Source organism: Pseudomonas sp. PDM13 (assembly GCF_025685765.1).
GTDB classification, from domain to species: Bacteria; Pseudomonadota; Gammaproteobacteria; order Pseudomonadales; family Pseudomonadaceae; genus Metapseudomonas; species Metapseudomonas solani.
Genome location: NZ_JAOTQU010000009.1, coordinates 55,447 through 168,603, shown reverse-complemented (window position 1 = coordinate 168,603; position 113,157 = coordinate 55,447). Strand labels below are relative to the sequence as shown.

104 protein-coding genes, 1 pseudogene and 1 riboswitch (2 of these 106 cut by a window edge) are annotated in these 113,157 nt (G+C 66.7%); of the genes and pseudogenes, 59 read left to right on the top strand and 46 right to left on the bottom strand.

What is annotated here, in order from left to right:
- The 4 genes in view from dgcB to OEJ36_RS12245 are tightly spaced (at most 46 nt apart) and all read left to right on the top strand, a layout consistent with a single transcriptional unit that may run on beyond the window.
- Positions 1–56 carry the final stretch of a dimethylglycine demethylation protein DgcB gene (gene dgcB, locus OEJ36_RS12260; protein WP_263401706.1) on the top strand. Its footprint begins 1,909 nt before the window's first position, so the window shows 56 of its 1,965 coding nt (coding positions 1,910–1,965); its start codon lies beyond the left edge, outside the window; it ends in the stop codon at positions 54–56.
- A gap of 46 nt (positions 57–102) precedes the next feature.
- A complete protein-coding gene (locus OEJ36_RS12255) occupies positions 103–1,335 on the top strand; it encodes an electron transfer flavoprotein subunit alpha/FixB family protein (protein WP_263401705.1) in 1,233 nt (410 codons plus the stop codon).
- Positions 1,325–2,104 (top strand): electron transfer flavoprotein subunit beta, encoded by a 780-nt coding sequence (locus OEJ36_RS12250; RefSeq protein ID WP_263401704.1) that lies wholly within the window; start codon positions 1,325–1,327, stop codon positions 2,102–2,104. Before OEJ36_RS12255 ends, OEJ36_RS12250 begins: the two co-directional genes overlap by 11 nt.
- A 31-nt stretch (positions 2,105–2,135) precedes the next feature.
- Positions 2,136–2,381, top strand: a complete 246-nt coding sequence (locus OEJ36_RS12245; protein WP_263401703.1) for a hypothetical protein — start codon at positions 2,136–2,138, stop codon at positions 2,379–2,381.
- 202 nt (positions 2,382–2,583) lie between these two features.
- Here OEJ36_RS12245 and OEJ36_RS12240 read toward each other — a convergent pair whose 3' ends face one another.
- Positions 2,584–3,684, bottom strand: a complete 1,101-nt coding sequence (locus OEJ36_RS12240; protein WP_263401702.1) for a GlxA family transcriptional regulator — start codon at positions 3,682–3,684, stop codon at positions 2,584–2,586.
- A 414-nt stretch (positions 3,685–4,098) separates the two neighbouring features.
- Positions 4,099–5,475 (bottom strand): L-serine ammonia-lyase, encoded by a 1,377-nt coding sequence (locus OEJ36_RS12235; protein ID WP_263401701.1) that lies wholly within the window; start codon positions 5,473–5,475, stop codon positions 4,099–4,101.
- Between the two features lie 267 nt (positions 5,476–5,742).
- Here OEJ36_RS12235 and OEJ36_RS12230 point away from each other — a divergent pair, with 267 nt between their 5' ends.
- The 6 genes from OEJ36_RS12230 (at position 5,743) to betI (ending at position 12,224) form a co-directional block, all read left to right on the top strand.
- Positions 5,743–6,684 carry a choline ABC transporter substrate-binding protein gene (locus OEJ36_RS12230; RefSeq protein ID WP_263401700.1) on the top strand — a complete coding sequence of 314 codons (942 nt, stop codon included), beginning with the start codon at positions 5,743–5,745 and terminating at the stop codon, positions 6,682–6,684.
- 671 nt (positions 6,685–7,355) lie between these two features.
- Positions 7,356–8,552, top strand: coding sequence for a glycine betaine/L-proline ABC transporter ATP-binding protein (locus tag OEJ36_RS12225; RefSeq protein WP_021218173.1), 1,197 nt, complete (start codon positions 7,356–7,358; stop codon positions 8,550–8,552).
- Between the two features lie 2 nt (positions 8,553–8,554).
- A complete protein-coding gene (locus OEJ36_RS12220; RefSeq protein WP_021218174.1) occupies positions 8,555–9,439 on the top strand; it encodes an ABC transporter permease in 885 nt (294 codons plus the stop codon).
- Between the two features lie 51 nt (positions 9,440–9,490).
- Entirely contained in the window at positions 9,491–10,435 is a 945-nt protein-coding gene (locus OEJ36_RS12215) for a choline ABC transporter substrate-binding protein (protein WP_263401699.1), read from the top strand.
- Between the two features lie 133 nt (positions 10,436–10,568).
- Positions 10,569–11,426: a glycine betaine ABC transporter substrate-binding protein gene (locus tag OEJ36_RS12210; RefSeq protein WP_263401698.1), complete on the top strand. Its 858-nt coding sequence runs from the start codon at positions 10,569–10,571 to the stop codon at positions 11,424–11,426.
- Between the two features lie 204 nt (positions 11,427–11,630).
- Positions 11,631–12,224 carry a transcriptional regulator BetI gene (betI, locus tag OEJ36_RS12205; RefSeq protein WP_263401697.1) on the top strand — a complete coding sequence of 198 codons (594 nt, stop codon included), beginning with the start codon at positions 11,631–11,633 and terminating at the stop codon, positions 12,222–12,224.
- A 109-nt stretch (positions 12,225–12,333) separates the two neighbouring features.
- Here betI and OEJ36_RS12200 read toward each other — a convergent pair whose 3' ends face one another.
- Complete coding sequence (locus tag OEJ36_RS12200; protein ID WP_263401732.1) at positions 12,334–13,869, bottom strand: BCCT family transporter; 1,536 nt, start codon at positions 13,867–13,869, stop codon at positions 12,334–12,336.
- Positions 13,870–14,231: 362 nt separating this feature from the next.
- Here OEJ36_RS12200 and betB point away from each other — a divergent pair, with 362 nt between their 5' ends.
- On the top strand, positions 14,232–15,704 hold the full coding sequence (gene betB / locus OEJ36_RS12195) for a betaine-aldehyde dehydrogenase (RefSeq protein WP_263401696.1): 1,473 nt from the start codon (positions 14,232–14,234) through the stop codon (positions 15,702–15,704).
- Positions 15,705–15,783: 79 nt separating this feature from the next.
- Positions 15,784–17,475 carry a choline dehydrogenase gene (gene betA, locus OEJ36_RS12190; protein WP_263401695.1) on the top strand — a complete coding sequence of 564 codons (1,692 nt, stop codon included), beginning with the start codon at positions 15,784–15,786 and terminating at the stop codon, positions 17,473–17,475.
- 66 nt (positions 17,476–17,541) lie between these two features.
- Here betA and torT read toward each other — a convergent pair whose 3' ends face one another.
- The gene (torT, locus tag OEJ36_RS12185; protein ID WP_263401694.1) at positions 17,542–18,573 is read right to left on the bottom strand and encodes a TMAO reductase system periplasmic protein TorT; all 1,032 of its coding nucleotides are present in this window, start codon (positions 18,571–18,573) and stop codon (positions 17,542–17,544) included.
- Between the two features lie 126 nt (positions 18,574–18,699).
- Here torT and mdtD point away from each other — a divergent pair, with 126 nt between their 5' ends.
- From mdtD to OEJ36_RS12170, 3 genes are all read left to right on the top strand, one after another.
- On the top strand, positions 18,700–20,115 hold the full coding sequence (gene mdtD, locus OEJ36_RS12180; protein ID WP_263401693.1) for a multidrug transporter subunit MdtD: 1,416 nt from the start codon (positions 18,700–18,702) through the stop codon (positions 20,113–20,115).
- Between the two features lie 84 nt (positions 20,116–20,199).
- Positions 20,200–21,579, top strand: coding sequence for an ATP-dependent RNA helicase DbpA (gene dbpA / locus OEJ36_RS12175; RefSeq protein ID WP_021222592.1), 1,380 nt, complete (start codon positions 20,200–20,202; stop codon positions 21,577–21,579).
- A gap of 74 nt (positions 21,580–21,653) precedes the next feature.
- The gene (locus OEJ36_RS12170) at positions 21,654–22,892 is read left to right on the top strand and encodes a diguanylate cyclase (RefSeq protein WP_263401692.1); all 1,239 of its coding nucleotides are present in this window, start codon (positions 21,654–21,656) and stop codon (positions 22,890–22,892) included.
- Here OEJ36_RS12170 and OEJ36_RS12165 read toward each other — a convergent pair.
- On the bottom strand, positions 22,889–23,623 hold the full coding sequence (locus tag OEJ36_RS12165) for a substrate-binding periplasmic protein (protein WP_263401691.1): 735 nt from the start codon (positions 23,621–23,623) through the stop codon (positions 22,889–22,891). The genes OEJ36_RS12170 and OEJ36_RS12165 overlap by 4 nt on opposite strands.
- 154 nt (positions 23,624–23,777) lie before the next feature.
- Here OEJ36_RS12165 and OEJ36_RS12160 point away from each other — a divergent pair, with 154 nt between their 5' ends.
- Together OEJ36_RS12160 and yccS are read left to right on the top strand one after the other, a co-directional pair.
- Entirely contained in the window at positions 23,778–24,956 is a 1,179-nt protein-coding gene (locus OEJ36_RS12160) for an NAD(P)/FAD-dependent oxidoreductase (RefSeq protein WP_263401690.1), read from the top strand.
- A 156-nt stretch (positions 24,957–25,112) separates the two neighbouring features.
- Positions 25,113–27,290, top strand: coding sequence for a YccS family putative transporter (yccS, locus tag OEJ36_RS12155; RefSeq protein WP_263401689.1), 2,178 nt, complete (start codon positions 25,113–25,115; stop codon positions 27,288–27,290).
- A gap of 168 nt (positions 27,291–27,458) precedes the next feature.
- Here the strand turns inward: yccS and OEJ36_RS12150 are convergent, their stop codons facing one another.
- Positions 27,459–27,908, bottom strand: a complete 450-nt coding sequence (locus OEJ36_RS12150; protein WP_263401688.1) for an REP-associated tyrosine transposase — start codon at positions 27,906–27,908, stop codon at positions 27,459–27,461.
- A 111-nt stretch (positions 27,909–28,019) separates the two neighbouring features.
- Positions 28,020–29,480, bottom strand: a complete 1,461-nt coding sequence (locus OEJ36_RS12145) for a PLP-dependent aminotransferase family protein (protein WP_263401687.1) — start codon at positions 29,478–29,480, stop codon at positions 28,020–28,022.
- A gap of 185 nt (positions 29,481–29,665) precedes the next feature.
- Here OEJ36_RS12145 and OEJ36_RS12140 point away from each other — a divergent pair, with 185 nt between their 5' ends.
- Positions 29,666–29,899, top strand: coding sequence for a DUF1127 domain-containing protein (locus OEJ36_RS12140; protein ID WP_263401686.1), 234 nt, complete (start codon positions 29,666–29,668; stop codon positions 29,897–29,899).
- A 39-nt stretch (positions 29,900–29,938) separates the two neighbouring features.
- On the opposite strand, the gene OEJ36_RS30630 is transcribed toward OEJ36_RS12140, so the two are convergent.
- Both OEJ36_RS30630 and OEJ36_RS12130 read right to left on the bottom strand, forming a co-directional pair.
- Positions 29,939–30,568, bottom strand: a complete 630-nt coding sequence (locus OEJ36_RS30630) for a methyl-accepting chemotaxis protein (RefSeq protein WP_411860997.1) — start codon at positions 30,566–30,568, stop codon at positions 29,939–29,941.
- A gap of 1,588 nt (positions 30,569–32,156) precedes the next feature.
- Entirely contained in the window at positions 32,157–32,963 is an 807-nt protein-coding gene (locus tag OEJ36_RS12130; RefSeq protein ID WP_263401684.1) for an HDOD domain-containing protein, read from the bottom strand.
- A 228-nt stretch (positions 32,964–33,191) separates the two neighbouring features.
- Between OEJ36_RS12130 and OEJ36_RS12125 the strand changes: the two genes are divergently transcribed.
- Positions 33,192–33,440 (top strand): DUF1652 domain-containing protein, encoded by a 249-nt coding sequence (locus OEJ36_RS12125; RefSeq protein ID WP_021222602.1) that lies wholly within the window; start codon positions 33,192–33,194, stop codon positions 33,438–33,440.
- Between the two features lie 6 nt (positions 33,441–33,446).
- On the opposite strand, the gene OEJ36_RS12120 is transcribed toward OEJ36_RS12125, so the two are convergent.
- Positions 33,447–34,199 (bottom strand): substrate-binding periplasmic protein, encoded by a 753-nt coding sequence (locus tag OEJ36_RS12120; protein ID WP_263401683.1) that lies wholly within the window; start codon positions 34,197–34,199, stop codon positions 33,447–33,449.
- A 250-nt stretch (positions 34,200–34,449) separates the two neighbouring features.
- Complete coding sequence (locus tag OEJ36_RS12115; RefSeq protein WP_263401682.1) at positions 34,450–34,950, bottom strand: YgjP-like metallopeptidase domain-containing protein; 501 nt, start codon at positions 34,948–34,950, stop codon at positions 34,450–34,452.
- A gap of 505 nt (positions 34,951–35,455) precedes the next feature.
- On the opposite strand from OEJ36_RS12115, the gene OEJ36_RS12110 reads away from it, so the two are divergent.
- Positions 35,456–36,142, top strand: coding sequence for a polysaccharide lyase family 7 protein (locus OEJ36_RS12110; protein ID WP_263401681.1), 687 nt, complete (start codon positions 35,456–35,458; stop codon positions 36,140–36,142).
- 82 nt (positions 36,143–36,224) lie between these two features.
- Here the strand turns inward: OEJ36_RS12110 and fba are convergent, their stop codons facing one another.
- From fba to OEJ36_RS12075, 7 genes are all read right to left on the bottom strand, one after another.
- Positions 36,225–37,289 carry a class II fructose-bisphosphate aldolase gene (fba, locus tag OEJ36_RS12105; protein WP_021222606.1) on the bottom strand — a complete coding sequence of 355 codons (1,065 nt, stop codon included), beginning with the start codon at positions 37,287–37,289 and terminating at the stop codon, positions 36,225–36,227.
- A 150-nt stretch (positions 37,290–37,439) separates the two neighbouring features.
- Complete coding sequence (locus tag OEJ36_RS12100) at positions 37,440–37,757, bottom strand: MliC family protein (RefSeq protein ID WP_184488443.1); 318 nt, start codon at positions 37,755–37,757, stop codon at positions 37,440–37,442.
- 42 nt (positions 37,758–37,799) lie between these two features.
- Positions 37,800–37,997: a hypothetical protein gene (locus OEJ36_RS12095; protein ID WP_021222608.1), complete on the bottom strand. Its 198-nt coding sequence runs from the start codon at positions 37,995–37,997 to the stop codon at positions 37,800–37,802.
- A gap of 80 nt (positions 37,998–38,077) precedes the next feature.
- Positions 38,078–39,241, bottom strand: a complete 1,164-nt coding sequence (locus tag OEJ36_RS12090; protein ID WP_263401680.1) for a phosphoglycerate kinase — start codon at positions 39,239–39,241, stop codon at positions 38,078–38,080.
- A 5-nt stretch (positions 39,242–39,246) separates the two neighbouring features.
- The gene (gene epd / locus OEJ36_RS12085) at positions 39,247–40,314 is read right to left on the bottom strand and encodes an erythrose-4-phosphate dehydrogenase (protein ID WP_263401679.1); all 1,068 of its coding nucleotides are present in this window, start codon (positions 40,312–40,314) and stop codon (positions 39,247–39,249) included.
- A 91-nt stretch (positions 40,315–40,405) separates the two neighbouring features.
- Entirely contained in the window at positions 40,406–42,403 is a 1,998-nt protein-coding gene (gene tkt / locus OEJ36_RS12080; protein ID WP_043240790.1) for a transketolase, read from the bottom strand.
- Between the two features lie 113 nt (positions 42,404–42,516).
- Positions 42,517–43,650: a TDT family transporter gene (locus OEJ36_RS12075; protein ID WP_263401678.1), complete on the bottom strand. Its 1,134-nt coding sequence runs from the start codon at positions 43,648–43,650 to the stop codon at positions 42,517–42,519.
- A 106-nt stretch (positions 43,651–43,756) separates the two neighbouring features.
- On the opposite strand from OEJ36_RS12075, the gene OEJ36_RS12070 reads away from it, so the two are divergent.
- The 3 genes from OEJ36_RS12070 (at position 43,757) to metK (ending at position 46,922) form a co-directional block, all read left to right on the top strand.
- A complete protein-coding gene (locus OEJ36_RS12070; protein ID WP_263401677.1) occupies positions 43,757–44,638 on the top strand; it encodes a LysR family transcriptional regulator in 882 nt (293 codons plus the stop codon).
- 76 nt (positions 44,639–44,714) lie between these two features.
- The gene (locus OEJ36_RS12065) at positions 44,715–45,719 is read left to right on the top strand and encodes an ArsR/SmtB family transcription factor (RefSeq protein WP_263401676.1); all 1,005 of its coding nucleotides are present in this window, start codon (positions 44,715–44,717) and stop codon (positions 45,717–45,719) included.
- 12 nt (positions 45,720–45,731) lie between these two features.
- The gene (gene metK / locus OEJ36_RS12060; protein ID WP_263401675.1) at positions 45,732–46,922 is read left to right on the top strand and encodes a methionine adenosyltransferase; all 1,191 of its coding nucleotides are present in this window, start codon (positions 45,732–45,734) and stop codon (positions 46,920–46,922) included.
- A gap of 68 nt (positions 46,923–46,990) precedes the next feature.
- Here metK and OEJ36_RS12055 read toward each other — a convergent pair whose 3' ends face one another.
- On the bottom strand, positions 46,991–47,209 hold the full coding sequence (locus tag OEJ36_RS12055; protein WP_263401674.1) for a hypothetical protein: 219 nt from the start codon (positions 47,207–47,209) through the stop codon (positions 46,991–46,993).
- A gap of 239 nt (positions 47,210–47,448) precedes the next feature.
- Here OEJ36_RS12055 and OEJ36_RS12050 point away from each other — a divergent pair, with 239 nt between their 5' ends.
- Together OEJ36_RS12050 and ligB are read left to right on the top strand one after the other, a co-directional pair.
- Positions 47,449–47,712, top strand: a complete 264-nt coding sequence (locus OEJ36_RS12050) for a hypothetical protein (protein WP_263401673.1) — start codon at positions 47,449–47,451, stop codon at positions 47,710–47,712.
- 299 nt (positions 47,713–48,011) lie between these two features.
- On the top strand, positions 48,012–49,706 hold the full coding sequence (ligB, locus tag OEJ36_RS12045; protein ID WP_263401672.1) for an NAD-dependent DNA ligase LigB: 1,695 nt from the start codon (positions 48,012–48,014) through the stop codon (positions 49,704–49,706).
- Here the strand turns inward: ligB and OEJ36_RS12040 are convergent.
- Entirely contained in the window at positions 49,700–50,149 is a 450-nt protein-coding gene (locus OEJ36_RS12040; protein WP_263401671.1) for a c-type cytochrome, read from the bottom strand. The genes ligB and OEJ36_RS12040 overlap by 7 nt on opposite strands.
- Before the next feature lie 174 nt (positions 50,150–50,323).
- On the opposite strand from OEJ36_RS12040, the gene OEJ36_RS12035 reads away from it, so the two are divergent.
- Positions 50,324–50,710, top strand: a complete 387-nt coding sequence (locus OEJ36_RS12035; RefSeq protein WP_263401670.1) for a DUF1090 domain-containing protein — start codon at positions 50,324–50,326, stop codon at positions 50,708–50,710.
- 17 nt (positions 50,711–50,727) lie between these two features.
- On the opposite strand, the gene OEJ36_RS12030 is transcribed toward OEJ36_RS12035, so the two are convergent.
- Positions 50,728–51,114 (bottom strand): MAPEG family protein, encoded by a 387-nt coding sequence (locus OEJ36_RS12030; RefSeq protein WP_021218394.1) that lies wholly within the window; start codon positions 51,112–51,114, stop codon positions 50,728–50,730.
- A 165-nt stretch (positions 51,115–51,279) separates the two neighbouring features.
- On the opposite strand from OEJ36_RS12030, the gene OEJ36_RS12025 reads away from it, so the two are divergent.
- Both OEJ36_RS12025 and OEJ36_RS12020 read left to right on the top strand, forming a co-directional pair.
- Positions 51,280–51,882: a LemA family protein gene (locus OEJ36_RS12025; RefSeq protein WP_263401669.1), complete on the top strand. Its 603-nt coding sequence runs from the start codon at positions 51,280–51,282 to the stop codon at positions 51,880–51,882.
- A 2-nt stretch (positions 51,883–51,884) separates the two neighbouring features.
- On the top strand, positions 51,885–52,793 hold the full coding sequence (locus OEJ36_RS12020; protein WP_263401668.1) for a TPM domain-containing protein: 909 nt from the start codon (positions 51,885–51,887) through the stop codon (positions 52,791–52,793).
- 4 nt (positions 52,794–52,797) lie between these two features.
- Here OEJ36_RS12020 and OEJ36_RS12015 read toward each other — a convergent pair whose 3' ends face one another.
- A complete protein-coding gene (locus OEJ36_RS12015) occupies positions 52,798–53,187 on the bottom strand; it encodes an acyl-CoA thioesterase (protein WP_021218391.1) in 390 nt (129 codons plus the stop codon).
- A 179-nt stretch (positions 53,188–53,366) separates the two neighbouring features.
- Positions 53,367–53,460: riboswitch (S-adenosyl-L-homocysteine riboswitch) on the top strand.
- A gap of 21 nt (positions 53,461–53,481) precedes the next feature.
- On the opposite strand from OEJ36_RS12015, the gene ahcY reads away from it, so the two are divergent.
- The 6 genes from ahcY (at position 53,482) to OEJ36_RS11985 (ending at position 61,735) form a co-directional block, all read left to right on the top strand.
- A complete protein-coding gene (gene ahcY, locus OEJ36_RS12010) occupies positions 53,482–54,891 on the top strand; it encodes an adenosylhomocysteinase (RefSeq protein ID WP_021218390.1) in 1,410 nt (469 codons plus the stop codon).
- Positions 54,892–54,987: 96 nt separating this feature from the next.
- Complete coding sequence (gene metF / locus OEJ36_RS12005; protein ID WP_263401667.1) at positions 54,988–55,833, top strand: methylenetetrahydrofolate reductase [NAD(P)H]; 846 nt, start codon at positions 54,988–54,990, stop codon at positions 55,831–55,833.
- 52 nt (positions 55,834–55,885) lie between these two features.
- Positions 55,886–58,111, top strand: a complete 2,226-nt coding sequence (locus OEJ36_RS12000; RefSeq protein WP_263401666.1) for a hypothetical protein — start codon at positions 55,886–55,888, stop codon at positions 58,109–58,111.
- A gap of 10 nt (positions 58,112–58,121) precedes the next feature.
- On the top strand, positions 58,122–58,835 hold the full coding sequence (locus tag OEJ36_RS11995; protein ID WP_411860996.1) for a DUF3142 domain-containing protein: 714 nt from the start codon (positions 58,122–58,124) through the stop codon (positions 58,833–58,835).
- A 60-nt stretch (positions 58,836–58,895) separates the two neighbouring features.
- The gene (locus tag OEJ36_RS11990; RefSeq protein ID WP_263401665.1) at positions 58,896–59,687 is read left to right on the top strand and encodes a substrate-binding periplasmic protein; all 792 of its coding nucleotides are present in this window, start codon (positions 58,896–58,898) and stop codon (positions 59,685–59,687) included.
- Between the two features lie 167 nt (positions 59,688–59,854).
- A complete protein-coding gene (locus OEJ36_RS11985; RefSeq protein ID WP_263401664.1) occupies positions 59,855–61,735 on the top strand; it encodes a DEAD/DEAH box helicase in 1,881 nt (626 codons plus the stop codon).
- 175 nt (positions 61,736–61,910) lie between these two features.
- Here OEJ36_RS11985 and OEJ36_RS11980 read toward each other — a convergent pair whose 3' ends face one another.
- The 3 genes and pseudogenes from OEJ36_RS11980 to OEJ36_RS11970 all read right to left on the bottom strand — a co-directional run.
- A complete protein-coding gene (locus tag OEJ36_RS11980; RefSeq protein ID WP_263401663.1) occupies positions 61,911–62,486 on the bottom strand; it encodes a YceI family protein in 576 nt (191 codons plus the stop codon).
- 27 nt (positions 62,487–62,513) lie between these two features.
- Positions 62,514–63,068, bottom strand: coding sequence for a cytochrome b (locus OEJ36_RS11975; RefSeq protein WP_263401662.1), 555 nt, complete (start codon positions 63,066–63,068; stop codon positions 62,514–62,516).
- A gap of 224 nt (positions 63,069–63,292) precedes the next feature.
- A pseudogene (locus OEJ36_RS11970) lies at positions 63,293–64,762 on the bottom strand (FAD-dependent oxidoreductase); the annotation flags it as partial.
- A gap of 169 nt (positions 64,763–64,931) precedes the next feature.
- Between OEJ36_RS11970 and OEJ36_RS11965 the strand changes: the two are divergent.
- Together OEJ36_RS11965 and OEJ36_RS11960 are read left to right on the top strand one after the other, a co-directional pair.
- Positions 64,932–66,338, top strand: coding sequence for an adenosylmethionine--8-amino-7-oxononanoate transaminase (locus tag OEJ36_RS11965; RefSeq protein ID WP_263401661.1), 1,407 nt, complete (start codon positions 64,932–64,934; stop codon positions 66,336–66,338).
- A gap of 86 nt (positions 66,339–66,424) precedes the next feature.
- Entirely contained in the window at positions 66,425–67,144 is a 720-nt protein-coding gene (locus OEJ36_RS11960) for a 16S rRNA (uracil(1498)-N(3))-methyltransferase (protein ID WP_263401660.1), read from the top strand.
- A 153-nt stretch (positions 67,145–67,297) separates the two neighbouring features.
- Here the strand turns inward: OEJ36_RS11960 and OEJ36_RS11955 are convergent, their stop codons facing one another.
- The 8 genes from OEJ36_RS11955 to pilG form a co-directional block, all read right to left on the bottom strand.
- Positions 67,298–67,768, bottom strand: coding sequence for a chemotaxis protein CheW (locus OEJ36_RS11955; protein WP_263401659.1), 471 nt, complete (start codon positions 67,766–67,768; stop codon positions 67,298–67,300).
- Between the two features lie 56 nt (positions 67,769–67,824).
- Entirely contained in the window at positions 67,825–68,844 is a 1,020-nt protein-coding gene (locus OEJ36_RS11950; RefSeq protein ID WP_021218378.1) for a chemotaxis protein CheB, read from the bottom strand.
- Positions 68,837–76,792 carry an Hpt domain-containing protein gene (locus OEJ36_RS11945; protein WP_263401658.1) on the bottom strand — a complete coding sequence of 2,652 codons (7,956 nt, stop codon included), beginning with the start codon at positions 76,790–76,792 and terminating at the stop codon, positions 68,837–68,839. Before OEJ36_RS11945 ends, OEJ36_RS11950 begins: the two co-directional genes overlap by 8 nt.
- Positions 76,793–76,801: 9 nt before the next feature.
- Entirely contained in the window at positions 76,802–77,662 is an 861-nt protein-coding gene (locus tag OEJ36_RS11940; protein ID WP_263401730.1) for a CheR family methyltransferase, read from the bottom strand.
- 62 nt (positions 77,663–77,724) lie between these two features.
- Positions 77,725–79,773 (bottom strand): methyl-accepting chemotaxis protein, encoded by a 2,049-nt coding sequence (locus OEJ36_RS11935; protein WP_031287349.1) that lies wholly within the window; start codon positions 79,771–79,773, stop codon positions 77,725–77,727.
- A gap of 193 nt (positions 79,774–79,966) precedes the next feature.
- Positions 79,967–80,503: a chemotaxis protein CheW gene (locus tag OEJ36_RS11930; protein WP_021218374.1), complete on the bottom strand. Its 537-nt coding sequence runs from the start codon at positions 80,501–80,503 to the stop codon at positions 79,967–79,969.
- Positions 80,504–80,551: 48 nt separating this feature from the next.
- Entirely contained in the window at positions 80,552–80,917 is a 366-nt protein-coding gene (gene pilH, locus OEJ36_RS11925) for a twitching motility response regulator PilH (protein ID WP_003458790.1), read from the bottom strand.
- Between the two features lie 48 nt (positions 80,918–80,965).
- Entirely contained in the window at positions 80,966–81,373 is a 408-nt protein-coding gene (pilG, locus tag OEJ36_RS11920; RefSeq protein ID WP_021218373.1) for a twitching motility response regulator PilG, read from the bottom strand.
- Between the two features lie 270 nt (positions 81,374–81,643).
- Here pilG and gshB point away from each other — a divergent pair, with 270 nt between their 5' ends.
- From gshB to OEJ36_RS11885, 7 genes are all read left to right on the top strand, one after another.
- Positions 81,644–82,615, top strand: coding sequence for a glutathione synthase (gshB, locus tag OEJ36_RS11915; RefSeq protein ID WP_184488419.1), 972 nt, complete (start codon positions 81,644–81,646; stop codon positions 82,613–82,615).
- Positions 82,616–82,702: 87 nt separating this feature from the next.
- Complete coding sequence (locus OEJ36_RS11910) at positions 82,703–83,596, top strand: energy transducer TonB (protein ID WP_263401657.1); 894 nt, start codon at positions 82,703–82,705, stop codon at positions 83,594–83,596.
- A gap of 61 nt (positions 83,597–83,657) precedes the next feature.
- Positions 83,658–84,227: a YqgE/AlgH family protein gene (locus OEJ36_RS11905; protein WP_263401656.1), complete on the top strand. Its 570-nt coding sequence runs from the start codon at positions 83,658–83,660 to the stop codon at positions 84,225–84,227.
- The gene (gene ruvX / locus OEJ36_RS11900) at positions 84,224–84,664 is read left to right on the top strand and encodes a Holliday junction resolvase RuvX (RefSeq protein WP_263401729.1); all 441 of its coding nucleotides are present in this window, start codon (positions 84,224–84,226) and stop codon (positions 84,662–84,664) included. Before OEJ36_RS11905 ends, ruvX begins: the two co-directional genes overlap by 4 nt.
- A gap of 12 nt (positions 84,665–84,676) precedes the next feature.
- Positions 84,677–85,189 (top strand): bifunctional pyr operon transcriptional regulator/uracil phosphoribosyltransferase PyrR, encoded by a 513-nt coding sequence (gene pyrR / locus OEJ36_RS11895; RefSeq protein ID WP_021218368.1) that lies wholly within the window; start codon positions 84,677–84,679, stop codon positions 85,187–85,189.
- 26 nt (positions 85,190–85,215) lie between these two features.
- Complete coding sequence (locus OEJ36_RS11890; protein WP_021218367.1) at positions 85,216–86,223, top strand: aspartate carbamoyltransferase catalytic subunit; 1,008 nt, start codon at positions 85,216–85,218, stop codon at positions 86,221–86,223.
- Positions 86,223–87,494, top strand: coding sequence for a dihydroorotase (locus OEJ36_RS11885; protein ID WP_263401655.1), 1,272 nt, complete (start codon positions 86,223–86,225; stop codon positions 87,492–87,494). The genes OEJ36_RS11890 and OEJ36_RS11885 overlap by 1 nt, the downstream gene beginning before the upstream one ends.
- Before the next feature lie 58 nt (positions 87,495–87,552).
- Here the strand turns inward: OEJ36_RS11885 and OEJ36_RS11880 are convergent, their stop codons facing one another.
- Positions 87,553–87,948, bottom strand: a complete 396-nt coding sequence (locus OEJ36_RS11880; RefSeq protein ID WP_263401654.1) for an NINE protein — start codon at positions 87,946–87,948, stop codon at positions 87,553–87,555.
- Between the two features lie 101 nt (positions 87,949–88,049).
- On the opposite strand from OEJ36_RS11880, the gene OEJ36_RS11875 reads away from it, so the two are divergent.
- Positions 88,050–89,264 carry a putative DNA modification/repair radical SAM protein gene (locus OEJ36_RS11875; protein ID WP_263401653.1) on the top strand — a complete coding sequence of 405 codons (1,215 nt, stop codon included), beginning with the start codon at positions 88,050–88,052 and terminating at the stop codon, positions 89,262–89,264.
- Positions 89,264–90,757, top strand: a complete 1,494-nt coding sequence (locus OEJ36_RS11870; RefSeq protein WP_263401652.1) for a UdgX family uracil-DNA binding protein — start codon at positions 89,264–89,266, stop codon at positions 90,755–90,757. Before OEJ36_RS11875 ends, OEJ36_RS11870 begins: the two co-directional genes overlap by 1 nt.
- Here the strand turns inward: OEJ36_RS11870 and OEJ36_RS11865 are convergent.
- On the bottom strand, positions 90,690–91,835 hold the full coding sequence (locus tag OEJ36_RS11865; RefSeq protein ID WP_021218362.1) for a PilT/PilU family type 4a pilus ATPase: 1,146 nt from the start codon (positions 91,833–91,835) through the stop codon (positions 90,690–90,692). The genes OEJ36_RS11870 and OEJ36_RS11865 overlap by 68 nt on opposite strands.
- 129 nt (positions 91,836–91,964) lie before the next feature.
- Positions 91,965–92,999: a type IV pilus twitching motility protein PilT gene (gene pilT / locus OEJ36_RS11860; protein WP_111262598.1), complete on the bottom strand. Its 1,035-nt coding sequence runs from the start codon at positions 92,997–92,999 to the stop codon at positions 91,965–91,967.
- Positions 93,000–93,067: 68 nt separating this feature from the next.
- On the opposite strand from pilT, the gene OEJ36_RS11855 reads away from it, so the two are divergent.
- From OEJ36_RS11855 to OEJ36_RS11795, 13 genes are all read left to right on the top strand, one after another.
- Positions 93,068–93,763: a YggS family pyridoxal phosphate-dependent enzyme gene (locus tag OEJ36_RS11855; RefSeq protein ID WP_263401651.1), complete on the top strand. Its 696-nt coding sequence runs from the start codon at positions 93,068–93,070 to the stop codon at positions 93,761–93,763.
- Positions 93,764–93,776: 13 nt separating this feature from the next.
- Complete coding sequence (gene proC / locus OEJ36_RS11850) at positions 93,777–94,595, top strand: pyrroline-5-carboxylate reductase (RefSeq protein WP_021218359.1); 819 nt, start codon at positions 93,777–93,779, stop codon at positions 94,593–94,595.
- A 5-nt stretch (positions 94,596–94,600) separates the two neighbouring features.
- Positions 94,601–95,815, top strand: a complete 1,215-nt coding sequence (locus OEJ36_RS11845) for a hypothetical protein (RefSeq protein WP_263401650.1) — start codon at positions 94,601–94,603, stop codon at positions 95,813–95,815.
- 162 nt (positions 95,816–95,977) lie between these two features.
- Positions 95,978–96,571 (top strand): YggT family protein, encoded by a 594-nt coding sequence (locus OEJ36_RS11840; RefSeq protein ID WP_184488410.1) that lies wholly within the window; start codon positions 95,978–95,980, stop codon positions 96,569–96,571.
- Positions 96,571–96,867, top strand: a complete 297-nt coding sequence (locus OEJ36_RS11835; protein WP_263401649.1) for a DUF167 domain-containing protein — start codon at positions 96,571–96,573, stop codon at positions 96,865–96,867. Before OEJ36_RS11840 ends, OEJ36_RS11835 begins: the two co-directional genes overlap by 1 nt.
- 202 nt (positions 96,868–97,069) lie before the next feature.
- The gene (locus tag OEJ36_RS11830) at positions 97,070–99,049 is read left to right on the top strand and encodes a dynamin-like GTPase family protein (protein WP_263401648.1); all 1,980 of its coding nucleotides are present in this window, start codon (positions 97,070–97,072) and stop codon (positions 99,047–99,049) included.
- 99 nt (positions 99,050–99,148) lie between these two features.
- Entirely contained in the window at positions 99,149–100,288 is a 1,140-nt protein-coding gene (gene metX, locus OEJ36_RS11825; protein WP_263401647.1) for a homoserine O-succinyltransferase MetX, read from the top strand.
- A gap of 10 nt (positions 100,289–100,298) precedes the next feature.
- Positions 100,299–100,919: a methionine biosynthesis protein MetW gene (gene metW, locus OEJ36_RS11820; protein ID WP_263401646.1), complete on the top strand. Its 621-nt coding sequence runs from the start codon at positions 100,299–100,301 to the stop codon at positions 100,917–100,919.
- A 17-nt stretch (positions 100,920–100,936) separates the two neighbouring features.
- Positions 100,937–101,356: a DUF4426 domain-containing protein gene (locus tag OEJ36_RS11815; RefSeq protein ID WP_184488407.1), complete on the top strand. Its 420-nt coding sequence runs from the start codon at positions 100,937–100,939 to the stop codon at positions 101,354–101,356.
- On the top strand, positions 101,353–101,946 hold the full coding sequence (gene rdgB / locus OEJ36_RS11810) for an RdgB/HAM1 family non-canonical purine NTP pyrophosphatase (RefSeq protein ID WP_263401645.1): 594 nt from the start codon (positions 101,353–101,355) through the stop codon (positions 101,944–101,946). Before OEJ36_RS11815 ends, rdgB begins: the two co-directional genes overlap by 4 nt.
- Entirely contained in the window at positions 101,943–103,157 is a 1,215-nt protein-coding gene (hemW, locus tag OEJ36_RS11805; RefSeq protein ID WP_263401644.1) for a radical SAM family heme chaperone HemW, read from the top strand. The genes rdgB and hemW overlap by 4 nt, the downstream gene beginning before the upstream one ends.
- A 16-nt stretch (positions 103,158–103,173) precedes the next feature.
- Positions 103,174–103,497: a DUF3392 domain-containing protein gene (locus OEJ36_RS11800; protein ID WP_021218349.1), complete on the top strand. Its 324-nt coding sequence runs from the start codon at positions 103,174–103,176 to the stop codon at positions 103,495–103,497.
- 57 nt (positions 103,498–103,554) lie between these two features.
- The gene (locus tag OEJ36_RS11795; RefSeq protein WP_111262611.1) at positions 103,555–103,809 is read left to right on the top strand and encodes a hypothetical protein; all 255 of its coding nucleotides are present in this window, start codon (positions 103,555–103,557) and stop codon (positions 103,807–103,809) included.
- 149 nt (positions 103,810–103,958) lie between these two features.
- Here OEJ36_RS11795 and OEJ36_RS11790 read toward each other — a convergent pair whose 3' ends face one another.
- The 5 genes from OEJ36_RS11790 to OEJ36_RS11770 form a co-directional block, all read right to left on the bottom strand.
- Positions 103,959–105,302, bottom strand: coding sequence for a DUF1329 domain-containing protein (locus OEJ36_RS11790; protein ID WP_263401643.1), 1,344 nt, complete (start codon positions 105,300–105,302; stop codon positions 103,959–103,961).
- Positions 105,303–105,479: 177 nt separating this feature from the next.
- On the bottom strand, positions 105,480–106,196 hold the full coding sequence (trmB, locus tag OEJ36_RS11785) for a tRNA (guanosine(46)-N7)-methyltransferase TrmB (protein ID WP_184488404.1): 717 nt from the start codon (positions 106,194–106,196) through the stop codon (positions 105,480–105,482).
- An 8-nt stretch (positions 106,197–106,204) separates the two neighbouring features.
- The gene (locus OEJ36_RS11780) at positions 106,205–106,999 is read right to left on the bottom strand and encodes a thiazole synthase (protein ID WP_043240872.1); all 795 of its coding nucleotides are present in this window, start codon (positions 106,997–106,999) and stop codon (positions 106,205–106,207) included.
- 20 nt (positions 107,000–107,019) lie between these two features.
- A complete protein-coding gene (thiS, locus tag OEJ36_RS11775; RefSeq protein WP_043240875.1) occupies positions 107,020–107,220 on the bottom strand; it encodes a sulfur carrier protein ThiS in 201 nt (66 codons plus the stop codon).
- A 114-nt stretch (positions 107,221–107,334) separates the two neighbouring features.
- Complete coding sequence (locus OEJ36_RS11770; protein WP_021218343.1) at positions 107,335–107,712, bottom strand: DUF423 domain-containing protein; 378 nt, start codon at positions 107,710–107,712, stop codon at positions 107,335–107,337.
- A 69-nt stretch (positions 107,713–107,781) separates the two neighbouring features.
- On the opposite strand from OEJ36_RS11770, the gene mtgA reads away from it, so the two are divergent.
- Positions 107,782–108,492 carry a monofunctional biosynthetic peptidoglycan transglycosylase gene (mtgA, locus tag OEJ36_RS11765; protein WP_263401642.1) on the top strand — a complete coding sequence of 237 codons (711 nt, stop codon included), beginning with the start codon at positions 107,782–107,784 and terminating at the stop codon, positions 108,490–108,492.
- Between the two features lies 1 nt (position 108,493).
- Here the strand turns inward: mtgA and OEJ36_RS11760 are convergent, their stop codons facing one another.
- The 5 genes from OEJ36_RS11760 to ftsY form a co-directional block, all read right to left on the bottom strand.
- Positions 108,494–109,099, bottom strand: a complete 606-nt coding sequence (locus OEJ36_RS11760; protein ID WP_263401641.1) for a hypothetical protein — start codon at positions 109,097–109,099, stop codon at positions 108,494–108,496.
- A gap of 58 nt (positions 109,100–109,157) precedes the next feature.
- Entirely contained in the window at positions 109,158–110,012 is an 855-nt protein-coding gene (rpoH, locus tag OEJ36_RS11755; protein WP_263401640.1) for an RNA polymerase sigma factor RpoH, read from the bottom strand.
- 113 nt (positions 110,013–110,125) lie between these two features.
- Complete coding sequence (gene ftsX, locus OEJ36_RS11750) at positions 110,126–111,145, bottom strand: permease-like cell division protein FtsX (RefSeq protein ID WP_021218339.1); 1,020 nt, start codon at positions 111,143–111,145, stop codon at positions 110,126–110,128.
- Complete coding sequence (gene ftsE, locus OEJ36_RS11745; RefSeq protein WP_263401639.1) at positions 111,145–111,813, bottom strand: cell division ATP-binding protein FtsE; 669 nt, start codon at positions 111,811–111,813, stop codon at positions 111,145–111,147. Before ftsE ends, ftsX begins: the two co-directional genes overlap by 1 nt.
- Positions 111,810–113,157: the 3' portion of a signal recognition particle-docking protein FtsY gene (ftsY, locus tag OEJ36_RS11740; RefSeq protein WP_263401638.1), read on the bottom strand. It continues 77 nt past the right edge of the window; 1,348 of the gene's 1,425 nt are visible here — the last part of the coding sequence; its start codon lies beyond the right edge, outside the window; the stop codon is at positions 111,810–111,812. Before ftsY ends, ftsE begins: the two co-directional genes overlap by 4 nt.

Below are 113,157 nucleotides of genomic sequence, written 5' to 3'. Positions count from 1 at the left end.
CAGAAGCGAAGAAGCCGGCAGCGGCGAAACGCGAAGCCGTGGCGGAGGTGCATTGATGCAACGCCTTGCCCACCTGCGCCCCTCCCGCACGGAGATTCAACGATGAGCGACATCATCCGCCGCGACCCGCGTGCCGAGCGTATCGCCCGCAATCGCCTGCACCCCCTGCATGCCGCAATGCAGCAGCAGGGACAGACCAGCTGGATGGGGCCCAACGGCGTCATCCGCAAGAACCCCCACGCCATCGCCGCCGGCTTCATCGGCCCCGCCGGCATCAAGCGCATCGACCGCAGCGGCGCCCAGCAGGGCACCAGCAGCAAGCGCAGCGGTGCCAGCGAGGCGGTGCAACTGCCGCTGCATGTGGTGGCGCAACCGGCCTTCTACATCGCCGTGGTGCCGGACATGGTCGGCGGCCGCCTAGGCAGCCACGACAAGGACCTGCTCGGCCTGGCCAACAAGCTCGCCGGCCCGGACGGCGCGGTGGTCGCGGTGCTGTTCGGCGACGACAAGGAAACCGCCTTCGACAGCGCGGGCGTCGACCGCATCCTGCGCATCCAGGGCGAGGCCTTCGACGGCTACGCGCCGGAAGCGCGGGTGCTGGCCCTGAGCGCCGTGGAAAGCCAGCTCGCCCCGCGCCACTGGTTGCTGCCCGACAGCCGCAGCGGCGGTGGCGAACTGGGCCGGCGCCTGGCCGCCAAGCTCGGCGAGCGCCCCGCCACCCGCGTCTGGCAGGTGGATGGCGAGCACTGCAGCGGTCGCGCCGGTGCCGGTCGCGAAGACCTGGTGCGCGCCACGCCGCGGCTGATCCTGGCCGCCGCCGAGTGCGCCGAGCCGGTCAGCGAGACCCGCCACGAAGCCAGCCCCATCGAGCTACAGGCCAGCATCGCCCGCAGCCTGCCGCGCATCGAGGACCTCGGCGCGGTGGCCGTTGACCCGGCGCAGATCCCCATGGCCGAGGCCGAATTCATCCTGTCCGGAGGCAACGGCGTGAAGGACTGGGCACAGTTCCACGAAGCGGCCAAGGCACTGGGCGCCACCGAGGGCGCCTCCCGCGTCGCGGTGGACGACGGCCACATGCCGCGCAACCGCCAGGTCGGCGCCACCGGCACCTGGGTCACCGCGCGGGTCTACCTGGCGGTGGGCATCTCCGGCGCCATCCAGCACCTGCAGGGCATAGGCGCCTGCGACAAGGTGATCGCGGTGAACATGGACCCGGGCTGCGACATGATCAAACGCGCCGATCTCTCGGTGATCGGCGACTCCGGCGCCATCCTCGCCGCGCTGATCGAACGGATCACCGCACACCGTCAGGGAGGTGCACGCGATGCCGCATGACGCACTGAACATCGTCGCCCTGGTCTCGGTCGGCGCCCACCCCACTTCCGGCCGCCCACGGCGTGCGGAACAGGACGCACGTGCAGTGGAACTCGGCCTGCGCCTGGGTGGCGAACGCCTGCAGGTGCTGCACGCCGGCAACCCGCGCGAGGAGGCCCTGCGCGCCTACCTGGGCATGGGCCTGGCGCAGATCGCCGTACTCGAACAACCCGCCCAGGCCGACGCGCTACCCGCCCTGGCCGATTACCTCGCCGACGCCGGCGCGCAACTGGTGCTCACCGGCAGCCAGGCGGAAACCGGCGAAGGCTCGGGCATGCTGCCCTTCCTGCTAGCCGAGCGGCTCGGCTGGCCGCTGGTGGTGGGCCTGGCCGAAGTGGAAAAGGTGGAGAACGGCGTGGCCCAGGTGCTGCAAGCCCTGCCCCGAGGACAACGACGCCGCCTGCGGGTGCGCCTGCCGTTTCTCGCCAGCGTCGACAACGCCGCCCCGGTGGCACGCCAAAGCGCCTTCGGCCCGGCGCGGCGCGGCACGCTCAAGGCCTGCGACGTCGAGGTGGTTGAAGACGCGCTGCTGGCCGAGGCACGCTTGCAGCCGGCCCGGCCCAGGCCCAAGCGCCTCAAGGTGATCAAGGCCAAGACCGGCGCCGAGCGCATGAAGGCGGCCACGGCCAAGGCTTCAGGCGGAGGCGGCAAGGTGCTCAAGGACCTGTCGCCAGACGAGGGCGCCGAGGCTATCTTCAAGCTGTTGATGGAAGAAGGAGTGCTGCGCTGACGCGCAGCCCGATGACCGGAGGAGACAGGCCATGATGCATGCCGATCTGATCGACCAGGAAGATTTCCGCGAGCGCCTGGTGGCGCTGGGGCTGCCCATTCCCTCGGGGGTGAGCGCCGAACAGGCCTGCGAGCACGCTGTGAGCGGCCTCAGCCCCGAACGCGCCGTGGCCCTGCGGCGCCTGGTGGAGGAACTGCTGGGAGGCCGCGCCACCCTGCTGCCCAATGTGCGCGAGGCCATCTCCCGCACCCTGCTGCCGGCGCTGGTACCGCGCTGATCCACCCGCAACGAAAAAGGGCGCCGATGGCGCCCTTTTTCATGCCGGCTCGAAAAGCATCGCGAATGAATTCGCTCCCACAGGAATGGAGCCCGCAACAATGCATTGGCGTCGCGTTGTGGGAGCGGTTTCAACCGCGAAGAAACCGCGGCACGGCGGTGAGATTGAAATGACCGGGGCCGCTGTGCGGCCCCGGGAGGTTTTACAGGCGCACGCTGGCGAAGGTGGACTCGCCCTGGGCGCGGGTGAGGGCCGCCATGGCGGTGGAGGACGAAGGCCGCATCAGGTCCTCGGGCATGGGCACCAGGGCGACCACGTTGGCGTTCTGGTTGGCCCGCTCGTCACGCGGCGGAATGCCGAAGTACTCGCGGTAGCACTTGGAGAAGTGCGGCGTGGAGACGAAGCCGCATACCGAGGCCACTTCGATGATCGACATGGCGGTCTGCTTGAGCAGCTGGCGCGCGCGGATCAGGCGCAGCTTCAGGTAGTAGCGCGACGGCGAGCAGTGCAGGTACTTCTGGAACAGGCGCTCCAGCTGGCGGCGGGACACATCGACATAGCAGGCCAGCTCGTCCAGATCGATGGGTTCCTCGAGGTTGGCCTCCATCAGCGCGACGATTTCCTGCAGCTTCGGCTGGTTGGTGCCGAGCATGTGCTTGAGCGGCACGCGCTGGTGGTCCTGCTCGTTGCGGATGCGTTCGTAGATGAACATCTCGGAGATTGCCGCCGCCAGTTCGCGACCGTGCTCGCGGGCGATCAGGTGCAGCATCATGTCCATCGGCGCGGTGCCGCCGGAGGAGGTGTTGCGGTTGCGGTCGATGGAGAACAGGCGGGTGGTGATGGCGGCGCGGGGGAAGGCCTCCTGCATCGCCGCCAGGCATTCCCAGTGCACGCTGCAATCGTAACCATCGAGCAGGCCGGCCTTGGCCAGCGCCCAGCTGCCGGTGCACACGGCGCCGAGCTGGCGGCCCTGGCGCGCCTGGGATTGCAGCCACTGCAGATGTTCACGGGTAACGCTGTGCTGGATATCGACGCCGCCGCAGACGATCACCGCATCCAGTGCCGGAGCGTTCTCCAGGCCCGCATCGGGGGTGATCTGCAAGCCATCGCTGGCGCTTACCGGCAGGCCCGTCTGGGTGAGGGTGAACCAGCGGTAGAGCTCCTTGCCGGACAGCTGGTTGGCCATGCGCAGCGGTTCCACCGCGGAGGCCAGTGAAATCAGGGTGAAGTTGTCCAGCAGCAGGAAGCCGATGGATTGGGGTGCGCGGTTCTGGGGCTGGGAGCCCTGGTTGAACTGTGACATCTGAAAACCCTCACGCTAAGCACGCTGTGAACCTTCGTTGCGAGGTTCTCTTCTTATGGTTCTGGTACGGCGACTGACCCAGATGGTTACGCCTGATACGAGGCAAAGGTCATGCCTAAATTGTTCAGCCGTTCAATAAAAATGCATAAGCGCATCCAAACCCCATGCCAGCGGGGCTAGGCGAGAGCGACAGAAATATTCTGTTAACGACCGCCAGGCCGCGTGGTTCCTGGGGCCTGGGGTATTAGGTAGCACCCGCTGGTGGTGCCGTTGTCACCCCGCTACGTCCGGGAATACCGGGCGTAACAGACGGGCGGCAGCGCAGGTGACCGAGCGGTCACACGAGGCGCTGGCAGCGGCCCGGGGCGTCGCACCAAAAGCTGGCAGGGCGACGCGCCGGGGAGCGAAAGCGGGTCAGCATTCGATGGCGCTGACGGCCAGGCCGCCGCGCGAGGTTTCCTTGTACTTGTCGTGCATGTCCGCGCCGGTATCGCGCATGGTGCGGATCACCCGGTCGAGGGAGATGAAGTGCTCGCCGTCGCCACGCAGGGCCATCTGTGCCGCGTTGATGGCCTTCACCGCGGCGATGGCATTGCGCTCGATGCAGGGCACCTGCACCAGCCCGCCCACCGGGTCGCAGGTCAGCCCGAGGTTGTGCTCCAGGCCGATCTCGGCGGCGTTCTCCAGTTGCTCCGGGGTGGCGCCGAGCACTTCGGCCAGGCCGGCGGCGGCCATGGCACAGGCCGAACCGACCTCGCCCTGGCAGCCCACCTCGGCGCCGGAGATGGACGCGTTCTTCTTGCACAGGATGCCCACGGCGGCGGCACCCAGCAGGTAGTCCACCACGTCGCCGTCGGAGGCCTCGGGGTTGAACTTCATGTAGTAGTGCAGCACCGCCGGGATGATCCCCGCCGCGCCATTGGTGGGCGCGGTGACCATGCGCCCGCCGGCGGCGTTCTCCTCGTTCACCGCCAGGGCGAAGAGGTTGACCCACTCCATGGCGCTCATGGTCGAGCCGATGACATTGGGCTTGCCCAGTTCCTGCAAGCTGCGGTGCAGCCTGGCGGCGCGGCGGCGCACATTGAGGCCGCCGGGCAGGATGCCTTCCTGGCTCAGGCCGTTGTCCACGCATTCGCGCATGGCGTCCCACAGGCGCAGCAGCCCGCTACGGATATCCGCCTCGCTGCGCCAGGCCTTCTCGTTGGCCAGCATCAATTCGGACACCCGCAGGCCATGGCGCTTGCACAGCTGCAGCAGCTCCTCGGCACTGGAGAAGTCATAGGGCAGCCGGGTGTGATCCTGGTCGAGCTGGCCGGCGGCGGCCTGCTCGGCATCGACGACGAAGCCGCCGCCGACGGAATAGTAGGTGTCGCGGTGCAGCTCGCCGTCCTCGCCCACGGCCACCAGGGTCATGGCGTTGGGGTGGTAGGGCAGGTTCTCGTCGAGCAGGCGCATGTCACGCTGCCAGTCGAAGGGCACCGGCAGGCGGCCATCCAGCGGCAAGGTGCCGCTGGCGAGCAGCTCGGCGATACGCGGGGCGATCTGCTTGGGGTCGATGCGGTCCGGCCACTCGCCCATCAGCCCCATGATCACGGCGCGGTCGGTGCCATGGCCGATGCCGGTGGCGGAAAGCGAGCCGTAGAGGTTCACCTCCAGGCGCGTCACCCGCTCCAGCAGCTGGCGCTCACGCAGGGCGCCGACGAAGAGCACCGCAGCGCGCATGGGGCCGACGGTATGGGAACTGGAAGGACCGATACCGATCTTGAACAGGTCGAACACGCTGATAGCCACGATGGTCTCCGCGACGGGTGATGGGGCGTCGCCGACATCATCTGCATTTCCGCCGCGAGCCGGCGTCCCACACCGACCCGCTCGTGTCCAAATACGCCGCGGCGTCGTGGATGAAAAAGCGACAGCACCTTCCTGCTTGCGACCTGCTTCGTAGAAGCCCGCACGACTTCGTCACATGATCCGGGCGCACCCGCACCGGCCAGCAGCAGTCCGTTCGCCGCGCGGACAGGCGATCGCCATCCCCTCGACTCTGCTGTGGAAGTCCCCATGAACCCATTGATCCCCCGGTTCCTGGCCGTAGCGCTCTGCACCCCGCTGCTGGCACAGGCCGCCGTTGAACCGGAATCCTGCAAGACCGTCCGTTTCGCCGATGTCGGCTGGACCGATATCACCGTCACCACCGCCGTCACCCGCTACGTGCTCGCCGAGCTCGGCTACAGCACCCAGGTCAAGCGGCTCTCGGTGCCCGACACCTACAAGGCGCTGTCGGAAAAGCAGATCGACGTCTTCCTCGGCAACTGGATGCCGAGCATGGAGAACGACATCGCGCCCTACCGCGAGAACGGCAGCGTGGACACCCTCGGCGCCAACCTCAAGGGCGCCAAGTACACCCTGGCGGTGAACCAGGCCGCCTATGACGGCGGCCTGAAGAGCTTCGCCGACCTGGCAAAATTCAAGAAGGAACTGGGCGGCAAGCTCTACGGAATCGAGCCCGGCAACGATGGGAACAAGTTGATCCAGAAGATGATCGACGACAAGGCGTTCGGCCTCGCCGACTTCAAGCTGGTGGAGTCCAGCGAGAGCGGCATGCTCGCGCAGGTGAAGCGCGCCGAGCACCTCAAGCATTGGGTGGTGTTCCTCGGCTGGGAGCCGCACCCGATGAACAACCAGTTCCAGATGCATTACCTGGCCGGCGGCGACGATTACTTCGGCCCCGACTTCGGCGGCGCCACCGTCTACACCAACACCCGCGCGGGCCTGGCCAAGGAATGCCCCAACCTCGGGCGCCTGCTGGGCAACCTGGAGTTCAGCCTGGATATGGAGAACCACCTGATGGGGGCCATCCTCAACCAGAGCACCAACCGCCGGCGCGAAGCCAAGGCCTGGCTGAAGGAGCATCCGGAGCAATTGGAGAAGTGGCTGGTGGGCGTCACCACCCGCGACGGGAAAATGGCGAATGCCGCTCTCGGGCTCGCCGCAGCGCCGTGAATTTCGCTTTTTCTCGAATCCGCTGTAGCCCCCGGCAGCTCTTGCCTGAGGCTGTGTCAACCCCTGAAACCCGCGCCCTGCGCGGGTTTCAGCATCCCCAACAGGTGAAAAATTTCTGTTATGGTTTTTTTCGGCAACCGGCCTTGTGTCGTCGCCCAACACGTCAGGGTCGTAAACCGACAATTGCCCGGCTACCGAGGCTATATCGTTGACTCAGCCGATTTCGTCGCTGTCCTTTCAAGCCTGAACTGACAGACCTGGGCCCTCAGCCCTGGACCGAAGAACAGAAAACGGCGGAGCCAATGTCTAAGGCGCCCGCCCTACAAGAAATTTCGGATGTACGCACACCTCAGGACGAGGTGTTGATCGACCCAAGGACAGGGTTTCGTAGCACTGCCAGAGGGTTTGGAAAGCGGTTTGCAAAACAGCGGAATGATGGTCAGGAACTCAAGGAATCGAACACTCGTCCATACACCCCAGGTGTCATGGCGAATCCTCGAATCCGTGCAGTGCCTAGCCCGCTCCGCCGGTTGCGCGATTCTCCTGCCAGGCCCTGGAACCAGTAAACCCACACAGGCAATAACAGTCGGCATCGCCTGTCGGCGCGTCCCCGTGGCGCCCGTCCGGTCCCGTGTAGCTGATCTGGATGTCTACTGAAGGGGAACCATCCCATGCAGTCTGGAAAAATCGTTGTCCAGAACCTCTACAAGGTTTTCGGCCAACAGCCACAAGAAGCCATCGACTTGCTCAAGCAAGGCTGGAGCAAGGAAAGGATCCTCGCCGAACGTGGCGCGGTGATCGGCGTCAGCGACGTGTCGTTCAGCGTCGAGGAAGGCGAGATATTCGTGCTCATGGGCCTCTCCGGTTCGGGCAAGTCCACGCTCATCCGCCTGATCAACCGCCTGATCGAGCCCACCGCCGGTGACGTGTTCATCGACGGCCAGAACGTCGCCAAGCTGCCCAAGGCGCAACTGATCGACCTGCGTCGCCGCGACATGAGCATGGTCTTCCAGTCCTTCGCCCTGATGCCTTCGCGCACCGTGCTGGACAACGCCGCCTTCGGCCTCGAAGTGGCCGGCAAGGGCAAGAAGGAACGCGAGCAGCGCGCCATGGAAGTACTGGAGCAGGTGGGCCTGGCGCCCTTCGCGCAGAAGTACCCCCATGAGCTGTCCGGCGGTATGCAGCAGCGCGTCGGCCTGGCCCGCGCCCTGGCGGTCGACCCCTCGATGATCATCATGGACGAGGCCTTCTCGGCCCTCGACCCGCTCAAGCGCCGCGAGATGCAGGACGTCCTCCTGGCGCTGCAGAAGACCCACCGCCGCACCATCATCTTCGTCTCCCACGATATCGAGGAGGCCATGCGCATCGGCACCCGAATCGGCATCATGGAAGGCGGCAAGCTGGTTCAGGTCGGCACCCCGCAGGAGCTGATCGAGAAGCCCGCCAACGACTACGTGCGCAACTTCTTCGACACCGTCGACACCAGCCGCTACCTCACCGCTGGCCAGCTCAAGTCCGATAGCGTCCCGCTCTACGTGCACAACGGCAAGGCGCCCAACGCCCAGCAGGTGTGCCAGGAGCTGCAGGCGCTGGACAAGCACTACGCCTTCATCGTCGACGAGGACAACAAGTTCCGCGGCTCCATCAGCCTGGAGAAGATCGCCCTGCTGGTGGAAGAAGGCCAGAACAAGTGCCTGGAGCCTGAGCTGCTCAAGCACATCGTGCCGGTACCCGAGGACCTTCCGCTGGAACAGGTGATCGAACGCCTGGTGGACAACGAAGGCCCCATCCCTGTCGTCGACCAGGACGGCCATTACTGCGGCGCCATCAGCAAGGGCCGCCTGCTTAGCCGTCTGCAGGGAGAATGACCATGAGCGAGAAACTGGATCTGGGCAGCTGGGTCAACGACGTCGTCCAGCACCTGCTGGACAACTACAGCGGCGCCTTCGAGAACATCGGTGCGGTGGTCAGCGGCTTCTCCGAGCTGATCGAACGCTTCCTCATGTGGCCACCGGCCTGGCTGGTGATCGCCGTCTTCGTCGGCCTCGGGCTGTGGCGCATCGGCGTCAAGTTCGCCCTGTTCACCGCCGCCGCCTTCGTGCTCATCGTGCTCACCGGCTTCTGGGAACAGACGGTGGTCACCCTCGGGCTGACCTTCTCCTCCACCCTGATCAGCCTGCTGCTGGGCGTGCCCCTGGGCATCTGGGCGGCGAAGAGCGAACGAGTCGCCTACATCATCCGTCCCATCCTCGACTTCATGCAGACCATGCCGGCGTTCGTCTACCTGATCCCCGCCGCCATGCTCTTCGGCCTCGGCCGCGTGCCCGGCATCATCGCCACGGTGATCTTCGCCATGCCGCCGGCGGTGCGCCTCACCAGCCTCGGCATCCGCCAGGTGAACAAGGAAATAGTCGAGGCCGGGCAATCCTTCGGCTGCACCAGCTGGCAGCTGCTATACAAGGTGCAGCTGCCGAACGCGATGCCGTCGATCATGGCCGGGGTCAACCAGACCATCATGATGGCGCTGTCGATGGTGATCATCGCCTCGATGGTGGGCGCCGGCGGCCTGGGCAACGACGTGCTCGCCAGTATCCAGCGCCTGGACATCGGCCTGGGCTTCGAAAGCGGCATGGCCGTGGTGCTGCTGGCGATCATCCTCGACCGCATCACCGAAAGCTTCGGTACCCCGCAAACCGCTTCCCGCGGCCGCCTGTTCGGCTGGCTGAGCGCGCGGGCCAAGCTGCAACGGCAATAACGTATACCTAGAAAACAGAAGCCATCACTTTCCAGTAGCAGGGAGTTGCAGATGATGAACATGAAGAAGATCGCGGGTGCCGGCTTGCTGGCCTGCGCGCTGATGCAAGGCGCGTGGGCACAGGATCCGGAGAGCTGCAAACAGGTGCGTTTCGCCGAGATCGGCTGGGCCGACATCTCCGCCACCACCGGCGTCGCCATGGTCCTCACCGAGGGCCTGGGCTATACCCCGCGCAAGATCATGGCTTCGGTACCGATCGCCTTCACCGGCGTGAAGAACAAGCAGATCGACGTGTTCCTCGGCTACTGGGCGCCCTCCATGGACGCCGTGATCGAGCCCTTCACCAAGGACAACGGCGTGAAGGTGCTGCCGACCGCCAACCTCGAAGGCGCCAAGTACACCCTGGCCGTGCCCACCTACGCCGCCGAGGCTGGCCTGAAGAGCTTCCAGGACATCGCCAAGTTCAAGGACCAGCTAGGCGGCAAGATCTACGGCATCGAGCCGGGCAACGATGGCAACCTGCTGATCGACAAGATGATCAAGGGCGACCAGTTCGGCCTCGGCGGCTTCCGCATGGTCGAGTCCAGCGAGGCCGGCATGCTGGTCCAGGTGCAGCGCGCGGTGAAGAAGAAGGAGCCGGTGGTCTTCCTCGGCTGGGCCCCGCACCCGATGAACACCCAGTTCGATCTCACCTACCTCTCCGGTGGCGATGACGTGTTCGGCCCGGACTTCGGCGCCGCCAAGGTCTACACCGTGGTACCGCCGGATTACGAAGCGCGCTGCAGCAACGTCGGCAAGCTGTTGAACAACCTGCAGTTCAGCGTCGAGATCGAAAGCCAGTTGATGGACCGCGTCCTCAAGAAGGAAGACCCGGTCGTGGTCGCCAAGGACTGGATCAAGGCCAACCCGGCGATCCTCGACAAATGGCTGGCCGGCGTCACCACCCTCGATGGCCAGGACGGCGCCGCTGCCGTCAAGAAACACGTCGGCCTCTGATTTTCCGCTTCCCGTCTCCTGCGTCCATGGCCCTGATCGGGCCATGGCATGCAGCGCCATGCAGCCCGCGCAAGAACGGGCTAATGGCATCCAACGTAGCTAGCTGCCAATCCCACCTGATGGAGCAATACGTATGCGAAAGCTGAAGTCCCTGTGTCTGCAATCCATCGGCATCGCCGCCCTGGCCATCGGCCTCGGCAGCGCCCATGCCGCTGACAAACCCACCCTGAAGATCGGTTACGTCAATGGCTGGGACGATAGCGTCGCCGCCACCCACGTCGCCGGCGAAATCCTCAAGGAGAAACTCGGTTACGGCGTCGATCTCAAGCCGGTGGAGCCCGCCATCATGTGGCAGGGAATCGCCCGGGGTGACCTGGATGGCACCCTCTCCGCCTGGCTGCCCGCCACCCACGGTGAATACTTCGAGAAGCTGAAGGACAAGGTCGTGGTCCTCGGCTCCAACTACAAGGGCGCCAAGATCGGCCTGATCGTGCCCGACTACGTGCAAGCCAAATCCATCGAAGACCTGAACACGTACAGCAAGGATTTCGACGGCAAGATCACCGGCATCGACGCCGGCGCCGGCGTGATGCGCCGCACCGAAGACGCCATCAAGCAGTACAACCTCGACATCAAGCTGATGCCCAGCTCCGGCCCGGCCATGGCCACCGCGCTGACCCGCGCCGAGAAGGCCCAGAAGCCCATCGTCGTCACCGGCTGGATCCCGCACTGGATGTTCGCCAAGTGGAAACTGCGCTTCCTCGAGGACCCGAAAAAGGTCTTCGGCGATGACGAGCACGTCGACACCGTGGTCAACCCGGGCCTGGAAGCCAAGGCGCCGGAAGCCACCGCCTTCCTCAAGAAATTCTCCTGGAACGGCGAGGAAGTGGGCGCCGTGATGCTGGCCATCCGCGAGGGCGCCAAGCCCGAAGAGGCCGCTAAGGCCTGGATCGCCAAGAACCCCGAGCGCGTGGCCGAATGGCTTAAGTAAGCGCTGGCAACCTCTCGACGGCGATGCGTGCCCCTAGTGCGCATCGCCGTTTTTGGTTATGTGCTGCGCCCTCTTCGGCGCATCAGGCGGCATGCCTTTGACCGACAGGTCATGTCCGTAACGACCTTCTTGATTGATCGATCAAATTGATACGCCCTAGACTGCGCGCTTTCCTTCGTCCGAATTCGTCGTCTGGAGAGCCTGATGCCCAAGGTCGGAATGCAGCCGATCCGCCGTTCGCAACTGATCAACGCGACCCTCGAAGCCGTCGACCAGGTCGGCATGGGCGATGCCAGCATCGCCTATATCGCCCGCCTCGCCGGTGTCTCCAACGGCATCATCAGCCACTACTTCCAGGACAAGAACGGCCTGCTCGAAGCCACCATGCGCCACCTGATGCTGGCCCTGAGCAACGCCGTGCGCCAACGCCGCGCAGCCCTGGGCGACGACTCCGCGCGGGCCCACCTGCGCGCCATCATCGACGGCAACTTCGACGACAGCCAGGTCAACGGCCCGGCCATGAAGACCTGGCTGGCGTTCTGGGCCACCAGCATGCACCAGCCCGCGTTGCGCCGCCTGCAGCGGGTCAACGACCACCGCCTCTACTCCAACCTGTGCTGCGAGTTCCGCCGCGTGCTCGCCCACGAACAGGCCCGCGCCTCCGCCCGTGGCCTGGCCGCGCTGATCGACGGCCTGTGGCTGCGCAGCGCCCTCACCGGCGATACCTTCAACGCCCAGCAGGCGCTGCAGATCGCCTATGACTATCTCGACCTGCAGCTGGCCAAGGCGGCTGGCTGACGCGCGTAATGGCGGCGCTGCACGCCGCGTGGCGATTGAAATCGCCCCTACACGCCACAAATGAAAACGCCCCGGGGTTTCCCCTGGGGCGCTGTTCATTGTGGGGTGATCAGACCGGCCCCGGCACCACCACCGGCGAGTGCCGGTTCATCTCCTGGACTTCCATGTCGATACGCATCGCCTTGAGCAGGGCGAACATGTAGAGCAGCAGCACCACCGAGAACGGCAGGCCGGCCAGCACCACCACCGTCTGCATGGCGGTGAAGTTACCGGCGAACAGCAGGCCGATGGTCACCAGGGTGATCAGCACCGACCAGAAAATGCGCAGCCAGTTGGGTGCATCCTCGTCCAGCTCGCCGCCCTTGCGCGACAGGTTGGCCAGCATCACCGAGCCGGAATCCGCCGGGGTCAGGAACAGCACGAAGCCCACGCAAATCGACAGGCCGATCACCGCCTTGGCCCAGGGGTAGTGCTCCAGCAGCAGGTAGATGGACATCGCCGGCTGCTCCAGCGCCGCCTTGCCCAGTTCGGCCGCGTTCTGGTCCATCACCAGGTCCAGGGCGCTGTTGCCGAAGATCGACAGCCAGGCCAGGGTGAAGCCGAGCGGGATCAGCAGCACGCCGCAGACCAGCTCGCGCACCGTTCGGCCACGGGAGATGCGGGCGATGAACATGCCGACGAAGGGCGCCCAGGAAATCCACCAGGCCCAGTAGAAAAGGGTCCACAGGCCCATCCACGCCTCGCTCTTGCCGGACTGGCCGGTGTAGACGTAGAGGTCGAAGGTCTTCAGCACCAGGCCGTTGAGGTAGTCGCCGAGGTTCTGCACCAGGCCGTTGAGCAGGTGCAGGGTGTTGCCGGCCAACAGCACGAACAGCAGCAGGCCACTGAACAGGATGATGTTGAGGTTCGACAGGCGGCGGATGCCCTTCTCGATCCCCGACACGGCGGCCAGGGTCGCCACTGCGCTCATCACCAGGATCACCGCCAGCAGTGCACCCTGGCTGTGGGGCAGGCCGAACAGGTACTCCAGGCCGGAGGACACCTGCAGCGAGCCGATGCCGAGGTTGGTCACCAGGCCCAGCAGGGTGACGAAGATGCCGAAGCAATCCACCGCGTTGCCCACCGAGCCCTTCATCAGGCGCTCGCCGAACAGCGGGTAGAGCGCCGAACGCAGCGCCAGTGGCTGCTTGTGGCGGTAGGCGAAGTAGCCCACGGCGAGGCCGACCAGGGCATAGATCGCCCAGCCGTGCACGCCCCAGTGGAGGAAGGTCAGCTGCAGCGCCTGGCGCGCCGCGTGCTCGGTGCCCGCCGCGCCTTCCGGCGGGTTGTACAGGTGGTCGATGGGCTCGGAAGCGGCGAAATACAGCAGCGAGATGCCGATGCCCGAGGAGAACAGCATCCCCGCCCAGGCGCCGTAGCTGAAGTCCGGCCGGTCGCCGTCCGCGCCCAGGCGCAGGTTGCCGTAGCGGGAGAAGGCCACGTAGAGCACGAAGAACAGGTAGGCCCCGATGGCCAGCATGTAGTACCAGCCGAAGCTGCGCGAGAGCCAGCTCTGCGCCTTGTTCAGCCAGAGCCCGGCCCCTTCGGGGAAGAGGATCAGGGCGACGGTGAGGATCAGGATCAACGCGGTGGACCCGAAGAACACCACGGGGTTGAGCCGCGCACGCGACTCGGGGTGCAGCGCAAGGGAAGCGGTACTCATTTGGAGAAGAGCTCCAGGGCAGTGAAGGCACGCGCCTGACGGCGCAACGACAGACCCGCGCCGCCCTGCCGACCCGCTCATGTAACCCGGCGAAGCCTCTGCAATGCGGCCTGAAGAGGTGCGGCGAACTGCCGCAGCCCCGTTCATGGAGCGCAGCTTATTCTTTGTTGTTTGAACGTTCAATAAAAATAAAGTAGGCTCGTTTTCACTCTTCCGGGCACCTTCGTCGCGCCCGGAATTCCGACAAAGGGCCCGCCCCGAGCACGGCCCGCCTTGCGCAAACGAGACCTGAGAGGACACACCCCATGGCCCGATTCGAAGACCAGAAGCTCTACATCGGTGGTCGCTACGTCGACTCCACTAGCGGCGCCACCTTCGAGAGCATCAACCCGGCCAATGGTGAAGTTCTCGCCAACGTCCAGCGTGCCGGCAAGGACGACGTCGAGCGCGCCGTCGCCAGCGCCATCGAAGGCCAGAAGGTGTGGGCGGCGATGACCGCCATGCAGCGTTCGCGCATCCTGCGTCGCGCCGTGGAGATCCTCCGCGAGCGCAACGACGAACTGGCCGCCCTGGAAACCCTCGACACCGGCAAGCCCCTGGCCGAGACCCGCGCCGTGGACATCGTCACCGGTGCCGACGTGATCGAGTACTACGCCGGCCTGGTGCCCGCCATCGAAGGCGAGCAGATCCCCCTGCGCGAGACCAGCTTCGTCTACACCCGCCGCGAACCCCTGGGCGTGGTCGCCGGCATCGGCGCCTGGAACTACCCGATCCAGATCGCCATGTGGAAATCCGCCCCGGCCCTGGCCGCCGGCAACGCGATGATCTTCAAGCCCAGCGAAGTGACCCCGCTGACCGCCCTCAAGCTGGCCGAGATCTACACCGAAGCCGGCGTGCCGGATGGCGTGTTCAACGTCCTCACCGGCAGCGGCCGCGAAGTTGGCCAGTGGCTGACCGAGCACCCGCAGATCGAGAAGATCTCCTTCACCGGCGGCACCGCCACCGGCAAGAAGGTGATGGCCAGCGCCTCCAGCTCCTCCCTCAAGGAAGTGACCATGGAACTGGGCGGCAAGTCGCCGCTGATCATCTTCGAGGACGCCGACCTCGACCGCGCCGCCGACATCGCCGTCATGGCCAACTTCTTCAGCTCCGGCCAGGTCTGCACCAACGGCACCCGCGTGTTCATCCCGCGCGTGCTGCAGGCCCGCTTCGAGGCCAAGGTGGTCGAGCGCGTCAAGCGCATCCGCCTGGGCAGCCCGCAGGACGAGAACACCAACTTCGGCCCGCTCACCAGCTTCCCGCACATGGAAAGCGTGCTCGGCTACATCGAGTCCGGCCGCAAGGAAGGCGCGCGCCTGCTGATCGGCGGCGAGCGCGTCACCGACGGCGACTACGCCAAGGGCGCCTACGTGGCCCCGACCGTATTCACCGACTGCCGTGACGACATGACCATCGTCCGCGAGGAAATCTTCGGCCCGGTGATGAGCATCCTCGTCTACGACACCGAAGAAGAAGCCATCCGCCGCGCCAACGACACCGACTACGGCCTGGCCGCCGGCATCGTCACCCGCGACCTGGCCCGCGCCCACCGGGTTATCCACAAGCTGGAAGCCGGCATCTGCTGGATCAACACCTGGGGCGAGTCGCCCGCCGAGATGCCCGTCGGCGGCTACAAGCAGTCCGGCGTCGGCCGCGAGAACGGCCTGACCACCCTCGCCCACTACACCCGCATCAAATCGGTGCAGGTCGAGCTAGGCGACTACTTCTCCGTCTTCTAAACGGCAGCCCGAAGCTGGAAGCCAGAAGCCTTGAGCGCTCTGGCTTCCAGCCCACCCAGCCATTTAAAGAGAGAGCCTTATGCCTCAAGAATTCGACTACATCATCATCGGTGCCGGTTCCGCCGGTAACGTGCTGGCCACCCGCCTGACCGAGGACGCCAACACCAGCGTCCTGCTGCTGGAGGCCGGTGGCCCCGATTACCGCCTGGACTTCCGCACCCAGATGCCCGCCGCCCTCGCCTACCCGCTGCAGGGCCGCCGCTACAACTGGGCCTACGAGACCGACCCCGAGCCGCACATGAACAACCGCCGCATGGAGTGCGGGCGCGGCAAGGGCCTGGGCGGCTCCTCGCTGATCAACGGCATGTGCTACATCCGCGGCAACGCCCTGGACTTCGACAACTGGGCCAAGACGCCCGGCCTGGAAGACTGGACCTACCTCGACTGCCTGCCCTACTTCCGCAAGGCCGAGACCCGCGACATCGGCCCCAACGATTACCACGGCGGCGACGGCCCGGTGAGCGTCACCACGCCCAAGGCCGGCAACAACCCGCTGTTCCACGCCATGGTCGAGGCCGGCGTGCAGGCTGGCTACCCGGCCACCGACGACCTCAACGGCTACCAGCAGGAAGGCTTCGGCCCGATGGACCGCACCGTGACCCCGGAAGGCCGCCGCGCCGCCACCGGTCGCGGTTACCTGGACCAGGCCCGTGGCCGGCCCAACCTGACCATCGTCACCCACGCCACCACCGACCGCATCCTCTTCACCGGCAAGCGCGCCAGCGGCGTCGCCTACCTGCACGGCGATGGCAACGAGCCGGTCACGGTAAACGCCCGCCGCGAAGTGCTGCTGTGCGCCGGTGCCATCGCCTCGCCGCAGATCCTCCAGCGCTCCGGCGTCGGTCCGGCCGCCCTGCTGCGCGAGTTCGACATCCCCCTGGTGCACGACCTGCCCGGCGTCGGCGAGAACCTGCAGGACCACCTCGAGCTCTACCTGCAATACGCCTGCAAGGAGCCGGTCTCCATCTACCCGGCCACCAAGTGGTGGAACCAGCCAGCCATCGGCGCCAACTGGCTGTTCCGCGGCAAGGGCCTGGGCGCCAGCAACCAGTTCGAGGCCGGCGGCTTCATCCGCACCCGCGAAGAGTTCGCCTGGCCCAACATCCAGTACCACTTCCTGCCGGTGGCGATTAACTACAACGGCAGCAAGGGCGTGCAGGAGCATGGCTTCCAGGCGCACATGGGCTCCATGCGCTCGCCCAGCCGCGGTCGCATCCGCCTGAAGTCCCGCGACCCGCGCGAGCACCCGAGCATCCTGTTCAACTACATGTCGTCCGAGCAGGACTGGCAGGAATTCCGCGACGGCATCCGCATCACCCGCGAGATCATGGCGCAGCCGGCCCTGGACAAGTACCGCGGCCGCGAGCTGAGCCCGGGTGCCGAGGTGCAGACCGACGCCGAGCTGGACGACTTCATCCGCAACCACGCCGAAACCGCGTTCCACCCCTCCTGCTCCTGCAAGATGGGCAGCGACGAGATGGCGGTAGTCGATGGCCAGGGCCGCGTGCACGGCCTGCAAGGGCTGCGTGTGGTGGATGCGTCGATCATGCCGGAGATCATCACCGGCAACCTCAACGCCACCACCATCATGATCGCCGAGAAGATCGCCGACCGGATCCGTGGCCACCAGCCGCTGCCCCGCAGCACCGCCAGCTACTACGTCGCCGGCGACGCCCCGGTACGCACCCAGCCGCAGCGCAAGGCCGGCTGAACCCCAGGGGCGGCGAGTACCGCCCCTTCATTCCTGCAACCCGGGCTCCGGCCCGGGAGCCCCGCCCTACTCCGGCAGCTCCTGACGGATCATCCAGTGCCCACCCGGCGGCATCAGCCGGCTGATATCGAAATGCTCCAGGCTTTGCCGGTCGAGCATCTGGATGCGCGGGCTGACCCAGCGCGCCTCACCCTTGCCCTCCAGCGCCCGCACCGCCAGGTCGATGGCGATGCGCGCCTGGAGTACCGGCGAATCCGTCGGTGCCGCCAGCACCAGCCCCTGGCGGATGTCCTCCACCACCCGTTCGGTGGCATACAGCGAGACCACCTGGGTCTGGAAGCGCGACGGCGACGCCTTGACCAGCTGCGCGGCGAAGGCGGCCGCTTCGGCATTGGCCAGCAGATAGTCCAGGCGTGACTCACGCCCCAGCAGCCCGCGCACCAGCGCCGCCTGGGTCGAGCGGTCCACGGGCCCGTAACCGCCATCTGCCAGGCGCACCGACGTGCTGTCCATGGCCGTGCGCAAGCCGCGCTCGGCGTCCAGCACCCAGCCCGCGTCCTTGGGGCCCGGCAGCCAACCCAGGTTGATCGGCCCGTCCCCCGCCCGCTCGCGTATATAGCCCAGGGCCTCCCGCGCCATATCGGCGAAATCCACCCGCGCGTGGGCGGTCACGCCATCGCAGTCGATGCCGTTCACCAGGTCGATCACCGGCGTGCCGTTTCTTTTCAACTGCTCGATCTCATGGCACAGGCCACGGGCCTCGATGGCGCCGATGACGAAGGCGTCGGCACCGAGCTGGATGCAGCGGGCCAGCTGGGCGCGCTGCATGGCCGGGAACTGGTAGCCGCCGGCTTCGTAGATGCCCAGCTGCACGCCCTGGCGCCGGGCTTCCTCGTCCAGCCCCCAGGCGACGCCCCACCAGTAGCGGTCGATGCCATGGGGCAGCAGGGTGCAGATGCGCCAGGGCCGGCTGGCATGGTCGAGGGGGACATAGTCGCGGGCCTGCCCGTCGGCGATCACCGGTACCGGGAACCACTGCGCCGCATGGCAGGGCGCCAGAGCCAACAGGGAAAGCAGCAGCGCACAGCAGATCCGCATAGGGGCCATTCCGCAGCAAACGCGAGGGGGAGTGAACCTAGCCTAGCAGCCGGCGCCGCTCGCGGCGGGATGACAGCCCGGCCGGCGGCGCCTAAAGTCCGCAGGGTCGCCCGCCCAAGGAATCCCATGGCCGATCTGCCCAGCCTCGACGCCCGCACCGCCCGCCTGCTGCCCTGGCTGGTGGCCGTCGCCTTCTTCATGCAGGCCCTGGACGGCACCATCCTCAACACCGCCCTTCCCGCCATGGCCCGCGACCTGGCCGAAGACCCGCTGCGCATGCAGTCGGTGATCATCGCCTACATGCTCACCGTGGCCCTGCTGATTCCCGCTTCGGGCTGGATCGCCGATCGCTTCGGCACCCGCCGGATATTCTTCGGCGCCATCGTCCTGTTCAGCCTCGGCTCGTTGTTCTGCGCCCTCTCCGCCACCCTGCCGCAGCTGGTCGCCGCCCGCGTGGTGCAGGGCCTGGGCGGCGCCCTGATGATGCCGGTGGGGCGCCTGGTGGTGCTGCGCGCCTACCCGCGTACCGAGCTGGTGCGGATCATGAGCTTCATCACCCTGCCCGGCCTGTTCGGCCCGCTGATCGGCCCCACCCTAGGCGGCTGGCTGGTGGAATACGCCACCTGGCACTGGATCTTCCTCATCAACCTGCCCGTCGGCCTGATCGGCGGCTGGGCCGCCTGGCGCTTCATGCCCGACCTGCGCTCCAGCGGCCCGGTGCGCCTGGACGTCTACGGCTTCCTGCTGTTCGGCACCGCCATGGTGCTGATCACCATCGCCCTGGAGGGCCTGGGCGAACTGCACCTGCCCCATGTGCGGGTGATGCTCCTGCTGCTCGGCGGCCTCGCCTGCCTGGCCGCCTACTGGCTGCACGCAGTGCAGGTGGAACAGCCGCTGTTCGCGCCCTCGCTGTTCCGCACCCGCACCTTCGCCGCCGGCATCCTCGGCAACCTGTTCTCGCGCCTGGGCAGCGGCGCCCTGCCCTTCCTCACGCCCCTGCTGCTGCAGGTGGCGCTGGGCTTCCCGCCGGCCCAGGCGGGGATGACCATGATCCCCCTGGCGCTCTCGGCGATGATCGCCAAGCCCCTGGCCAAGCCGTTGCTCGACCGCCTCGGCTACCGCCGCCTGCTGCTGGGCAACACCCTGCTGCTCGGCGGCATGATCGCCAGCCTGGCGCTGATCGACGCCGACACGCCCTACCCGTTGCTGCTCCTGCACCTGGGTGCCCTGGGCGCGGTGAACTCCATGCAGTTCACCGCCATGAACACCGTCACCCTGCTCGACCTCGACGACCACCAGGCCAGCAGTGGCAACAGCCTGCTCTCGGTAGTCATGCAGCTGTCCATGAGCCTCGGCGTGGCGGTGGCCGCGGCGCTGCTGGGCGGCTTCGGCAAACCCGACGCGCCCTCGGTGCTGGCGGCCTTCCAGGCCACCTACCTGTGCGTCGGCACCCTCACCCTGCTGGCGGCGGCGATCTTCTTCCAGCTGCCGCCGGACAGTGGCCGCGCCGTGCGTCGGGTACCCGGCGATATCGACCACTGATACGCCGCTGCGACACCGGGACGGCAAGGTGGCCCGGCGCCATCCTGCTAAAATGCGCGCCTATCCGATTGCCAGGCCCCGCCCGTGACCACCAACGCCTTTTCCGCCCTGCCCCTGTCCGCCGCCATGCTGGCCAACCTCGACGCCCTCGGCTACCACGAGATGACGCCCATCCAGGCCCTGGGCCTGCCGGTGATCCTCAAGGGCCAGGACCTGATCGCCCAGGCCAAGACCGGCAGCGGCAAGACCGCTGCCTTCGGCATCGGCCTGCTCGACCCGCTCAACCCGCGCTTCTTCGGCTGCCAGGCCCTGGTGCTGTGCCCGACCCGCGAACTGGCCGACCAGGTGGCCAAGGAAATCCGCCGCCTGGCCCGCGCCGCCGACAACATCAAGGTGCTGACCCTCTGCGGCGGCGTGCCCTTCGGCCCGCAGATCGGCTCCCTGGAGCACGGCGCGCACATCATCGTCGGCACCCCGGGGCGCATCCAGGAGCACCTGCGCAAGGGCACCCTGAAGCTCGACGGCCTCAACACCCTGGTGTTGGACGAAGCCGACCGCATGCTCGACATGGGCTTCTACGACAGCATCGCCGACATCATCGAGCAGACCCCGGCCAAGCGGCAGACCCTGCTGTTCTCCGCCACCTACCCCAAGGGCATCGCCGAACTGGCCGGGCGCTTCCTGCGCAACCCGCAGCAGGTGAAGGTCGAGGCCCTGCACGACGACAGCCAGATCGAGCAGCGCTTCTACGAGATCGACCCCAACCAGCGCATGGACGCCGTGGTCCACCTGCTGCTGCACCATCGCCCGCAGTCCAGCGTCGCCTTCTGCCACACCCGCCAGCAGTGCCAGGAGCTGGTGGAACACCTGCAGGCCAACCGCATCTCGGCACAGACCCTGCACGGCGAGCTCGAACAGCGCGACCGCGACCAGGTGCTGACCATGTTCGCCAACCGCAGCTGCAGCGTGCTGGTGGCCACCGACGTCGCCGCACGCGGCCTGGACATCGCCGGCCTGGAGGCGGTGATCAACGTCGAGCTGTCCCGCGATCCGGAAATCCACGTGCACCGTGTCGGCCGCAGTGGCCGTGCCGGCGAGAAGGGCCTGGCCCTGAGCCTGGTGGCACCCGCCGAGGCCAGCCGCGCCCAGGCCATCGAGGACCTGCAGAAGGCCCCGCTGAACTGGCAGCGCCTGGATGAACTGGTATTGAAGAACCGTGACCCGCTGCTGCCGCCAATGGCTACGCTGTGTATCAACGGTGGACGCAAAGAGAAGGTGCGCCCTGGCGACATCCTCGGCGCGCTGACAGGTGAAGCTGGCATTCCGGGTGCACAGGTTGGCAAGATAGCCATCTTCGATTTCCAGGCTTTCGTGGCCGTGGACAGGAACATCGTCAAACAGGCCTTGAAACGCCTGAGTGACGGCAAGATCAAGGGCCGCTCGTTCAAGGTGCGCGCCCTCTAGTAACGCCCCGGAAAGGTTCGCCCTGTATGACAGCGCTGGCGGGAGGCCCCCGCCACGCAGCAATGGAGTAGGTCGTGCGCAATATTCTGGTCGTCGAAGACAGCCCGCTGGTCCTCAAGATCCTCGAACACCTGTTCCGCCAGGAGCCGGATCTGCAGCCGCTGTTCTGTGCCTCCCGCGCCGAGGCCGAAGTGCTGCTGGAAACCTCCGCCTCGCTGTTCTTCGCCGCCATCGTCGACCTCAACCTGCCGGATGCACCGGACGGCGAGGTCGTCCCCCTGGTGTTGCGCTACAAACTGCCCTGCATCGTCCTCACCGGCTCCTATAACGAGCAGCGCCGCGACGAGCTGCTGCTCAAGGGCGTGGTCGACTACGTGCTCAAGGAAAGCCAGCACTCCTACGAGTACGCCTTCCGCCTGCTGCACCGCCTGGCCCGCAACTGCGGGGTGAAGATCCTCGTCGCCGAGGACTCCGACGCCACCCGCAACTTCGTGCGCCGGGTGCTCACCCCGCACCTCTACCAGGTCATCGAAGCCCGCGACGGCGACGAAGCCCTGCGCATCCTCCAAGAACAGCCGGACATCGACCTGCTGCTGGTGGACCACGGCATGCCCGGCATCAGCGGTTTCGACCTGGTGAAGATGCTGCGGCAGAAGATGCGCCGCAACGAGCTGATCATCCTCGGCCTCTCGGCGGACCAGAAAGGCTCGCTCAGCGCCATGTTCATCAAGCACGGCGCCGACGACTTCCTGCGCAAGCCCTTCTGCTCCGAGGAACTCAACTGCCGGGTGATGTCGACCCTGGAGCGCCGCGACCTGATGCGCGCGCTCAAGCAGGCGGCGCTGTTCGACTCGCTGACCAACCTCTACAACCGCCGCGCCTTCTACGAGCAGGGCCTGCAGCTGTTCCAGCAGGCCCAGCGCGCGGGCCAGGAACTGAGCGTGGCGATGCTCGACCTGGACTTCTTCAAGCTGATCAACGACGAGTTCGGCCACGCCAGCGGCGACACCGCCCTGGTGATGTTCTCCCGGGTGCTGGCCCACGCCCTGCCCGACGCCCTGCTGGGCCGTCTCGGTGGTGAAGAGTTCGCCGTGGTCAGCAAGAGCGACGCGGCTACCCTCAAGGCCACCCTCGACCAGCTGCGGCGCAACTGTGCACGGCTGAAGTACGCCCCCGACGCGCCGCCGCTGTCGTTCAGCGCCGGCATCTACCAGGGGCCGCCGGAAGACCTGGAAAGCCTGCTCCACGAAGCCGACCAGCGCCTCTACCAGGCCAAGCACGAAGGCCGCGGGCGGACCATCGCCAACCGCTAGAAGCCGTGGCGCTCGAAGATGCGCTGGTAGGTCCCGTCATCCCGCATCGCCTGCATCGCCCGGTCGAAATCCGCCACCAGCTGGCGGTGCCGTGGGTGGCTACGGCGTACCAGGATCGCCAGGTCGTTCTCACTCAGGGGCCGTGGCAGGAATTCCAACTGCCCCTTCAACTCCTTGAGCTCGCGATTGAGGTGATAGCGCGCCACCAGCTCGTCTTCCAGGGTCAGTTGCACACGCCCGGCGGCGAGCATGCGCGCGCCCATCTCGAAGCCCATCACCGGCACCCGGTCGAGGGTCGGGTCATGGTCGAACTCGGCGGAGTAGGCATAGCCCCGCACCACGGCGATGCTGTAGGGCCGCAGGTCGGCCAGTGTCTCGAAATTCACCTTCGCGCCGCGATGGCGGAGGAAGCGCACGCGGTTGATCAGGTACGGCTTCGAATACAGGCCGTAGACAGCGCGGGCCTTGTCGTACCAGGCGTTGACCACCACATCGTAGTCGGCCACCTCCAGCCCGCGCAGGGCACGTGCCCAGGGCACTTCCACGTACTCGGTGGTGTGCCCGGCGCGCTGCAGCGCGGTCACCACCAGGTCCACCGCCAGGCCACCCTGGGGCAGGTTGGCGTCGGTGAACGGCGGCCAGGTGTTGGCCACCAGTCGCAGGTGCTCGGCGCGTGCAGCCCCCGTGCAAAGCAGAACGAGCAACAGCAAACAACTGCAGGTCTTTTTCATCCATGGCTTCCACTGGGGCTGGGACGGCCGGCACCGCCAGACTGCACGCATTTCCCTTCGCCAGCCAGCGGAGAACGCTGGCTGCGACACCTCCATAGGGTAGACTTCGCCACCGGCGCGCGCCTTGGCCGAATCGACTTCTGAGGGTGGTTTCTTGTTCGTTACTGATGTGGTGATTATCGGGGCCGGCGCCGCCGGATTGTTGTGCGCGTCCAAGGCCGCCGCGCGCGGTCGCCGGGTGCTGCTGCTCGACCACGCGAACAAGGCCGGCAAGAAGATCCTCATGTCCGGCGGCGGCCGCTGCAACTTCACCAACCTCTACACCGAGCCGGCCAACTTCCTCTCCGCCAACGCCCACTTCTGCAAGTCGGCCCTGGCCCGCTACACCCAGTGGGACTTCCTCGAGCTGGTCAACAAGCACGGCGTCGCCTACCACGAGAAGAAGCTCGGCCAGCTGTTCTGCGACCACAAGGCCAGCGACATCCTCGCCATGCTGCTGGCCGAGTGCGACGAACACGGCGTCGACCTGCGCCTGGACACGGCGGTCACCGCCATCGCCCGCCACGAGGCCGGCTACGAGCTGCAGACCGCCATCGGCGCGGTGCGCTGCCAATCCCTGGTGATCGCCACCGGCGGCCTGTCGATCCCCACCCTGGGCGCCACCGGCTTCGGCTATCAGGTGGCCCGCCAGTTCGGCCACGAAGTGCTGCCGACCCGCGCCGGCCTGGTGCCCTTCACCATCACCGACCAGCTCAAGCAGATGTGCACCGAACTCTCCGGCACTTCGGTGGACAGCCTGGTGAGCTGCAACGGCGCCAGCTTCCGCGAGAACATCCTGTTCACCCACCGCGGCCTCAGCGGCCCGGCGATCCTGCAGATCTCGTCCTACTGGAACCCGGGCGAGGCGATCTCGATCAACCTGCTGCCAGCCCTGGACGTTCCCGCCTGGCTGGTGCAGCAACAGGGCGAACGGCCCAACGCCGAGCTGAAGACCCTGCTGGGCGAACTCTTCACCCGCAAGTTCGCCACCCTGCTGGCCGAGCGCTGGTTCGCCTCGCGGCCGATGAAGCAGTACAGCCTGGCCGAGCTGCAGGCCATCGCCGAAGCCCTGACCGACTGGCAGCTCACGCCATCGGGCACCGAGGGCTACCGCACCGCCGAGGTCACCCTGGGCGGGGTCAGCACCCACGAGGTGTCGTCCAAGACCATGGAATCGCAGAAGTCCCCAGGGCTGTATTTCATCGGCGAGGTGCTGGACATCACCGGCCACCTCGGCGGCTTCAACTTCCAGTGGGCCTGGGCCTCGGCCCACGCCGCCGCGCAGTTCGTCTGAGCCCGGGGCATGCCTGAGGGCGGCAGCACCTGCGCATTCCCGCCAGCGGGTGTAACCCGCCTCGCCCGGGCGGCATCCAAGCGGTAACCTCTTGCCGATCGGCCCACGCACACCCGCGCAGGCCGAGCCCCTGGAACGCATGCCCACAAGGCCGCCATGTCATCGACCTCGCTCCGTCATTCCCTGCGCCGCCTCTGGGCCCAGGACAAGTTCAGCTACAGCCTGCGGGTGTTCGTCGCCCTGACCGGGAGCATGGCGCTCTGCTGGCAGCAGGACCGCATGGAACTGCTGATCCCGCTGTTCCTCGGCATCATCGCCAGCGCCCTGGCCGAAACCGATGACAGCTGGCAGGGCCGCCTCAACGCGCTGCTGGTGACCCTGGGCTGCTTCAGCGTGGCCTCCTTCTCGGTGGAACTGCTGTTCCCCTACCCCTGGCTGTTCGTCTCCGCCCTGGCGCTGGCGGCCTTCGGCCTGACCATGCTCGGCGCCCTCGGCGAGCGCTACGCCACCATCGCCTCGGCGACGTTGATCCTGTCGATCTACAGCATGATCGGCGTCGACCAGCGTGACGGCATCGGCCATGATCTGTGGCGTGAACCGGCGCTGCTGGTGGGCGGCGCGGCCTGGTACGGGCTGCTCTCGGTGATCTGGCAGGCGCTGTTCACCCACCAGCCGGTGCAGCAGAGCCTGGCCCGGCTGTACCGCGAGCTGGGGCGCTACCTCAAGCTCAAGGCCAACCTCTTCGAGCCGCTGCGCGAGCTGGATGTGGAAGCCAAGCGCCTGGAACTGGCGCAGCAGAACGGCAAGGTGGTGGCGGCGCTGAACGCGGCCAAGGAGATCATCCTGCACCGCGTCGGCAATGGCCGCCCCGGGCCCAAGGTGAGCCGCTACCTGAAGCTGTACTTCCTCGCCCAGGACATCCACGAGCGCGCCAGCTCCTCGCACTACCCCTACAACCAGCTGGCCGAGGCCTTCTTCCACAGCGACGTGCTGTTCCGCTGCCAGCGCCTGCTGCGCCAGCAGGGCGGCGCCTGCCAGGCCCTGGGCCAGGCCATCCAGATGCGCCAGCCCTTCGACTACAACGACGGCACCCAGGCCCTGGACGATCTGCACCGCTCCCTGGAGCACCTGCGCATCCAGAGCAACCCGGCCTGGCGCGGCCTGCTGCGCTCGCTCAACGCCCTGGCCGGCAACCTCTCCACCCTGGACCGCCTGCTCACCGATGCCAGCAACCCCGATGCCCTCGCCGAAGCCCAGGACAGCAGCCTGCTGGACCGCTCGCCCAAGGGCCTGAAGGATGTCTGGGAGCGTCTCAGGCAGAACTTCACCCCCACCTCCCTGGTGTTCCGCCACGCCTTGCGCATGGCCATCGCCCTGTCCACCGGCTACGGCGTGCTGCACCTGATCCACCCCAGCCAGGGCTACTGGATCCTGCTCACCACCGTATTCGTCTGCCAGCCCAACTTCGGCGCCACCCGGCGCAAGCTGGTGCAGCGGATCATCGGCACCGTCATCGGCCTGGCCCTGGGCTGGGCGCTGTTCGACCTGTTCCCCAGCGCCCTGGTGCAATCGCTATTCGCGGTGGTCGCCGGGGTGATCTTCTTCGCCAACCGCGCCACGCGCTACACCCTGGCGACGGCGGCGATCACCCTGATGGTGCTGTTCTGCTTCAACCAGATCGGCGACAGCTACGGCCTGTTCGTGCCGCGCCTGGTGGATACCCTGCTGGGCAGCCTGATCGCCGCCCTGGCGGTGATCTTCATCCTCCCCGACTGGCAGGGCCGCGGCCTGCACCGCGTGGTCGCCAACGCCCTGGCCTGCAACGCCCGCTACCTGCGCCAGCTGGTGCAGCAGTACAGCGGCGGCAAGCGCGACGACCTGGCCTACCGCCTGGCCCGGCGCAACGCCCACAACGCCGACGCGGCGCTGTCCACGACGCTGGCCAACATGCTCATGGAGCCGGGGCACTTCCGTAAGGAAGCGGACATCGGCTTCCGCTTCCTGGTGCTCTCCCACACCCTGCTCAGCTACCTCTCCGCCCTCGGCGCCCACCGCTCCAGCGAGCCCATGGCCCTGGAAGGCAACCTGCTGGGCGACGCCGCCGAACGCATCGCCACCGCCCTGGAAGAAATCGCCACCGACCTCGCCGCGCGCAAGCCGGTGACCATCCACAGCGACCCGGAAGAAGCCCTGGCCAAGGAGCTGGAGCAACTGCCCGAGGACATGGACGAACGCGCCCGCCTGGTACAGACCGAACTCGGCCTGATCTGCCGCCAGCTCGGCGCCCTGCGCACCCTGGCGGCGCACCTGGCGAGTGGGAAGAAGGTGGAGTGATCTAATCCGCTCGGGACCTGCACCTCTGTAGGGGCGAATTCATTCGCCCCTACCGTCCAAGGAAACCCTGCGCTCGGACAATCGCGAATGAATTCGCTCCCACAGAAAAGCACGGTGCCCCGTGGGAGCGAATTCATTCGCGAAGCAGGCCGCAGGACTGCCATCACCTCACAGCCACACCGCGTCCCAATGCGGGTAATCACCAAGGCGCTGTACCAGTCCCGCCCTCAGCGGGTTGGCGACCACATAGCGCGCAATCGGCAGCAATTCATCCTCACGCCTCAGCGCCCGGTCATGGAACCCTGGCTGCCAGACCTTCCCTCCATCGTCCAGCAACGGGCCCAGGCGCCTTGCGGTGCGGCCCTTCAGCGCCTTGACCACCGATGACAAGGGCATTGGCCCGTTGAGCCGCATCAGCCAGTGGAAATGATCGGGCATCACCACCCAGGCCAGTGACTGCGCCAAGTTGCCGTGTTCCAGGCGCCTCAGCTCACCCACCAATAACCGAGCGTGCATGAAATCGGCGAAGAGCGGGCGCCGCTCGGCCGTGGTCGCGGTGATGAGATAAACCCTGCCCGCTTCGAAAACGCGCCCCTTGCGCAGATCGCGACTGCCCATGAGCCTGCCCTCCTTCCATGGAAGCAGGGACTCTAATCAACGGGGAAAGACATGGCCGCGCGAGCGTGCCCAGGAAAACGCCGGTCTATGGGTAGCCGAAGACCGACGAGTTCAAAGCATCGCGAATGAATTCGCTTCCACGGTCGTCTCCACCGCCATCTCCGCCATCAACTCCTTCACCGTCTCGCCCACCTTGCGTACGGCGGCTTCCTGCTCGGCGTCGGGTTTGCGCGAGTAGTTCATGCGCAGGCAGCTGCGGTACTTGCCGGAGGCGGAGAACAGGCTGCCGGAGGCGATCTGTACGCCCTTGTCGAGCAGGGCGCGGTTCAGGCGCAGGGTGTCGAAGCCCTCGTCCAGCTCCACCCAGAGCATGAAGCCACCCTGGGGCCGGCTGACGCGGGTGCCTTCGGGGAAGTACTTCATCACCCAGTCGATCATCTGGTCACGGCCGTGCTGGTACTGGCTGCGCATGCGCCGCACGTGGGGCTCGTAGGCGCCGCTGGCGAGGAATTCGGCCAGGGCGATCTGCGGCTGGGTGGCGGTGGCGCCGGTGGAGATGTACTTCATGTGCAGCAGCCGGTCGAAGTAGCGACCGGGGGCGATCCAGCCGATGCGGATACCGGGCGCCACGGTCTTGGAGAAGGAGCTGCACAGCAGCACGCGGCCGTCCTCGTCGAAGGACTTGATGGTGCGCGGCCGCGGGTAGCGGTAGGCCAGGTCGCCATAGACGTCGTCTTCGATGATCGCCACGTCGTAACGCTGGGCCAGGGTCAGCAGGGCGCGCTTGCGGGCCTCCGGCATGATGTAGCCGAGGGGGTTGTTGCAGTTGGGGGTGAGCTGGATGAGCTTGATCGGCCACTGCTCCAGGGCCATTTCCAGGGCCTCCAGGCTGATGCCGTTGATCGGGTCGGTGGGCAGTTCCAGGGCCTTCATGCCGAAGCCCTTCAATGCCTGCATGGCGCCGTGGAAGCTGGGCGAATCCACCGCGACTATGTCGCCCGGCTGGCAGATGGCGCGGATGGAGGCGGACAGCGCCTCGTGGCAGCCGGTGGTGATGATCAGGTCGCTGGCGGGAATCTGGCAGCCCGCATCCACCAGCAGCCGCGACACCTGTTCGCGCAACGGCAGCGAACCCTGGATGGCGTCGTAGTAGAGGCCGCCCAGGTCCGGGCGCCGGGCGACCTGAGCCAGGCTGCGCATCAGCGGCCGCAAGGTGGGGCTGGAGACATCGGGCATGCCCCGACCCAGTTGCACCAGGCCGTCGCGGGCGCCGCGCTTGACCAGTTCCAGCACGTCGCTCCATTGCGACACGTCCACCGGGCGCTGCGCCGCGCGGGTCATGGCCGGCAGCGCCGGGGCCTCGCGGCGGGGCGGTACGAAGTAGCCGGACTTCGGCCGTGGCACGGCGAGGCCGCCATCCTCCAGCAGGCGGTAGGCCTGCTGCACGGTGCTGAGGCTGACACCGTGCTCCTGGCTCAGGGCGCGTACCGAGGGCAGGCGGTCGCCAGGGCGGTAGTAGCCCTGCTCGATGCGTTCGGCGAGGGTTTCGGCGAGCTGGGTGTAGAGCTTCATGACAGTTCCCCTTGCGCAGGGCGGGTTGCGCACAGACCGGTACAGATTACGGGTAAATTGTGGATTCAGACGCGAAGACGCGCAATCTGTATGAAAAAAATATCCACGCCGTGAATCTGTAATGCTTTTCGTCGCCCATTCATCATGCTCTCCATACACCTGCACTCCAGCATGAGGAGAACGACATGAACGGCCTGAGCGATACGCGGCTGAGCCTCCACGGGAAAGAACTGGAGCTGGAGCACCTGTGCGTCCGCGCGAATGCCCGCTTCGCCGAAGACGGTCGCTGGCATCGCTTCTGGCGCCGCCTGCACACCCGCAAGGCGCTGCTGGACCTGGACGAGCAGGCGCTGCGCGATATCGGGCTGACCCGCGAGCAGGCCCTGGAAGAGGCGCTGAAGCCGTTCTGGAAGCTGTAAGGAAGGCCGGCCGCCCGCAGGCGGCCGGTTGCCCGGCGATCAGGCCAGGCGGAAGCGCGCGGTGTTCTGGTTCAGCGCCTGGCTGCCGCGATGCAGTTGCTCGGCGGCGGCCTGCACCGACTGGGCGCCATGGAGCAACAGGCTGGCGGCCTGATCCACCTGCTGGATATTGCCGCTGACCTCGTCCGCCGTGGCGGCCTGTTCTTCGGCGGCGGTGGCGATCTGCGCCAGGCGATCACTGACCCGCTGCACCGCGTCGGCGATGCCGGAGAGGTCGTCGCCCATACTCAGCACGCTGCCCACGTCCCCCTCGGCCTGCTTGAACGCGGCCTCCATCAGCGCCACGGCCTGGCCGACCACGCCTTGCAGGCTGGCGACGGTGTCACCGATTTCCTTGGTCGAGTCCTGGGTGCGCTGGGACAGGCTGCGCACCTCGTCGGCGACCACGGCGAAGCCACGCCCCTGCTCACCCGCACGGGCGGCTTCGATAGCGGCGTTGAGCGCCAGCAGGTTGGTCTGCTCGGCGATGCCCTTTATCACATCCACCACGCGGTTGATCTGCTGGGCCTGGTCGCGCAGTTGCTGCAACGAGGAGACGGTGTCCCCCAGGCGCGTGCTCAGCTCGCGCATGCTGGCCCCGGTGCGGGCGCTGCGCTGGTTGCTCTGCATGGCGATCTCACGGGTCTGCTGGGCATCCTGGGCGGCGCCCTCGCAGCTCTCGGCCACGCTCTGGGCGGTGGCCGCCAACTGGTGCGCGGCGGCGGCGATCTGGCTGACCTGGCCCTGCTGCTGCTCCACCGAGGTGAGGGTGTCCTGGGCCTGGGCGTTGAGTTGCTGAACGGTGCCGCCCAACTGGCCGCTCTCGAGGTTCACGCCTTCCAGCGAGCTGCGCAGTTGCGCCAGGGCGGCGTTGAGGGCTTCGGCGATCTGCGCCAGGTCGTCGCTGCCGTGCACGGTGGCCGCCACGCGCAGGTCGCCGGCACGCAGGCCTTCGGCCGCTTCGGTGATGGCGGCGGTGCCCCGGCGGATGGCAGCGTTGAGGCACAGCAGCATGTACAGGGCCAGCAGGGTGAGCAGGCTGAAGCCGCCGATCACCTGGACCATGCTGCGCAGCGCCTGGGTGCGGAAATCACCGAGACGCGCCTGGAAGCGTTCGGTCAGCGCCTGTTGCAGGGCCACCAGCTGGCCGTCGAGGCGCTCCACCTGCTGGACGAACTCGGCGGTGCCGAGGGTGAAGGGGTTGGCTTCGAACATGCCCTTGTCGACCCGGGCGAGGAAGTCGTTCATGGCCTGGTCGGCCTGGCGGAACGGGGCATCCAGCGCAGCATTGACGTCGGACGCCTGGGCGATGGCGTCCTGGGCCTTGCGCAGTTGCCGCTCGGTGTCATCCAGGGCACGGCGCAGGTCACGCACGGCGACCCGGCTCTGCAGGGTGAAGTGCTGCGACACCACCGCGCCATGGGCATTGGCGGCGAAGCTGCCGAGCAGCTCCTGGGCGCGCGGCTGCACGTAGGTGAGCTGCTCCATCATCAGGTAGGTGTCCATGCCCGGGTCGAGGATCAGCCCGGTCTCGGTGGCCACCTGCTCACGCAGGGATTGCAGGCTCTGCAATACGTCCTGGAAACGCTCCAGGGCATCAGGCAGCGCCAGCGGCGCCAAGGCCTGGAAGCTGATGCGCTCGCTGCGCGAACGGGCTTCCTCGAACAGCTTGCGGCTCTGCTCGCCGAGCTGCTCCGTCTTCAGTTGTGCATCGACCTTGGCCAGGGCTTCCTGCAGGCGGCCGCTGCGCTGCTCGAGCAGGGACTTGGCGGCGTCCTCGGTGCCCTTCCAGCGCGCCAGCAACAGGCGCTGGGTGCCCACCTCGTGCTGGGCATCGGCCAGCGTGGCGATCACCCGCATGCCACTGAGCTCGCCATCCACCAGGCCGAGGCGGTCCAGGTAGGAGGTGGTGATCACCCACAGGGCATAGCCCAGGGGCAGGATGAACAGAAGGAAGAGCAGCTGGAATTTCCGCGCGAAGCTGAAACCTTCGAGCAGACGCACGCCAGGCGTGAGTAATGCTGTCATGACGACACCTCATTGGACCCGGATCGGCCGGGGGGCCGAAAACAAGCCCCATGCAAAAGCCGAACCTGGGGGTTACCCCTTTGTCGCCGGCAGCACCCCGGGGCGCTGCGCGACGCATGGCGAGGCACTCCGGCCAGCGGAACCCCGCAGCGGCCCTGCGACGGGAAGGCATTGCACCAGAACGGTGCGATTACTGAAGCAGCGACTCCACCCGCTGGATCTCGGCGCGCTGGCTGGCCACGAGGGCCAGGCCATTGCCGCTGGGGTCCAGGGCATTCATGGGGGCCTGCAACTTACGATAGGCGACAAGATCCACCAGCGGTGGCAGCAGAGCGGTAGGGCCGGCGTCACGCAGGGCGTGGAACAGGCCGAGGTTGATCAGGTCGGCGAGCTCGACGCCCGGGCCGGAGGACTCGTCCCAGGCGCCCAGGTTGCGCACCACGGAGATGTAGCTTTCATCCACCGACCATTTCTTCAGCACGATCACCCCGAGGGATTTCCCGTATTCCCGGCACAGGCGGGTGCAGAGCTCGGGGGACGGGATCTGCTGGGCATCCTTGAACGCCGAGAGGATAGCCAGGGCGCCGATGTCGCTGAGCACGCTGGCCAGCAGCACATGGTCGGACGAGGCGTGGCCGATCAGCCGCGCCAGCACGGCGCTGATGCTGCCGCGCCGAGCCAGGCGGCTCCAGGTGTCGACGAAGAGCTTCTTGTGCGCGGCGCTGTGCAGGGTGAACAGGCTCTTGATGCTGTGGACCATGGTGATGCGGTCCACCTCCAGCATGCCGAGGGTGCGGATCACATCGTCCAGGGTCTTGGGCGGCGGCGCGGTGCGCAGGCGCGTGCTGGCCGCGTGCTTGACCAGGGTGGCGCTGAGGGCAGGGTCCTTGTTGATGACCCGCGCCAGGGTAGCGGTGCTGGCATCCGGATTGGCCAGCACGCGGCGAATTTCCATGGTGATCATGGGGAGGCTGGGGAGCTGTTCTTCACCGCTCATCAACTGTGAAACCAGACGCCTATAGATCGAATAACCCGACTCTTCAGTACTCACGACAGTCCCCATATGGCCTTGTGCCAGTGTAGCCATCACCAAGGTCGCCAAACAGTGCCGCGACGCTCTGCCGACGAGCGACATGCGCGCGCGGGAACCGAACCCGGGCCGCCAGGCTCCACTCAAGTGGCGAACACCATCCCGCTATCCATTCCGATGCGCAGAGGCCCTTCCGTGGAAACCGAACGACTGTCCAAGACCCTGAACTTCATGCGCACGCAGCTTCTTCCCCTGGGCTTCTCCGGCCACATGGACAGCGACCGCAGCCTGCACGTGCTGATCTACGACCAGCGCACCCGCAAGACCATCCTCGAGACCGCCGGCATCCCCTTTTCCGCTACCTGCGGCAAGGCCGAGGCGCTGCACCTGGTGCAACGCCTGAAACGCGATATCGACGAGCAGTTCATCCGCACCCACCCCTGAACCGCCTCAGGGGATGGTGACGCCGTGCCGGGTCGCCATCTCATCCAGCCGGCCATCGCTGATCAGGCTGGCGAAGGCGCGGTCGAAATCGGCGCGCAAGGCCGCATGGTCCTCGGTCCGGGGGAAGGCGAAGTAACCGTCCTGGATGTCGATGATCGGGAGCAGCTGGTGCACGGACCCGCGCTCCAGGGCTTCGATGCGCGGCCGGGTGTTGCGCTCGTTGCTGGCCAGCAGGTCGATGCGCCCCAGCACCAGCATGCGCAGGGCGTTGTCGACGCTCTCGATGCTGTGCAGGTCCATCGCCTCGCGGCCTTCGTCGAAATGGGGACCATAGGTCCAGCCACGGATGATGCCGACACGCCGACCGGCCAGCGTGGCGTAGTCCCCCTTCCAATCGACATCCACGCCATCACGGGCATAGAACACGATGCGGTCGCGATAGAAGGCGTGCTGGCTGAAGAGGAAACGCTGCTCGCGCTCCGGCGTGCGGTAGGGGCCGATCAGGATGTCCGCGCGCCCCTGCGCCACCATCTTCTGCGCCCGCGCCCAGGGGTAGACCTCGAAGCGCACCGTGTCGCCCATGCGCTGCGCCACCTCGCGCAGCACGTCAGGGCCGAGGCCGATGAAACGGCCATCCAGGGTCTGCCCGAACAGGCGCGGAAACTCGGTCCCCACGGCCAGCCATTCGCGGGCCGACGCGAACGGCACGACCACCAGGCACAGCAGCACTGGACACAGCATCCGTAGATAGCGGCTCATGCCCGCGAATACTCGACGACAGGAATGGGGCTTGAGCCTAGCAGGCTTTTTCTGCGCCAGGCGAGCCGGCAAAGCGGGGGCTGCGAAGGGCCGACCGGAGCATTCGCCAGGGTCTTTGGGACAGCGCCTACAGATGCGCCCTGGAGTCGGGGGCTATAGTCGGTCCCGTCATGCCCGCCTCAGGACTGCGCTTATCCTGCAGCCCTCCACAGCTGGGGTTGGGCATGACACTCCCCTTCCTTGTATTCCCTCAGTTTCCCTCGCCCAGCTCGCGCCAGATCAGGTAGAGCCGCAGATCGAATTCCAACTGGTGGTAGCCCGGCAGCATGTGTTCGCACAGCTGGTAGAAGGCCTTGTTGTGGTCGCGCTCGCGCAGGTGCGCCAACTCGTGCACCACGATCATCCGCAGGAACTCGGGCGCCGCCTCCTTGAACAGCGAGGCCACGCGGATTTCCTTCTTCGCCTTGAGCTTGCCGCCCTGCACGCGGGAGATCGCGGTGTGCAGCCCGAGGGCCTTCTGCACGATATCCAGCTTGTTGTCGTAGACCACCTTGTCGATGGCCGGCGCGTTGCGCAGGTGCTCCTGGCGCAGGGCATTGGTGTAGCCGTAGAGCGCCTTGTCGCTCTGCACCTCGTGGCGCTCCGGGTAGCGCTTGGCGAGGTAATCGCCCAGGCGGCGCTGCTCGACCATCAGGCGCACCTGGTCCTGCAAATGGGCGGGGTAGGACTGGATGTAGCGAAGCGGGTTCATGGCAGATCGAAGCGGCTGGAAGAAAGCCGACATTCTACCGCCGGTGACAGTAAGCGACGCAGCCTGTCAGCGCAGCGGCAGCGGCCTCTCGACCGTTCATCGGATGCCCTCCCACGCGCTACCAGCGGCCAGCGAAACGGCGCTGCCGCTGCGCTTACGGAAAAATGACGCCAACCGAACGGCGCAAGGCGCATTCCACCTGATTGCAGCATTCCGGCCATGTACCACCTGGTTAGTTTTTGCAATTGCACGGTGATGGCAAACCCCGTTTCAGACGGCTTTTTGACAGGCCCAGTGGCGACGATCGGTGATTAACAAGGGGGTTGCGTAGCCCTATAAAGCGTTCCGCGAGACGGCGTATATGCCTTCGGACGACACGGCAGCCCAGCTGCCATTACCTAGCCTTCACTTTTAGTTCGTGTGCAGTTGGCCGGATGCCGAAGTAAGTGATTACGTCTCGCGGATGAGAAGCACCCGACTGGAAGTTCTCTTAGAGAACTCAGTCATGATCGATCTCGGAACCTGGAACCTCACCATCCCCGTCGGCACCCCGTCCGTCACCATCGATACCCCCGCACTGGTCGGCGGCTATCAGGACAACTACTTCAAAGCGGCCAACGGCACCCTGTTCTTCTGGACCCCGGTGAACGGCAGCGCCACCTCCAATGCCGTGTACCCGCGCAGCGAACTGCGCGAGACCTTCGCCGACGGCAAGCTGCGCAACTGGACCTACGGCGCCGCCGACAACTATATGAGCGCCAACCTGGGCGTGAACCAGGTGCCCTCCAGCGGCAAGATCGTCATTGGCCAGATCCACGCCTACGGCAGCACCAGCCCGCTGCTCAAGCTGGAGTACCAGTACAAGACCAAGACCGGTACCGGCAACATCGTCGCCAAGGTGCGCAACACCCCCACCGACGAAGATGGCGCGGTGGTCACCCTGCTCAGCGGCGTGAAGCTGAACCAGCGCTTCACCTACGTCATCAACATGTCGCCCACCGGGCAGTTGAGCATCCTGGTCAACAGCACCCTGTTCACCCAGCAGCTGGCTTCCAGCTGGGCGCCCAAGCCGCTGTACTTCAAGGCGGGTGTCTACGCCCAGGACAACGCCGGTGATGCAACCGAAGCCGGCAGCGCCACCTTCTACAACCTGAAGCTCGAGCACCGGGCCCTGGCGACCACCGCCAAGTAAGGACGCAGCATGTGGGTTCCAGGCCCCGAAAAGCAGAAAGCCCCGCGAATGCGGGGCTTTCCGTTTCCAGCGAAGGGAAAACTCAGTTGACCTTGGCGGTCAGCTCACCCTTGGCATAGCGCTGGTACATGCCTTCCAGGGAGATCGGCTTGATCTTCGAGGCGTTACCAGCGGTGCCGAAGGCTTCGTAGCGGGCGATGCAGATGTCACGCATGGCGACGATGGTCTTGGCGAAGAACTTGCGCGGGTCGAACTCGCTCGGCTGCTCGGCCATCATGCGGCGGATGGCGCCGGTGGAAGCCAGGCGCAGGTCGGTGTCGATGTTGACCTTGCGCACGCCGTGCTTGATGCCTTCGACGATTTCCTCGACCGGCACACCGTAGGTTTCCTTGATGTCGCCGCCGAACTCGTTGATCACCTTCAGCCACTCTTGCGGCACCGAGGAGGAGCCGTGCATCACCAGGTGGGTGTTGGGGATGCGCTTGTGGATCTCCTTGATGCGCTCGATGGAGAGCACGTCGCCGGTCGGCGGCTTGGTGAACTTGTAGGCGCCGTGGCTGGTGCCGATGGCGATGGCCAGGGCATCGACCTGGGTCTTCTTGACGAAGTCCGCGGCTTCTTCCGGATCGGTCAGCAGCTGGCTGTGGTCCAGCACGCCCTCGGCGCCGACGCCGTCTTCTTCACCGGCCATGCCGGTTTCCAGGCTGCCCAGGCAACCCAGTTCGCCTTCCACGGACACGCCGCAGGCGTGGGCGAAGGCCACGGTCTGCTGGGTCACGCGGACGTTGTAGTCGTAGTCGGCCGGGGTCTTGCCGTCTTCACGCAGGGAGCCGTCCATCATCACCGAGGAAAAGCCCAGCTGGATGGAGCGCTGGCACACGTCCGGGCTGGTGCCATGGTCCTGGTGCATGCACACCGGGATGTGCGGGAACTCTTCGATGGCCGCGAGGATCAGGTGGCGCAGGAAGGGCGCGCCGGCGTATTTGCGGGCACCGGCGGAAGCCTGGACGATCACCGGGGAATCGGTCTTGTCGGCCGCTTCCATGATGGCGCGCATCTGTTCCAGGTTGTTGACGTTGAAGGCCGGGACGCCGTAGCCGAATTCGGCGGCGTGGTCCAGCATCTGGCGCATGCTGATGAGTGCCATGGTGTTTCAGTCTCCCGAGTGGGTGGGCATTCGAAATGCGAAGCCTGCCGCAGGGGCAGGCCATGTTCAAGTTCCATGAAGGACGGCGAACGTCCTCCCGTAAAAACCGGCCGGCGATGAAGCCGGCCCGGTGAAATCATCGGCGCCGGTTCAGGGCGCCTTGCAGCCGCGGCCGATCAGGTCATCGGTGGCGACCCAGTAGACCAGCCCTTCGTCACCCTTGGTGTGGAAGGCCAGGCGGCTGTCGCTATAGAGCACGCCGGACCCCGAAGGTTCTCGGGTCAGGCGGTAGACGATATCGCCACCGCCCAGGCGCAGGTCCACCTGCTCCTGGTTGGCATCGGCGAAGCGCCACAGCACCTCGGCCTGGCTGTCGCAGACCCAGCGGGTCCACTCGTCGGCCGGCGCCTGGGCGCCCGCACAGCCGCCCAGCGCCAACAGCGCCGCGAGGGCGAACATGCCTTTCATCCTTTCACTCCCTTGGCCAGAAGGCCGTTCACCCGCAATGGGTCATGGACAGTGCTGCTCCTGGCTGCCGTTGACGGTGGGGTCACCGCTGCTCTGGGCCTCGACGCGCTGGTCATCCTGGGATTGCGGCAGGATGACCTGGGGCGGGCTCATCACCTCGCAGGTGGACGGCGCGGAAGCACCGCCCGCACAGCCGGCGAGCATCGCGAACAACGACAGCAGGATCAGGTTGGTACGCATGGCGGCAACTCCTTTTCTCGGGTCCTGTTCAAGGGACCACGGGCCACCGCCATGGTTTAGCCGCTATTTCAGGCCCTGATTCAGGCCTTGGCGCGTTGTTCCAGCACTTCAACGGCCGGCAGCACCTTGCCCTCGACGAACTCGAGGAACGCACCACCGCCAGTGGAAATATAGGAGATGCGCTCGCCAACGCCGTACTTGTCGATGGCAGCCAGGGTGTCGCCACCGCCAGCGATGGAGAAGGCCGGGCTCTCGGCGATGGCCTGGGCCAGGACCTTGGTGCCGTTGCCGAACTGGTCGAACTCGAACACGCCCACCGGGCCGTTCCAAAGGATGGTCTTCGACGACTTCAGCAGCTCGGCGAACTGGGCGGCGGTCTGCGGGCCGATGTCGAGGATCATGTCGTCGTCGGCGACGTCGGCGATGGCCTTGACGGTGGCTTCGGCGGTTTCGGCGAATTCCTTGGCCACCACCACGTCAACCGGCAGCGGCACGCTGACCTTGGCGGCGATGGCGCGGGCGGTTTCCAGCAGGTCGGCTTCGTGCAGGGACTTGCCCACCTTGTAGCCGGCAGCGGCGAGGAAGGTGTTGGCGATGCCGCCGCCGACGATCAGCTGGTCGCAGATCTGGCTCAGCGAGTTGAGCACGTCGAGCTTGGTGGAGACCTTGGAGCCGGCGACGATGGCGGCCATCGGGCGGGCCGGGTTGCCCAGGGCCAGGCCCAGGGCTTCCAGTTCGGCGGCCAGCAGCGGGCCGGCGGCGGCGACCTTGGCGAACTTGGCCACGCCGTGGGTCGAGCCCTCGGCGCGGTGGGCGGTGCCGAAGGCGTCCATCACGAAGACGTCGCACAGGGCGGCGTACTTCTGCGCCAGCTCGTCGGCGTTCTTCTTCTCGCCCTTGTTGAAGCGCACGTTCTCGAACAGCACCACCTGGCCGGGGGCGACATCGACGCCGTCCAGGTAGTCGGCCACCAGGGGCACGTCACGGCCCAGGGCCTTGGCCAGGTACTCGGCCACCGGCGCGAGGCTGTTCTCTTCGGAGAACTCGCCTTCGGTGGGACGACCCAGGTGCGAGCAGACCATTACCGCCGCGCCCTTCTCCAGTGCCAGCTTGATGGTCGGCAGGGAGGCGAGGATGCGCGCATCGCTCTTCACGACACCGTCCTTCACCGGGACGTTGAGGTCTTCGCGAATCAGTACGCGCTTACCCTGGAGGTCGAGGTCGGTCATTTTCAACACGGTCATGGGGGTCAGTCCTTCACGGGGCTGGATGTTGTGGAAGCAGCGGAAACCCGCAGGTAGTGGCCTGCGGTGTCGAGCATGCGGTTGGCGAAGCCCCATTCGTTGTCGAACCAGGCCAGCAGGTTGACCAGGCGCGGGCCGGACACGCGGGTCTGGCTGCCGTCGACGATGGCGGAATGGGGGTCGTGGTTGAAATCACAGCTGGCGTGGGGCAGCTCGGTGTAGGCCAGCAGGCCCTTGAGCGGGCCGCTTTCGGCGGCCTCGCGCAGCACGCGGTTGATCTCGGCGGCACTGGTGTCCCGTGCGGTCTGCAGGGTGATGTCGAGGCAGGACACGTTCACTGTAGGCACGCGGATGGCCTTGGCCTGGATGCGCCCGGTCAGTTCCGGCAACAGGCGCTCGATACCCCGGGCCAGGCCGGTGGAGACCGGAATCACCGACTGGAAGGCCGAACGCGTGCGGCGCAGGTCTTCGTGGTGATAGGCGTCGATTACGGGCTGGTCGTTCATCGCGGAGTGGATGGTGGTGATGGAGACGTACTCCAGACCCACCGACTCATCGAGAAGTTTCAGCAGGGGCACACCGCAGTTGGTGGTGCAGGAGGCGTTGGAGACCAGGGTCTCGGTGCCGACCAGGCTGTCCTGGTTGACGCCGTAGACGATGGTGGCGTCGATATCCGCCTCGCTGGCCATGGGCTGGGAGAACAGCACCCGTGGCGCGCCGGCCCGCAGGAAGCGCTCGGCCTGGGCACGGTTGGTGTACTGGCCGGAGCATTCGAGCACCAGGTCGACACCCAGCGCCGCCCAGTCGATCCCCTCGGGGGATGGGTTGCGCAACACCTTCACGCAGTCGCCGTTGATGTGCAGGCAGTCGCCATCGACCTTCACGTCACCCGGGAAGCGGCCGTGGGTGGAGTCGAAGCGCGTCAGGTACTCGATGCTGGCCTGATCGGCCAGGTCATTGAGGGCGACGATCTCGAAGCCATCACGCCCACCGCGCTCATGCAGGGCACGCAGGACGCAACGACCGATACGGCCGTAGCCGTTCAGGGCAACGCGGAAAGGAAGATTGGACATAGCCGCAAGCCGCACGCGACAAGCTGCAAGTCAAGGCGGAGGCAAGATGTGCTCTTGCTTGCCGCTTGAGGCTTGCAGCTTGCAGCTGGCGTCAGTCCTCCAACAGTTCTTCAGCAGTGGCGACGACGTTCTCGACGGTGAAGCCGAAGTGCTCGAACAGGGCCGGGGCCGGGGCGGATTCGCCGAAGCTGGTCATGCCGATCACGCGGCCTTCCAGGCCCACGTACTTGTACCAGTAGTCGGCGTGGGCGGCTTCGATGGCGATGCGCGCACCGACTTCCAGCGGCAGCACGGACTGCTTGTAGGCAGCGTCCTGCTGGTCGAACAGGCTGGTGGACGGCATGGAGACGACGCGGACCTTGCGGCCAGCGGCGGTCAGCTGGTCGAAGGCCTGCACGGCCAGGCCGACTTCCGAACCGGTGGCGATGAGGATCAGCTCGGGCTCGCCGTCGCAGTCCTTGAGCACGTAGCCGCCACGGGCGACGTTGGCCAGCTGGGCCGCATCGCGTGCCTGGTGGGGCAGGTTCTGGCGGGAGAAGATCAACGCGCTCGGGCCGTCCTTGCGTTCGATGGCCGCCTTCCAGGCCACGGCGGATTCCACCGCGTCGGCGGGGCGCCAGGTGTCCAGGTTCGGGGTGCTGCGCAGGCTGGTCAGCTGCTCGATCGGCTGGTGGGTCGGGCCGTCTTCGCCCAGGCCGATGGAGTCGTGGGTGAAGACGTAGAGCACGCGCTGCTTCATCAGGGCGGACATGCGCACGGCGTTGCGGGCGTATTCCATGAAGATCAGGAAGGTCGCGCCGTAGGGGATGAAACCGCCGTGCAGGGCGACGCCGTTCATGATGGCGCTCATGCCGAACTCGCGCACGCCGTAGAACATGTAGTTGCCGGCGGCGTCTTCGGCGGAAACGCCCTTGCAGCCTTTCCACAGGGTCAGGTTGGAGCCGGCCAGGTCGGCGGAGCCGCCGAGGAACTCGGGCAGCAGCGGGCCGAAGGCGTTCAGGGCGTTCTGGCTGGCCTTGCGGCTGGCGATAGTCTCGCCCTTGGCGGCGACTTCGGCGATGTAGGCGGCAGCCTGGGTGGCGAAGTCGGCGGGCAGCTCGCCCTTCACGCGGCGCTGGAATTCAGCGGCCAGCTCGGGGTGGGCGGCGGCGTAGGCGGCGAAGCGCTCGTTCCAGGCGGCTTCACGGGCGGCGCCGGCTTCCTTGGCGCTCCACTCGGCGTAGATGTCGGCCGGGATTTCGAAGGGTGCGTGGTTCCAGCCCAGGTTGGCGCGGGTCAGGGCGATCTCGTCGTTGCCCAGGGCAGCGCCGTGGCACTCTTCCTTGCCCTGCTTGTTGGGCGAGCCGAAGCCGATGATGGTCTTGCAGCAGATCAGGGTCGGCTGCGCGCTCTTGCGAGCGGTCTCGATGGCGGTGCGGATCTCGTCGGCGTCATGGCCGTCGACATTGCGGATCACCTGCCAGCCGTAGGCTTCGAAGCGCTTCGGGGTGTCATCGGTGAACCAGCCATGGACTTCGCCATCGATGGAGATGCCGTTGTCGTCGTAGAAGGCGATCAGCTTGCCCAGGCCCAGGGTGCCGGCCAGGGAGCAGACCTCGTGGGAGATGCCTTCCATCATGCAGCCGTCGCCGAGGAAGGCGTAGGTGAAGTGGTTGACGATCTCGTGGCCTTCGCGGTTGAACTGCGCACCCAGCACCTTCTCGGCGAGGGCGAAGCCCACGGCGTTGGCGATGCCCTGGCCCAGCGGGCCGGTGGTGGTCTCGACGCCGGCGGTGTAGCCATATTCCGGGTGGCCCGGGGTGCGGCTGTGCAGCTGGCGGAAGTTCTTCAGGTCGTCGACGGTGACGTCATAGCCGCTGAGGTGCAGCAGCGAGTAGATCAGCATCGAGCCGTGGCCGTTGGACAGCACGAAACGGTCGCGGTCGGCCCACTGCGGGTTGTTCGGGTTGTGCTGCAGGTAATCCCGCCACAACACTTCGGCGATATCGGCCATGCCCATGGGGGCGCCGGGGTGGCCGCTGTTGGCTTTCTGCACCGCATCCATGCTGAGGGCACGAATGGCATTGGCACGCTCACGACGGCTGGGCATCGCTGATCTCCTGCGGGTCTGAAAAGACGCTGAACGAAAAAAGGCGGCTATTTTCGCCCAGCGGGCAGGCATCGGGCAATGACAGATGGTCGAAGATGCGCCTCCTTGTCCTTTCAGCCCCGCGCCGGGCCCGTCAGCGGGCATAGGCAGGGGGCGCGGAACAGCTCGCCGTGCCAGGCACCGGCCAGGGTGCGACGCATCACCAGCAGCCAGACGGCGAACAGTTGCAGCGCCAGCAGGGCACCGACGGCGCCGAAGAACGCCAGGCCGGTCTGCCGCTGCAGCTCGAAGGTGGCCAGAGCGAACACACCCAGCGGGAAGGTGAAGCCCCACCAGCCCAGGTTGAAGGCCATGCGCTGGCGGATGTAGCGGCGGGTGAACAGGCAGGCCGTCACCCACCACCAGAACCCCGCGCCCCAGAGCGCCAGCCCGCCCACCAGGCCGATGCCCGGCAGCAGGTCAGCCAGGCCCTGCAGGGGCGAACCGGCAAGGGCGCCCGGCGCCGCATGCCCCAGCGCCAGCAGGCCCAGGCAGCCGGTGGCCAGCGGCCCCAGGGGCAACCAGCTGGTGGCGGCGAAATCGGTGTCCGGCAGCTTGTGCAGGGCCAGGCGCAGCAGCACCAGGGTGATCAGCGAGAAGGCCAGGGTCATCGACAGGCCCCACAGCAGGTAGCCCATCACCAGCAGCAGGCGCGCGTCGGCGGCATCCAGGTGCGGGGCGATGACGCCCGCGCTGGCGGCGGCCACCTCGGGCGCGACGATGGGCAGCAGCCAGACGGCGGTGAGCTTCTCCAGCGCATGCTCCTGGCGGGTGAACATCAGGTAGGGCACCAGCAGCGCCGCGCCCAGGGCCAGGGCCACGTCCAGCCACCAGAGGCCATGGGCCACGGCATAGGCGGTGGCGCCCCAGTGCGGGCCGCCATAGAGCACCAGGCCGTTGACCAGGGTGGCCAAGCCCATGGGGATGGCGCCGAGGAACATCGACTGCACCGGGTGCGCCAGCATCGGCTCGATGGTGTCCGGGTGCAGCAGCAGGCGCGCCAGGAACAGCCCGGCACAGGTGGCGAACAGCAAGGCGTTGAACAGCCACAGCGCCTCGCCGAGGCGGTGCAGCAGCGGCAGCTGCCAGGGCAGCGTACCCAGCACCAGGGCCAGCACACCGGTGCCCATGGTCACGGCGAACCAGCCGGGGATGAAATGGCGCACCAGGGCGCGAGGGTCGGTGAGGCGAGTCATTGGGCGAGGCATGGTGGCTCCGGTCGGGTAGTCCCGTTGCAGACGATGACTGCACAGTAAATCCGCCATGTGCTATACGAAAAATACATCCTTGATATGCACGACATGCCTTTTATTTATGAATCTTCATCACCTCAAGGTGTTCCTCGCCGTTGCCGAGAGCGGCAGCATCAGCGGCGGTGCCGAGCGCCTGCACATCAGCCAGCCGGCGGTCACCCGTGAAGTGCGTGAGCTGGAAGCCCGCCTCGGGATCACCCTCTTCGACCGCCAGCCCCGCGGCGTGACCCTGACAGAAGGCGGCCTGCGCCTGCACCGCTATGCGCAACGCATCTTCGCCCTGGAACAGGCCGCCGAAGCGGACCTGCGCAGCTTCGCCGGCCTCGACGACGGCGAACTGCGCCTGGGCGCCAGCGCCACCCTGGGCAGCTATCTGCTGCCCGACCTGATCGCCCGATTCCATGTCCGGCACCCGGAAATCCGCGTGGATCTGCAGGTCAGCAACACCCGCGAGATCACCCAGGCGCTGGCCGACGAACGCATCGCCCTGGGCTTCGTCGAGGGCGACTTCGATCGCACCACCCATGCCTTCCATCTGCTGGAATGCGATCGCCTGCTCCCGGTCTGCAGCCCCACTCACGCCCTCGCGGACCGAGGCCGCCTGGCCGCGGCCGAGCTGGCCGGCCAGGCGCTGTACCTGCGCGAGGAGGGCTCGGGCACCCGCGCCAGCATCGAGCAGGCCTATGCCCGCCAGGGCCTGGAGGTGCGTGCGCGCATGGCCATCGCCAGCACCGAAGCGCTGAAGCGCCTGGTGCGCGACGGCCAGGGCATCGCCTGGCTGTCCCAGCGGGTCATCGACGACGACCTCGCCGCCGGCCGCCTGGTCGCCCTCGAGGTGGAAGACCTGCGCATCGAGCGCGAACTGCACCTGCTGTGGCACCCGACCCGCACCCTGAGCCCCGCACCAGCAGCGTTCCTGGCGGCGATCCTGGACAAAAAATAACCACCTATCGGCAATATCAAAACTTTTTGATATTGCCGTTGCGAGCGGTTGGAGCGGGGACTAGACTGCGCTCCCTATGAACCTGCGCGTCCCCCAGATCCGCCACGACGACTGCGATGAGCTGGCCGCACTGTGCAAGGCCGGGGGCGACCCCCTGCGCCTGAACGTGCTGCGCGCCCTGGCCAACGATTCGTTCGGGGTGCTGGAGCTGGCGCAGATCTTCGCCACCGGTCAGTCCGGCATGAGCCATCACCTCAAGGTGCTGTCCCAGGCAGGGCTGGTGGCCACGCGCCGCGAAGGCAACGCGATCTTCTACCGCCGCGCCATCGCCCGGGGCGAGCGCTTCGGCGGCACCCTGCACGGGGCGCTGCTGGACGAGGTGGACAGCCTGCAGCTGCCCCTGGACGTACTGGCGCGGATCGCCGAGGTGCATGCCCAGCGCGAGGCGGTGAGCCGCGAGTTCTTCGCCCGCTCGGCGGAGAAATTCCAGGCCCAGCAGGACCTGATCGCCGGCCTGCCGCAGTACCGCGACAGCGTGCTGGCCCTGCTGGATGCACTGAACCTGCCGGCCAGCGCCTGCGCCCTGGAAGTGGGCCCGGGCGACGGGGGCTTCCTCCCCGACCTGGCCAGGCGTTTCGCCCGCGTCACCGCGCTGGACAACAGCCCGGCGATGCTGGAACTGGCGCGCAGCCGCTGCGCCGCCGAAGGATTGGGCAACGTCGAGCTCAAGCTCGCCGACGCCCTGGATGACGAACACGAGGCTGCCGACTGCGTGGTGCTGAACATGGTCCTGCACCATTTCGCCGCCCCGGCCGAGGCCCTGAAGCAGCTGGCTCACCACCTCCTTCCGGGGGGCAGCCTGCTGATCACCGAGTTGTGCAGCCACAACCAGAGCTGGGCCAGGGAGGCCTGCGGCGATCTCTGGCTCGGCTTCGAACAGGACGACCTGGCCCAGTGGGCCGGCGCCGCGGGGCTGACGCCCGGCGAGAGCCTCTACATTGGTTTAAGAAACGGCTTTCAGATTCAGGTGCGGCACTTCGCCAAGCCGGCTTCGAGAAGCGACCTCACCCACCGGTATTAAAGGAACCGTTAGATGAGCGAATACTCCCTCTTTACCTCCGAATCCGTGTCCGAAGGCCATCCGGACAAGATCGCCGACCAGATTTCCGATGCCGTCCTCGACGCCATCATCGAGCAGGACAAGCACGCCCGCGTGGCCGTGGAAACCCTGGTCAAGACCGGTGTCGCCATCGTCGCCGGTGAAGTCACCACCAGCGCCTGGGTCGACCTCGAGCAGATCGTCCGCGACGTCATCTGCGACATCGGCTACACCAGCTCCGACGTCGGCTTCGACGGCGCCACCTGCGGCGTGATGAACATCATTGGCAAGCAGTCCCCGGACATCAACCAGGGCGTCGACCGCGCCAAGCCGGAAGACCAGGGCGCCGGTGACCAGGGCCTGATGTTCGGCTACGCCAGCAACGAGACCGACGTGCTGATGCCGGCCCCGATCCGCTTCTCCCACGCCCTGGTCGAGCGCCAGGCCGAAGCCCGCAAGTCCGGCCTGCTGCCGTGGCTGCGCCCGGACGCCAAGTCCCAGGTCACCTGCCAGTACGAGAACGGCAAAGTGGTCGGCATCGACGCCGTGGTGCTGTCCACCCAGCACAACCCGGAAGTCAGCCTGAAGGACCTGCGCGAAGCGGTGATGGAGCTGATCATCAAGCACAGCCTGCCCGCCGAGCTGCTGCACAAGGACACCCAGTTCCACATCAACCCGACCGGCAACTTCGTGATCGGCGGCCCGGTGGGCGACTGCGGCCTGACCGGTCGCAAGATCATCGTCGACTCCTACGGCGGCATGGCCCGTCACGGTGGCGGCGCCTTCTCCGGCAAGGACCCGTCCAAGGTCGACCGCTCCGCTGCCTACGCCGGCCGCTACGTCGCCAAGAACATCGTTGCCGCCGGCCTGGCCGAGCGTTGCGAGATCCAGGTCTCCTACGCCATCGGCGTGGCACTGCCCACCTCCATCTCGATCAACACCTTCGGCACCCACAAGATCGCCGAAGAGAAGATCATCCAGCTGGTGCGCGAAGTGTTCGACCTGCGTCCCTACGCCATCACCAAGATGCTCGACCTGCTGCACCCGATGTACCGCGACACCGCGGCCTACGGCCACTTCGGCCGTACCCCGGAGCACAGGACCGTCGGCAACGACAGCTTCAGCACCTTCACCTGGGAGAAGACCGACAAGGTCGACGCCCTGCGTGCCGCCGCCGGCCTGTAAGGCTTCGCGACATGAAAAAGCCCCGCATTCGCGGGGCTTTTTCTTTGCTGTACCGGTACTGGCGAAAATCAGGAAATCTTCAGGCTGCCCCCGAGGTACATGAGGCCCAGGCCGGCAGCCAGTACCAGCAGCGGAGAGCGCTGCACCGGCTCGTTGGCCGCGAAGATGACCTGCGAGATCGGCGGGAAGATGAAGTTGAATACCACGCACAGCATGGAAACCTGGATGCCTCGCGCCACCGACCAGATCCAACCCGCCAACGCGATGAATAAGCCTACCGTAGCCATTTGCCACTCCCTGTGAGAAAGAGCGGCGATCCTACCAGCGCGCGCCCTTTCTGCGTAGCCCGCACTTCAGTCCAGGGTTTCACTCACCTTCGGCCCGATCTACATCCCGGGCCGTGAAGCAACGCAGCTTTCATTTCGCTGCCCTGTTGCTAGAATCCGCGCCCTCTCGCCCCTCCCTCACGAATGACTCAAGCGCCCGGGGCGAGCAAGCATTGGCGCTGGAGCCCAAGGAGATACCCATGCGCATCACGTCCATTCTTCCCGCCGCCCTGTTCGCAGCCCTGTTCGCCGTCCAGGCGCAGGCCGTCGACCTGGGCAACCCCCTGGGCGACAAGCTCAACAAGGGCTGCGAGGAAAAGAGCGCAGAAGCACAGGCCAAGCTGGATGAGGCCAAGAAGGAACAGAGCGGCCTGGGTTCCAGCCTGCTCGGCTCGGTGGCCGACAAGGCCGAGAAGCAACTGTCCGAAGGCTGCGAGAAACTCGACGAAGCCCAGAAAGGCTGAGTCGCGGGGGCCGGCGCGAGTCGGCCCTTCATGTCAGCCTCAACCGCACGTACGCCTTCCCCCAGGCAACGCCCGCCGCTCGGATCCGCCGCTTTACAGCCCCGTCCCTTGCCGTCGCACATCACGGCAGCCGGCTCCAATCCCACCAGCCTCGTTCCCTGCCAGGCGCCCCGCCGCCCTTCCACGGTGCAACACCGCCCCGATTGCCCCCCTGAGCGCTGTCCCCCAGCGAAGCCGTCAAGGATGTTCTGCTGCCTCCTTTCGGGCATGGAGCCCGTCCCACCCTCACGGAGGCCCGCATGCCCACTCCCCTGCCCACCCGCCTGCTCGCCCTGGTCCTTTGCCTGCCCGCCTTCGCCCTCGCTGATTGCCCAACCTGGAGCGATGCCCGCGCCGAGCGCGAACTGCTTGCCCTGCGCGAACAATTGACCGACTGGGAACACAGCTACCACCGCGACCGCCTATCACCCATCCCCGACGAGATCTACGACCAGGTGCATGCGCGCTTCGCCGAACTGCGCCAGTGCTTCCCCACCACCGTCGTGGAAGACACGCGGCCCCTTGGCTCCGTCGAAGGCAAGCACCCGCACCCCGTGGCCCAGACCGGCCTCGACAAGCTCGCAGACGCCAAGGCCCTGCAGGACTGGATGCGCACCCGCCATGACCTGTGGGTGCAACCCAAGGTGGACGGTGTGGCGGTCACCCTGGTCTACCGGGCAGGGCGCCTGCAGCAGGCCATCAGCCGGGGCGACGGCGAGCGCGGCGAGGACTGGACCACCAACGCCCGGCGCATCCCCGCCATTCCCGAGCGCCTCGCCACCTCCAGCGACTTGCTGTTGCAAGGCGAGCTCTACTGGCAGCTCCCCGGGCACATCCAGGCCCAGGTCGGCAGCCGGGGCGCGCGCGGCATGGTTGCCGGGCTCATGGCCAGGCACAACCTGGGCGCGGAGGAAGCCCGGGGCATCGGCCTGTTCATCTGGGACTGGCCCGGTGGGCCGGAGGGCATGCTCCAGCGCCTGGATGGCCTAGCGCGCCTGGGCTTCACCGATACCCAGCGCTACACCCTGCCGGTGCACAACGCCGAGCAGGCGGCCCAGTGGCGCGAGCACTGGTACCGCAACGCCCTACCCTTCGCCAGCGATGGCGTGGTAATCCGCCAGGGCTTGGCGCCCGCCGCACACACCTGGCAGGCGCGACCTCCGCACTGGGCCATCGCCTGGAAATACCCCTTCGCCCAGGCCCTGGCCGAGGTGCGTCGGGTGGAGTTTCTCGTCGGCCGCACCGGTCGCGTTACCCCGCGCCTGCTGCTCTCGGCGGTGACCCTGGATGATCGGCGCATCCAGCGCGTCAGCCTGGGCTCCCTGGGGCATTGGCGCGAACTGGATATCCGCCCCGGTGATCAGGTGGCCATCGCCCTCGCCGGGCTGACCATTCCACGCCTGGAGTCGGTGGTGCTGCGGGCCAGCGAGCGCGTGGCGCTGGAGGTGCCGGACCAGACAGCCCTGCACGCCCTCAGCTGCTGGCGGCCGACACCGGGCTGCCAGGCGCAATTTCTCGCCCGGCTGGAATGGCTGTCCGGCCGCGGTGGCCTGGCCATGCGCGGTGTCGGGCCGGGCACCTGGGAGCGCCTTCTGGCGGCTGGCAAGCTGGACGGCCTGCTGGATTGGCTGGAACTGGAAGAAGAGGAGCTGCAGGGCATCCCCGGGTTTGCCCAGCGCAACGCCGCGCGCTTCACCCAGGCGAGCGCCATGGCGAAACGCCAGGGTTTCCAGCGCTGGCTCAAGGCCCTGGGCCTGCCGCCCAGCAGCGGTGCGCCACTGGATGGTGGCTGGGAGCGATTGGCACGCCGCACCCAGGCCGAGTGGCAAGCCACCCCGGGCCTGGGGCCGGCCCGCGCACAGCAGTTGGAGGCCTTCTTCCGCCACCCGGAGGTGCAGGCCCTGCGCGAGCGCCTGGCATCGGCGGGCGTCGAGGGTTTCGCTCCGCCTCAGTAGGCGCGGAATTCCTTGTGGCACGCCTCGCAGGCGTCTTCGGCCTTCTGCACCAGCGGCGCCATGGCGTCCGGGTTCAGCGGGCGGGCCGCACTGGCGGCGGCGAGCTGGCCGGTGGCGGCTTCCAGTTCGCGGGCCAGGGTCTGGAAACGCTCCTGACGCTGCCAGACTTCGTCACGGGCGTCGCTGTCACCTTCGTCACGCACCTTGGGGAAGTGCTGCCACGGCTGGTGGGACAGCTGGTCGAGCTTCACCGCGTTCTCGGCGAATTTCTGCTCGTTGAAGTCGACACGGCCACGCAGCATGCCGCCCATGTCTTCACTGGTGTGCAGCATCTGCTTGAAGATCGCCTGGCGTTTGCCCAGGGGCGAATTGGGGTCGACACCGTCGCAGGCGGCGAGCGTCAGGCAGGCGGATAGCAGGATCAGGACAGTCGTTCTTTTCATGGCGGATCACGGGGTACTACGGCGAGCGGGGCGCACAGTATCGGTAGATGCCAGGCAAATACCAAGGGTGGCGACAGTTTGTCGCAGATCATTGCAAGGCCGATAAGCCGGGCGCGAGCGCCCATCCGCAGCCACAATGACAACCAACCGAAACCACCCGAGCGAGGCAACTTCATGAACCTGCCCACCCTGCTGCTACTCACTACCGGCCTCACGCTGGCAGGCACCGCCGCTGCCGCCGACACGCCACTCACCGGCTGTACGGCCAAGCGCCAGGCCATCGAATCACGCATCGAACAGGCCCGCGCCCACGGCAACGATGCGCAGGTCGCCGGCCTGCAGAAAGCCCTGGACGAAGTGAAGGCCCACTGCACCGACGCCGGCCTGCGCCAGCAGCGCGAGGACGACATCGCCAAGCGCCGCGCCGAGGTGCAGGAACGCGAAGCCGACCTGCGCGAAGCCCAGGCCAAGGGCGATGCCGGGAAGATCGCCAAGCGCGAGGCCAAGCTGGCCGAAGCCCGCCGGGAACTCAGCGCCGCCGAGGCGGAACTGCAGCGCTGACCCCAGCGGCGCCCGCCTCAGGCGGAGACGAAGAAGAAGCTGGCGATCAGCCCCATGCCGGCGAACCAGACCAGTGAACGCAGCGCCGCCCAGTCGGCCAGGTAGCAGACGAAGTAGGCGATGCGACTGGCGACGAAGGCCATGGCCAGGGTGTCCAGGGTGCCTTGCTCGGCGCCGCCGGCGAGGTGGCCGATGACCACGGCGATGCCGAATGCCGGGGTGACTTCGAAGGCATTCAGCTGGGCATTGTTGGCGCGCTTGCGCCAGCCTTCCAGGCCGGCGAGGAAGGTGCGCGGGTCATGGTTCTGCCGGGGGCCGAAATCCCCTCCGGTGAACTTCGCCGCAGCAGTGGACAGGTAGGGCAGAAACAGCGCGACCAGCACGCACCAGTAGGCTAGGGTCATTGAAGGCTCCAAGGGGGCAGGGAAAGCCCCGAGGCTGCGCCAGGTACCGTTCGTCGTCCATGGCCGGTCAAAACGTGCCGATCGGCACATCGGCCAATGGCCACGACTGTCCGTCGACGAGGTCGCCTGTTCTAATCACCCCTTTTTCAAGGACGAGAAAAGCCCATGCCCCGCCTTGCCATCCTTCTGCTCACCGCCTTGCTGCTCAGCGGCTGCGGCTACAACGCCATGCAAAGTGCCGACGAACAGGTCAAGGCCGACTGGTCCGAGGTGGTCAACCAGTACCAGCGCCGCGCCGACCTGATCCCCAACCTGGTCAGCACCGTGAAGGGCTACGCCGCCCACGAACAGGCCGTGCTCGCCCAGGTGGCCGAGGCCCGGGCCCAGGTCGGCAGTGTTCGGCTCGATGCCGGCCAGCTCACGGACGAGCAGGCGGTGAAAAACTTCCAGAACGCCCAGGGCCAGCTCAGCTCCGCGCTGTCGCGCCTGCTGGCGGTCAGCGAAAACTACCCGCAGCTGAAGGCAGACAGCCTGTTCCAGGACCTGCTGGCGCAGCTCGAAGGCACCGAGAACCGCATCACCGTGGCGCGCTCGCGCTACGTCAAGGCCGTGCAGGCCTATAACGTGCTGGTCCGCCAGTTCCCCGGCAATCTCACCGCCATGGCCTTCGGTTACCAGCCCAAGGCCAACTTCAGCGTCGCCAACGAGGCCGAGGTGTCGGTGGCACCCAAGGTGGACTTCAGCACCGCTCCGCACCGGGAAGGCTGACCATGCGCGCCCACCTGATCGCCCTGCTGCTGTTGCTGGCCAGCGCCTGCGTCAGCGCCGCACCAGCGGTGCCCGCCCTCAAGCAGCGGGTCACCGATCTCACCGCCACCCTGGACGCCAGCCAGAGCGCCGCCCTCGAAGCGCGGCTCGCCGCCCTGGAGACGGAGAAAGGCGCGCAGATCGCCGTGCTGATCGTCGCCAGCACCGGCGAGGACAGCATCGAGACCTATGCCACCCGGGTGTTCGAGCAATGGAAGCTGGGGCGCAAGGGCGTGGACGACGGCATCCTGCTGCTGGTGGCCAAGGACGACCGTGCCTTGCGCATCGAGGTGGGCTACGGCCTGGAAGGCGCGGTGACCGATGTGCAGGCGGCGCGCATCATCCGCGAGCGCATCACCCCGGCCTTCCGCGAAGGCGATTTCTTCGGTGGCATCCAGGCCGGCACCGACACCCTCTCGGGCCTGGTACGCGGCGAACCACTGCCAGAGCCCACCGCCAGGGACCGCCAACCAGACACCGTCAGCCTGCTCGGCGTCGTGCTGTTCTTCGCGCAGTTCTTTGCCGCACCGGCATTGGTCAAGCGCATCCCCAGGCCTTGGGCACGCCAGCACAGCGGCAGGCGCTACTTCTCCTGCGTCGGCCTGGTGACCCTGGCCACCTTCATCTACTGCCTGGTGACGCTGACGCCCATCGACCTGCTGCTGTTCTTCACCATCACGGCGGGCTTCATCGGCCTGTTCGTGTTCATCTTCATCGTCGCGCCGCTGTCCTCCTGGCAGTTCAGCGTCGGCTCGGGCTCGTCCGGCGGCTCATCGGGCAGCGGTTCGAGCAGCTCGTCCAGCAGCTCCGGCGGAGGCTTCAGCGGGGGCGGCGGCTCCAGCGGTGGAGGCGGAGCCTCCGGGCGCTGGTAACCGGTCAGTCCTTGAACTGGTCGCGGATGTAGCTGATCTCGGTCTTGCCGTGGGGGGCGGGCTTGCCGTCCTCGCCGAGGTTGACGAAGACCATGCGGTCGATGGTGAGGATGCTCTTGCGGGTGATCTTGTTGCGCACTTCGCAGCGCATGGTCAGGGAGGTGCGGCCGAACTCGGTGGCGGTGATGCCCAGTTCGATGATGTCGCTCTGGCGCGCCGAGCTGACGAAGTTGATCTCCGACATCAGCTTGGTCACCACGCGCTGGCTGCCGAGCTGGATGATGGCGTAGATCGCCGCCTCCTCGTCGATCCACTTCAGCAGGCTGCCGCCGAAGAGGGTGCCGTTGGGGTTCAGGTCCTCGGGCTTGACCCATTTGCGCGTATGGAAATTCATCTGTCGTTCTCCTCGCTTCGTTGACGCGAAGGATGATGGCAGAGCCCCGTTGCGCTGTCCCGGCAGCGAAATCAATCACGTCGATAGAGTGCTCGCCGCACGACGGAAAGCCTTGGGCAGATCGCCTCACACGGCTATAATCCCCCGGTTTCACGCGGCTTCATGGCCGCGCCCGCCACCTGTCCGAGGGGCGCTGCAGCAGACCTGTTCCAGAAAGGGTTTGTCAGGCTCGGATGGGGCGTTACCCAAACGCATCAACGGCGCCCATTCGCACACAACGAATGGAGAGTTCGCATGAGCGCTGTTATCACGCCTGCCGATTTCAACGATTACAAAGTCGCCGACATTTCCCTCGCTGCCTGGGGCCGTCGCGAACTGATCATCGCCGAATCCGAAATGCCCGCCCTGATGGGCCTGCGCCGCAAGTACGCCGCCAGCCAACCGCTGAAAGGCGCGAAGATCCTCGGCTGCATCCACATGACCATCCAGACCGGCGTGCTGATCGAGACGCTGACCGCCCTGGGCGCCGAAGTGCGCTGGTCCTCCTGCAACATCTTCTCCACCCAGGACCAGGCCGCTGCCGCCATCGCCGCCGCCGGTACCCCGGTATTCGCCTGGAAGGGCGAGACCGAGCAGGAGTACGAGTGGTGCATCGAGCAGACCATCCTCAAGGACGGCCAGCCCTGGGACGCCAACATGGTGCTGGACGACGGCGGTGACCTGACCGAGATCCTGCACAAGAAATACCCGCAGATGCTCGAGCGCATCCACGGTGTCACCGAAGAGACCACCACCGGCGTGCACCGCCTGCTGGACATGCTCAAGGCCGGCACCCTGAAAGTCCCGGCGATCAACGTCAACGACGCCGTGACCAAGAGCAAGAACGACAACAAGTACGGCTGCCGTCACAGCCTCAACGACGCCATCAAGCGCGGCACCGACCACCTGCTGTCGGGCAAGCAGGCCCTGGTGATCGGCTACGGCGACGTGGGCAAGGGCTCCGCCCAGTCCCTGCGTCAGGAAGGCATGATCGTCAAGGTGTCCGAAGTCGACCCGATCTGCGCCATGCAGGCCTGCATGGACGGCTTCGAGCTGGTCTCCCCCTACAAGAACGGCCTCAATGACGGCACCGAAGCCAGCGTCGACGCCGCACTGCTGGGCAAGATCGACCTGATCGTCACCACCACCGGCAACGTCAACGTCTGCGACGCCGGCATGCTCAAGGCCCTGAAGAAGCGCGCCGTGGTCTGCAACATCGGCCACTTCGACAACGAGATCGACACCGCCTTCATGCGCAAGAACTGGGCCTGGGAAGAGGTCAAGCCGCAGGTGCACAAGATCCACCGCACCGGCGCCGGTTCCTTCGACCCGGCCAACGACGACTACCTGATCCTGCTGGCCGAAGGCCGCCTGGTGAACCTGGGCAACGCCACCGGCCACCCGAGCCGCATCATGGACGGCTCCTTCGCCAACCAGGTACTGGCGCAGATCTTCCTGTTCGAGCAGAAGTACGCCGACCTCTCCGCCGAGAAGAAAGCCGAACGCCTGACCGTCGAAGTACTGCCGAAGAAACTGGACGAGGAAGTGGCCCTGGAAATGGTCAAGGGCTTCGGTGGCGTCGTCACCCAGCTGACCAAGCAGCAGGCCGACTACATCGGCGTCACCGTCGAAGGCCCGTTCAAGCCGGACAGCTATCGCTACTAACCAGCAGCGGCAAGCTTCAAGCCGCAAGCTGCAAGCGGGCACGTCTCGCTTGCAGCTTGAAGCTTACGGCTTGCAGCTGAGAAGGAACCCTTCTCCATGTCTCAAGAACGCCGCTACAGCTTCGAGTTCTTCCCCACCAAGACCGAAGCCGGGCATGAAAAACTGCTGAACAACGCGCGTCAGCTGGCTACCTACAAGCCGGACTTCTTCTCCTGCACCTACGGTGCCGGCGGCTCGACCCGCGACCGTACCCTCAACACCGTGCTGCAGCTCGATGGCGACGTGAAGGTGCCGACCGCGCCGCACCTCTCCTGCGTCGGCGACAGCAAGGCCGACCTGCGCAGCCTGCTCGAGCAGTACCAGGCCGCCGGCATCAAGCGCATCGTCGCGCTGCGTGGCGACCTGCCTTCGGGCATGGGCATGGCCAGCGGCGAACTGCGCCACGCCAACGAGCTGGTGGAGTTCATCCGCGCCGAGACCGGCGACCACTTCCACATCGAAATCGCCGCCTACCCGGAAATCCACCCGCAGGCGCGCAACTTCGAGGACGACCTGGCCAACTTCGCCCGCAAGGCCAAGGCCGGAGCCAACAGCGCCATCACCCAGTACTTCTTCAGCGCCGACTGCTACTTCTACTTCGTCGACCGCGTACGCAAGCTGGGCGTTGACCTGCCGATCGTTCCGGGCATCATGCCGATCACCAACTACAGCAAGCTGGCACGCTTCTCCGACGCCTGCGGCGCCGAGATCCCGCGCTGGATCCGCAAGCAGCTGGAAGCCTACGGCGACGACCTGGACAGCATCCAGGCCTTCGGCGAGCAGGTGGTGACCGAAATGTGCGAACGTCTGCTCCAAGGCGGCGCACCGGGCCTGCACTTCTACACCCTGAACCAGGCCGAACCCAGCCTGGCCATCTGGAACAACCTCAAACTGCCACGTTGAGGCGAAGGGCCGGCGGCAGGATGCGCCGGCCCCCTCACTCAAGGAAGAGACCATGACGATCACGCCACGCCTCGCTCCGCTCGCCCTGCTCATCGGCTTCGCCAGCCCCGGCGCCTTTGCCAGCTTCGACTTCGTCTGCAGCCCCACCTGGGCCATCGCCGGCGACCGCCTGCTGGGTTGCAGCAACCTGCCCTTCCTCAGCCCCGGCAACGACAGCCGCGCCAACCTGCAGCTGCTGCTGGCCGATGCCGGCCACCTGCGCCTGCCGGAAACGCTGAAGTCCACCAGCGGCTACGAGGACGGCTACGCCCAGGTGCCCTTCACCCTGGAGATGCTCGACCCGGCCAATGCCGAGGCAGCCGCCAGCGAGAGCAGCGGCGAAGGCGAAGAGAGCGATGCCGAGAACACCGAGGCCGAGCAGAAGGACCCGCGCAAGGAGAACCTCACCCTGGCTCTCGAGCAGGTAGGCGTGCAACTGGAAGAGAACGGCCTGGCCGAGCACTACTTCGCCGAAGGTGAGGGCAACCGCTGCCGCACCAACGACCTCGACAGCACCCAGGCCTTCGTCGACCAGTTGGCCGGCACCGAGGCGCTCTCGGCCGCCGAGCGCAAGGCCCTGGCCGATGCCCGGGTCAACCTGATGACCATCTGTGGCGAAGGCGACCCGCAACCCGAGGACGTGCTGCCCGCCGCCGGCGCGCTCACCTCCCCGGTCGCCCAGGCCTTCGGCGCCTACCTGACCGGTGCCGACGCCTTCTACCGCGGCGACTTCGCCGGTGCCGGCCAGCAGTTCGCCGGCCTCGCCTCCAGCGACCAGCCCTGGCTCAAGGAAACCGCCCTGTACATGCAGGCGCGTGTCGCGCTGAACCAGGCCCAGCAGGACGCCTTCGACGAGTACGGCGTTCCCGACCTGGCGAAGATCGACCGCAACGCCATGACCAGCGCCGAGTCGGGCCTCAAGGCCTACCTGCAGGCGTACCCGGAAGGGCTTTACCGCGCCTCCGCCCGTGGCCTGCTGCGCAAGGTCTACTGGCTGCTGGACGACCCGCGCAAGTTCGCCGCCGAGTACGCCTGGCAGTTTGCCCAGGACGAGGACAGCGACCAGCGCAACATGAGCGGCCGCGCGCTGATCGAGGAGCTCGATGTCAAGCTGCTGCCGGCGCTCAAGCCCGACGATGTCCAGGACCCGACCCTGCTCGCGGTGATGGACCTGATACGCCTGCGCAAGCCCGGCAGCGACCTCAGCCCGACCATCACCCTGGAACAGCTGCAGGCACAGAAGCAACGCTTCGCCAGCCAACCCGGCCTGCACGATTACCTCGTCGCCTCCTGGCACTTCTACCGTGGTGGCGATGCCGCCAAGGCCCTGGCCGCCCTGCCGGCTGGCGACACCCAGGCGCCCATGGGCCTGCTGGTGTTCAGCCAGGAAACCCTGCGCGGCCTGGCGCTGGAAGCCACCGGCAAGCCCGATGCGGCGCGTGAGCTCTGGCAGCAACTGCTGACTCGCCAGCCTTCCGCGCTGCAACGCGGCCAGCTGGAACTGGCCCTGGCTTTGAACCTCTCGCGCAACGGCAAGGTGGCCGAGATCTTCGCCGCCGACTCGCCGATCCGCACCGCGCCCATCCGCGAGATCGTCCTGCGCAACGTCGCCTCGGCCGACCTGCTGCGCCAGCAGGCCAAGGACAGCGCCGTACCTGCCGCCGAACGTGACAACGCCCTGTTCACCCTGCTCTACAAGGAGCTGCTGTTCAGCGACTACGCCCACTTCCAGCAAGACCTCGCCCTGCTGCCAAACCCGGCGCCCAAGGTAGAGGAAGGCGAGACCTGGGCAGTCGGGCGCTTCGCCTGGGCCGGCCAGTCCGCTCCCGGCGAGTACGCCTGCCCGCCGCTGGCCAAGGTGGCCGAGCGGCTGGAAGAAAACGACGGTGATGGCCTGGCGCTCAACTGCCTGGGCGACTTCGTCCGCATCAACGGCCTGGACGGTTTCAGCCTCAATGGCCAGCCATCGAAAGACGAACTGGGCGGCTCGACCACCGACTTCCCCGGCCAGCCCTGGTCGCGCCTGGCCGGCTACCAGCGGACCATCGACGACCCTCACGCCAGCGCCGACGAGATGGCCTACGCGCTGTTCCGCGCGGTGAACTGCTTCGCCCCCGCCGGCTACAACACCTGCGACAGCCAGGACATCGACAAGGCCCAACGCAAGCAGTGGTTCCAGGACCTGAAGAAGGACTACCCGGGCAACCCCTGGGCGCAGAAGCTCAAGTACTACTGGTAAGCGACGCGTGATCGCCAGGGCACTGGCCCTGCTGCTGGCCCTGGCGAGCCTCCCCGGTATCGCCGGGGAGCGGGTGGATGCTGCCGACTACGACGCCTTCTGGGTCTGGAGCGGCGTGCGCTCCCAGGCGGTGCTGGCCGAGGCACGCACCCTGTACATCCTCCAGGGCCAGATCGACGGACCGCGCCAGCCCGGTGACCCGCAGGCGCGCTTCATCGCCCAGGGCATGGCGGTGCCGCGCCTGTCCAAGGGTGAAGTCTGGGTGGTCTACCGCGCCCATACCCTGCGCTGGACCGAGCCCGTCTACGCCACCTTGCTCGCCCAGCTGGAGCGCTGGCGCCGCGCGGGCAACCCGGTGGTCGGCGTGCAGATCGACTTCGATGCCCGCACCCTGCACCTGGACGGCTACGCCGACTTCCTCGAACAGCTGCGCCAGCGCCTGCCCCGGCAATACCGCCTCGGCATCACCGGCCTGCTGGACTGGGGCAGCAACGGCGACCCGGCGGTGCTCAACCGCCTGGGCAAGGTGCTCGACGAGGTGGTGGTGCAGACCTACCAGGGGCGCCACAGCATCCCCGACAACGCCCGCTACCTGCCACGGGTCGCGAAGCTGCAACTGCCCTATCGCATCGGCCTGGTGCAGAACGGCGAGTGGGAGCCACCGGACTACCTGGAAGACAGCCCCTGGTTCCGCGGCTACGTGGTGTTCCTGCTCAATCCCTGACCAGCCGAACGGCACATGGGGTCACTTCCCAGCGTGGGGGGCCCCGCGTATTCTGGCCCTATGCCAGCATCCCGTCGCCTCCTCGTCCTGTTGCTGTTCGCCTGCCTCGGCTCCTTCGCCAACGCGGGGCCGCTGCGCATCGTCACCGATCCCTGGGCGCCCTATGTCTTCGTTGAGAACGGCCAGGCACGCGGCCTGGACTATGATGCCAGCGTCGAGGTGTTCAAGCGCCTGGGCGTGGAGGTGCAGTGGGACTTCATGCCCTGGAAGCGCTGCCTGATCGAGATGGAGAACGGCCAGGCCGACGCCGTGCTGGATATCTTCATGACCGAAGAGCGCCGTCCCCGCCTGCATTTCGCCGACGAGCCGCTGTCCAGCGCCGAGTTCGTGCTCTTCTATGACCGCGCCCGCCCCTACCCCTTCAACCGCCTGGCCGACCTCCAGGGCCTGAAGGTCGGCACCTCACCGGGCTACTGGTATAGCGACAGCGGCTTCCGCACCTCCGAGCTGTTCACCCGCGAGCCGGCGCCGAATCACGAGGCCAACCTCGGCAAGCTGGTGCGCGACCGCGTCGACCTGGTGGTCAACGACCGCCGCGCCGGGCTATGGCTGGCGCAGCACCTGGGGCTCGCCGAACAGGTCGCCCACCACCCCCGTCCGGTGGGCGAAGACCCGCTCTACCTGGCCTTCCGCCGCACCCCCGAACTGGGCGAACTGGCCCTGCGCTTCGCCGAGGAGCTGCGCCGCTTCAAGCTGGAGCCGGCCTACGCCACGCTGCAGGCGCGCTACCAGGTGCGCGAACAGGCCTGGGCCGACGGCCTGGATCGCAGCACACCGTTGAGCAGTCGATAGGCTGCACGCCGGAATTGCTCTGTTATACTCCCGGCTCCCGCCAGGCATACGCCCGGATGTTGGCCCCCCAAGCCAGCAGGACCGGACGGGAATCGCGCCTCCCCGCTGCGATTTTCTAGCCAGGCAGACACTCCCCCGGGCCAAGCCCTAACTAGACAGGATTTCCCATGTCCTTTGCCTCCCTCGGTCTCTCCGAGGCTTTAGTCGGCGCTGTGGAAGCAGCCGGCTATAACCAGCCCACTCCGGTGCAACAGCGGGCCATTCCCGCCGTGTTGCAAGGTCGCGATCTGATGGTTGCGGCACAGACTGGCACAGGCAAGACCGGCGGCTTCGCCCTCCCGGTTCTCGAGCGCCTCTTCCCCAATGGTCACCCGGACAAGTCGCATCGCCATGGCCCACGCCAGGCCCGCGTACTGGTCCTGACCCCGACCCGCGAGCTCGCCGCCCAGGTCCACGACAGCTTCAAGGTCTATGCCCGTGACCTGCCGCTGGCCAGCGCCTGCATCTTCGGCGGTGTCGGCATGAACCCGCAGGTCCAGGCCATGGCCAAGGGCGTCGACGTCCTGGTCGCCTGCCCCGGTCGCCTGCTGGACCTGATAGGCCAGGGCAGCATCGACCTCTCCCACGTGGAGATCCTGGTACTCGACGAAGCCGACCGCATGCTCGACATGGGCTTCATCCACGATGTGAAGAAGGTCCTCGCCCGCCTCCCGGCGAAACGCCAGAACCTGCTGTTCTCGGCGACCTTCTCCAAAGACATCACCGACCTCGCCGGCAAGCTGCTGCACAACCCCGAACGCATCGAAGTGACGCCGCCGAACACCACGGTCGAGCGCATCGAGCAGCGGGTGTTCCGCCTCCCGGCCAACCACAAGCGCGCACTGCTGGCCCACCTGGTCACCGTTGGCGCCTGGGAACAGGTCCTGGTGTTCACCCGCACCAAGCACGGCGCCAACCGCCTTGCCGAATATCTCGACAAGCATGGCCTGCCGGCCGCCGCGATCCACGGCAACAAGAGCCAGAACGCGCGCACCAAGGCCCTGGCCGACTTCAAGGCCAACAGCGTGCGCATCCTGGTCGCCACCGACATCGCCGCCCGCGGCCTGGACATCGACCAGCTGCCCCACGTGGTCAACTACGAGCTGCCCAACGTCGAGGAAGACTACGTGCACCGCATCGGCCGTACCGGTCGTGCCGGCCGTAGCGGCGAAGCCATCTCCCTGGTCGCCCCGGACGAAGAGAAGCTGCTCAAGGCCATCGAGCGCCTGACCAAGCAGCGCATTCCCGATGGCGACATGCAGGGCTTCGACGCCTCCGCCGTCGAGGCCGAGCGCCCCGAAGTGCGCCCGCCGCAGCCGGCCCGTCAGCCCCGCGCCGACCGTCCGAAGCGCGAAGCGGCCACCCCGGCCGCCACCGATGGCGCAGGCAAGCCACGCAAGAGCCGCAACCGTCGCGGCAAGGGCAAAGGCAAGGATGGCGAGAACGCCCAGTCCACCGCCTCCGCCAACAACAACCAGCAGCAGGCTCGCCCGCAGCGTCCGCCGCAGCCCGCGCGTGATCGCGACCCGGAAGAGTTCCTCGACGACGACGTGGACAACTTCGGCAACCGCGCCGATTACGTCAGCCCCTACCCGGACAAGACCCAGAGCCGCAACCGCCGTGGCGGTCAGGGCCAGGGCCAAGGCCAGAACCAGGGCAGAAGCCAAGGTCAGGGCCAAGGCGCCGGTGCACGTGGCCAGGGTCAAGGCCAGGGCCAGGGCAAGAGCCGCAGCGGTGGCGGCGGTGCCGGCCAGGGTGCTGGCAACGGTCAGCGCCGTAGCGGTGGTGGCCAGGGTCGCAGCAACGGCGGCCAGGGCCGTCGTGACGAGCCCCGCACCTCCCGCGGCCGCGAGGAGCCTGCCGTGCAGGAGCCGCGCAAGCCGCAGCCGAAGATCATCCACAAGGAATCCAAGGGTGATCGCTTCCCCACCGCGGAGCAGCTGGACCAACTGTCCAATAGCAACCGCCCCCGTGGCGAGAAGCCGGCGCTGCTGACCCGCAACCGCTGAGCTGCAACGCCATGAAAAACGCCGGCCCCAGGGCCGGCGTTTTCGTTTCTGCACCATGCACGCCCCAAACAGGACGTAGCCCGGGCTTCAGCCCGGGATGTGCGCTACGGCACTGCGTTGTGCCGGAAATGAAAAACGCCGGCATCAGCCGGCGTTCTTCGTCATCCGCGCAATCTTACTTGCGCACACCCTCGAAGGAGATGATCAGCTCGACTTCCTGGGAAGCCGGGCCGAGGTCCTTCTGGATGTCGAAGTCCTTCAGCTTCAGGGTGGTGGTGCCTTCGAAGCCGGCACGGTAGCCGCCCCACGGGTCGTCGCCTTCACCGATGAACTTGGCCTTGACCACGACCGGCTTGGTCACGCCGTTCAGGGTCAGGTTGCCGGTTACGTCGGCGGTGCCGGTACCGGTGGATTTGACGCCGGTGGACTCGAAGGTAGCGGTGGGGTTCTTGCTCACGTTGAGGAAGTCGCCGCTCTTGATGTGCTTGTCGCGCTCAGCGTGGTTGGTGTCGACGCTGGCGGTCTGCAGGGTGACCTTGATCTTGCTCGCTTCCGGCGCCTTGGCGTCGAAGCTGAAGGAGCCGTCGAAGTCCTTGAAGGTGCCGTACAGCCAGCTGTAGCCCAGGTGGCTGATCTTGAAGTTGACGAAAGCGTGCTGGCCTTCTTTGTCGATGGCGTAGTCGGCGGCCATGGCCTGGCCGGCGAACAGGGCGGCACCGAGGGTCAGCGCGGCGAGGGATTTCTTCAGCATCGGTATTTCTCCTTGTGAGGGTGCAGCTTATTTGGCGGCGCGCCCGAACATGCGGGTCAAGGTGGCGTCGCGATCGATGAAGTGGTGCTTGAGTGCGGCGAGCGCATGGACGCCCGCGAAGATCACCAGGCCCCAGGCGAGGTACTCGTGAATGGCGCCGGCGACATCTTCCTGGTCGGGGATGCTGGTCAGCGTGGCCGGCACCTCGAACAGCCCGAACACGGCGATGCCGCGGTCGTCAGCAGTGGAAATCAGGTAACCGGAAACCATGATGGCGAACAGGCCCAGGTAGAGCGCCAGGTGGCCCAGCTTGGAACCCAGGCGGGTCAGCTGGCCGTGGTTGGGCAGGGCCGGCGGCGGCGGGCTGACGAAGCGCCAGAGCACGCGGGCGAGCATCACCATGAACAGCAGGATGCCGATGCTCTTGTGGATGTCCGGCGCGGTCTTGTACCAGCCGCTGTAGTAGTCGAGACCGACCATCCACAGGCCGAGGCCGAACAGGCTGAAAACCACCAGTGCGACGCCCCAGTGCAGAACGATGCTGACGAGACCGAAGCGGGTGGGTGTATTGCGCCACTGCATCAGAAGACTTCCTTGGAAAACGGATTGATCAAGCCTAGCGGCAAAAATATCGAAGAAAAGTAGAAAATGTCGCTTTGAAATATCGGGCAATACGATAGGTAGGACGAATGGGCCCGAGCGGGAATTAGGCGTGGGAAGAGGCTTTAAGTTCTGTCCGAGGTGCACGAACGGCACCCCGGAGGCGACTGGAGGTCACGGGCGTTGCGCCCGTAGCGCCATCAGTTGAACAGGCGGGAGAAGAAGCCCTTCTTTTCTTCCTTGGCATCGGCCTTGGCCGGAGCCGGGGCGGCGGCGGCAACCTGCTCGACCGGTTCCAGGCTCTTGCCGGCGAACAGGTCACGGGCCTGGTTGGCGGCGCGCTGGCCACTACGCAGGGCGCCTTCCAGGGTGCCCGGGTAGAGCGCGTCGGTGTGCTCGCCGGCGAAGATCACCCGGCCCAGCGGCTTCTCCCACATGCGCCAGTAGAGGCTGATCTCGCCCGGGCCATAGGCCAGGTAGGCGCCGCCCACCAGGGAGTCCTTGCCGTAGCGGCGCAGCTCGTAGCCGGTGAACTGTTCGCGGGCGCCGGGGAACAGCTTGTCGAAGCGGATCAGCACCTGATCGACCATCTGCCGGTCACCGAAGGCCTGCAGCAGGCGCGCGTTGTCACCGGAGATATTCACCAGCAGGTTGGCACCGCCCTTGAGCGCGGGCTCGACCCACATCATGCCCAGGCCCTGGTCGCTGTAGACCTCGCCGGAGAGGCGCGACTTGCCCCACACCGGCTTCTTGAACTTGAGCAGCATCTGGTCGCGCCAACCGTAGTTGATGTCCTTCAGCGAGCGCAGCTGCAGGGCAGACAGCGACGGGGTCAGGCTGATCTTGTCCAGCGCCGGCAGCGGCACGGCGAGCACCACGTAGTCGGCGCTGTAGCCGGCGCCGCCCACTTTCACGGTGACGCTGTCCTTGTCCTGGACGATGGCGGAGACCCGTGCGTTGGTCTTGATGGTCTTGATCTTCTTGGCGAAGGCCTGGGCCAGCGCCGCGCTGCCACCCGGCAGGCGGGCGGCACGCAGGTCGCCTTCCGGCAGGCCGCGATAGACCCGGCCCTGCTGGGCGAGGTAGAGCAGCGACAGGCGCGATGGCTCGTCGTAGCGCGAACGGATGCGCTGGTCCACCAGGGCACGGGAAGTGGGCGGCAGCGACAGCTTGTCGAGCCAGCGCGCCACGCTGATGGAATCCAGGGTCTGCAGGGTGTGGTTGACCAGCGGCTGCAGCGGGTCCTCGATGGAGGCGGCGAGATCATCCAGGCTCTTGTCGAAGCGCTTCAGCCCCTCGACGGTGCTGGGCGCTTCCTTGAGCAGGTCGGCCTCGTTGAAGTAGCGCCCGGCAATCAGGTAGCCCGGGGTGCGCACGTACTCGGGCGCGGCCACGGTGGCGAGCTTGAAGCCCTTGAGGTAGGCATTCAGGGTCGGCTGCAGCTTGTCGGAACCGATCCACTCGGTGCTGGCCAGGCCGGAGCGCCCGCCGATGCTCGGCTTGGCTTCCAGCAGGGTGACCTGCCAGCCCTGCTGTTGCAGTTCATAAGCCGCCGTGAGGCCGGCCATGCCGCCGCCAACCACGATGGCGGCCGGTTGCTTTTCCTTGCCCTGCGCAACCGCACTGAGCACTCCCAACACAACAAACGCACAGGTGCGCAGCCAGGCAGCAGACATTGGATTCCCCCGAGGAACGGTCGTATTTCTTGAATGGCGCGCAGGATACGCCAGGCACCCGATAGCCACCAGAGATGCCCGTCGGCACCGGCCATTGTGCCGGCGCGGCGCGCTTGTCCATCTCACCCCTATTGCATAGTCTTCCCCGACCCTTTCCGGAGACCACCCCATGGGCCTGAACGCCGACTGGATGAAGCGCGATCTCGACGTGCTCTGGCATCCCTGCACCCAGATGAAAGACCACGAACGCCTGCCGGTGGTGCCCATCCGCCGTGGCGAAGGCGTCTGGCTGGAAGATTTCGAAGGCAAGCGCTACCTGGATGCCGTCAGCTCCTGGTGGGTCAACGTCTTCGGCCACGCCAACCCGCGCATCAACCAGCGCATCAAGGACCAGGTCGACCAGCTCGAGCACGTGATCCTCGCGGGCTTCAGCCACCAGCCGGTGATCGAACTCTCCGAGCGCCTGGTGAAGCTCACGCCCGCGGGGCTGGACCGCGTGTTCTACGCCGACAACGGCTCCTCGGGCATCGAGGTGGCGCTGAAGATGAGCTACCACTTCTGGCGCAACCAGGGCCGCGAGGGCAAGACGCGCTTCGTCACCCTGACCAACAGCTACCACGGCGAGACCATCGCGGCGATGTCGGTGGGCGACGTGGCGCTGTTCACCGAAACCTACAAATCCCTGCTTATGGACACCCTCAAGGTGCCCAGCCCCGACTGCTACCTGCGCCCCGAAGGCATGTGCTGGGAAGAACACTCGCGCAACATGTTCGCCCACATGGAGCGCACCCTTGCCGAGCACCACAAGGAAGTCGCCGCCGTCATCGTCGAGCCGCTGATCCAGGGTGCCGGCGGCATGCGCATGTACCACCCGGTGTACCTCAAGCTGCTGCGCGAGGCCTGCGACCGCTACGGCGTGCACCTGATCCACGACGAGATCGCCGTCGGCTTCGGCCGCACCGGCACGATGTTCGCCTGCGAACAGGCCGGCATCGCACCGGACTTCCTCTGCCTGTCCAAGGCCCTCACCGGCGGTTACCTGCCGATGGCTGCGGTACTCACCAGCGAGGCCGTCTACCAGGGCTTCTACGACGACTACCAGACCCTGCGCGCCTTCCTCCACTCCCACACCTACACCGGCAACCCGCTGGCCTGCGCTGCCGCCCTGGCGACCCTGGACATCTTCGAGCAGGACAAGGTGATCGAGGCCAACCGCGCACTGTCGATGCGCATGGCGCAATCCACCGCCCACCTGGTGGACCACCCCCATGTCGCCGAGGTGCGCCAGACCGGCATGGTGCTGGCCATCGAGATGGTCCAGGACAAGGCCAGCCGTGCGCCCTACCCCTGGCAGGAGCGCCGTGGCCTCAAGGTCTTCCAGCACGCCCTGGAACGCGGCGCGCTGCTGCGCCCCCTGGGCAACGTGGTGTACTTCCTGCCGCCCTACGTGATCACCCCGGAGCAGATCGACTTTCTCACCGAAGTGGCCAGCGAAGGCATCGACATCGCCACCCGCGACGCGGTGAGCGTCAGCGTCGCCAGCGACCTGCATCCCAATCACAGGGATCCGGGCTAAGGAGCAGCTACAAGCTGCAAGCTATAAGCCGCAAGTCGAAGCGGTTAAGCTTGCAGCTTTCCACTTGCAGCTTGCCGCTTACTTCTATGCGCCTTTCCCGCTTCTTCATCGACGCCCCTCTTTCCATCGGCCAGCACGAGCTGCCGGAAACCCAGGCCCATTACATCGGTCGCGTGCTGCGCCTGGCCGTGGGCGATGCCGTGCAGCTGTTCGACGGCTCCGGCCAGGAGTACCTCGGCGAGCTGGTGGACGTGGGCAAGAAGAATGTGCGCGTCGAGCTGCGCGAGGCCTTCGCCGGCCAGGCCGAGTCCCCGTTGCAGATGCACCTGGGCCAGGGGCTGTCGCGGGGCGAGCGCATGGACTGGGCGATCCAGAAAGCCACCGAACTGGGCGCCGCCGAGATCACCCCCATCGTCAGCGAGCGCTGCGAAGTGCGGCTTAAAGACGAGCGCGCCGACAAGCGCCTGGCCCACTGGCGCCAGGTGGCGATCAGCGCCTGCGAACAATGCGGCCGCTCGGTGCTGCCGGTGATCCACGCCCCCGTCAGCCTCGCCGACTGGCTGAAGGAAACCCAGGCCGACCTCAAGCTGGTGCTGCACCCGGTGGCCGAACCCCTGGCCAGCCACGCCAAGCCCGGCACCCTGGCCTTCCTCATCGGCCCCGAAGGCGGCCTAAGCGACGCCGAAGTCGCCCAGGCGCAAACCGCCGGCTTCCATTCGGCACGTCTCGGTCCTCGGGTATTGCGCACGGAAACCGCGCCGGTGGTGGCGCTCAGCGTGGCGCAGCAGTTATGGGGGGACTTCTAGAAGCAGCGGCAAGTTTCAAGCTGCAAGCTGCAAGCTGCAAGCCTCAAGCTGCAAGCTGCAAGCTGCAAGCTGCAAGCCTCAAGCCTCAAGCCTCAAGCCATGGAGCGTGCCCCATCTTGCAGCTTGTAACTTGCCGCTTGCAGCTGCTTCTAACTAAATAATCCCCGCATCCTCGAGCATCTGCTCGAGTGCGATGAGGTCGGGGATGCGCGCGATGTCGTTGCCCAGTTGCACGGCGTCCAGCTCCAGGGGCGCCAGGGGGACGGCGGCGCGGGGGAGGTCTGAGTCGACCTTGAGCGAGCGCGGGATGCCCTGCACCAGCAAGGCGATGAATTTGACGTGGCCACGGCCGCCCAGGGCGTTGAGCACCACCACGCGGGCGCCAGCGCCGACCTGGGGCTGGCCGTCGGAGGCGGCTTCGAAGGACAGCAGCGGCAGGCGCAGGTCACGCCAGGCCACCTGGCCGAGGAACCAGGCCGGCATGCCCGCCGATACCTGCGGCGCGCGATAGGGGATCAGCTCGGCCACCGCCACGTTGGGCACCAGCAGGGTGCGGTCGGACAGCGGCACCAGCAGGCCGGTGAGGCTGTTGGCGCTGTTCTGGTTGGCGACGGCTTGGCTCATGGTTCTTCCTTCAACGATTCTTCATTCCCGGCGTTGTCGCCCTGGGCACTCGGGCCTCAGGCGCACTGCTCCGCCAGGTGGTTCACCAGCGCCTGGGCCAGCTCGCGGGGATCGGCGCTGAAGGTGCTGTAGCCACCCTCGCGCAGGCTGTCGGGCATGCTGGCGCAGGCGCAGCTGTCGCCACGCTGGGTCCAGATCGGCGCGCCCTGGCGGCGTACATAGGCGGCGGCTGCACTGCCGTCGCTGCCCATGCCGCTGAAGGCGATGACCCCGCACTGGGCACCGTAGTGCTGGGCGAGGTTGAGCATCACCTGATCGATGGACGGGCTGTAGGGCTCCGGCCACGGGCGTTCGCCCACCAGCATGGCGCCGTCTTCGGCGAAGCTGAGTTCATGGCTGATGGGCACCACCACCACCTCACCGGCACGCACCGCATCACCGGGGCGGGCCAGGTTGACCGGCCACTGGCTATGACGGCCGACGGCCTGGGGCAGCGCCGTTTCGAAGGTCGGGTCGATGTGCTGGGCATAGATGAAGCCGACGGGCAGGCCGCCGGGCAAGGCATCAAGGAAGGCCTTCACCGCAGCCGGACCGCCGAGGGATGCCGCCAGCAGCCATACCTGGCGTGCCGGCTCACCGGCTACCAGCGGCGTGTCGGCCAGGGCGCGGGGCAGGTCCAGGCGTGCCGGGCGCTGCGCATCGCTGAGCAGGGCTTCGAGGCTGGGGCCGACGGCCACGGCCGGGTCGCCCACCAGGCGCTTGAGCTTGCCGAACAGGCGGCGCTCCCAGCGCGGGTAATTCTCCGAATGCCGCTCGGGGGCATGGCCCTCGCCGAACAGCACCGGTGCGCTGGCGCGTTCCATCAGGTTGTCGACCAGGGGCGAGTCGTCCGACTGCGCCAGGTCCACCAACCACAGGTCCACTTCGCAGGCGCTCAGGGTTTCTTCATCCAGCCGTGCCGGATCGCTGTTGAGCACCACCTGGTAACCGTTGCCCGCCAGCGCCTGCTGCAGCACATGGCGCTGCAGCGAGGTGTCGGCGATGACGGCGATACGCGCAGAGGTTTTCTCAGTCATTTCCCTTGACCAGTCGCTGGATGGTTTCAAGCAGCAGGGACTCCTGGTACGGCTTGCCCAGGTAGTCGTTGACGCCGATGGTCATGGCCCGCTCACGGTGTTTCTCACCGGTACGCGAGGTGATCATGATGATCGGCAGGTCTTTCAGTCGCTCATCGTGGCGCACCAGGGTGGCCACTTCGAAACCGTCCATGCGCGGCATTTCGATGTCCAGCAGCATGATGTCCGGGCGGTGTTCCTGCAGTTGCGAGATCGCGTCCACCCCATCCTTGGCGGTGAGCACGTTCATGCCGTTGCGTTCCAGCAGGCGGCTGGTGACCTTGCGCACGGTGACCGAGTCGTCCACCACCATCACCAGCGGCGGACGGTCGTGGTCGAGTTCCGCCGGCAGCGCGGCCTGGGTCGCGGAGCGCGGCAGCATCTGCACCAGGTGTGCGTGCATGGCGCGGATGGTCGCCAGCAGGTCGAGAATCACCACCACGCGGCCGTCACCGAGGATGGTGGCACCGGAGATGCCATGCACCCCGGAGAACTGCGGGCCGAGGCTCTTCACCACGATCTCGCGGGAGCCCGCCAGGGAGTCCACCTGGACCGCTACGGCGTGCTCGGTGGAGCGCACCAGGATCACCGGCAGCGGCAGGCTCTGGCCCACCAGCTTGGGTTGCTGGCCGTTGTTCAGCAGGTCGCCCAGGTACTTCAGTTCGTAGGCCTGGCCGGCGTACTCGAAGCGCGGGGCATCCGGCTGGTAGTAGGCCTCCAGCTCGTACGGGGAGACCCGCACGATGCCTTCGATGGTGTTCAGCGGGATGGCGTAGAGGTCTTCGCCGGAGAGCACCATCAGCGCACGGTTCACCGATACGGTGAAGGGCAGGCGGATGAGGAAGCGGGTGCCCTCGCCCGGCGTCGAGTCGATGCTCATGGAGCCGCCGAGCTGTTTCACCTCGGAGTGCACCACGTCCATGCCCACGCCACGGCCGGAGATCTGCGTGACCTTCTCGGCGGTGGAGAAGCCGGCTTCGAGGATGAACTGCAGCACCTCGTAGTCGGAGAGGTCGGACTCGCTGTCCATCATCCCGCGCTCGATGGCCTTGCGGCGCACGGCGTCGAGACGGATGCCACCGCCGTCGTCGGCCAGGGCGAGGACGATATCGCCACCCTCGCGGCCCAGGGTCAGGCGGATGGTGCCGGTTTCCGACTTGCCGGCGGCGCGGCGCGCGTCGACGGATTCGATGCCATGGTCCACGGCGTTGCGCAGCATGTGCTCCAGCGGCGCGACGATGCGTTCGAGAACGGTACGGTCCATCTCGCCTTCGGCGTTGCCGACGACGAATTCAACCTGCTTGCCCAGCTCGCTCGCCACCTGGCGGACGATCCGGCGCAGGCGCGGCACCAGGCGGTCGAAGGGCACCATGCGCGTACGCATCAGGCCTTCCTGCAGCTCGGTGTTGACCCGTGCCTGTTGCAGCAGCAGGGTTTCGGCGTCGCGGTTACGCGCCGCCAGGGTTTCCTTGAGGTCCAGCAAGTCGGACGCGGACTCGAACAGCGCACGGGACAGCTGCTGCAGTTGCGAGTGGCGGTCCATTTCCAGCGGGTCGAAGTCCTCGTAGCCGGCACGCTCGGCCTCGGCCTGGTAGCGGCTGAGGATCTGCGCCTGGGTTTCGGTGTCGAGGCGGCGCAGCTGGTCGCGGACCCGTTCGATGGTGGCTTCCATCTCGCTCAGGGTGAAGCTGAAGTCGCTCACCTGCTGCTCGACACGGCCACGGAAGATCGAGGTTTCACCCGCCAGGTTGACCAGGCCTTCCAGCAGGTCCGCCGGTACCTTGACCAGCTCCTGGGGCGCACGGCGGGAGGCGGCGTCCAGCGCTGCTTCCTGGGCCTTGCGGACGAAGGGCAGGACCTTGTTCTCGGCCATCACCTGCGGCACGGCGCTGGCAGCGACCATGGGCGCGGCCAGGGTGGGCACGGGGGCAGGGGCTGCCGGGGCCGGTTCGTGGGCTTCCGGTTCCTGGGTTTCTTCGGCGAGCACCGCGTTCAGGCGCTCGCGCAGCTGGTCGAGCTCGGCCTGCAGGCCCTCGAAACCGGATTGCACATCGAGGAACAGGCTGTCCGGCCAGGGCGCGCCTTGTTGCTGCGCTTCGGTCAGGTGCTGTTCGAGGTCGTGGCTGAGGTCGCCCAGGCGTTTCTGCCCGGCCAGGCGCGCACCACCCTTGAGGGTGTGCAGCAGGCGCAGCAGTTCGTCGATCTGGGCACCGTCCTCGCGCTGCTCTTCCCAGCGACCGATGGTGCGCTCCATGGCTTCGAGCAGGTCGTCGGCCTCTTCGAGGAAGATGTCGAGGATATCGTCGCTCTCGCTGGCATCGTCCTCGATCACGTCGACGGCGGGCTGCAGGTGCACGCTGGAGGGCATGCTCAGCTGCTCGTCCGGGTTGGCCCGGAAGCGCTTGATGGCGTCGATCAGGGCGTCGCCGCTGGGCACGCCACGCTTGTCGCGCACCGCTTCGAGCATCTCGGCGAGGCGGTCATGGCAGGCCTGGAGCAGGGCGAACAGGCCCGGGCTGGCGCGCAGGCGCCCGCCGCAGAGGCCTTCATAAAGGAATTCGAGTTCGTGGGCGAGGTCACCGATCTCACGGATCTCGGCCATGCGCGCACCACCCTTGAGGGTGTGCAGGTCACGTTGCAGGGCTTCGACTTCGAGGATGTTGTTGACGTCGTCCATCCAGCGCTGCAGCGAGGCGCCGGCGCTGTCGATGATGTCGAAACCTTCCTCGAGGAAGATTTCCACCAGTTCCGGATCACGGTCATCGAAGGCACTGGTCACGGGCTCGGCGGCGCGGGGCGCGTCGATCACCGGTGCCGGTACGAACACGGGCTCGGGCTCGGGCTCGGGCTCGGGCTCGGGCTCGATGGCAGCAGGCGCTTCGAAGTCGGTCAGGTCCAGTGCTTCCGGCTCGGCGTGCAGCTCGATCACGGGCTCAGCTTCAAGCTCGGCTTCGGCTTCGGCTTCGGCTTCGGCTTCGGCTTCGGCTTCGGCTACAACCGGCGCGCTTTCCTGGGCCTCGTCAACCAGCCACTGGTCGAGCTCGGGCTCGTCGTCGCTCACCGGTTCGGCGTGCAGCACGTGCAATTCGGGGTCGACGTCCGCAGGGGCATCGGGCAGCAGTTCGGACACGGTTTCCGCCGGCAGCTCCTCCACCACCGCGTCGATGGTTTCGATGGCCACCAGGGTGTCCAGCGGGTCGGCTTCGTCGATCAGCGCCAGGGGCGGCTGCTCTTCGTCGATGACGATGCCCTCGCCGAGTTCGGCGCTTGGGGCGTCGTCGGCCAGCTCGATCGCTTCGACCTCGGCGAGGTCTTCGATGTCGTCGAGCGGCAGCGCGACCGCGGCGGCGGAAAGGCTCAGCCCACCGTTCTGGCGAAAGGTGCGGATGGCCTGGATCAGTTGCTGCGGGTCGTTCAGCGGCAGGCGGGCCTGCAGCTGGTCGAGCAGCACGGCGAGGCTGTCGTGGCTCTGCTGCAGCAGGCCGCCGAGGGCCGGCGAGTAGCTGAAGCGGCGATCCACCAGGCCTTCGTACAGGGATTCGAGTTCATGGGCGAGATCACCGATGGGGGCGATCTCGGCCATGCGCGCACCACCCTTGAGGGTGTGCAGGTCACGCTGCAGCGACAGCAGCGAGCCATGGTTGTCAGGCTCACCCAACCAACGGTCGAGGGATTGCCCGGCGCTTTCCAGGATATCCACCGCCTCTTCGAGGAAGATGGCGACCATTTCCTCGTCGAGGGATTCATAGACGCTGGGCGTGTGGGCCGCAGGGGCCTCGACCACCGGCTCCGGCTCGACGGTCGGCGAGGACAGGTCCTCCTCCAGGCCGGCAGCGGTCAGCTCGGGCAGGGTCACCTCGTCGAACTGCGCAGGCTCTTCCATCAGCTCCGCCAGGGGCGGCAGCTCGGCGTCGGTGGCGTTCCAGTCGATCAGGCCTTCCAGGTCCGTCTCATCGAGTTCCTCGATGGTCAGCCCGGTGGTCAGCTTGGGATCGAGCAGCGCCAGGGCAGCGGGGTCGACCGCTTCCTGCAGCAGCTCGCGCAGGGCCTGCACGCGCTCGGGCTGGGGCGTGACCTGAAGGGCCGCAGCCACCTGGTCCATCATGCCGATCAGCGCTTCGTGGGCACGCTCGGCTTCGGCGAAGAAGCGCTCGCTGACGGCGAGGCTGCCTTCTTCCACGGAACCGTAAGTGTCGAGCAGGGCTTCGCAGAGCTCTTCGATCTGCGGCAGCTCGGCCATCTCGGCACCACGGCCGAGGGTGTTCAGTTCTTCCAGCAGGGCACCCAGTTCCTGGCGCTCGGACGGGTGCTCGCGCCAGCGGCGCAGCAGGTCTTCGGCATCCAGCAGGATGTCCATGCCTTCAGCGAGGAAGATGGAGATCAGCTGCGGGTCGCGTACCGCCTCGCCCCGCTCACCCAGGCGCGCGGCTTCGGCAGCGCCGAGGCGATCCTGATGCAACTGCTGCACACGCTCGAGGAACTCGGCGGTGCCGGGGATACCTGCCAGCGGCGTGGTTTCCAGTTGCTCCAGCCCGGCGCGGAACAGGTGTTCGGCGTCGCGCAGCAGCTCGGCCTCGGCCAGGTCCATCTGCACCAGGTTGGTCTTGTATTCCTTGGCCAGCTTTTCCAGGGGCGTGGCGATCTCGGCGATCGGCAGGATGCCCGCCATGTGCGCACTGCCCTTGAGGGTGTGCAGGGCGCGCTGGAGGCTGTCGGTGACCGGCTGCGGCAGGGACTGCGCGCAGTCGGCGAGGAAGCCCACCAGGCTGTCGAGGTGCGTCTCGGCCTCGTTGCGGAAGATCTCCAGCAACTGCGGGTCGAGCGGCTCTTCGTCGCTTTCGGCAACGCTCGGGGCTTCCGCCACGGACGGTGCTTCCGGCTCGCCCTCGGGCTCGACTGCCTGTGCTGAGTCCGGGGCTTCAGATTTTGGGAGTCGCTGCCCCTTCGCCAGGGCGTGCGCCTCGGCGGCCAGGTGGTCGACATCGTCGCGCTGGCGCTGGGCCTTGGCGGCGAATTCGTCGACCAGCTGCGGGAGCAGGGCGACCACGTCCTGGATTACGCCACGGACGTCTTCGTCGGGCTGGATGCTGCGATCCAGCACGCGGTTGAGCAGGTTCTCGATGGACCAGGAGAGTTCGCCGATGACCAGCGCGCGCACCATGCGACCACTGCCCTTGAGGGTGTGGAAGGCGCGACGGATTTCGGTCAGGGCTTCCTTGTTGTCGGTGTCGGCCAGCCACTGGGGCAAGAAGTCACCGATGGTTTCCAGGACTTCGCCGGCCTCTTCGATGAAGACTTCCAGCAACTCGTCATCCACCGGCTCTTCGTCGGCGGGCGGCGGCAGCAGGCTGGGCGGCACGTCGCCGGCAGGCGGGTTGATGGCCTGGGTGGGCGCGGCCATGACATCGGCCATGGACAGCGGCTTGTGTTCTTCGACAGCGGGCGCCTGTGGCTCGACGGGGGCAGCGGGCAGCTCGACCTCGGGGAGGTCGAGGCCGGTGAGCTCCATGTCGTCCCAGCTCATCGTGGACTCGGGCAGCGGTTCCAGGCTGAGGACTTCGCCTTCGAGCGGTTCGAGGCTTTCCAGCGGCGTGGCGTCCGCCAGCGGCTCCAGGTCGTCCAGATCGAAGCTCTGCAGGGGCTCCAGGCTCTCCAGGGGCTCCTGGGCGGCGTGCAGGTCCAGCGGCACGTCGAGGCTGAAGTCGATGACTTCGGGCGCTTCGGTCGGCAGCTCGCCGAGGTTCCAGTTGTCGTCGGAGACCAGCAGCTCGGCGCTGTCGACAGCGGGCGCTTCGAGGCTCAGCTCGTCCAGGGCCGGCAGGGCGTCCAGTTCGCCCAGGGCGGCGGGCTCGGTCAGCGCTTCCAGTTCGGGCAGCGGGTCGAGGTCCGGCAGTTCGTCGAAGCTGGCGACGGGTTCGGCAACCCGCTCGGGCTCGGCGTCGATGGCCGGTTCCAGCTCGGCAAGGGGTTCAAGCTCGGGCAGCGGCTCGAGTTCCGGCAGGGCGTCGAGGGCGGCCGGAGGTGTTTCCTCGGTGCTCTCGGCGGCGACCGGCTCGGCGAATTCGGCGGCGACCAGTACGTCGTCACCAGCGGCCAGGGGCTCCAGGTCCAGCGGCTCGACCAGTTCCGATTCCTCGGCGGCCAGCACTTCGATTTCCTGCAGCGGGTCGGCCAGGGGCAGCGGTTCTTCTTCCGGCTCGATGCGGTCGAGGATCGAGGGCTTTTCCTTCAGCGGGTAGCCCAGCGCTTCCAGGCTTTCCTCGGCCACGTCGAGAATCAGGTCGCCCTGGGTCGCGTGGTCTTCGGAGAGACGTTCGAGGTAGTACTCGACGCTGGTGATGGCGTCGGCGAGGGTGTCCAGGCTCTGCCAGTTGGGCACGGCCTTGCGCGCCAGGAGCTGCTCCTGAATGTAACGGTTGCAGGCTTCCAGCAGGGTGGCGGCACGGCTCAGCGGGATCATCGCCAGGCCACCACGGACCTGGGTCAGCAGCTCGGGGACGCGAGCCAGGTGCTCGTGGTTCCACTGCGAGGCGATGAACTCGATGATCGCGTCCTTGGCCTGTTCCAGGCCATTGCGCGCTTCCTTGATCACCAACTGGTGGATCTGCGCCACGTCGGTGGTGGGCAGGTGGCTTTCTTCGGCGCGGCGGTCATCGGCCGGGCCGACCATGCCATTGAGCGTGGCTTCGACATAGAGCAGCGCACCGGCGACGTCCATCAGCACGGCGTCATTGGGTTCGCGCTGGCCGAGGGACAGGCTGTGGACCACGTCGATCTGGTCGAGGATGACCCGACGCGGCTGGCCGAAGCCCAGCACGGCGAGGGTGTCGGCGATCTGCTTGAGGGGGGCCAGCAGGGAATCCAGCTCGGCGACGCCACGGCGATCGCTGCGCACGAAGATGTCCAGGCTGTCCTTGACCCGTACCAGCTCCTCGCAGAGGGCGGTGACCACCGAGCGCATGGCGTCGCGGTCGGGGCCGGCGAGGCGGGCACGCTCCTCGTCCACCACTTCGGTGTCGGGCAGCGCTTCGTCGAGGCGGTACTGTTCCTTCAGGGCGCGGATACGCGGCGACTGGGCAGGGGCCTTGGCGATGTAGAACAGCAGGTTCTTGACCAGCTCCTCGGGAGCCGGCTGGTTGATGCCGTCGGCGCCCTGGTCGAGCAGGCGCTTGAGTTCCTTGTCGATCTGCCGCAGCAGGGTCCGCACGGAGGTGCCGTTGACCACGCTGCCATTGGCCAGGCCTTCGACCATGCCGGAGGCGATCGGCCAGAGCGTGCCGAGGGGCGCTTCCTTGCACAGGGATTCGAGGCGGGCGAAGACGCGCGCCATGTAGCCGAGGTTGGTGGCCAGGTCCTGGTTGCGGATGATCCCCACCAGGGCCAGCTGCAGCATCTGCCGCAGCTTGCGCAGCAGCACCGGCAGTTCGGCCGTGCGCATCTGCTCCAGGGCGTCCATGGACAGCGCGGGCAGGCGGCCGGAGAGGTCCGGGGAGAACAGGCTGGTTTCCGACAGCAGTTTCTCGCCCCGCGCGGCGCGCAGGTCGTTGAGCAGCGGCAGCACCACCATGGGCAGGTCGCGGCGCGCACTCTGGATGCGGTCGAGGTAGACCGGCAGCTGCAGGATGGCCTGCATCAGCACTTCCAGGGCTTCGCCCTGGTTGGTCACGCGACCTTCCATCAGCGCCTGGGCAAGCTGTTCCATTTCTTCGGCGAGCAAAGCCGCGCCGTAGAATTCGACCATCTGCAGGGTGCCGTGGACCTGGTGCACGTAGGTCAGGCAGAAACGCATGCGCGTCGGGTCCTGGGTGTTCTCGACGAACGCCTCCAGAGCCTGTCGCGCCTGCTTCAGGGTTTCCGCGATCTCGCCCTTGACCCACTCAAGGGCGACATAATCGTGCCGATCACTCATAGCCGTCTGCTATCCCTTCCGGGTGAATGCCAGAACCTGATCGTTGGCCACCGGAACCAGGTCCGGATGGTGCCAACCCACTACTTCGCCCACGCCCACCACCATCAGGCCTCCCGGCGCCAGGCGCTCGGCCAGGCGGTTGAGGATTTCACGGCGACGCCAGCGGCGAAAATAGATCAACAGGTTCTGACAGAAGATTACGTCCATGCCGGACATTGGCGCCTTCGCCAGTTCCAGCACATTGAGCCGGGCGCAGCAAACGCGCGCGGCCAGGCTCTCAACAACTTTGAAGCGGCCATCGTCCATGACCTGGAAATAACGTTCGCCCTGGTCAGCATCCAGCTGTTCCAGGCGGCGTGCCCCGTACACCCCTTCCCGCGCCTTGTTCAGGGCGCTGAGGCTGATGTCGGTACCGGTCACACCGAAGAATTCCGGCCGGTCGCTGTCCTGCAGCGCCTCGGCGGCGGCGATCGCCAGCGAATAAGGTTCCTCGCCGCTGGAACAGCCGACGCTCCAGAGCGCCAAGGGGCTGTCCAGGCCCGCAGCGACCCGCTCACGCAAGTAGGCGTCGAGCACGTCGAAGGAGGGGCGATGGCGAAAGAACCGGGTTTCCTGAACGGTGAGGCGGTCCAGCAGCGTGGACCATTCCACAGCACCACGCGGGCCGTCTGTGACCTGGCGGTAGTAGATGCTGTAGTCGTCAACGCCCAGTTCGCGCATCCGTGCAGTGAGATTGGTCTGCAGGAAGGAGCGACGCTGTTCGTTGATCACCACACCCGTGCGTTCCTCGAGCAGCGACTGCCAGTCGTGGAACTGCGCGGGCGTCATGTCGGCCAGGGGTTTCAAGGCCCACACGCCGCTTGGCTGCATGCTGTCGTGCCTCTCGCTCATGGCCGCTGCGCCGCGGCGTCAAGCCGCGGCATCTCCCTTGGTCAGGCCTGTTCCGGAGCGTCCGGCAGGTTGAAGCCGGATACCGATTTGCGCATCTCGCTGGCCATCTTGGCCAGGTTACCAATGCTCTTGGCGGTAGCAGTGGTACCTGCGGAGGTCTGCGAGGTGATCTCCTGGATCACGTTCATGGTGTTGGAGATGTGGCCCGCCGAGGACGCTTGCTGACGAGCGGCGTTGGAGATGTTCTGGATAAGGGCCGCGAGGGTCTTGGATACCTTCTCGATCTCTTCCAGTGCCACACCGGCGTCCTGTGCCAGACGCGCACCACGTACCACCTCGGAGGTGGTCTGTTCCATGGAGATAACCGCTTCGTTGGTGTCGGTCTGAATGGTTTTTACCAGAGCCTCGATCTGCTTGGTCGCGGCGGAGGAACGTTCCGCGAGTCGCTGGACCTCGTCCGCTACCACGGCGAAGCCGCGGCCCGCGTCACCGGCCATGGACGCCTGGATCGCGGCGTTCAGTGCGAGGATGTTGGTCTGGTCGGCAATGTCGTTAATCAGGCTAACGATGTCACCGATCTCCTGGGACGATTCACCGAGGCGTTTGATCCGCTTCGAGGTGTCCTGGATCTGCTCACGGATGTTATCCATGCCGGTGATGGTGTTGTGCACCACTTCGTTGCCTTTGTTGGCGATGGCTACGGAACGTTCCGCTACCGCGGAGGATTCCGAGGCGTTCGCCGATACCTGGTCAATCGACACCGCCATCTCGTTGATGGCCGCCGAGGCGCCGGCGATTTCCTGCGCCTGGTGCTCGGACGCTTCGGCGAGGTGCATTGCAGTGGCCTGGGTTTCCTGGGCCGCCGCCGCTACCTGCACGGCTGTCAGGTTGATGGTCTCTACGAGGTCGCGGAGCTGGTCGATCGAGTAGTTGATGGAGTCCGCAATCGCACCGGTGAAGTCCTCGGTTACGGTCGCGGCCACTGTCAGGTCACCGTCCGCAAGGTCGGCGATTTCGTCGAGCAGTCGCAGAATCGCCGCCTGGTTACGTTCGTTCTTCTCGGCGGTCTCGGCCAGTCGGCTGCGGGTGGTCTGAACCATGACCAGGCCGATCAGGATGATCGAACCCAGGGCCAGGGCGCCCAGCAGGTAACCGGCGAGGGTGTTGAAGCTACGGCCTTCGGCCTGCTTCTCGAAGCCGCCGGCCAGGGTGGAGGCCTTGTCCAGCAGGGTCTGCGAACCGGTGAAGATGGTGTTGGCGGATTCACGGACCTGGAACAGTTCGGGCGAGGTTTCGAGAATCTCGTCCACGGAACCGGAAACGAATTCGAACAGCTCGGAAATCTCTTGCAGACGCTCCAGGGCTTCGTTGTCGGTCACCTTGGAGATTTCCATCGCCGCGTTGCCTTCCAGCATCGCGTTCAGTACGCGACCGAAGAGGCTGGCGTCGCGGCCGAACATGTCGGCGGCCTGTACGGAATCTTCGTCACCGGCCAGTACCTTGTTCACCGAGCCGAGGATACGTTCGGCCAGCAGCGACTGGCGCTGGGCTACCGAGACCTGGTCGGCGGGCGCGCCGCTTTCCAGCAGGATGTCGACCACTTCCTCGTACTCGACCTGCAGCTGCGGAATGGTTTCCGCCAGGGTCGCGGCTACCTGGTGCAGGGAGAGAACGGTCTGTTCGCTGGCAAGGATGGCGTCGGAGTTCTGCCGCAGGCTGTTCCAGTCGGCCTGCACGGCGTCCATCTCGGCCTTCACGCCTTCCGGAGCGGGCGGCAGACCGGTGTTCTCGTCGCCATTGACGAGGATGTTCCAGCGCTTCTCGAAGTCGTTACGGGCGTCTTTCAACAGGGCGAAGGCCTCGGCCTTGCCCGCCGCCGCTTCGGTGGCGTTCTTGGCGATACGCTGGGACAGTACGCGCAGCTCACCGGAGTGGCTGAGGTATTCCTTGTCGTAGTTCGCCTGGGTGTTCAGGTATGCGAAGTTGGCGAACAACAGCACGATGGACACGATCAGGACCACGAACAGCCCTGCGATCAACGTACTACTGCGCGTTCCCGCAAGTAGATTGCCTGCGTTAAGTTTTTTCATTATCGGGCCCCCGCCTGGACCAACAACACAACGATTTCCATGTAACGCCAAAGGGCCGGCATGAACCGGCCCAACCTTGAATCAACGGCACCACCGGTGCCGCGTGCATGCCGGGGAATCGCCCCGCCACACTGAACCGCCCCTCCCGGAAACGGCCCGCCGCACCCGGCCCTGAGGCCGGATGCGGATAAAGCTATACCGCCACGTCGAGGAACACCTGGTGCTGTGCCAGCACATGAGGACTGAACACCAGCCAGGGTTGCTCGCGCTGGAACACGCCGTGGATGAACGGCTGGATCGCCGCCTCCAGGGGAGGCAGTTCCTCGGAGAACGAGTCCACCGGGAAATGCTGCATGCCGTAGACCTCGTCGACGATCAGCCCGGCGAAGATTTCCTGGTGGTCCACCACCAGCACCCGGCGCTGCTTGCGCAGGGGCGACAGTTCACCACCGAAGAACCCGCACAGGTCCATGATCGGCAACAGCCGGCCACGCACGTTGGCCACGCCCTTGACCCAGGACTTCACGCCCGGCAGCAGCGTGTGCCGCGGCTCGTGAAGCACCTCGCCGACCTCGCCCATGGGCGCCACGAACAGGCGCTCGCCCATGCGGAAGCCGATGCCGCTCCAGGTCTGTACGGTTTCCTGCTGCGCAGGGAGGCCCGCCGCCAGCGCACGGCAGCGCTGGTCGATCTCGAGGAGAAGCTGGAAAGGGGTCTGCGCGTCCGACATGCCGGCCAGGGCCTTCTTTCTTCTAGTTATCGACGGACTGTACCGGCATCAGCCGGCCAGTACTGCGTTGAGGGTTTTCAGCAGGGTGTCTTCGTCGATCGGCTTGGTCAGGTAGTCTTTCGCGCCCTGACGCTTGCCCCAGACCTTGTCGGTTTCCTGGTCCTTGGTGGTGACGATGATCACCGGAATGTGGCTGGTCTCGGCGTCCTTGGTCAGCTGACGCGTGGCCTGGAAGCCGTTCAGGCCGGGCATGACGATGTCCATCAGCACGGCGTCGGGTTTTTCCTGGCGAGCCAGGGCAACGCCATCGGCGCCATTCTCGGCCTTGAGTACCTGATGGCCGTGCTTCTCGAGCATGGCGGTCAGTTTGTACATCTCGGTCGGCGAGTCATCAACAATCAGAATACGAGCCATGTTTGTCCCCAAAACGGAAAGGCATCACCGGCCATGGGAGGCCGGACTTCAGGAGGCTTGTTCCACCGGGGTGAAATCAGGCACGTGAGTCTTGATCGCGCCGAGCAACTCTTCCTTGCTGAAAGGCTTGGTGAGGTATTGATCGGAACCAACGATGCGACCCTTGGCCTTATCGAACAGGCCGTCCTTCGAGGACAGCATGATCACCGGGGTGGATTTGAAAGCACTGTTGTTTTTGATCAGGGCGCAGGTCTGATAGCCATCGAGCCGCGGCATCATGATGTCGACGAAAATGATATTGGGGTGAGTATCGGCGATCTTGGCCAATGCGTCGAAGCCGTCGACGGCCGTAATGACCTCGCAACCCACCTTCTTCAGCAGAGTTTCAGCGGTGCGACGAATCGTTTTCGAATCGTCGATCACCATGACCTTCAAACCCTCGGAATGCTGTTCCATGTTCGCCCTACCATCGCCTCGGTGAGTCGTTATTTTGCTTAGTTCAGTGCGCCTGAGGCCCTGTCAGCGACGGGCTACGACCCAATCGTCGGGCCTTTTTAGCACACTCTCCGGACGCAAGCTACAAAGCGCCAGCCTCCGGGAATCCTAGTCCATGCGGCGAGGTTTCCCTTGACCGCGACAACCTCCAGCGCCAACCTGAGCGCCTCGTTACCGGGCCCGGAATTCTCCAGTGCCCCTCTCTATTAAACAGTTGCGGAGAACACACCCATGAGCGTTCGCCTCGGGATCGTCATGGACCCCATTGCGCACATCTCCTTCAAGAAGGACAGCTCCCTGGCCATGCTGCTGGCAGCCCAGGCCCGCGGATGGTCCCTCTACTATATGGAGCAGCAGGACCTGTACCAGAAGGCCGGCGAAGCCCGCGCCCGCATGCGGCCGCTGAAAGTGTTCGCCGATCCTCAACGCTGGTACGAGCTGGAAGACGAGAGCGACGCCCCGCTGGCCGAGCTGGATGTGATCCTGATGCGCAAGGATCCGCCCTTCGACAACGAGTTCGTCTATTCGACCTACCTGCTGGAACAGGCCGAACGCGCCGGCGTGCTGGTGGTGAACCGCCCGCAGAGCCTTCGCGACTGCAACGAGAAGTTCTTCGCCACCCTGTTCCCTCAACTGACCCCACCGACACTGGTCAGTCGCAGGGCTGATATTCTGCGCGAGTTTGCGAAAGAGCAGCGTGACATCATTCTCAAACCCCTTGATGGCATGGGCGGATCGATGATTTTTCGCCACCGCGAGGGCGATCCGAACCTTTCCGTGATTCTCGAGACCCTGACCCGTCACGGCGCCGAGCAGATCATGGCCCAGCGTTACCTGCCCGCGATCAAGGACGGCGATAAGCGCATTCTGATGATAGACGGTGAACCGGTACCCTACTGCCTGGCGCGCATTCCCGCCGCTGGCGAGACCCGGGGCAACCTGGCGGCCGGCGGCCGTGGCGAGGCGCGGCCGCTGTCCGAGCGCGACCGCGAGATCGCCGCCACCGTGGGCCCTACCCTGCGCGAACGCGGCCTGCTGTTCGTCGGCCTGGACGTGATCGGCGACAGCCTCACCGAAATCAACGTCACCAGCCCGACCTGCATCCGCGAGATCGACGCCGCCTATGACACGCGCATCGGTGATCGCCTCATGGACGTCATCCAGACCAAGCTCGCCGAGAACGGGCGCAAGCCCCAAGCTTGATGCAGCTAACAGCTTTGGACATGCAACTTGCAGCCTGCCGCCCCAGTTCGGCAGACTGCGCGCCATCCTGAGCAGACCCGATGTGCGATGAACGCAGCCGCTGATTTTTCCGACTTCCCCTCCTCCGGCGTGCGCCCGGCGGACCGGCTGGGCTTCACCCTGTTCCTCGCGGCCGTGCTGCACGTTGCCTTCATCCTCGGGGTCGGTTTCACCTTTGCCGACCCCAGCCAGATCAGCAAGACCCTGGAAGTCACCCTCGCCAGCTTCAAGAGCGACAAGAAGCCCGAGAAGGCCGATTACCTGGCGCAGATGAACCAGCAGGGCAGCGGCACCCTGGAACACAAGGACACGCCCAAGACCACCGAGCAGGCGCCCTTCCAGGACCAGGAGATCAAGAAGGTCACGCCGCCGGCCGCGCCGCAGCAGGCCGCGCGCCAGGAAGCGCCCAAGGCCGCAGTCGCCACCACCGCACCCAAGGTGCAGAAGACCACGGTCAAGCACGAGGAAGCCAAGCCCGAACCCGAAGCCCGCCCGGCACCGGTGTTCGACAGCACCCAGCTGTCCTCGGAGATCGCCAGCCTGGAGGCCGAGCTGTCCCAGGAACGCCAGCTCTACGCCAAGCGCCCGCGCATCCACCGCCTCAACGCGGCCTCGACCATGCGCGACAAGGGCGCCTGGTACAAGGACGACTGGCGCAAGAAGATCGAGCGCGTCGGCAACCTCAACTACCCCGAGGAAGCCCGCCGCCAGCGCCTCTACGGCAACCTGCGCCTGCTGGTGTCGATCAACCGCGACGGCACCCTTTATGAAGTGCAGCTCCTGGAATCCTCCGGCCAACCGGTGCTGGACCAGGCCGCCATGCGCATCGTCCGCCTCGCAGCACCCTTCGCCCCCTTCACCGGCGACCTGGCCGACATCGACCGCCTGGAAATCATCCGCACCTGGCGTTTCGAGCGCGGCGACCGCCTGTCGAGCAACTGACCGGGCGGGTGCGGCGCAACCGCGCTTGAAGCTTGCGGCGCGAAGGTCGAAACTAGCGCCCATGAAAAGCACCGCGCCCACCTACCTCAAGCACCACTTCCTGATCGCCATGCCGCACATGGACGATCCCAATTTCGCCCAGACCGTCACCTACCTCGTCGAACACAACGAGCAGGGCGCCATGGGCCTGGTGATCAACCGCCCCAACGGCCTCAACCTCAGCGATGTGCTCGAGCAGCTGCGCCCGGAGATCGACCCGCCCGCCCGCTGCCAGACCCTGCCGATCTACGCCGGCGGCCCGGTGCAGACCGACCGCGGCTTCGTCCTCCACCCCAGCGGCCTGACCTTCCAGGCCACCCTGGAGCTGGGCGACCTGGCGCTTTCCACCTCCCAGGACGTGCTCTTCGCCATCGCCGAAGGCCAGGGCCCGGAAAAAAGCCTGATCACCCTCGGCTACGCGGGCTGGGATGCCGGCCAGCTGGAAGCCGAGCTGGTGGACAACGCCTGGCTGACCTGCCCGGCCGACCCGACCATCCTCTTCGACACCGCCGCCGACCAGCGCCTCGCCGCTGCCGCCGCGCGCCTCGGGATCAACCTCAACCTGCTCACCACCCAGGCCGGGCACGCCTGATGGCCGCCAAGCCACTGCGCCTGCTGCTGGGCTTCGACTACGGCACCAAGCAGATCGGCGTCGCCGTCGGCCAGGCCGTCACCGGCCAGGCCCGCGAACTCTGCGTGCTCAAGGCGCAGAACGGCGTACCGGACTGGCAGAAGGTCGAGGCGCTGCTCAAGGAATGGCAGCCGGACGCCATTGTCGTCGGCCTGCCCCTGAACATGGACGGCACCCCCAGCGACATGAGCGAGCGTGCGGAGAAGTTCGCGCGCCGTCTCAACGGCCGCTTCAACCTGCCGGTCTTCACCCATGACGAACGCCTGACCACCTTCGAAGCCAAGGGCCAACGGCTCGCCCAGGGCCAGCGCGGCGGTTACCGCGAGAACCCCGTCGACGCCCTGGCTGCCGCCCTCCTACTGGAAGGCTGGCTGGCGGAACACCCCGGACACGAATAGCGAGGAACGCCCATGACCCTGCCCAACCCGGCCGAACTGCTGCCGCAGATGGCCAGCGCGCTGAACGCCCACCTGGCCGCGCGCGGCATCGCCAACCCCCGTTTCATCGGCATCCGCACCGGCGGTGTCTGGGTCGCCCAGGCCCTGCTGGCGGAACTGGGCAGCGAAGAGCCCCTGGGCACCCTGGACGTTTCCTTCTACCGCGACGACTTCACCCAGAACGGCCTGCACCCGCAGGTGCGCCCGTCCGAGTTGCCGTTCGAGATCGAAGGGCAGCACCTGATCCTCATCGACGACGTATTGATGAGCGGCCGCACCGTGCGCGCCGCCATGAACGAGCTGTTCGACTACGGCCGCCCGGCCAGCGTGACCCTGGTCAGCCTGCTGGACCTCAACGCCCGCGAGCTGCCGATCCGCCCCGACGTGGTCGGCGCCACCCTGTCGCTCGCCGCCGATGAACGGGTAAAATTGCTCGGCCCCGCGCCGCTCGCCCTCGAGCGCCAGGTCCTCACCCCCGCTTCCTGAAACTCCCGACCCCCAGGGCCTGCCCCATGCCGACAGACGCCAAGCGCCCGCTGCAGCTCAACGATCAGGGCCAGCTGCGCCACTTCCTCTCGCTCGACGGCCTGCCCCGCGAGCTGCTGACGGAAATCCTCGACACCGCCGACTCCTTCCTTGAAGTCGGCGCCCGCGCCGTGAAGAAGGTCCCGCTGCTGCGCGGCAAGACCGTGTGCAACGTGTTCTTCGAGAACTCCACGCGCACCCGCACCACCTTCGAACTGGCGGCCCAGCGGCTGTCCGCGGACGTGATCACCCTCAACGTCTCCACCTCCTCCACCAGCAAGGGCGAGACGCTGTTCGACACCCTGCGCAACCTGGAGGCCATGGCCGCCGACATGTTCGTGGTGCGCCACGCCGACTCCGGCGCCGCCCACTTCATCGCCGAGCACGTGTGCCCGGACGTGGCCATCATCAACGGCGGTGACGGGCGCCACGCGCACCCGACCCAGGGCATGCTCGACATGCTCACCATCCGCCGCCACAAGGGTGGTTTCGAGAACCTCTCGGTGGCCATCGTCGGCGACATCCTGCATTCCCGCGTGGCGCGCTCGAACATGCTCGCGCTCAAGGCGCTGGGCTGCCCGGACATCCGCGTGATCGCCCCCAAGACCCTGCTGCCCATCGGCATCGAGCAGTACGGCGTCAGCGTCTACACCGACCTGGCCGAAGGCCTCAAGGACGTCGACGTGGTGATCATGCTGCGCCTGCAGCGCGAGCGCATGCAGGGCGGCCTGCTGCCCAGCGAAGGCGAGTTCTACCGCCTCTACGGCCTCAGCACCCAGCGCCTGGCGCTGGCCAAGCCCGATGCCATCGTCATGCACCCCGGCCCGATCAACCGTGGCGTGGAGATCGAATCGGCGGTGGCCGACGGCGCCCACTCGGTGATCCTCAACCAGGTCACCTACGGCATCGCCATCCGCATGGCCGTGCTGTCCATGGCCATGAGCGGCCAGAACACCCAACGCCAGATCAACCAGGAAGCCGAGGTGCAGAACTGATGCGTACCCACATCATCGGCGCCCGCCTCATCGATCCCGCCAGCGGCACCGACCAGGTCACCGACCTGTACCTGGAAGCCGGCAAGGTGGCCGGCATCGGCCAGGCGCCCGCCGGCTACGAAGCCGAACACAGCATCGACGCCAAGGGCCTGGTGGCCGCGCCCGGCCTGGTGGACCTCAACGCCGCCCTGCGCGAGCCGGGCTACAGCCGCAAGGGCAGCATCGACAGCGAAACCCGTGCCGCCGCCGCCGGTGGCGTCACCAGCCTGTGCTGCCCGCCGCTGACCCGCCCGGTGCTGGACACCCCGGCCGTGGCCGAGCTGATCCTCGACCGCGCCCGCGAAGCCGGCCACACCAAGGTCTTCCCCGTCGGCGCCCTGAGCAAGGGCCTGGCCGGCGAGCAACTGGCCGAGCTGGTCGCCCTGCGCGACACCGGCTGCGTGGCCTTCTCCAACGGCCTGGCCAGTTTCGACAGCAACCGCACCCTGCGCCGCGCCATGGAATACGCGGCCACCTTCAACCTGACGCTGATCTTCCACGCCCAGGACGCTTCGCTCGCGGACGGCGGCATGGCCCACGAGGGCGCCACCGCCGGCTTCCTCGGCCTGGCCGGCATCCCCGAGAGCGCGGAAACCGTGGCCCTGGCCCGTGACCTGCTGCTGGTGGAGCAGAGCGGCGTGCGCGCGCACTTCAGCCAGCTCACCAGCGCCCGGGGCGCACAGATGATCGCCGAAGCCCAGGCCCGCGGCCTGCCGGTGACCGCCGACGTGGCGCTGTACCAGCTGCTGCTCACCGACGAGGCGCTGATCGACTTCTCCAGCCTCTACCACGTGCAACCGCCGCTGCGTACCCGCGCCGACCGCGACGGCCTGCGTGAGGCGGTGAAGAGTGGCGTGATCGGCGCCATCGCCAGTCACCACCAGCCCCACGAGGCGGACGCCAAGCTGGCCCCCTTCGCCGCCACCGAGCCGGGCATCAGCAGCGTCGAGCTGTTGCTGCCGCTGGCCCTGAGCCTGGTGGAGGACGGCCTGCTCGACCTGCCGACCCTGCTCGCCCGCCTCACCGCCGGCCCGGCCCGCGCCCTGCGCCTGCCGGTGGGCCGCCTCGCCGTGGGGGCCCCGGCCGACCTGGTGCTGTTCGACCCGCAAGCCCGCACCCGCGCCGGTGAGCAATGGCTGTCCAAGGGGCGCAACAGCCCCTTCCTCGGCCAGGACCTGCCCGGCAAGGTGCGCTACACCCTGATGGACGGGCACATCACCTATCAGGCCTGAGCCGCCCGGTAACGAAAAGCCCGCCAGATGGCGGGCTTTTTCATGCCTGGCCGAAGGCTCAACGGCGGGCGTTGAGCACCGAGACCTGGGTGTTCAGGGTCCAGAAGTCGTAGAGCACGCCCAGCAGGAAGAAGCCGCCAGTGAACAGGTAGAGGATGCCGGTGATCCACTTGCCCTGGTACATGCGGTGCACGCCGAAGACGCCGAGGAAGGTGAGCAGGATCCAGGCGACGGTGTAGTCGTGGGAGCCGGCGTTGAAGCGCAGCGAGGCTTCGCGGTCCATGGACGGGATGAGGAACAGGTCGATGATCCAGCCGATGAAGAACAGGCCGAAGGTGAAGAACCAGATGGTGCCGCTCACCGGCTTGCCGTAGTAGAAGCGGTGGGCGCCGAGGAAACCGAATATCCACAGCAGGTAGCCGATCAGCATGTTGTGGGTGTCAGGGCGTTGCATGCGTACTCCTTCAGATCGCGACCATCCGTCGACGACGGACTTGCGCAGGCTTCAGGGCCGACAAATACTGTATGCACATACAGCCATTCGCAGCCCTTTCCATGGAACTCATCGACAAACTAACCGTGCTGGCCGACGCCGCCAAGTATGACGTTTCCTGCGCCAGCAGCGCCGCCCCCAAGCGCAGCTCGGCGGGCAAAGCCGGCGTCGGCGCCACCAACGGCATGGGCATCTGCCACAGCTTCACACCCGATGGCCGCTGCGTGGCACTGCTGAAGATCCTGCTGACCAACTTCTGCCTCTACGACTGCCAGTACTGCGTCAACCGCCGCTCCAGCGACGTGCCCCGGGCCCGCTTCACCCCCGAGGAGGTGGTGACCCTGACCCTGGACTTCTACCGGCGCAACTGCATCAGCGGGCTGTTCCTCAGCTCCGGCATCATCCGCTCCTCCGACTACACCATGGAGCAGCTGATCCGCGTGGCCCGCCTGCTGCGCGAAGAGCACCAGTTCCGCGGCTACATCCACCTGAAGACCATCCCCGACGCGGCGCCGGAGCTGATAGCCGAAGCCGGGCGCTACGCCGACCGCCTCAGCGTCAACATCGAGCTGCCCACCGAGGACGGCCTCACCCGCCTGGCCCCGGAGAAGCGCGGTGCACCGATCCGCCGCGCCATGGGGCGCATCCGCCTGGGCGTAGAGGAGGCCAGCGCGGAGAAACGCGCACCGGCCTTCGCCCCTGCCGGGCAGAGCACGCAGATGATCGTCGGCGCCGACGACACCGACGACCGCACCATCCTCGACACCGCGCAGACGCTGTACGGCGCCTATCGCCTGAAGCGCGTCTACTACTCCGCCTTCAGCCCCATCCCGCAGAGCCCGAAGACCGTGCCCTTCGAAGCGCCGCCGCTGCTGCGCGAACACCGCCTGTACCAGGCCGACTTCCTCCTGCGCGGCTACGGCTTCGCGGTGAGCGAGCTGATCGCCACCCCCGGCAACCTGCCCCTGGACATCGACCCCAAGCTGGCCTGGGCCCTGGCCAACCGCGCGCAGTTTCCCCTCGACCTGAACCGCGCCGAGCCGGCGATGATCGCCCGCGTGCCCGGCATCGGCGTGCTCAGCGCCAACCGCCTGGTGGAGCTGCGCCGCCAGCGACGCATCCGCTACGCCGACGTGGCGCGCCTGCGCTGTGCCATGGAAAAGGCCAAGCCCTTCATCGTCACCCAGGACTACCGCCCCCGTGACGCCACCCTGGAATCCACCGTGCTGCGCCAGCGCCTGGGGGATGCCCCGGTCCAGCAGATGGCCCTCTGGTGATGCGCGCCATCCGCTTCGACGGCAGCTTCGCCGGCTGGCGTGACCAGGCCCGGCAGCTGCTGCTGGAGGGCATCGAGCCCCAGGCCGTGGACTGGACGCCCGGGCTGTTCGACGGCGACGACGCAGCGCCCTCCCCCGCCGGCGCCGCCAGCGTGTCCATCCCCCGGGAGCTGCCGGCGCTGTTGGCCGACGCCGCACGTTTCCGCGCCCACGACCGCTGGGCCTTGCTCTACCAGGTGCTCTGGCGCGTGGCACAGGGGGACCGCAGCGCCATGCTCGCCGGCGACCGCGACGGTTCCGAACTGCAGCGGCGGATCAAGGCGGTGCGCCGCGAAGCCCACCACATGCACGCCTTCCTGCGCTTCCGCCCCGGCGACAAGGCGCAAGGCGCCCCGGACTACCTGGCCTGGCACGAACCCGCCCACGACGTGCTGGACCTGGGCGCCGAGCACTTCGTGCCGCGCATGGGCCGCCACAGCTGGCTGATCGGCACGCCGGAAGGGCTCGCCCACTTCGACGGCGAGCACCTGGCCTACCAGTCGCCCTGCCCGCCTGGCCTGTGCGAGGCCATCGAAGGTCACGACGACCCGAGCCAATCCCTGTGGACGGCCTACTACCGCAGCACCTTCAACCCGTCCCGCCTGAACCCCGAGGTGATGCGCAGCCATATGCCGGCACGCTTCTGGAAGCACCTGGCGGAAGGCGCGCTGATCCCCGAACTGGTAGCCGACGCCCGCACCGGCCGGCAGCGCCTGGCCCAGGCGCCGGAGGTGGGCGCCCGCCAGGGCAAGGAGGTGCTGATCGCCCGCGACGCCGCGCAACCGGAACGGGCACCCGACACCCGCCTGGACCAGTGCCGGCGCTGCGACATCTGGCGCAACGCGACCTGCGCCGTGCCAGGCGAAGGTCCGGCGCAGGCGCGGATCATGCTGGTGGGCGAACAGCCGGGTGACCAGGAGGACCTGGCCGGGCGCCCCTTCCTCGGCCCCGCCGGCCAGGTGCTGCAGCGCGCCCTGGCCGACGCCGGGCTGTCACGCCAGGCGGTCTACCTGACCAACGCGGTGAAACACTTCAAGTGGGAGCCCCGGGGCGGCGCACTGGGTCGCGCGGCGACGCGCTGGCACACCACACCCAAGCCGGCGGAGATCCGCGCCTGCCACCCCTGGCTGGCCCGCGAACTGGAGGAGCGCCAGCCGCAATGGGTGGTGGCCCTGGGGCGTACCGCGCTGGCTTCGCTGCTGGGCCTGCATGACCCGCAGCGCATCCGCCTGGCCGATTACCTCGGCAAGCCGCTGCGTCATGAAGGCAGGTGGATTTCAGTGGCACCGCACCCAGCGGCGGTGCTGCGCAACCGCGACGGCGGCGAGCAGCTCTACCGGGAGCTGGTGGACGCCCTGCGGCAGGCGCAGCAGGGCGAAGGGGCGGTCAGCGGAAGCGACGGCCCGGGTCTTCCTCGGACACTTCCAGCGACAGGCCACCGCTCATGCTCGTGAGGTGATCGCCGTCGGTTTCGGAGCCGAGCTTGATCATCAAGCGCAGGTCGTTCGCCGAGTCGGCGTAGAGCAGCGCGTCTTCGTAGGTGATCTCGCCCTGGGAGTAGAGGGTGTACAGCGCCTGGTCGAAGGTCTGCATGCCCTGCTCGGTGGAGCGCTTCATCAGCGGCTTGAGCTCGTGGACCTCGCCCTTGCGGATCAGGTCGGCGGCCAGCGGGGTGTTGATCAGCACCTCGATCACCGCGCGGCGACCCTTGCCGTCCGGGGTCGGCACCAGTTGCTGGGCGACGATGGCCTTGAGGTTGAGGGACAGGTCCATCCACACCTGCTGCTGACGGTCGGCAGGGAAGAAGTTGATGATCCGGTCCAGCGCCTGGTTGGCGTTGTTGGCGTGCAGGGTGGCCAGGCACAGGTGACCGGTTTCGGCGAAGGCCACGGCATGGTCCATGGTTTCGCGGGTCCGCACCTCACCGATGAGGATCACGTCCGGCGCCTGGCGCAGGGTGTTCTTCAGCGCCACTTCGAAGGACTCGGTATCGATGCCCACTTCGCGCTGGGTGACGATGCAGCTCTGGTGCTGGTGGATGTACTCGATCGGGTCTTCGATGGAGATGATGTGGCCGCTGCTGTTCTTGTTGCGGTAGCCGATCATCGCCGCCAGGGAAGTGGACTTGCCGGTGCCGGTGGCGCCAACGAAGAGCACCAGGCCGCGCTTGGTCAGCGCCAGCTTCTTGAGGATTTCCGGCAGCTTGAGGTCATCCAGGGTGGGGATGTTGGTCTCGATGCGGCGCAGCACCATGCCCACCAGATTGCGCTGGTAGAAGGCACTGACGCGGAAACGGCCGATGCCCCGGGCGCTGATGGCGAAGTTGCACTCGTGGTTCTCGGCGAAGTCACGGCGCTGCTGCTCGTTCATCACCGCGAGAACGGTTTCGCGGGTCTGCTCCGGGGACATGGCGTTCTTGGTCACGGGCATGATCTTGCCGTTGACCTTCATCGACGGGGGGACGCCGGCGGTGATGAACAGGTCGGAGCCGCCCTTCTCGACCATCAGGCGCAACAGTTTCTCGAATTCCATGGTCTTTCTCGCAGTGAACGTGCCGGTCGCCTGGGGCGACGCCGAAAGCCCCGATGACCGGGGTTGCCGTCGCGGCATGGCGCCGCGCTACGGCGAAACGGGCACCCCGACCGGGGCGCCCGTCGCTGGTTAGAAGTTTTCCGGGCTCTTGGCCTTCTCGCGCGCGCTTTCGCGGCTCACCAGGCCCTTGGCCACCAGCCCCTTGAGGCAGCTGTCCAGGGTTTGCATGCCGAGGCCGCCGCCGGTCTGGATGGCGGAATACATCTGCGCCACCTTGTCCTCGCGGATCAGGTTACGGATGGCCGGGGTGCCGATCATGATCTCGTGGGCCGCCACACGGCCACCGCCGATCTTCTTCAGCAGGGTCTGGGAAATGACCGACTGCAGGGATTCGGAGAGCATCGAGCGGACCATGGACTTTTCCTCGGCCGGGAACACGTCGACTACGCGGTCGATGGTCTTGGCGGCGGAGGTGGTGTGCAGGGTGCCGAACACCAGGTGACCGGTTTCCGCGGCGGTCAGTGCCAGGCGGATGGTCTCCAGGTCGCGCATCTCACCCACCAGGATGATGTCCGGGTCTTCCCGCAGTGCCGAGCGCAGGGCTTCGTTGAAGCCGAGGGTGTCGCGGTGCACCTCGCGCTGGTTGATCAGGCACTTCTTCGATTCGTGAACGAATTCGATGGGGTCTTCGACCGTGAGGATGTGGTGATACTTGGTGCCGTTGAGGTAGTCGAGCATCGCCGCCAGGGTGGTGGACTTGCCCGAGCCGGTGGGACCGGTCACCAGCACCAGGCCGCGCGGCACGTCGGAGATCTTCTTGAAGATCTCACCCATGCCCAGGTCTTCCATGCTCAGTACCTTCGAGGGAATGGTACGGAACACGGCGCCGGCGCCACGGTTCTGGTTGAAGGCGTTGACCCGGAAACGCGCTACGCCAGGCACTTCGAAGGAGAAGTCGGTCTCGAGGAACTCCTCGTAGTCCTTGCGCTGCTTGTCGTTCATGATGTCGTAGATCAGCGCGTGCACCTGCTTGTGGTCCATGGCCGGCAGGTTGATGCGGCGCACGTCACCGTCGACGCGGATCATCGGCGGCAGGCCAGCAGAGAGATGCAGGTCCGACGCGCCCTGCTTCGCGCTGAAGGCAAGCAGCTCAGTAATATCCATGGGACTCCCCAATTCCAAGCGGTTAGAATGCCGCAGACCCACTCAGGCCGGGCTGTAGAGCGCAGGTAATGTCCACGATAGCAGAGAATATTGCAAAGGTTCGCGCGCGTATCCGTGAGGCGGCGCAAGCCTCGGAGCGTGATTTTTCCGCCATCGGCCTGCTGGCCGTGAGCAAGACCAAACCGGCGGCCGCGATCCGCGAGGCCCATGCCTGCGGCGTGGTCGACTTCGGCGAGAACTACCTGCAGGAGGCCCTGGCCAAGCAGCAGGAACTGGCCGACCTGCCGCTGACCTGGCATTTCATCGGCCCCATCCAGTCGAACAAGACCAAGCCCATCGCCGAGCACTTCCACTGGGTGCACTCGGTGGACCGCCTGAAGATCGCCGAGCGCCTCTCCGCACAGCGCCCGGCCGGCCTGGCGCCACTGAACGTCTGCCTGCAGGTGAACGTCAGCGGCGAGGCGAGCAAGTCCGGCTGCGCCCCCGAGGACCTTTCGGCCCTGGCCGCCGCCGTGGCGGCCCTGCCCAACCTGCACCTGCGCGGGTTGATGGCCATTCCCGAACCCACCGAGGACCGCGCCGAGCAGCACGCGGCCTTCGCCCGCCTCCAGCAACTGTCCCATTCACTGAACCTGCCGCTGGACACCCTGTCCATGGGCATGAGCCACGATCTCGAAGCGGCCATCGCCGAGGGCGCCACCTGGGTCCGCATCGGTACGGCCCTGTTCGGCGCCCGCGACTACGGCCAGCCCGCACAGCAATAAGAAGGAAGCATCCATGAGCACTACCCGCATCGCGTTCATCGGCGCCGGCAACATGGCCGCCAGCCTGATCGGCGGCCTGCGCGCCCAGGGCGTACCGGCCAGCCACATCCGCGCCAGCGATCCCGGCGCCGAGCAGCGCGCCAAGGTGGCCGCCGAGCACGGCATCGAAGTGGTGGAAAGCAACGCCGAGGCGGTACGTGACGCCGACGTGGTGGTGCTGGCCACCAAGCCCCAGGTGATGAAGGCCGTGTGCGAGGCGCTGGCACCGAGCCTGTCCGCCGGCCAGCTGATCGTTTCCATCGCCGCCGGCATCCCCAGCGCCAGCCTCGCGCGCTGGCTGGGCGTCGACTCCATTGTGCGTTGCATGCCCAACACCCCGGCGCTGCTGGGCGAAGGCGCCAGCGGCCTGTACGCCACCGCGGCGGTCAGCGCCGAGCAGCGCCAGCAGGCCGAGCAACTGCTCAGCGCCGTGGGCATCGCCCTGTGGCTGGACGAGGAAAAGCAGATCGACGCCGTGACCGCCGTTTCCGGCAGCGGCCCGGCCTACTTCTTCCTGCTCATGGAGGCCATGACCGCCGCCGGCGAGAAGCTCGGCCTGGCCCCGGACGTCGCCGCCCGCCTGACCCTGCAGACCGCCCTCGGTGCGGCGCGCATGGCGGTGGCCAGCGATGTCGGCCCGGACGAGCTGCGCCGCCGCGTGACCTCGCCCAACGGCACCACCGAAGCGGCCATCAAGTCCTTCCAGGGCAACGCCTTCGAGTCCCTGGTGGAGCAGGCGCTGCAAGCCGCCGACAACCGCTCCGCCGAACTGGCGGAACAGCTGGGCCAGTGACCGCCATGCGCCCGTCGTCGACGCGTTGCCCGCGCTCCCCGCTGGAGCGCGTCGCTGCGGGCGCCACCCTGCTTGCCCTCATCCTTGCCGGCACCGCCGCCCGGGCGGCCGAATGCCCCGCTCCGGTGACGCTGGAGCACGCGGTGGCCAGCGCAAAGCAGGAACTGCAGCGCCGCCTCGACGAGCGCACCGGCGAGATGGACGACAGCCTCGCCCCGCCCCTGGTGGCAGCGCTGGACGCCTATAAGGAGAGCCTCGCCGCCGCCATCGACGCACAGCTGGCGTGCAGCGACGAAACCGTCGACCCCGATGGGCTGCAGGCAACGCTGGCCGCGCACCTGGCGCCGAGCAATGGCGCCCGCGAAGCCGGCGACGACAGCCTCCGCCTGGTGGTGCGCCGCGAGGACACCCCCGATCCCATGCTGCTGGTCAACGCCGGTTTCGACATCCCCTGTGGCGACGACAACCTGCTGCTCGGCTACAGCCGCGAGAACGGCCACTGGGTGCGCAGCCTGGACTGGCGCAGCAACGGCTACAGCGAGATATCCGGCGCCAACGGCGACTTCTTCCGCCACCTGCGCCTGCCCGGCGGCCAGCTGGTGATCGCCCACGGCACCCCTTGGTGCACCTCGCGCTGGAGCCGCCTGAGCATCGACATCGTGCAGCCGCGCCAGGGCGACACGCCCCAGCGCGTGCTCGACCATGTCGAGCACGGCTATGTGCGTGACGAAGTGGAAACCCGCCTCAAGCCCAGCCCGGACGGTTTCGAGCTGCGCACCGAAGTCGGCATGCTGGATGTGGACATCCTCACCCGCCCCGGCATCCTCCGTTACCGCCTGGATGGCGAGGCGCTGCACCGCGTGCAGCCCGCCGCCAAGAGCGGCCGCGACTTCGTCGACGAGTGGCTGCAGGTCGGCGCCGACACCGCCCGCGAATGGAGCGAGCCGGACAACGCCAGCGAATCCCTGCTCGCCCGCGAGCACCTGCTGGCCCTCGAAGCCCGCCGCGACGTGACCCTGAACTATGGCGCCGTGCGCGGCTGCCAGGCCGCGCTGGAGCGCTTCCAGGTGGAACTGGAGCTGACCAGCGAACAGCCCCTGGAAGGCGGCCCCCATCGCTACCTGGCGATCCGCCAGGAGCCCGGTGGCTTCACCCTGCTGTCGGTGAGCGATGCCGCCGACCCGGCCTGCCAGGGCCCGGACCTGATGGCCAGGCGCTGAGGAAACCACCGTGCATACAGCCCGCAACAGATTTCCGCGACCGTTCGCCATGAATTCCCTACATTATCTCCACGCAACGCCGTCGCCAGCCGACCGCGCCAAGCGCCCCGTAGCGAGCCCCGACCTCGCGCCCGGGGTCCCAACGCCCACAAGGAACGCCTAATGACCGGACTTTCCACCGCCGCCATCTACGTCATCCAGACCCTTGGCAGCCTCTACCTGCTGATCGTGCTGCTGCGCTTCATCCTGCAGCTGGTGCGCGCCGACTTCTACAACCCGCTCAGCCAGTTCATCGTGCGCGCCACCAAGCCGCTGCTGAATCCGCTGCGCAAGATCATCCCCGGCTTCGCCGGGCTGGACGTGGCGTCCCTGGTACTGGCCATCCTCATCCAGCTGCTGCTGATGATCGTCACCCTGGTCCTCATGGGCTACGGCGTCGGCGGCTACCTGCTGCAACTGCTGGTGTGGGCGCTGATCGCCGTGACCTCGCTGTTCATCAAGGTGTTCTTCTTCGCCATGATCATCAGCGTGATCCTCTCCTGGGTCGCCCCCAACAGCTACAACCCCGGCGCCCAGCTGGTGAACCAGATCTGCGAGCCGCTGCTGGCGCCCTTCCGCAAGCTGCTGCCCAACCTCGGCGGCCTGGACATCTCGCCGATCTTCGCCTTCATCGCCCTGCGCCTGATCGACATGCTGGTGATCGGCAACCTGGCGGTGATGACCGGGATGCCGAAGATCCTCAGCCCCTTCATGTAATGAGCTTCTTCCGCTGGGACGTCGAGGACCTGATCCTCGACGTCCACCTGCAGCCCAAGGCGAGCCGCGACGAGTTCGCCGGGCTGCATGGCGAGCGCCTGAAGATCCGCCTCACCGCGCCCCCGGTGGAGGGCAAGGCCAATGCGCACCTGCTGGCCTTCCTCGGCCAGGCCTTCGGCGTCGCCAAGAGCCTGGTGAGCCTGGAGAGCGGTGAGCTGAACCGGCAGAAACGCGTGCGCATCCGCGCCCCGCAGAAGCTCCCGGAGCTGCCCGGACTGACCGCTCGGTCGTCCTGACAGACCTTAAGGCGGGACCGCCGAGCGGGCCGATTGACGGCGCCGTCGGGCCCCGGATAATGCGAGCCATTCCTCCGCTCGCGCCACCACAGGCGGCGGGCCCGCCCGGCCAGGGCAAACGGCAGCCGCCAGGTCGCCGTCGCATCGATGTCGAGTTCCCACATTTCTGTACGCAGGACGCGCTGCCGGAAGGAGAGCCAGGATGAGCATGGAACGTCTCAGTCAACAGGTCGACGCCTACGTCGCCTGGAAACGCGAGCTGATGCGCGAGATCACCCGCTATCGCAGCTGGCTGGAACACAACCGCCTCAATTCCGATGCGGTGCAGGACAAGCTCGAGCGCACCCTGCGCCTGCTGCGCACCGATCACATCACCCTGGCTTTCGTCGGCGAGTTCTCCCGTGGCAAGACCGAGCTGATCAACAGCCTGTTCTTCTCCGAGTTCGGCCAGCGCATGCTGCCGTCCCACGCCGGCCGCACCACCATGTGCCCCACCGAGCTGTTCTTCGACCCGCGCTCGGAGCGTTCCTACATCCGCCTACTGCCGATCGAGACGCGCACCGCCTCGGCCAGCGTCGCGCAGTTCAAGCGCATCCCCCGGCACTGGGTGAACATCCCGCTGGATATCAGCGACCCGGACAACATGGTCCAGGCCTTCACCCAGGTGGCCAAGACCAAGCCGATGCCGGTGGAGCAGGCCATCCAGCTCGGCTTCCACCCCGACACCCTGGAATCCGCCGGCCGCCCCGGCATGGTGCTGGTACCGGCCTGGCGCCACGCCATGGTCAACTTCGACCACCCGCTGCTGCGCCAGGGCCTGCGCATCCTCGACACCCCGGGCCTGAACGCCCTGGGCAGCGAACCAGAACTGACCCTGTCGATGCTGCCCAGCGCCCAGGCGATCATCTTCCTGCTGGCCGCCGACACCGGCGTCACCGCCAGCGACATGGACATCTGGCAGCAGCACATCCGCCAGCTCGACGAAGACACCCAGACCAGCCTGTTCGCCGTGCTGAACAAGGTCGACGTGCTCTGGGACGACCTCGCCGGCGAGACCTTCGTGCAGAACGCCATCCGCCAGATCCAGGAATCCACCGCCCGCCAGCTCGGCATCCGCCGCGAAGACGTGCTGCCGCTGTCGGCCAAGCAGGCGCTGCTGGCCAAGGTGCGCAAGGACCATGAGCTGCTGGAACGCAGCCAGATGGCCAACCTCGAGACCCTGCTCTGCGAACGCATCGTCGCGCAGAAGGAGCGCCTGCTGCAGACCCGCGTGGTCAACCAGGTGCTGGCCCTGCTGCAGAACAGCCAGCACGTGCTCAGCCTGCGCCTGGACAAGGTGCGCGAGCAGCAGGAGCTGCTCAGCAACCACCAGCAGGACAACGGCCAGATGCTCTTCGAGCTGACCGCCCGCACCAAGGAAGACCACGCCCGCCACCATCGCCGGCTGCTCGGCCTGAAGACCAACCAGCGCCTGCTCAAGCGCCAGGGCGACATGCTCCGCGCCGCCGCCCGCCCCGAGCGCCTGGAAGAGCACCTGGCCCGGGTGCGCCGCAACCTCACCAGCAGCTGGACCACGGTGGGCATCAACCAGGCCATCCTGCACTTCTTCCGCTCGGTGGAAGCAGACCTGCACAGCCTCGAACACGAGGCCGACATGGCCAACAAGATGGTCTCGGCCGTCTACCGCCGGCACAACGAGGAAAACCCGCTGCAGGGCGTCGATGCCCCGCAGTTCGATGTCACCCGCTACCAGCGCGAGCTGCGCCAGCTGCGGGGCAAGGCCGACCAGTTCCGCTTGCACCTGAAGACCCTGCTCACCGAGCAGCGCCTGCTGACCCGCCGCTTCTTCGCCACCCTGGTGCAGGAAGTGATCGGCATGCACCAGCGCCTGCGCCAGGACGCCGCGCAGTGGGCCAACGAAGCGCTGATGCCGCTGATGCAGAACACCCTGGAGCACAAGCAGCTGCTGGAAACCCACATGCTGCGCCTCAAGGCCCTGGCCCAGGACACCCAGCAGGCGCGCCAGCGCGTGCTGCAGCTGTCGCGCTACACCGGCGAGCTGGAAAAGCAGCTGGCCCAGGCCAACGACATGCTCCGCGTGCTGCGTCGCCCGGCGCCCATCCAGCGCCAGGGCAAGGTGGTCAGCCTGCCCGGGCTGGTGCGTCAGCAACACGAAGCCTGAGCCTTTCCATTCAAGGGTTTGGCCACCGTTCCGCCTGTTGCCGGGGGGGACGGTGCTCTTTAGACTGGCGCCCTTCCCAGATAAAGAGCAGCGGCTGCGATGCCCACCGTCATCCCCGAAGATTCCGTCGGCCTGATCACGCCCCAGGTGCAGCGCTTCAGCGAGCCGCTGCCGCTGGCCTGCGGCCGCAGCCTGGCCGAGTACGACCTGGTCTATGAGACCTACGGCGAGCTGAACGCCGACCACAGCAACGCCGTGCTGATCTGCCACGCCCTGTCCGGCCACCACCACGCCGCCGGCTTCCACAGCATGGAAGACCGCAAGCCCGGCTGGTGGGACAGCTGCATCGGCCCCGGCAAGGCCATCGATACCCGCCGCTTCTTCGTCGTCAGCCTCAACAACCTCGGCGGCTGCAACGGCTCCACCGGTCCCTCCAGCATCAACCCGGCCACCGGCAAGCCCTTCGGCGCCGATTTCCCGGTGATGACGGTGGAAGACTGGGTGCACAGCCAGGCCCGCCTGGCCGATGTCCTGGGCATCAGCCAATGGGCCGCCGTGGTCGGCGGCAGCCTCGGCGGCATGCAGGCGCTGCAGTGGACCATCAGCTACCCCGAGCGCGTGCGCCACTGCCTGGCCATCGCCTCGGCGCCCAAACTCTCGGCCCAGAACATCGCCTTCAACGAAGTGGCGCGCCAGGCCATCCTCACCGACCCGGAATTCCACGGCGGCCACTTCCAGGACCAGGGCGTGATCCCCAAGCGCGGCCTGATGCTGGCGCGCATGGTCGGCCACATCACCTACCTGTCCGACGACGCCATGGGCGAGAAATTCGGCCGCGGCCTGAAGAGCGAGAAGCTCAACTACGACTTCCACAGCGTCGAGTTCCAGGTGGAGAGCTACCTGCGCTACCAGGGCGAGGAGTTCTCCGGCCGCTTCGACGCCAACACCTACCTGCTGATGACCAAGGCGCTGGACTACTACGATCCGGCGGCCGCCCACGACGGCGACCTGGCCAAGACCCTGGCCGGTGCCACGGCGGACTTCTGCGTGATGTCCTTCACCACCGACTGGCGCTTCTCCCCGGCCCGCTCGCGGGAGATCGTCGACGCCCTCACCGCCGCGCGGAAGAACGTCTGCTACCTGGAAATCGACGCGCCCCAGGGCCACGACGCCTTCCTCATGCCGATCCCGCGTTACCTGCAAGCCTTCAGCGGTTACATGAACCGCATCGCCGTCTAAGGGAGCCACCGTGCGCGCCGACCTCGAAATCATCCAGGACTGGATCCCCGCCGGCAGCCGCGTGCTCGACCTCGGCTGCGGCGACGGCGAACTGCTGGCCTGGCTGCGTGACAACAAGCAGGTCACCGGCTACGGCCTGGAGATCGACCCGGACAATATCGCCCAATGCGTCAGCAAGGGCGTCAACGTCATCGAGCAGGACCTGGACAAGGGCCTGGGCAACTTCGCCAGCAACAGCTTCGACGTGGTGGTGATGACCCAGGCGCTGCAGGCCGTGCACTACCCCGACCGCATCCTCGAAGAGATGCTGCGCGTTGGCCGCCAGTGCATCATCACCTTCCCCAACTTCGGCCACTGGCGCTGCCGCTGGTACCTCGCGCGCAACGGCCGCATGCCGGTGTCCGAGTTCCTGCCCTACACCTGGTACAACACGCCGAACATCCACTTCTGCACCTTCAAGGATTTCGAAGCCCTGTGCCGGGAGATGAAGATGAAGGTGCTCGACCGCCTGGCGGTCGACCACGAGCACCGCCACAACCTGGGTAGCCGCGTATGGCCTAATCTTCTAGGAGAGATCGGCATCTATCGCGTCAGCGGCCCCAGCGTGCTGGAAAGCCGTATCGCGATCTGAACCGGAGGACCCCCACCATGCGCCGCCTGACCCTTTTCCTCTTCGCCCTGTGCCTGGCCCTGCCGGCCGTGGCCGAACGCAAGCAGACCTTCGGTGACCTCGACGTGCACTACAGCGCGTTCAACTCCGGCTTCCTGCAGCCGGACGTCGCCGCCGCCGTCGGCCTGGTGCGCAGCAAGACCCAGGGCGTGGTCAACGTCGCCGTGCTCAAGGCCGGCAAGGCCAGCACCGCCCAGGTCAGCGGCCAGGTGAAGGACCTGCTCGGCAAGGTCACCCCGCTGGCCTTCAAGCAGGTCAACGAGGGCGGCGCCATCTACTACCTGGCGCAGTTCCCCTTCAGCCAGCGCGAAATGCTCAACTTCACCCTGACGGTGCAGCAGGGCGACAACGCGCCCAATACCTTCAACTTCGACCAGGAATTCTTCCCAGACGAATGATGCCCTTCAAAGAACTGGTGCTGGCCAGCCACAACGCCGGCAAGCTCAAGGAACTCCAGGCCATGCTCGGCGACAGCGTGCGTGTGCGCTCGATCGGTGAGTTCAGCGACGTCGAGCCCGAGGAAACCGGCCTGACCTTCGTCGAGAACGCCATCCTCAAGGCCCGCAACGCCGCTCGCGTGTCCGGCCTGCCGGCCCTGGCCGACGACTCCGGCCTGGCGGTGGACTTCCTCGGCGGCGCCCCCGGCATCTACTCGGCGCGCTATGCCGACGGCCAGGGTGACGCAGCCAACAACGCCAAGCTGCTGGCCGCCCTCAAGGACGTGCCGGAAGCCCAGCGCGGCGCGCAGTTCATCTGCTCCCTGGCGCTGATGCGCCACGCCGACGACCCGCTGCCGATCCTCTGCGAAGGCGCCTGGCGCGGCCGCATCCTCTTTGAAGCCCGTGGCGAGCACGGCTTCGGCTACGACCCGCTGTTCTGGGTGCCCGAAGGCGACTGTTCCAGCGCCGAGATGCCGCCCACCGAGAAGAACCGCTTCAGCCATCGCGCCCGCGCCATGGCCCTGCTGAAGCAGCGGTTGGGGATATGAAGAAGGAAGCTGCAAGCCACGAGCTGCAAGCCACAAGCAAAGAAGCTCCGAACTTGCCGCTTGCAGCTTCAGGCTTCCAGCTGCCGCCTCTGGCGGCTTACATCCACATTCCGTGGTGCGTGCGCAAATGCCCGTACTGCGACTTCAACTCCCACGCTGCCGGCCCCGAGCTGCCCGAAGAGGCCTATGTCGACGCCTTGCTGGCGGACCTGGACGCCGACCTGCACCACGTCCATGGCCGCGAGCTGACCTCGATCTTCTTCGGCGGCGGCACCCCCAGCCTGTTCAGCGCCAAGGCTCTCGGCCGCTTGCTGGAAGGCGTCGAGCGGCGCGTGCCCTTCGCTCGTGATATCGAGATCACCCTGGAAGCCAACCCGGGCACCTTCGAGCAGGCCAAGTTCTCCGCCTACCGGCAACTGGGCATCAACCGCCTGTCCATCGGCGTGCAAAGCTTCCAGGAAGCCAAGCTCAAGGCCCTGGGGCGCATCCACGATGGTGGCGAGGCGATCCGCGCCGCCGACATGGCCCGCCAGGCCGGCTTCGACAATTTCAACCTGGACCTGATGCACGGCCTGCCGGACCAGTCCATCGAAGACGCCCTGGGTGACCTGCGCATCGCCATCGACCAGGGGCCGACGCACCTGTCCTGGTACCAGCTGACCATGGAGCCGAACACGGTGTTCTGGACCCAGCCGCCGGAGCTGCCCGAGGACGACATCCTCTGGGACATCCAGGAAGCCGGGCAGGCACTGCTGGCCGAGCATGGTTACGCCCAGTACGAAGTCTCCGCCTATGCCCGCGAAGGCCGACGTGCGCGGCACAACCTCAACTACTGGACCTTCGGCGACTTCCTCGGCATCGGTGCCGGCGCCCATGCCAAGCTCAGCGACCCGGCCGGGCATATCGTGCGCACCTGGAAGACCCGCTTGCCCAAGGATTACCTGGATACGGCCAAACCCTTCCAGGCCGGCGAACGGGTGCTGGATGCGGGCGAGCTGCCCTTCGAATTCCTCATGAACGTGCTGCGCCTCACCGATGGCGTGCAGGCCGAGCTGTTCAGCTCGCGCACCGGCATGCCGCTTTCCGGCCTCGCCGAGGCGCGCAGCGAGGCCCAGGCCCGCGGCCTGCTCGATACCGACCCGACGCGCCTGGTGGCGACCCGGGAAGGCCAGCTGTTCCTCAACGACCTGCTGCAACACTTCCTGCCCTGAGGGCTAAGGACAACGGATGGACCTGCTTCTGGACCTGGTCGCGACCCTCTCCCGCTGGAGCCGCAGCCACCTCTACGACATCTCCCTGGCGATCATGGCAACCCTGCTGGTCTTGCTCGGCCCCGGCATCAACGCCTGGGTCCAGCAGCGCATCGGCGGCCTCAACTTCCTCTTCCGCACCCTGCTGTTCGTCGCCCTCTGCGCCCTGGGCTACGGCCTGGCGATGATCTTCCTCACCCCCTGGCTGGCCAAGGGCCTGGGCTACTTCAACAACTACACCCTGGCCCCCGTCCTGCTACTAGTCTTCTTCCTGATCGGCGTCCTCGCCGACCGCAACTGAGGCTCAGGGCGCGCTCCGGCGGCCACTGGCCGCCACGTCATCGACAAGGAGCACGCCATGAAGCCGATCAAGCACCTCTACATGCACTTCCAGGACGGCCAGCGCCTGGCGCTGCGCTTTCCCCAGCAGTCCAGCGACCCGGTGGAGGTCGCGCGCGGCCTGCGCAAGCAGATGGAATCGGCCTTCGTCAGCATCGAGGTGGACGGCGACCTGCTGCTCATCCCCCGCGAAAGCATCAAGTACATGCAGATCAGCCCCGCACCGCCGGCCCTGCCGGAGCAGACCATCCTCGGCGCGGAAATGATCAACTAGAAAGGGCCCACCCCTACCCGCATCGTAGGATGGGGAGAGCGAAGCGAAACCCATCACCTCGACGCACATGCCACCCGGCCGACGCTTTTCCCGCGCCCAATAAAAAGCCGCCCCGAAGGGCGGCTGGAGTGGCCAGGCAGGCCGGAATATCAGTTGCCTTCGCGGCGCAGCGCCTGCGGCGTGAAGTCACGCGGGCCCAGCGGGGCGTTGAAGTCGTACATGGGCTCGTTGTTGTCGAGGCCATCGGCGAAGTAGCGGCCGCCCTTGAAGTCGTAGATGGTTTCCAGGGTGCTGCCGAACATCGGTACATCGTAGTAGCTGATCGGGTGGCTTTCCTGCAGGCCGATCAACTGACCGTCCTTGTCGTACAGGTCCACCGCGAGGATCTGCCAGCTGTCCTCGTCGATGTAGAAGCGACGCTTGGCGTACGGGTGGGAGAAGCCCTTGCGCAGGTTCGCCTCGACCACCCAGGTGCGGTGCAGCTCGTAGCGCAGCAGGTCCGGGTTGACGAACTTGGTCTTGAGGATCTGATCGTAGGGGATGCCTTTCTGGTGTACGGCATAGCTGTTGTAGGGGACCAGGGTCTCCTGCTTGCCCACCAGCTTCCACTCGTAGCGCTCCGGCGCGCCGTTGTAGGAGTCGACGACGTCGGCGGTGGCCATGCCGTTGGTATCCGGCTGCAGGGTGTCATAGGCCAGCATCGGCAGGCGGCGCACGCGGCGTTCGCCACGGTTGAAGCGCCAGGCCTTGCGGATCGACAGCACCTGGTCGAGGGTCTCCTGCACCACCAGCGCGGAACCGGCCAGCTTGGCCGGGGCCACGACCGCGTACTTGTAGTAGAAGATGGTGTTTTCCAGGTCCTTCGGCTCTACGCCATCACGGCCGTAGACGAAGTAGATGTTGCGATCCAGCTTCTGCAGGTTGTAGCTGCCGTTGGCCAGCACCGCCGCCTGGTTGGTGACGAAATGGATCTGGTCGCCACGGTAACGCAGGATGTGGTTCCAGATGACTTCCAGGCCGCTGGAGGGGATCGGGAACGGAATGCCCGCCGCTACGCCCTGTACGCCGTTGCCGCCGGCGATCAGCTCGCCGTTGACCGCATTGGCACGGGTCGCCTCATAGATGCGCTGTGGGGCGGCGGCGCTGCGATGGGTGGGGAAGACGCGCACGGAGTAATCCGGGTAGGTCTCCACCAGCGCCTTGAGGCCTGCCGGCATCTGCGCCGCATACTGGCCGGCGTTCTTGCTGGTGATGATGTACTTGGGCGCTTCGCCAGCGAAGGGATCGGGGTGGTGCATGCCGGGCTGGTAGCTGGCCGGCGGAGTCGCCAGGCCGCCGTCCCAGGCCGGAATCGAACCCTCGGCATTGCCCGCACGCTCGCCGCCCAGCGGCGTGAGCTCCCCGCCCAGGCGCGCAGCATCGTCAGCACCGACCTTGGCCTGCGCCTGCAGGGCACAGGAGGCCAGAAGCAGAATTGCAAACTTTCTCAACACAGCCTTCTCCTCGCGGCGCGCTCGGGTCGCGCCGCTATTGTTCTTGTGCCACCACCACTATAGGCGGGGCTCTTTATTTCCGTCGGATCAGGTGAGGGTGCCGTCCTGGCGCCGGGTGGTCCCGGTCTATGGTTGTGCTCGTCCGTGGCAGTCGCGGCCTGGGCCGCGAAGGGTGGATCAGTCGACGCGTTGGAACTTCAGGTCCCACACGCCATGGCCGAGACGCTCGCCACGACGTTCGAACTTGGTGATCGGGCGCTCTTCAGGGCGTGGCACGTAACGCCCATCCTCCGCCAGATTGCGGTAACCGGGGGCGACGTTCATCACCTCCAGCATGTGTTCAGCATAGTGCTCCCAATCGGTGGCCATGTGCAGCACGCCACCGATCCGCAGTTTGCTGCGCACCAGCTCGGCGAATGCCGGCTGGACGATACGGCGCTTGTGGTGACGCGACTTGTGCCAGGGATCCGGGAAGAACAGCAGTACGCGCTCGAGGCTGGCGTCCGCCACGCAGTCGCGCAGCACTTCCAGGGCGTCGCAGCTGTAGACGCGGATGTTGCTCAGGTTCTGGGTCATGGCGCCGTTGAGCAGCGCGCCGACGCCGGGGCGATGCACCTCGACGCCGATGAAGTCCTGCTCCGGCGCGGCGGCGGCCATCTCCAGGGTGGCGTGGCCCATGCCGAAGCCGATCTCGAAGGTGCGCGGCGCAGTCCGGCCGAACAGGGCATCGAAATCACGGGGGCCGTCGGCCAGCTCGAGGCCGAATTTCGGCCAGCCCTGGTCGAGCCCGCGTTGCTGGCCTTCGGTCATGCGCCCGGCGCGCATCACGAAACTCTTGATGGTGCGGTGACGCACTTCGCCGGCTTCTGCCGGCGAGTCCTGCTGTTCAGTCATGGTTTATCTCAGCGGATCAGACCATCCAGCGGCGACGAGGCGCTGGCGTAGAGCTTGCGCGGCATGCGCCCTGCCAGGTAGGCGAGGCGGCCGGCGACGATAGCGTGCTTCATCGCCTCGCCCATCATCACCGGGTCCTGGGCATGGGCGATGGCGGTGTTCATCAACACGGCCTCGCAACCCAGTTCCATGGCGATGGTGGCATCGGAGGCGGTGCCCACACCGGCATCCACCAGCACGGGAACCTTGGCTTCCTCGAGGATGATGCGCAGGTTGTAGGGGTTGCAGATGCCCAGGCCCGAGCCGATCAGGCCGGCCAGCGGCATCACCGCGATGCAGCCGATCTCGGCCAGCTGGCGGGCGATGATGGGGTCATCGCTGGTGTAGACCATCACGTCGAAGCCTTCCTTGACCAGCACTTCGGCGGCCTTGAGGGTTTCGATCACGTTGGGGAAGAGGGTCTTCTGGTCCGCCAGTACTTCCAGCTTCACCAGGTTGTGGCCATCAAGCAGCTCACGGGCCAGGCGGCAGGTGCGCACGGCTTCCACGGCGTCATAGCAGCCGGCGGTGTTCGGCAGGATGGTGTAGCGGCTCGGCGGGATCACGTCGAGCAGGTTGGGCTCGCCGGGGTTCTGGCCGATGTTGGTGCGGCGCACCGCCACGGTGACGATCTCGGCGCCCGAGGCTTCGATGGCGCGGCGGGTCTCGTCGAGGTCCTTGTACTTGCCGGTGCCGACCAGCAGGCGCGACTCATAGGTACGACCAGCCAGGGTGAAAGGCTTGTCGATCGGCGTTTGGCTCATGAGGACTCCTAGCGGGCGGCCTAGCCGCCACCGATGGCGTGTACCACTTCGACCTGGTCGCCTTCGCTGAGCGCGGTGGCGGCATGCTGGCTGCGCGGCACGATATCGAGGTTGAGTTCGACCGCGACGCGGCGGCCAGTCAGGTCCAGGCGCACGATCAGGTCCGCGACGGTCTGGCCGTCGGGCAGCTCGAAGGGTTCGCCGTTCAACTGAATGTGCATGACAATGCGGTCACAACTTGAGGGGTCGGCATTCTAGCCCGATCCATGCCGATGACCAAGGCTGAATGGCGCCATTCGTCCTCATTTTTGACGCCAGGGTCAGACTTGGGACGATCAGCGTGCCGACAGTTGCCAAGCCGCCAGACCCAGGCACAGCCAGCCGCCGAGGAAGGCCACGCCGCCAAAGGGCGTGATGATGCCGAGCTTGCTGACACCGGTGAGGGTGAGCACGTAGAGGCTACCGGAGAACAGCAGGATGCCGAGGGCGAACAGGCCACCGGCGGCATTCACCAGGCGGCCGGGCAGGTGCAGGGATAGCAGCCCGACGCCGAACAGCGCGAGGGCGTGGATCAGCTGGTAATGGGTGCCGGTCTGGAACACCGCCAGGTGCTCGGGGCTGAGGCGGGCCTTGAGGCCATGGGCGGCGAAAGCGCCGAGGGCGACGCCAGTGAACCCGGCGAAGGCGGAAAACAGCAGGAACAAGCGGGCCATCTAAGACTCCAGACAAGTAGGAAGCGGCCGCTATAATGGCGCGCAAACCAATCCCCGGCCAGCCCACGCATGTTCCGATCCCTCAGCCGTCGCCTGTTCAAACTGCTGCTCTGGTTCGCCGCCGGCTCGGTGCTGCTGGTGCTGGTTTTCCGCTGGGTGCCGCCACCGGGCACCATGCTGATGGTGGAGCGCAAGATCGAGTCCTGGGTCGACGGCGAGCCCATCGACCTGCAGCGCACCTGGCGCCCCTGGAAGGAATTGCCGGACGACCTGAAGATCGCGGTGATCGCCGCCGAGGACCAGAAGTTCGCCGAGCACTGGGGCTTCGACGTCCCGGCCATCCGCGCCGCCCTCGCCCATAACGAGCGCGGCGGCTCGCTGCGCGGTGCCAGCACCCTGAGCCAGCAGGTGGCCAAGAACGTGTTCCTCTGGTCCGGCCGCAGCTGGCTGCGCAAGGGCCTGGAAGCCTGGTTCACCGGGCTGATCGAGCTGCTCTGGTCGAAGCAGCGGATTCTCGAGGTCTATCTCAACAGTGCGGAATGGGGCAACGGCGTGTTCGGCGCCGAAGCCGCGGCCAAGCACCACTTCGGCATCGCCGCACCCTACCTGTCACGCCAGCAGTCGAGCCTGCTGGCCGCTGTGCTGCCCAACCCCCGCGAATGGAATGCCGGGCGCCCGGGGGGCTATGTCGCCCGCCGTGCCGGCTGGATCCGCCGGCAGATGGCCCAGCTGGGTGGAACTCACTACCTGGAGCAGCTCAAGCCGGTCACGCCGATCTGAGTCAGTGTTTCATCGTGCTGCGAGGCACCACGCGGACCAGGTGCAGCTGTTCGTCCAGCACATGGGCGGTCAGCCCCTCGGTCGGGTAGACCCAGGCTTCACCCTCCCCCAACTGCAGGCGCAGGCGCGGCTGGCCGATGCTGGCGGCGAGGCGCTCCGCCGCCGGAGGCTGTTGCGGGCGTAGCTCCAGGGCGGCGATGCGATGCCCAGCCAGCTGCTCCAGCAGCTTCGGGCTCAGAGGCTGCTCGCCCTGGTTGCCGCCATCGCCCAGCGCCTTGAGCAGGCTTTTCCGCTCGCCATCATCCAGCGCCAGCTCGGCTTCCAGGTTGCAGGCATCAGCCCCCGCCCCCGTACTGAGGAACAGCAGGCGCGGCCCGGCACTGGCCGACTGCAGCCACAGCTCACCCGGGGCCTGGCCGTTCAGGGCGCCCAGGGTCAGGTTGCCCTCGGCCATGGGCTCCAGCAGCGGCTGCTGCCAGGCCGCGACCCAGCCCAGGGGCTCAGCCGGGCCGGCACTGCGCTGCAACCACAGCGCCAGGGAGAAGAACACCAGCGCCACGGCGGCGAACAGCAGCCAGTGTTTCGGGCGGAAGGCGGGCATCGGCATGGTTTGCTCCGGGCAGAAAAAAGCCGCCCGTGGGGGCGGCTTCGGATGGGTCGCTGGCTTACGCCTGGATGAAGCCCTTGAGCTTGTTCATCGCATTCTTCTCCAGCTGGCGGATACGCTCGGCGGAGACGTTGTACTTGGCGGCCAGGTCATGCAGCGTCGCCTTGTCCTCAGCCAGCCAACGCTGCTGGAGGATGTCACGGCTGCGCTCGTCCAGGCCTTCCAGCGCTTCGTGCAGGCTGGCGGAGGAGCTGTCGCTCCAGTCCGCTTCCTCCAGCTGGCGGGCCGGGTCGTAGCGATGGTCTTCCAGGTAATGGGCCGGCGACTGGTAGGCAGCGTCGTCGTCGGCATCCGCCGCCGGGTCGAACGCCATGTCGTGGCCGGTCAGCCTGCTTTCCATCTCCCGCACTTCACGCGGCTCCACACCCAGGCTCTCGGCCACGGCATGGACTTCGTCATTGTTCAGCCACGCCAGACGCTTCTTCTGGCTGCGCAGGTTGAAGAACAGCTTGCGCTGCGCCTTGGTGGTGGCGACCTTGACGATGCGCCAGTTGCGCAGGATGAACTCGTGGATCTCGGCCTTGATCCAGTGCACCGCGAAGGACACCAGACGAACGCCCATTTCCGGGTTGAAACGTTTCACGGCCTTCATCAGGCCGACGTTGCCTTCCTGGATCAGGTCGGCCTGGGCCAGACCATAGCCGGAATAACTCTTGGCGATATGTACAACGAAGCGCAGGTGCGCCAACACCATTTGCCGCGCCGCTTCCAGATCCTGTTGGTAGAAGAGGCGTTCGGCCAGTTCGCGCTCCTGCTCGGGGGTCAGCAGCGGAATGCCGTTGACCGCATGCACGTAGGCATCCAGGTTCGCACCGGGAGCCAGGGCATAGACAGGTTGCAAGGAAGTGGTCATGCGAATCCTCCGATTCACTAAGCTCGCGCAGTTTAGCACTGGCTTTTATGACTGCAAGGGGGCGTAAAAGTTTCGTTACACCCCATCCATGGGCAGCCTTTTACAAGGGGCTTCTAGCGCGGCGCCAATTCGCTGAGATGACGCGCCACGGCCAGCCAGGCGCCAATGTATCCCAGCAGCACGGCCCCCAGAAGCAGGGATAGACCATCGGCTAATGGCACGCCGCCCAGGGCGAAGTCGCTGCCGTACAGGCCGGCCAGGCGGACCACCGCATCGTTCAGCCAGTTCAGGCCGAAGGCCAGCACCAGCCAGGACAACAGCCCGGCGCCGATACCATAAAGTGCGCCCATATAAAGGAAGGGACGCCGCACATAGGCATCGGTTCCACCGACCAGCTTGATGACTTCGATCTCGGTGCGGCGGTTCTCGATGTGCAGGCGGATGGTGTTGCCGATCACCAGCAGCAGGGCCGACACCAGCAGCAGGGTCAGGCCGAAGACGAAACGCTCGCCCAGTTTGAGGATCGCCGACAGGCGCTCCACCCAGACCAGGTCGAGCTGGGCCTGCTGCACCTTGGGCAGCTCGGCCAGGCGCAGGCGCAGGGCTTCGAGGGTGGTCTTATCGACTTCCTTGGGCGTCACCAGGATCACCCCGGGCAGCGGGTTTTCCGGCAGCTCCTTGAGCGCCTGGCCCAGGCCGGACTGCTGCTGGAACTCGTCCAGCGCCTGTTCACGGCTGATCCATTCGACCTCGGCGACATCCGCCATGCCGGTGATTTCCTCGCGCAGCCTCTGGCCGTCGGCTTCGCCGGCGTCCATCTGCAGGAACAGCGAGATCTGCGCGGCGCGCTGCCAGGAGCCACCCAAGCGCTCGACATTGTTGAGCAGCAGCGACAGGCCCATGGGCAGGCTCAGGGCGATGGCCATCACCAGGCTGGTAAAGAAACTGCCGATGGGCTGGCGGCCCAGGCGGCGCAGGCTGTCCACCAGGCTGGCGCGGTGCGCTTCCAGCCAGGCGTGCAGCAGGGCACTGAAGTCCGGGCCTTCCTCGCCGTCTTTCTGCGGTTCGGTCGGTTTGGCGGTGGCGCCCACGCGCTCGGCGGGTTTGGGCGGTGGCATGCGGGTAGCGCTCATCAGCCGGCCTCCCCGTCGCCGATCAGGCGGCCACGTTGCAGGGTGAGCATGCGATGGCGCATGCGCGCGATCAGTGCCAGGTCGTGGCTGGCGATCAGAATCGTGGTGCCCAAGCGGTTGATATCCTCGAAGACGCCCATGATCTCGGCCGCCAGGCGCGGGTCGAGGTTACCGGTGGGTTCGTCCGCCAGCAGCAGGGCCGGGCGGTGCACTACGGCGCGGGCGATGCCGACGCGTTGCTGCTGGCCGGTGGAAAGATCGGCCGGGTACAGCTCGGCCTTGTCGGCCAGGGACACCCGCTCCAGCGCCACGCCGACGCGCTTGGCGATCTCGGGCTTGGCCAGGCCGAGGATCTGCAGCGGCAGGGCGACGTTGTCGAACACGGTGCGGTCGAACAGCAACTGGTGGTTCTGGAACACCACGCCGATCTGCCGGCGCAGGAAGGGGATCTGCGAGGTGGTGATCTGCGACAGGTCCTGGCCGGCCAGCAGCAGCTTGCCGGTGGTCGGGCGTTCCATGGCCAGCAGCAGGCGCAACAGGGTGCTCTTGCCGGCGCCGGAGTGGCCGGTGACGAAGAGGAACTCGCCGCGACGCACGCGGAAGCTCAGTTCATGCAGGCCGACGTGGCCATTGGGATAGCGCTTGCCCACCTGCTCGAAACGGATCATGCGCGCTCCCGCTCCGCGAACAGCGCACGCACGAAGGACTCGGCTTCGAAGTCGCGCAGGTCGTCGATGCCCTCGCCAACGCCGATATAGCGGATCGGCAGGGCGAACTGCTTGGCCAGGGCGAAGATCACCCCGCCCTTGGCGGTGCCGTCGAGCTTGGTCAGCGCCAGGCCGGAGAGGTTGACCGCCTGGTGGAACTGCTTGGCCTGGTTGATGGCGTTCTGGCCGGTGCCGGCGTCCAGCACCAGCAACACCTCGTGGGGAGCGCTTTCGTCCAGCTTGCCGATCACGCGGCGCACCTTCTTCAGCTCCTCCATCAGGTTGTCCTTGGTGTGCAGGCGGCCGGCGGTGTCGGCGATCAGCACGTCGATGCCACGGGCCTTGGCGGCCTGCACGGCATCGAAGATCACGGAGGCGGAATCGGCACCGGTGTGCTGGGCGATCACGGAAATATTGTTGCGCTCACCCCAGACCTGCAGCTGCTCCACGGCAGCGGCACGGAAGGTGTCGCCCGCGGCGAGCATGACCTTCTTGCCCTCCAGCTGCAGCTTCTTGGCCAGCTTGCCGATGGTGGTGGTCTTGCCGACGCCGTTCACGCCGACCACGAGGATCACGTAGGGGCGCTTCTCGGCCTCGATGCGCAGGGGCTGCTCCACCGGCTTGAGCAGCGCGGCGAGTTCGTCCTGCAGGGCCTTGTACAGGGCATCGCTGTCGGCCAGCTGCTTGCGCGCGACCTTCTGGGTCAGGCTCTGGACGATGGCGGTGGTGGCCTCGACGCCGACGTCGGCGGTCAGCAGGCGGGTTTCGATCTCATCCAGCAGGTCGTCATCGATGGCCTTGCGCCCGAGGAACAGGCTGGCCATGCCTTCGCCCAGGCTGGCGCTGGTCTTCGACAGGCCCTGCTTGAGGCGGGCGAAGAAGCCGGCCTTGGCGGCCTCGGTCACCGGCTGCGGCTGGGCCGGCGCGGCGACGGGGGCTTCGACTACGGGCTCAGGAATGGGCTCAGGAGTGGGTTCGGCAACCGCAGCAGGAACAGGCACTTCGACCACCGGTGCCGGAGCGGGCGCTTCGACGATGGGTGCAGGTGCAGGTGCAGGTGCAGGTGCAGGTGCAGGTGCAGGTGCAGGTGCAGCAGGCTCGGCGGGAGCCGGCACCACGTCAACCGGCGCTTGCGGCGCAGCGGGTGTCGGCAGGGGCTGCGGCTCTGCCGCTGGGGCAGCGACCGGCGCGACCTCGGCAACGGGCTCGACCACCGGAGCAGGCGCAACCGGCTGCGCCTCGGCGGCGGGCAGCTCGGGCTGGGTGGGTTCTGCGGGCGGCACGGGGGCCGCTTCCTGCGGTTTC

Coding starts and splice junctions, on each gene's coding strand:
- OEJ36_RS12255 (WP_263401705.1), top strand. CDS start 103: ATGAGCGACATCATCCGCCGCGACCCGCGTGCCGAGCGTATCGCCCGC.
- OEJ36_RS12250 (WP_263401704.1), top strand. CDS start 1,325: ATGCCGCATGACGCACTGAACATCGTCGCCCTGGTCTCGGTCGGCGCC.
- OEJ36_RS12245 (WP_263401703.1), top strand. CDS start 2,136: ATGATGCATGCCGATCTGATCGACCAGGAAGATTTCCGCGAGCGCCTG.
- OEJ36_RS12240 (WP_263401702.1), bottom strand. CDS start 3,684: ATGTCACAGTTCAACCAGGGCTCCCAGCCCCAGAACCGCGCACCCCAA.
- OEJ36_RS12230 (WP_263401700.1), top strand. CDS start 5,743: ATGAACCCATTGATCCCCCGGTTCCTGGCCGTAGCGCTCTGCACCCCG.
- OEJ36_RS12225 (WP_021218173.1), top strand. CDS start 7,356: ATGCAGTCTGGAAAAATCGTTGTCCAGAACCTCTACAAGGTTTTCGGC.
- OEJ36_RS12220 (WP_021218174.1), top strand. CDS start 8,555: ATGAGCGAGAAACTGGATCTGGGCAGCTGGGTCAACGACGTCGTCCAG.
- OEJ36_RS12215 (WP_263401699.1), top strand. CDS start 9,491: ATGATGAACATGAAGAAGATCGCGGGTGCCGGCTTGCTGGCCTGCGCG.
- OEJ36_RS12210 (WP_263401698.1), top strand. CDS start 10,569: ATGCGAAAGCTGAAGTCCCTGTGTCTGCAATCCATCGGCATCGCCGCC.
- betI (WP_263401697.1), top strand. CDS start 11,631: ATGCCCAAGGTCGGAATGCAGCCGATCCGCCGTTCGCAACTGATCAAC.
- betB (WP_263401696.1), top strand. CDS start 14,232: ATGGCCCGATTCGAAGACCAGAAGCTCTACATCGGTGGTCGCTACGTC.
- betA (WP_263401695.1), top strand. CDS start 15,784: ATGCCTCAAGAATTCGACTACATCATCATCGGTGCCGGTTCCGCCGGT.
- torT (WP_263401694.1), bottom strand. CDS start 18,573: ATGCGGATCTGCTGTGCGCTGCTGCTTTCCCTGTTGGCTCTGGCGCCC.
- mdtD (WP_263401693.1), top strand. CDS start 18,700: ATGGCCGATCTGCCCAGCCTCGACGCCCGCACCGCCCGCCTGCTGCCC.
- OEJ36_RS12165 (WP_263401691.1), bottom strand. CDS start 23,623: ATGAAAAAGACCTGCAGTTGTTTGCTGTTGCTCGTTCTGCTTTGCACG.
- yccS (WP_263401689.1), top strand. CDS start 25,113: ATGTCATCGACCTCGCTCCGTCATTCCCTGCGCCGCCTCTGGGCCCAG.
- OEJ36_RS12150 (WP_263401688.1), bottom strand. CDS start 27,908: ATGGGCAGTCGCGATCTGCGCAAGGGGCGCGTTTTCGAAGCGGGCAGG.
- OEJ36_RS12145 (WP_263401687.1), bottom strand. CDS start 29,480: ATGAAGCTCTACACCCAGCTCGCCGAAACCCTCGCCGAACGCATCGAG.
- OEJ36_RS12140 (WP_263401686.1), top strand. CDS start 29,666: ATGAACGGCCTGAGCGATACGCGGCTGAGCCTCCACGGGAAAGAACTG.
- OEJ36_RS30630 (WP_411860997.1), bottom strand. CDS start 30,568: ATGCAGAGCAACCAGCGCAGCGCCCGCACCGGGGCCAGCATGCGCGAG.
- OEJ36_RS12130 (WP_263401684.1), bottom strand. CDS start 32,963: ATGAGCGGTGAAGAACAGCTCCCCAGCCTCCCCATGATCACCATGGAA.
- OEJ36_RS12120 (WP_263401683.1), bottom strand. CDS start 34,199: ATGAGCCGCTATCTACGGATGCTGTGTCCAGTGCTGCTGTGCCTGGTG.
- OEJ36_RS12115 (WP_263401682.1), bottom strand. CDS start 34,950: ATGAACCCGCTTCGCTACATCCAGTCCTACCCCGCCCATTTGCAGGAC.
- OEJ36_RS12110 (WP_263401681.1), top strand. CDS start 35,456: ATGATCGATCTCGGAACCTGGAACCTCACCATCCCCGTCGGCACCCCG.
- fba (WP_021222606.1), bottom strand. CDS start 37,289: ATGGCACTCATCAGCATGCGCCAGATGCTGGACCACGCCGCCGAATTC.
- OEJ36_RS12100 (WP_184488443.1), bottom strand. CDS start 37,757: ATGAAAGGCATGTTCGCCCTCGCGGCGCTGTTGGCGCTGGGCGGCTGT.
- OEJ36_RS12095 (WP_021222608.1), bottom strand. CDS start 37,997: ATGCGTACCAACCTGATCCTGCTGTCGTTGTTCGCGATGCTCGCCGGC.
- OEJ36_RS12090 (WP_263401680.1), bottom strand. CDS start 39,241: ATGACCGTGTTGAAAATGACCGACCTCGACCTCCAGGGTAAGCGCGTA.
- epd (WP_263401679.1), bottom strand. CDS start 40,314: ATGTCCAATCTTCCTTTCCGCGTTGCCCTGAACGGCTACGGCCGTATC.
- tkt (WP_043240790.1), bottom strand. CDS start 42,403: ATGCCCAGCCGTCGTGAGCGTGCCAATGCCATTCGTGCCCTCAGCATG.
- OEJ36_RS12075 (WP_263401678.1), bottom strand. CDS start 43,650: ATGCCTCGCCCAATGACTCGCCTCACCGACCCTCGCGCCCTGGTGCGC.
- OEJ36_RS12070 (WP_263401677.1), top strand. CDS start 43,757: ATGAATCTTCATCACCTCAAGGTGTTCCTCGCCGTTGCCGAGAGCGGC.
- OEJ36_RS12065 (WP_263401676.1), top strand. CDS start 44,715: ATGAACCTGCGCGTCCCCCAGATCCGCCACGACGACTGCGATGAGCTG.
- metK (WP_263401675.1), top strand. CDS start 45,732: ATGAGCGAATACTCCCTCTTTACCTCCGAATCCGTGTCCGAAGGCCAT.
- OEJ36_RS12055 (WP_263401674.1), bottom strand. CDS start 47,209: ATGGCTACGGTAGGCTTATTCATCGCGTTGGCGGGTTGGATCTGGTCG.
- OEJ36_RS12050 (WP_263401673.1), top strand. CDS start 47,449: ATGCGCATCACGTCCATTCTTCCCGCCGCCCTGTTCGCAGCCCTGTTC.
- ligB (WP_263401672.1), top strand. CDS start 48,012: ATGCCCACTCCCCTGCCCACCCGCCTGCTCGCCCTGGTCCTTTGCCTG.
- OEJ36_RS12040 (WP_263401671.1), bottom strand. CDS start 50,149: ATGAAAAGAACGACTGTCCTGATCCTGCTATCCGCCTGCCTGACGCTC.
- OEJ36_RS12035 (WP_263401670.1), top strand. CDS start 50,324: ATGAACCTGCCCACCCTGCTGCTACTCACTACCGGCCTCACGCTGGCA.
- OEJ36_RS12030 (WP_021218394.1), bottom strand. CDS start 51,114: ATGACCCTAGCCTACTGGTGCGTGCTGGTCGCGCTGTTTCTGCCCTAC.
- OEJ36_RS12025 (WP_263401669.1), top strand. CDS start 51,280: ATGCCCCGCCTTGCCATCCTTCTGCTCACCGCCTTGCTGCTCAGCGGC.
- OEJ36_RS12020 (WP_263401668.1), top strand. CDS start 51,885: ATGCGCGCCCACCTGATCGCCCTGCTGCTGTTGCTGGCCAGCGCCTGC.
- OEJ36_RS12015 (WP_021218391.1), bottom strand. CDS start 53,187: ATGAATTTCCATACGCGCAAATGGGTCAAGCCCGAGGACCTGAACCCC.
- ahcY (WP_021218390.1), top strand. CDS start 53,482: ATGAGCGCTGTTATCACGCCTGCCGATTTCAACGATTACAAAGTCGCC.
- metF (WP_263401667.1), top strand. CDS start 54,988: ATGTCTCAAGAACGCCGCTACAGCTTCGAGTTCTTCCCCACCAAGACC.
- OEJ36_RS12000 (WP_263401666.1), top strand. CDS start 55,886: ATGACGATCACGCCACGCCTCGCTCCGCTCGCCCTGCTCATCGGCTTC.
- OEJ36_RS11990 (WP_263401665.1), top strand. CDS start 58,896: ATGCCAGCATCCCGTCGCCTCCTCGTCCTGTTGCTGTTCGCCTGCCTC.
- OEJ36_RS11985 (WP_263401664.1), top strand. CDS start 59,855: ATGTCCTTTGCCTCCCTCGGTCTCTCCGAGGCTTTAGTCGGCGCTGTG.
- OEJ36_RS11980 (WP_263401663.1), bottom strand. CDS start 62,486: ATGCTGAAGAAATCCCTCGCCGCGCTGACCCTCGGTGCCGCCCTGTTC.
- OEJ36_RS11975 (WP_263401662.1), bottom strand. CDS start 63,068: ATGCAGTGGCGCAATACACCCACCCGCTTCGGTCTCGTCAGCATCGTT.
- OEJ36_RS11965 (WP_263401661.1), top strand. CDS start 64,932: ATGGGCCTGAACGCCGACTGGATGAAGCGCGATCTCGACGTGCTCTGG.
- OEJ36_RS11960 (WP_263401660.1), top strand. CDS start 66,425: ATGCGCCTTTCCCGCTTCTTCATCGACGCCCCTCTTTCCATCGGCCAG.
- OEJ36_RS11955 (WP_263401659.1), bottom strand. CDS start 67,768: ATGAGCCAAGCCGTCGCCAACCAGAACAGCGCCAACAGCCTCACCGGC.
- OEJ36_RS11950 (WP_021218378.1), bottom strand. CDS start 68,844: ATGACTGAGAAAACCTCTGCGCGTATCGCCGTCATCGCCGACACCTCG.
- OEJ36_RS11945 (WP_263401658.1), bottom strand. CDS start 76,792: ATGAGTGATCGGCACGATTATGTCGCCCTTGAGTGGGTCAAGGGCGAG.
- OEJ36_RS11940 (WP_263401730.1), bottom strand. CDS start 77,662: ATGCAGCCAAGCGGCGTGTGGGCCTTGAAACCCCTGGCCGACATGACG.
- OEJ36_RS11935 (WP_031287349.1), bottom strand. CDS start 79,773: ATGAAAAAACTTAACGCAGGCAATCTACTTGCGGGAACGCGCAGTAGT.
- OEJ36_RS11930 (WP_021218374.1), bottom strand. CDS start 80,503: ATGTCGGACGCGCAGACCCCTTTCCAGCTTCTCCTCGAGATCGACCAG.
- pilH (WP_003458790.1), bottom strand. CDS start 80,917: ATGGCTCGTATTCTGATTGTTGATGACTCGCCGACCGAGATGTACAAA.
- pilG (WP_021218373.1), bottom strand. CDS start 81,373: ATGGAACAGCATTCCGAGGGTTTGAAGGTCATGGTGATCGACGATTCG.
- gshB (WP_184488419.1), top strand. CDS start 81,644: ATGAGCGTTCGCCTCGGGATCGTCATGGACCCCATTGCGCACATCTCC.
- OEJ36_RS11910 (WP_263401657.1), top strand. CDS start 82,703: ATGAACGCAGCCGCTGATTTTTCCGACTTCCCCTCCTCCGGCGTGCGC.
- OEJ36_RS11905 (WP_263401656.1), top strand. CDS start 83,658: ATGAAAAGCACCGCGCCCACCTACCTCAAGCACCACTTCCTGATCGCC.
- pyrR (WP_021218368.1), top strand. CDS start 84,677: ATGACCCTGCCCAACCCGGCCGAACTGCTGCCGCAGATGGCCAGCGCG.
- OEJ36_RS11890 (WP_021218367.1), top strand. CDS start 85,216: ATGCCGACAGACGCCAAGCGCCCGCTGCAGCTCAACGATCAGGGCCAG.
- OEJ36_RS11885 (WP_263401655.1), top strand. CDS start 86,223: ATGCGTACCCACATCATCGGCGCCCGCCTCATCGATCCCGCCAGCGGC.
- OEJ36_RS11880 (WP_263401654.1), bottom strand. CDS start 87,948: ATGCAACGCCCTGACACCCACAACATGCTGATCGGCTACCTGCTGTGG.
- OEJ36_RS11875 (WP_263401653.1), top strand. CDS start 88,050: ATGGAACTCATCGACAAACTAACCGTGCTGGCCGACGCCGCCAAGTAT.
- OEJ36_RS11870 (WP_263401652.1), top strand. CDS start 89,264: ATGCGCGCCATCCGCTTCGACGGCAGCTTCGCCGGCTGGCGTGACCAG.
- OEJ36_RS11865 (WP_021218362.1), bottom strand. CDS start 91,835: ATGGAATTCGAGAAACTGTTGCGCCTGATGGTCGAGAAGGGCGGCTCC.
- pilT (WP_111262598.1), bottom strand. CDS start 92,999: ATGGATATTACTGAGCTGCTTGCCTTCAGCGCGAAGCAGGGCGCGTCG.
- OEJ36_RS11855 (WP_263401651.1), top strand. CDS start 93,068: ATGTCCACGATAGCAGAGAATATTGCAAAGGTTCGCGCGCGTATCCGT.
- proC (WP_021218359.1), top strand. CDS start 93,777: ATGAGCACTACCCGCATCGCGTTCATCGGCGCCGGCAACATGGCCGCC.
- OEJ36_RS11845 (WP_263401650.1), top strand. CDS start 94,601: ATGCGCCCGTCGTCGACGCGTTGCCCGCGCTCCCCGCTGGAGCGCGTC.
- OEJ36_RS11840 (WP_184488410.1), top strand. CDS start 95,978: ATGACCGGACTTTCCACCGCCGCCATCTACGTCATCCAGACCCTTGGC.
- OEJ36_RS11835 (WP_263401649.1), top strand. CDS start 96,571: ATGAGCTTCTTCCGCTGGGACGTCGAGGACCTGATCCTCGACGTCCAC.
- OEJ36_RS11830 (WP_263401648.1), top strand. CDS start 97,070: ATGAGCATGGAACGTCTCAGTCAACAGGTCGACGCCTACGTCGCCTGG.
- metX (WP_263401647.1), top strand. CDS start 99,149: ATGCCCACCGTCATCCCCGAAGATTCCGTCGGCCTGATCACGCCCCAG.
- OEJ36_RS11815 (WP_184488407.1), top strand. CDS start 100,937: ATGCGCCGCCTGACCCTTTTCCTCTTCGCCCTGTGCCTGGCCCTGCCG.
- rdgB (WP_263401645.1), top strand. CDS start 101,353: ATGATGCCCTTCAAAGAACTGGTGCTGGCCAGCCACAACGCCGGCAAG.
- hemW (WP_263401644.1), top strand. CDS start 101,943: ATGAAGAAGGAAGCTGCAAGCCACGAGCTGCAAGCCACAAGCAAAGAA.
- OEJ36_RS11800 (WP_021218349.1), top strand. CDS start 103,174: ATGGACCTGCTTCTGGACCTGGTCGCGACCCTCTCCCGCTGGAGCCGC.
- OEJ36_RS11795 (WP_111262611.1), top strand. CDS start 103,555: ATGAAGCCGATCAAGCACCTCTACATGCACTTCCAGGACGGCCAGCGC.
- trmB (WP_184488404.1), bottom strand. CDS start 106,196: ATGACTGAACAGCAGGACTCGCCGGCAGAAGCCGGCGAAGTGCGTCAC.
- OEJ36_RS11780 (WP_043240872.1), bottom strand. CDS start 106,999: ATGAGCCAAACGCCGATCGACAAGCCTTTCACCCTGGCTGGTCGTACC.
- thiS (WP_043240875.1), bottom strand. CDS start 107,220: ATGCACATTCAGTTGAACGGCGAACCCTTCGAGCTGCCCGACGGCCAG.
- OEJ36_RS11770 (WP_021218343.1), bottom strand. CDS start 107,712: ATGGCCCGCTTGTTCCTGCTGTTTTCCGCCTTCGCCGGGTTCACTGGC.
- mtgA (WP_263401642.1), top strand. CDS start 107,782: ATGTTCCGATCCCTCAGCCGTCGCCTGTTCAAACTGCTGCTCTGGTTC.
- OEJ36_RS11760 (WP_263401641.1), bottom strand. CDS start 109,099: ATGCCGATGCCCGCCTTCCGCCCGAAACACTGGCTGCTGTTCGCCGCC.
- rpoH (WP_263401640.1), bottom strand. CDS start 110,012: ATGACCACTTCCTTGCAACCTGTCTATGCCCTGGCTCCCGGTGCGAAC.
- ftsX (WP_021218339.1), bottom strand. CDS start 111,145: ATGAGCGCTACCCGCATGCCACCGCCCAAACCCGCCGAGCGCGTGGGC.
- ftsE (WP_263401639.1), bottom strand. CDS start 111,813: ATGATCCGTTTCGAGCAGGTGGGCAAGCGCTATCCCAATGGCCACGTC.